Genomic DNA, 94,030 nt, shown 5'->3' with positions numbered 1-94,030 from the left:
GAGTTCAACCTTTAAATAACAGTAATCTGCTGTCAGGTTGACTAGGCTATATGCTTATTAAGCATTTTTACCTAGTAACGAATCGCACTGAAATAAATCGTTAGTAGCAAAATAGTTGTAAGTCACTCAACTTGATAAATCAATCGGTATCCAGCACTCTTACCTTTTTGAATACTACTGTTACCGAAAAATTGGGTATAAAGCCCCGTCCTTATAGGACGGCTTTTCTGGTATTATGAAGAAGTGGAAAGGTAATCAACCACTTAAAAAACCTAGCTGCCGAAAGGCAAAGCACTGCACCTTGAAAACTGAATCTATGCGGTTCTACTGCATTTTTCTAGACTCCACCTCGCAGTAGGTAAAAGATTCAGAGGAGCTAGACAGACAGTTTTTTTGGAACAATATGTTTCAAATAAAAAAAGAATTTGGAGCAATCCAACTAGGGTAGGGCATACCCAAAGTCGCTTGGGGAGAGTCCCACCTCTTGGATAGACACTGCAAGGTATCTGTCTTAAGTGGTCTCGGTGAACCAAGAATCCTCTCTTCGAGACGCTAACGCGAACGTGCATTTATGCCGAGGAGTGTCAAATTAAGGAATAGAAACCGATCGCAATAATCGCTCAACAACAGTTCTAGCGTTGCGTCCTCCTCTAGGAATAAGGCGATGGCAAAGAACGTGAGGGACGAGAAATTTCACATCATCGGGAATAGCATAATCACGCCCTAATAGAAAAGCTAGCGCTTTGGCAGCCCGTTGTAATGCTAATGTGCCACGCGGACTGACACCAAGGGCGATTTCCTCATCTTGGCGTGTTGCCCGCACCAATTCGAGGATGTACTGTTGCAAGGAAGTTGCCACTTTTACTTGAGAGCAAAGGTAACGCAATTCCTGTACTTCTGCCAAAGTAATACAAGGTTGCAAATCAGCAACTTTCACACCCTTTTGAAGATTTTGCAGCATCAGGAGTTCTTCTGCCTCCGAAGGATAGCCCAAACTCAGCGATAACATAAACCGATCCATTTGCGCTTCCGGCAGGGGAAAAGTACCTTGATACTCGATAGGGTTTTGAGTGGCAATGACAAAAAACGGCTGGGGAACTGGACGAGAGACACCATCGACTGTTACCTGATGTTCTTCCATAACCTCCAGCAACGCTGACTGAGTGCGGGGTGTAGCGCGGTTAATTTCGTCAGATAGTAATATATTGGCAAAGACTGGCCCAGGAAGAAAAGTAAATTCGCCGCTTTTTGGGTTCCAGATGTTAGTGCCAGTAATGTCAGTTGGCAGTAAATCGGGAGTACATTGTAGCCGTTGAAACTTGCCATCCAGTGAACGAGCTAGGGATTTAGCAAGCAGGGTTTTACCTACACCAGGAACATCTTCTAAGAGAGCATGACCACCACCTAACAAGGCGACTAGCACTAAGCGTATTGCCTCAGCTTTGCCAACGATAGTAAGAGCTAGATTTTGTGTTAAAGCGTCGATTTTTTCTCTCATGGGTTGTGGGGAGTGGGGGAGCAGAGGGGCAAAGCAGCAGAGAGGCAAAGCAGCAGAGGAGAATAACCAATGCTCAATGCCCCTTTGCCTCTTTGCCCTATCTATTGTTCCCACTAAGCGCTCAAAACTTCTCTAGCAACAACGCAGTCAAGTTGAATTTGTGTTTTCAGGGCTTCTAGAGAAGAAAATTTTTGTTCAGGGCGCAAAAATTTAACTAGCTGCACAGCCAGTTTTTTGCCATACAAATCACCAGACCAATCAAATAAATGTACTTCCGCAGATGAATAAGTACCGTTTACAGTTGGGCGATTACCGATATTCATTACGCCCAAGCTCTCGACATCTGATGTTTCATCAAGAGTGAAAACGCGGACAGCGTAGACTCCTTGGCGGGGCAGAAACTTTTCTTTTGGTAGTTGGAGGTTGGCGGTGGGAAAGCCAATTGTTCTGCCCAATTGTTGACCTTGAACGACATCACCAAGGAGGGTGTAGGGGCGTCCTAGTAATAGATTTGCGTTTTCGATGTCGCCGTGCTCAAGGGTTTGGCGGATCAATGAAGTGCTAATGCGGGCATCCTGAGTTGGAGTAGTACTGACACAACTACTTTCGATGGGCGAGTCACCTGTATAAGTTTGTAAGGGAACGATGGTAACGGGGATATTATGCTTGGCGGCGAGTAATTGCAAATCTTTGGCAGTACCACTACGCTTTTCGCCGAAACAAAAATCCTGCCCGATACTAATTCGTTGGCATCGCAGCTGTTGCACGAGAATTTTTTCGACAAATTCTTCGGGGTTGAGAGCAGACAATTCTTTGTCAAAGGATAGTAGTACCAGTTGTTCTACCCCAAGCGATCGCAATTGTTGGACTTTTTCATCCAGTGGCGTTAACAAAGTCCGGGGTTGCCCCGTAAAGAACTCCTGTGGATGGGGGTCAAAGGTGACAACTGTTGAGTAGGTATATTCTTGATTTGTCGGTTGATTTTTCTTTGACTGCGGACTACTGGCTACTGACAAGTCACCACCAGCGTGCAAGACTGGTTGAATTACCTTTTGATGACCAAGATGAACACCATCAAACTTGCCAAGGGCAACAGCAGTCGGCGTTAGTAGCCCTTCGCTCGAAGAAGCAACCCGCACAGAACACCCATTTTTAGACAAATTTAGCACGTGGATTCTGAGATTTTAGGTTTATTTTAGCTATCAGCAGGAAGCTACTCTATGGTAAACCGCCTTGAAGAGGACATTCACCAACTGCCCATGAGGTCTTGTGCTATCAGCCAGGGTGTTGATGCCACCCCTTTTAGCTATCAGCCAAAAGCCTAACCCAAGGGAAGTCGCCCAAAATGGTTTCTTGTGCCATCAGCTTGAGAGCTAATTGCTAAGTCCAGATAACCCCAAATACTAGAGCTATAAAAGGCTCTAGTTCCGTGTTGAGACTTCAACGAGGTTTTACGCCGACCATCAGCTACAATCTTAGGGCGTCTGTGGGTGTCTGGGCTGGGTTGGTGAATCTATAAAGTTTGTCCTCCTGTTGTCGCCCTGATCCTGTGGTCGGCGTGACAACTCTGGGCAGCGCTGTCTCACCGTGGAACAGGTACGCTCTCGCGCTGAAAGCTTCTGATCACCAATCTAATCTAAAATCTCCAATTCCTCCGATCGCAATCTTTAGGTAGAAAACTTACTAACAGGAAAAGATTCTGATAAGGCTACTGAGGTGGGAATCTGAAGTACCATTCCTTCCCGCGCCATAATAGCGCCAGGAAATTTTGCCGCGGCTTGTTTGCCTACACGATCCAAAAAGTCATCATTGTGGGCGGGGTCGTGGTGATAAATCACCAGAGTTTTGACGTTAGCAGCTTGTGCTACTTTCACCGCTTCTTGCCAGGTAGAATGTCCCCAGCCGATTTTTGGGGTTTTTGAGCAATGGTATTCTTCGTCTGTGTATGTGGAATCGTAAATCAAGATGTCAGCATTACGAGCTAGCCACAGCACATTGTCATCGAGTCGATCGGGAAAATGTTCGGTATCAGTGATGTAAGTAGCAGCACCACCACGCCAGTTGACGCGGTATCCTACGGCTTCACCTGGATGGTTTAAAGGTGCTGTTTCTACGGTAACGTCATCCATCTGGATTGGTTGCCCTGGTCGAACGTCGTAGAAATTTAAATTGGCTTGCATAATCTGCAAGGGTACGGGAAAGTTCGGGTGCAACATCTGATCGTTGAGGCGCTGTTCGATGGTAGAACCATCAGGTGCGATCGCGCCGTAGATATGAAAGTCATTGCCCTTAACAAATCCTGGGGTAAAGAAGGGAAAACCCTGCATGTGATCCCAGTGAGAATGGGTAAAAAATATGTGAGCTTCTAACGGCATTTGGCACAATAAAGATTGCCCCAAAACATGTAGTCCCGTGCCAGCATCGAAAATTAAGCGCTTATCGCCCGCTTGCATTGATATGCAAGGGGTATTACCGCCGTAACGAACGGTGTGTGGCCCTGGAGTGGGGATGCTGCCGCGAACGCCCCAAAATTGTACGTTAAATTGGTTCTCTATCCTAGACATGAGTGTTGCTTGCTGGACTGAGCGGGCGATAATTGAAAAAATTGTTACTTATTTTGTCTAAGTTTATGCTGTCTCACCGATTTGGGTAGAGGGAGGATTTCTTGGTAAAACAGCATACCCTGTTTCTGGCTGATTGTGTAAATGTGGATGAAATACTGTCAGTTAGAATTTTCCGGGTTTTGGGGTGGATGTGTATCGGTTATTTCAAGAGTGCCCCTACGTTATAGCCTACATTTTTCTGTGATGTATGTGAATAACCCCGGTTTTGTCCTGATAAATCAAATGATTCAAGGAATATTAAATTCCCACTCAGACAATTTATCTAATCCAGTTGCGTATGTTAGATTGTATTGTAACGGGGTTATACTGATGTAGTTTTTACGTACAACCTGCACGTCTGTCGGTACATTTTGAGGCAGATTTAATCCGGTTGGGGGTTCCACATCCTCAATTACCTCTCCGGTTAACCAGTAGTAGGTTTTTCCACGAGGATCAACTCGTTTATCAAACACATCTATGTAACGCCGCACTCCTTGACGGGTGAGAGTAACTCCAGCAATTTCTTCCCATTTGAGGGCAGGAATATTGACGTTGAGCAACATTAAATCTGGCAGCGGTTTTTGGACTAATTGGTCTACGAGAATTTTGGCAAACTTAGCAGCAGGTTGAAAGTCTTTAGATGTGTGACTCATAAGACTCAGCGCTACGCTGGGAATGCCTTCAATTAGACCTTCCATTGCCGCAGAAACAGTGCCGGAATAGAGAATTTCAGTTCCCAAATTCGCACCTTGATTAATACCAGAGAGAACCAAATCCGGGGGAGTCGTAAGCAAAGCCCACAGCGCCAATTTGACGCAATCTGAAGGCGTACCATCACAAGCCCAAGCTTTGACAGCAGGATGAAAAATCTCTTCAACAATTTCGGCGCGAATGGGTTGGTGTAAAGTTAATCCGTGTCCAGTTGCCGATCGCTCTCGATCTGGGCAAACCACACTCACATCATGACCGGCCTCTGCCAAGTAGTTGGCTAGGGTACGAATCCCCAAGGCAGAAATGCCATCATCGTTGCTAATTAGTAATTTCATAGTCATTGGTCATTCGTTATTAGTTATTAGTTATTTGTTATTAGCCATTTGTCAATGTCGCAGGTCACAGGCAGCAAAAAAATATCGATACTCATTAGTACACTAGGGTGGGAGTTTGCCTACCTTGAACTAGTGACTCTGAACAACTTGTCTGGTTAAGTTGAGATGTTAGCTGGATTTACGCGCCCGCTATACTAGCCCAATCATCTCTAACTGATAAACAGAGGTTTGGTTTCGACCCTCACCTTTGGCTGATGTTAATGGTATGACTATAAGTTTATTTATCGACCAGTTCACAGCTTTTGACTATAGACTAATGACTAATGACCAATGACTAATAACTAATGACTAGCAATTTAGAAGCTCAACTTTTAGCACTGCGGCAGTCAGGAGAAAAAGCGATCGCAGCCGCAGACACCCTAGAACGCCTAGAAGAACTCAGAGTTAACTATCTGGGGAAAAAAGGGGAACTGGGGGCACTGTTGCGAAGTATGGGGCAGATGAGCGCAGAGGAACGGCCAAAAATTGGAGCGATCGCCAATACAGTCAAAGAATCCCTGCAAACTAGTCTAGACCAGCAACGTAATGCCTTAGAATCCGCGCAAATTCAAGCTTTGCTAGAGGCAGAAACTCTGGATGTAACTATGCCAGGAATTTACAGCCCCCAAGGTCGCATTCATCCCCTCAATGGTATTATCGACCGGGCGCTGGATATCTTTGTCGGTATGGGCTACACCGTAGCCCAAGGGCCAGAGATGGAAACAGATTATTATAATTTTGAGGCTCTCAACACCCCGCCTGACCACCCCGCCCGTGATATGCAGGATACCTTCTACCTGCCAGATGGGAATCTTTTACGGACTCATACATCTTCGGTACAAATTCGTTACATGGAAAGAGAAGAACCACCGATTCGGGTTGTGGCTCCAGGGCGAGTTTATCGGCGAGATAATGTAGACGCGACTCACTCAGCAGTTTTTCATCAAATAGAACTTTTAGCGATTGATGAGGGACTAACTTTTACAGACCTCAAGGGCACAATTAAAGTATTTTTACAAGCAATATTTGGCGATTTACCAATTCGCTTCCGTGCGAGTTATTTCCCATTTACTGAACCCTCGGCTGAAGTAGATTTGCAGTGGAATGGTCGCTGGCTGGAGGTGATGGGCTGCGGTATGGTCGATCCAAATGTACTTAAGTCTGTGGGTTATGATCCAGAAATTTATACAGGGTTTGCTGCTGGTTTTGGTGTAGAACGCTTTGCAATGGTGTTACACCAAATCGATGATATTCGTCGTTTGTATGCTAGTGATTTGCGATTTTTGCAGCAATTTTAAGTAAGCGATCGCTTTAAATAATCAGGCGTTTACTAAATCTCTTGCAAAAATCAATTAGATGAAAATATAACCACAGATAAATATCCATGATTTATCTGTGGTTTTAAATAATAGATTAGGATTGATGAATTTGGTAAACTTATCAGTACGTGACTGTTGACGTGATATGACTGCGATCGCTGGCAAACATCTAACGCTTGAGCTGCGATCGCTTCTACTATTTTCCCAGAATTACAGCTAACCGCAGAGCAAGTACTCAACGCTGGATAAAGCAATGCGGTAAAAGGCGGACAGACGAAGTGATTTGAGAGGTGCGATCGCGCAGTTTTCTTACTTAGTTGCGGCTGAAGGAGCTACTTTATTGTACAAAAACCTGCTTGAGTACAATTACTCCATTCATTCACTGCAATTACGATTGCTTTCATCTCGATTTCAGGGCAACATATCTTATAGTAAATTCTGTAATCCTAAAATACTAAAGATGAATAGCAGAGATTTAATAGCTAGAGGATATTTCCCAAAAGAACTGCCTCCTCCTTTTAATACTATTTCCCTCGCTGACTTTGCTACATCTGGTAAAATCGCTTTTCCACGTTACCCTAAGAGAACTGCAAAAATTTATAGTCATAATCATGTTAGATACAACTCATTGAGAAGAAACTTAGGTATTCCAAACCCAGTATTTTTCTTAGAAATTTCTAATTTATTAGATACTAATTGGTCTACAGTTAATCAAATAATAAAACGTTCTAACTTTTCAAAAAGTAAGCCTACTCATACTCCTCATCCACAACGTGAACGTTCTATTTCGCCTGTACTTGATTTCTACTTAATTCCTGTTGAAAGAGCTAAAAATAGAATAGCCGGGCGATATATATTACATACAGATATTTCTCGATTTTATCAATCTATTTACACTCATAGTATTCCCTGGGCAATACATGGAAAATCATTGGCTAAACAACAGAGAAATGATATGACTCTTCTGGGAAATAATATTGATAAAATTTTGAGAAATAGTCAAGATGGTCAAACACTAGGTATCCCTATTGGCCCAGATACTTCATTAATCATTGCCGAACTGATACTTTGTACAACAGATATAGAACTAGAAAAGCGATTAAAAAACACTTGTAACTATCCATTTAAAGGCTTTCGTTATAGTGATGATTATGAGTTTGTATTTCAAAATATTTCAGATGCTGAATCAGCTTTAAGCCAAATTCAACAGGTACTTTCAGAGTTTGAATTAACTATCAACTTTGAGAAAACCAAAATTATTGAGTTACCGTGTTCTTTGGATTCAATATGGGTTTTAGAACTATCTGATTATAAATTTAGCGGAAGTGGACTTGCACAAATGCAAGATATTATTCGTTATTTTGATAAAGCATTTCAACTTAGAAATGAATTTCCTGGAGAACCAGTACTTAAATATGCAGTTGCCCGAATTAGTAATATTAACAACCTTGATATAGAGAATTGGTCTCTTCTTGAAAGCCTTCTTTTACAGTCAATTACTATTGAACCTAGTACTTTACGTGATTCTCTTTCAATAATTCAAGAAAAGAAGGTAAACAAATATAACATTAACTTATCCTTACTTGAAGAAGTTATTAACTTTCAAATCTATAGAAATGCAATACTTGGACATAGCAGTGAAGTAGCTTGGGCTATTTGGTCAGCAATGGTATTTGACTTATCAATTAACAAGCTAGCTACAGAGTCTATTTCTCAAATGGAAGATTCTATAGTAGCAATTTTAGCTTTAAATGCGCGTAAGCAAGGACAGATTAAAGAAAATTTAGATACAAGTAGATGGGAACAATTTTTAAATGAAGATGAGCTTTATGGTGAGCAATGGCTCCTTTGTTATGAAGCTAATCTACAAGGGCATTTATCTAAAGGAGTCGATTACGTATCAAAAGATCCTTGGTTTTCTCTGCTAAAGGATAATGGTATTACTTTTTATGGTAGTAAGACTCCCTTAGTTATTCCGCCAAGCTCTACTAGTGGCCCCTCTGGTAGATTCTGACTTTGGCAATTTAAGGTGGTCGGTGAATTACACTAACCACCATTTTGAAACTTTATTTAACTATTCCCGAATGACCTTGAATATCTCCCAAAGGTTCAAATCTAACACCTAAGTATTTGGCGAGAAACTCCTCTGCGATCGCAACCCTCGCCTAAGCAATTTTCTAGTCTGGTAAACTAGAGGCAACCCCAGTTCTGCTTCCTTCATTCGTTATATGTTTGCTGAAACCTCCTCGCGCTACGTTACCCGTAACCCTGAAATTTTGAGTGCAGAGCCGATTATTATAGGTACTCGGACATCTGTTCGTGCCATTGTCGGTTTGTGGCGATTGGGGATTATGCCAGAAGAAATCCTGAACCATTTACCACATTTAACCTTGGCACAAGTATTTGATGCCTTGAGTTTTTATCTCGATCATCAAGTCGAGATTAATGAATACATTGAGCGAAATCAAGTACCCGATGAATTAATACATCCATCTGTATAGAGGAGAATAAAGGACATTTTGGGATTATCGTTGTGCCTCAGAAAAACGCTTATGAAGTCGCGCAACGGATTGGTATTCTGGTAAGCATACTAATGGCTGATGAAATTAGGAATCAGTTGTTGTATGCATAAATCGTTCCAAATTAAAAATGATTAAGGTGGTCGGTGAATTACACTAACCACCCTTTTAAGGCTTTATTTCACTATTCCTGAATGACCAGGAATATCTGTCAAAGGTTCAAATCTCCCACCTAAGTATTTGGCGAGAAATTCCTCTGCGATCGCAAAAAAGTGCAACCGATTTTCTGGTCTGGCAAAACCATGTCCTTCATCTGTGTAAAGTGCATATTGCACTGGTAAACCAGCCTGTTGCATTGCATTGACAATTTGATCGCTTTCTGATTGTTTCACCCTTGGATCGTTTGCACCTTGACCGATAAGTAAAGGTTTTTGAATTCGGTCAGCAAAGAATAAAGGCGATCGCGATTTCAGAAACTCCTCTTCTGTCTCCAAGTTGCCAATGCGATGATAAAGCATTGCCTTGATCGGTTCCCAATAAGGCGGTATAGTTTCTATCAGCGTAATCAGGTTACTCGGCCCGACAATATCCACACCAGCAGCAAAGATTTCTGGTGTAAAAGTCAATCCTACTAAGGTGGCGTAACCGCCATAAGAACCGCCCATAATCGCAATCTTTTGCGGATCGGAAATACCTTGTTCCACTAGCCAGTTCACGCTGTCAATCAAGTCGTCGTGCATTTTAGCAGCCCATTCTCGATTTCCTGCATTCAAAAATGCTTTACCGTAGCCAGTGGAACCGCGAAAGTTCACTTGCAGAACGGCATAACCCCGGTTAGCTAGCCATTGCGTTGTCGGAGAGAAACCCCAAGTATCCCGCGCCCAAGGGCCGCCGTGAACCAGCAGTACTGTTGGGAGATTTTGGGTGGGTATTCCTACAGGAGTTGTCAGGTAACTGTGGATAGTTAAGCCATCCCGCGCTTCGTAGGAAATCGGTTGCATTGAAGCTAACTGCAACGCTTCGAGTTTGGGTTGGTTGCTAAAGAGGAAAGTGCTAGTTTTGGACTCTCGGTTGTAGGCATAGTAATAAACTGGGCCATTGTCAGTTCTATAAGCTAAAGCCCAAGTTTTATCTTCCAAGTCGCGGCTAATTAGAGAGAATTCTCCAGGACGCACCTTGGCAATTTCTTCAAAATCAGCGGCGATACTGCGATCGATTACCTGCCATTCTTGTTTATCTTTGTAGAAAGAAACTGCTTGGATAACTCGCGTTAATGGCTGGATGATTATCCCCACAACATCATACTGCTGGTCTTCAGCAATGACGGTTTCTTGACGAGTGTCTAGGTCAACAGCTAGCAGACGTTTGGCGTTAGCATCGTGATTCCCTTGAATATAAAGTGTTTTACCATCAGCCGAAAAACTTACAGAATTCCCTTCCTCTTCTGGCCCCCAGTGACGGAGAATTTCCCACTGTTTATCTGGTTTCTGCAATAACAAATCATAACCACCATCGGGTGTGCTAGCTGTTGCTGCACGTATTTGGAACTCAGCATCAGATGTCCAACTGATAATGTTACCGGGGTTGTCAGTGTCGAACTCCACTGCACCATTTTTGAGGTTGATGCGGTAAACGTCAAACTTTTGGGGATTGTTCAAGTTCAACGCTACCAGTGCTTTATCTGGAAATTTGGGTTCCAGTTCCACGAGTTCGGCCTTGACACCCTGGAATGGCGTTAAGTCACGCACAATCTTGGAGTGAATATTAACCAAGTGAAGGTGAAAGTTCTCGTCGCCATCCGAGTCTTGCATATAAATCAACTGGTCGGCGTTATAAGTCCAGAAGAAAATGCGAATACCGCGCTTTTTGTCCGCAGTTAGTATTTGGCCGTCTTCTTGTCCTACAGTTCGCAACCAAACCTGCAAGACATTTTTCTCATCGGGGGCGATATATGCCAAGTACTTGCCATCAGGGGAGAGTTGTGGGCTAGTTTTTTCGGGATTCCCAAACAGAATTTCGCGCGGAATCAGCGGTGCTAGGGAGGGCGCTTGAGCAGATGACATATTTTTATCCTCTAGTTAACCTCTTTATTGTTACTTAGTGGTGAAAATAACAAATCCTATTGGATGAACCAACTTGGAGAATATTTAGGGAAGCAGGGGAAAGAAAAAGTTATATTTTACTGCCTTCCCGCCATCACATTACTTATCTTTTCCTTTGCGTCCTTTGCAGTTATTAAAAAAATTCAGGTATTCTAGCGGCAATTGTCGCAATGTCCGCAACGCCAGTTAGCTGCTTCTTTGTCAAAACCAAAGGCGTTTAACAAAAACTGCCAACGACACTGCTTTGTAGTTAAATATTGATGCATTTGTTTAGCAGCATGTAATTGCGTCGGTGGCTGATTTCCGGCTTTTTGCACAATGCTGTAATGAAAAGGGTCAAGCCAGTTTAGCTGACCACTGCTGTGGAGTAAAGCTAGAGCCGTAGCACCTTCGGGAAATTGTCGAGTTACTGCATTCACTTCTCCCTGTTTTGGTAATTTTTTCACAAGTTGCTGCGCTATTTGTTGTTGCGATCGCATTTGTTCTTGAAAAAACTCCTGTCTTTGCTTATCCCCTGAATCTAACCACCCCGTAGGTTCACTCACCAATGTCAACGCTTCTGCTGGTTTCCCATCTCTTCCAGCCCGGCCAATTTCTTGCACATATTCAGATAACAAATGCGGCGCGTGAAAGTGAACAACCCACCTGACATTACTTTTATTAATCCCCATACCAAATGCACAGGTACAAACCACAAATGGTATTTTACCACTTAACCAGCTTGCTTCTACTTCACGGCGTTCAGTTGCACCCAATCCCGCATGATAACTAGCTGTAGCAAAACCCATCTCTGCTAACCATTCAGCTAAATCTTCGCTATCTCGCCTAGTGCGAACATAAACTAATCCCGATTGTTGCGGTCTATTTTGAATAAACTTTAATAATTGTTGTTTCCTACCTGCTGGTGTCCAAGCGATGCGGACGCTGGGATGCAAGTTAGGACGGTAGGGATTCAAGCGAAAAATCTCTGGTTGCTGTAATTGTAAAACTGTTTGAATAATTTTTTGGGCTGAGGGGTCAGCAGTAGCGGTAAAAGCAGCAATGCTGATTTTTGTTCCTGGTGGTTTTGATTTTAGTAGTGCAGGACGCACCGCCCCTAATCTGCGATAAGCTGGGCGAAAACTATCACCCCACTGCACTAAACAATGAGCTTCATCTAAAATTAAGCCATTAATTTGCAATTGCGGCTGACATAATTTTTCCCACACTGGTACACTTAGCAAAGTTTCTGGTGACAAGTATAGTAATCTTAGCTGTTGACGTTCCAAAGCTTGCAGCGTTGCACGGCGTTGAGACGAAGATAATTCACTATGTAAAAGTGCTGCTTTTTGGTGGCTTTGTAGTAGTTCCTGAACTTGATTTTCCATCAATGCCACCAAGGGCGAAACTACTAAGGTTAATCCTGTTTGTAGCAGTGCAGGAAGTTGAAAACAAATCGACTTCCCGCCACCTGTGGGCATAATAATCAGCGCATCTTTTTGTGCTAATAAACTACTGACAATTTCTCCTTGTGGGGGACGGAAATCTTCATAACCCCAGATTTGTTTGAAAGCAGCGCGAACTTCTTGCCAAGATTTTGCTGTAAGCTGATTCATAATCAATAGTATATGCAACCATATCCTTGAATACTGAATATAGCCTCTGTGATCCAGTTAATGGTTCAGTAATTTCATCATCTTAGGTTGCAAGGCGCTGACTGCAAGAATGAATTGAAATTAATTATTACACATCAATATATTAAATATAAGATTTAGCAATATGAATGAAGAATTAAAACACAAATTTTACATCAGCACGGATAAATCTAAATTAGATATTCAAATGATTCATGATTTTTTACAAACTTCTTATTGGGCTGAAAACATCTCATTAGCCACTGTAGAAAAGTCAATAAACAATTCTTTATGTTTTGGACTTTATGAAAGTAATCAACAACTTGGCTTTGCGAGAGTTATCACTGATTATGCAACTTCTGCGTTATTAAAAGATGTTTTTATTCTGGAGCCTTATCGAGGACAGGGTTTAGGAAAATGGTTTGTAGAATATATTTTGGAATATCCAGAATTGCAAGACGTTCAAAGGTGGATGTTAGGCACAAAAGATGCTCATGGACTTTATCGTCGTTATGGGTTTAAAAATTTGACAGAACCAGAAAAAATCATGATGCGTTTAAATTCTAATGCTAACCAAGCTTGAGCAAAGCGGGGGCAAATCAGTGCGTAGGCGTAGCCCGTCGTAGACATCGCTAACCCGCATTCACAGTTAGATTACAATCTAGGTGTAGTTTCTGTGACTGGAGTTGTTCATCGGGTGATTCAATCCGATTCAATGACAAAGCACACCAGACAAGTATTACTTAGTACGCTCATGACAATGTTGGGTTTCGTTCCTTATTTTATAAAACAAATCTCGACGTGCTTCTTCTATAAATTTGACGGTAACATTTTGCCAATCCAGAAGTAGATTACTCTCATCAACACCAATATCTAGCCACATTTGGTAAGAGTGTTTTGCAATTAGTAAATCTTCTTTGCTGGTGGCTTCTCTGATAGTAATATGTTTTTCTGTCAGCATAATTTCCAACAATTTTTCGGAACTCACAAATAACTCCTCCCCAAAGTTGGAGAGGAGTTTGTTAGCATCAGCTAAAAACTGGCAGTTTGACAGATCCGATTTCAGACTTTCTGTGCAGTTACTTCTTCTGGTTTTTTTTGAGTTTGCAAAGATGCATACAATCTATTCAACGCATTTACATAAGCTTGCGCGGATGCCACGATGATATCTGTGTTCGCTGCATGACCAGAAAATACTTTAGATTCATAACGTAAACGAATCGTCACTTCGCCAATGGCATCAATACCACCTGTTACTGACTGCACAGAAAACTCAATCAACTCGTTGGGCACATTCACCACACGGTTGATGGCTTTGTAAACTGCATCCACTGGCCCAGTACCGATCGCAGCATCGGTTAATTCTTCACCTTCTGGGGTACGCAGGGTAACTGTAGCGGTGGGACGGGCGTTACTACCACAGGAAACTTGCACCAACTCTACCCGGAACAAATCGGGTGCTTGTTGGATTTCATCGTTAACGATCGCTTCTAAATCCCAATCAGAGATTTCTTTCTTTTTATCTGCTACTTCTTTGAATCTGACGAATGCTTTATTTAATTCAGTATCCGACAGTTCAAAGCCCAATTCTTTCAATCGAGTACGGAAAGCATTTCTCCCTGAATGTTTGCCCAAAACTATTTGATTGTCTGACAAGCCAATCAATTGGGCATCCATAATTTCGTAGGTGAGTTTGTTTTTTAACACACCATCTTGGTGAATCCCAGACTCATGGGCAAAGGCATTCGCCCCGACGATCGCTTTATTTGGTTGTACTAACATCCCCGTCAAATTAGAAACTAAGCGTGAGGTTTTGTAAATTTGGCGGGTGTCGATATTTGTCAGGGATTCTTGAGAATCTGCTGGTCTGCCGAGATAAGGGTTAAAATATTGCCGCCGCACGTGCAGCGCCATTACCAATTCTTCTAGTGATGCATTTCCGGCGCGTTCGCCAATCCCATTGATGGTACATTCTAGTTGCCGTGCGCCATTTTTCACGGCTTCTAAGAAGTTAGCAACTGCCAAGCCTAAATCATTATGACCGTGAACAGAAATAATCGCTTGGTCGATGTTGGGGACATTTTCGATAATGCCCTTAATCATTGCTCCAAATTCGCTAGGAGTTGTGTAACCGACAGTATCGGGAATGTTAACTGTTGTTGCACCAGCTGCGATCGCTCGCTCTAATACTTGATACAGAAATTCTGGATCGGTACGGGCCGCATCCATCGGCGAAAATTCGATATCTGTCATGAAGGACTTGGCATAAGCTACCATTTCTTCGGCGATCGCTAGCACTTCTGCCCGTGACTTTCGCAACTGATACTCTAAATGAATATCAGAAGTGGAAATAAAGGTGTGGATTCTGGCGTTGACTGCTGGTTTTAATGCTTCGGCAGCCGCTTCAATATCTGCTTTAATGGCTCTTGCCAAACTACAAACTACCGGGCCATTTTCTGTGCCGACAATTTGAGCAATTTTCTTGACTGCTTCAAAATCTCCAGGACTGGCAAAGGCAAAGCCTGCCTCAATTACATCTACACCCAGACGCGCTAATTGCTTGGCAATAACTAGCTTTTCGTCTATATTCAAAGTCGCTCCTGGACACTGCTCTCCATCTCGCAATGTCGTATCAAAAATGATGATTCGATCTGTTTTGTTTGTCATTTGCCCTTTGTTGTTTAGTATTTACTTGTGGCTTAATATATCTTCAACCTTAGTTTTTCTTTTACTCTTACTTTTGTAAATAATTGTTAAAACTACTAACCTTCGGTTTTTTCTATTTGTTCTCTGATATCATTTAAATCAATATATCTATCAGTAGCATTGCGTAGCTCTCTAGCAATCATTCCTTCTGTTGATACTACCGTAATATGTGTATTTTTTGAGCGTAATAGTTCGATTGCTCTTTCAAAATCTCCATCGCCACTGAATAATACTACTCGGTCATACTGGTCTACTGTATTGAACATATCTACAACAATTTCAATATCTAAATTCGCTTTTTGCGAGTAACGACCAGATGTATCATCATAATATTCTTTAAGAATTTTAGTTCGTACTGTATATCCTAGACTAATTAGAGCATCTCTGAAACCTCGCTGATCTTGTGGATCTTTTAAGCCAGTGTACCAGAAGGCATTAATTAATGTTGTTTCTGATTGCTCATGTTTGAAGTATTCTAAGACTCGCCGTGGGTCAAAAAACCAGCCATTTTTTTGTTGAGCATAGAACATATTGTTTCCGTCTACAAAAATAGACAGACGATTCATTGGAGAACCCATACAAATTTACACCTAATAATATATATGAATTTAGATGGAACAATAGATTATAGCAATTTTCAAATGCCTTGTTTGCTAATATCTACAAAGTAGTTCTTTATCTATAGCTTTTATCCTACCTCTTTCAAGGGATAAAAACGCCTGCAACATTGGAGTTGAGATCCTGGGTGCTAACCTTATTCACCTCCAGCACTGCAAGAGCCACCCTGCGATCAAAATCTACCAATAAAATTGGCCCGGTAACAGCATTCAGCGCTGCATAACACTAAAGTTTACTCCTAAAGAGGTATAGCATCTGCTTAAGGTAAGATATAAATTAATGCCTATCTGTAGGTAAAGCTGTCAGTATCAGAACACGCTTTGTGGAGATTACTAACATTGCGCCAGAGACAGAAGACAGATTTGGGATAGCTTCTGGTATAGCACCCAGTTAGGAACGTACTTGTTGGTTAGGTTAAGATAAAATCTTGCCACAACCAAATGCACAGGTAGAGTATATCCGGCTCTGATCTGTGAGACAATCACTCTTTTGTAACTCATTCAACAGAAAAAGAATAAATTAGGTAGTGCTTGAGTAGGAATCTCTTGGGGGCTAGCTCTGCCAATAAAAGTTTGTTGATGAATAGAAGATACTTTACAAATGTATAAGATTGTCATTTAAGTCTTTTTCAATGTGCTTACACTAAAACGTGGTCTGAATAAATAAAAGTGTTCGGCTAAAATCAATCAGTAACACGATATGGCAGAAGAACCTACATCTACCTTAACTAAAAACTATGTCTCTACTGCCAATAGACTGTCAAGTAAACCGACAAAAGTGACTTCAACAGCATCGGCTCGTCAGTCCAGGTGGATGGTTCGCTTAGGTCATCTACTGGCTGGCACTTGGGCAATCGGGGCAGCACTGCTGAGTGTTTCTGGTTGGGAATTGGTTCAATCAATGGAAAATCAGGTACTTTCTGGCTTTTTTCAACTACGCGGGACGATTGTGCCTCCAGAAGACATTGTAATTTTAGCAATAGACGATCAGTCAATATCCGTTCCCGAACAGTACTATAAAACAGATCCAAAACAGTATGCCTACCTAGAAACACTGAAATCTTATCCTTATAAACGTGCTGCATACTCCCAGGTAATCACAAAATTAATCAAAGCAGGTGCCCGCTCGGTAGCATTAGATGTAGTTTTTGACACAGCAAGCAGTTATGGAGTTACGGACGATCGCCAATTCCAGGCAGTATTGCAAAAATATGGCAGCAAAGTTACCCTAGCAGCCGTCTACGAAAATTCCCAGACGCACCAAGGGTCTTTTATGCAACTGACAGACCCACAACAAATGTTTCGTACAGGGTCAGTATCCATTGGCTCAGTTAATTTCCCTTTAGAAGTAGATGGAAAAGTTCATCGATTAGCGAGTGAGTTTCCCAAGTTATTGGGTGAAGATAATTTATTTACCAAGAAGCGACTCTCCTTTGATGAGGCAGCGCTGAGGGCAGCACAAGTAAATTATCCCCGACCAAAGGGCGATCGCATTTATTTTTGGGGGCCTGCGGGTACATTTGAGCAAAAACCCTTTTGGCACGTACTCGATCCGGAAAACTGGAACACCTATTTGCAGCAGGGAAAGGTGTTCAAAGACAAGATCGTGCTGATTGGTGCAACAGATAAGTTACATAATGATTATTATCCAGTCGCTGGTAGTAAAAGTACTGAACCCATGTCGGGCGTGGAAATTCACGCCAATGCGATCGCCACTTTGATGTCAGGGAAAGCGATCGCCCCAGGAATTAACAGTCCACCATTGCAGGGTTTGTTTGTGCTAATACTAGTGGGCAGTACAGCCTTGATGATTAGCAGACGCAAGCGTAGTATCAATAGATTTCTGTATAGCCTCGCCCTGTCAGGCACTTGGGGAGGAATTAGTTATGGGTTATTTGTCTATGGTCAGTTAATTTTTCCGACTGCTGTACCAATGATGGCGATCGCAATGACCGGAATTTGCTACTTGGGAACCTCAATCGTCAGGGAAAGCATCAAAAAACGCCAATTAGTAGACATTTTTCAGAAGTATAAAACTTCCCCCGTTGTCCAAGAGATTATCAGCCAACAAGATGACTTCCAAGACTTAATCCAGCAACGAGATTTAGCCTTATCAGGGAAAGTCTTGGCTGGACGCTACAAAATTGTCAAAGTTCTTGGTTCCGGTGGATTTAGTGAAACCTACATTGCCGAAGATACCCAACGTCCTGGTAATCCGCGATGTGTTGTCAAACAACTAAAACCAGCCAACACTAAACCAGAAGGATTACAACTTGCCAGACGTTTATTTAACTCAGAGGCGCAAACACTAGAAAAATTGGGAACGCACACTCAAATCCCTCAACTTTTAGCGTATTTTGAAGAAGATGAAGAATTTTATTTGGTGCAAGAACAGATAATTGGTCATCCTTTAAATCAGGAACTCTTAGCAGGTAGAGCAATTGAAGAAATTGCAGTGATCAAAATTATCAGGGATTTATTGCAAACATTAACATTTGTCCATGAAAACTACGTGATTCATCGGGATATTAAACCCAGTAATATTATCCGGCGACACTCAGACGGAAAACTGGTATTGATTGACTTTGGTGCCGTCAAGGAAGTCGGCATCAAACAGCTTGATCGTCTAGAGTCAACCCCTTTCACCATTGGCATTGGTACTCAGGGTTACGCACCAAGCGAACAATGTTTTGGGCGCCCACACTATAGTAGTGATATCTATGCAGTTGGTATGCTTGGGATTAGAGCCTTGACTGGTGTAGCACCCCGTGAGCTAGATAGAGATGGTGATGGGGAGATCAAATGGAGCGATGCCTACGGCGGTAAACTACGCTCTCAAGTGAGCCACTCCCTAGCTAAGATTCTCAGTAAAATGGTGCTGGATGACTTCAAACAGCGATATCAGTCTGCATCAGAGGCTCTTGAAGCTCTTGAAGCTCTTGAAGCTTTTGAAGCTTTTGACGATGTTGTAAATTCCCAAAGCAGACACCATATCCCACAGGATGACTCATTAATGAATACTTTAGACGATTTAGGTATTCCCACAAAATCTTGCTCAGAAGGACAAGATACTCCCAAATAAAAAAATATCCAATCGCTGTAGAAGCTGTTTTTGAGTAGGAGAAGCAAAATCTAATAGTTCTATTGGATACAAGAATTTGGATAATTTAATTTATTCAAACAAAACTTCATCTACTGTCTTTGGGAAGATAATTTGGAATAAAATCAAGCTGATATGTAGCAGATTGCCGTATTAATAGTATTAGCTCGAAAAGGAACAGCGATCGCTCAATTATTGCTAATTTATATGACATTTTATTGAAAAATAACGCATCTTGTCTATTTTACAAGACATAGAAGTGCGATCGCTCACACCGGGGCGTAGCCCATCGCCTAATTTGAAGCCTCGATCACTAATTTTTCTTCTATCGTTAGCCAGTGGCGTGCATCTTCATAATCCTTTTGTCTGATTTGCAGCCTAGCCATACTTTCGGCTAAGTCAGCTTGAACACATGAATCTGTATGGTCATGTAAAACCCACGCCCGCTGCAATATGTCGTGCTTTATAACTATTCATTTCAGTTGTAAAATTCTGTCAATTTTATTTTTTTACTATAAAACTACCAGTATAACTATCATGCTTGTGTAATAAAATATACTCTTGTTATGACTGTTTTTGAAATAGTGATTGTTGAGTATGAGGATTAACGTCTGTAATAATACTCAAAAACATAAGAATTTAGTTTTTTCTATTATAAAAAATAGTTAAAAATCCTGATATTAATAATTTCCGGATGATTTTATTATTATTGTTATTAATATTTTTATTTCTTAATATTAAATAAAAATACTGATTCACTTTTTAAATTTTAAATTTATATTTAATTTATCAGCCGGGATTTTGAAATCATTGAATTCAGCGCGTAAGTATACAGATAGATAAAGCCTAAGATTTGAAACCTGCTAGAAAATGGGAGATTTCTGCTAATTAGCCTTAGTTAATTAGTCTAATTTTAGATGCTGCTCAATTTAAATACTTAAACGACTCATCGGCTCAAAAACACAGTAGCGCTTTTTGAAAAAGCATAATCTTTAGGAAATAAAATATGGTTACTTTAAATAATACAATATCATTGCAAAAACCAAGTTTTAAAAAATTGCTTCCCTCTGGTAATTCTTCAATTACTGTAGTTATTCCATGCCTTAATGAAGAAGGGAATCTGGAACGTCTCCTGCTTAATATAGAAGAAACGTTTGAGAATATGGGCTTTAGTTTGCCAGTACTAGTAGTTGATGATGGCAGCACAGATAATAGCTATAAAATCCTCAAGAAAATGAGTGAGAAATGTGATTATTTGAGGATCATTCGTCATCCGCAGAGGCGGGGTGTAACTGAAGTATGGAAGACAGCATTAGATGATGTCCAAACTGATTGGATATTTTGGGGACAAGCAGACTTAGAGTCAGATATCCGAACTGACTTACCATTGCTGTTAGAAGCTTGTGTACCAGGAGTAGATGCAGTAGCTGGTTGGCGGCAGAAACGGGGTGATGGCAAGATTCTTGCTTCTAAATTGGCCAATACTACTTGTAGTTTACTCTTTGGTTTAAACATTCACGATATGAACTGGATCAAACTAGTCCGTCGTGATTTATTATTGACTCTGCCAGTAGAAACAATTACCCATCGCTACTTATTGGCGGTATTAGCAGCACAAGGATATAACGTTACAGAAGTTCTCACACCTTGGCATCCTCGACATTCTGGAACAAGCAAGTTTGGCAAAAAGCGTCTTCTGACTTCAGCTATTGATTTTGTCAAGTTATGGTGGTGGTTTCAAACTGAAGGTCGTCTACTTAATCGACGCCAAGAGAAAAAAATTGATTCAAGCATAAACTATCCTGGTGTTGTTCTACAAGAAATAGTCTAGTCAATTCAACTGGTCATAAATAAACCCAGAGAGAGTTAGTTATATTCTCCTGGGTTTGATTTTTCTTCCTAATTTAGTAAGTTTTCACATCTATGAATATTGAAGGTAAACACATTCTTGTTGTCACTTCTGTATATCCGATGAATGCTGACGGCAATCATGGTGCTTTTGTACGTGAGGCAATTTTACGCTTGCAAGCAACAGGGGCTAAATTTACGGTATTCGCTCCTGCCTATGAAGGTTCTAAAAGCCACGTATTAGATGAAGTAAAAGTATATCGCTTTCGCTACTGTCCAAAACGGTTTGAAAATTTGGCAAGGGATGGCGCTCCTACCAAGTTGCAGAGACAGCCTCTCTATTTGTTAGCTGCTGTTTTGTATATCTTGTTGGGTACGCTGCAATTGTTTTGGGTATGCTACAAAGAAAAGCCAAATTTACTCCAGATTCATTGGCCTTTTCCTCACGGGTTGATGGCTTTACCTGCCAGCATTTTATTGGGTATTCCGATGGTGTTTAGTTTCCACGGAGCCGAACTAATGTTAGCAAATAAGTTCGGTTTTGTGACACATATTCTCCGTTGGTTAGTGCCTATCGCTAAAGGTGTGACAGCCAATTCTTCTTTTACTAGTGGGTTGATTCGTAAAATTTATGATGGGTCTGTTACCGTTATTCCTTACGGTATGACTATAAAGCCGAAGCCACCTAAAAAACGTTCACCAGGGGAAGTACCTAAGCTTCTGTTTGTCGGTAGGTTAGATGAACGTAAAGGTTTGCGATATTTATTGGCAGCTCTACCTTTAGTCTTAGCTAAATATCCTGTATGTCTACGCATTGTGGGTAAGGGAATTCTCGAAGATGAGATTAAATCACAGTGTCATGCAATGGGTCTAAATGACGTAGTAGATTTCCTTGGCTTTGTCAGCAAAGAAGAATTAGCTGATGAATATGCGGGGTGTGACATATTTGTATTACCAGCAATTGTAGATAGCAAGGGTGATACTGAAGGCTTAGGAATTGTGATGATAGAAGCTTTAGCTCACCAAAAGCCTGTAATTGCCAGTGCTGTTGGGGGAATTGTCGATGTAATCCATTCTGGAATTACTGGATTATTAGTACCAGAAAAAGATCCAGAAGCTTTAGCACAAGCAATCTTGACTTTATTATCGAATCCCATCAAAGCCCAAAAAATGGGTCAAGAAGGTTTAGCAGATATAGAAGTTCGCTTTACTTGGCATCGGATTACGCCTATATGGGAAAAAGTATTTGCAAACGCATTGGATAGCGCTGTAACTAAAAAATGTACTGAAACTCTTGCCTAGTAAAATTTTCCGATTAATGGTGATTGGTGATTTTTATGAGGATTGTTAGTTTGTTGAGTATTCAGGGAAATATGTATATAGCTTCTATGAAGAGTAGGTAAATAAATCAAATCCATCTCTGAATGAAATTTTGAAATTAGTTTTAACTTATTGATATATCATGATACATTCGCGTCTAATTTTAACTCGCGGGATTCTCACTACTTGCGTAGTAGCCCCTTTAGGACTGATGGGGATTTTAAGCTTTACTGTACTTCTTCCTGCTCTCAAAGACCCAGAATCAAGATTTTACTCTTCAGGTTTCGGTTATCCAGCTTTACAACGGATTGCTGACAAACCTATCCAAGTAGAAACTGCGTTAGTAGCGTCAAAAAGTTTAGAAGATAATCTAGCCGCTCCTGGTGAATCTGTTGGTATGCAGCAGGTGAATGTTCGTTCTTTGATATCGGGGCCTATAGAAAAACTTTTCGTTGAAGAAGGGCAAAGGGTGCGCCGAGGCCAACCTCTGCTCCAGTTACAAAAAGCTCCTTTTGAAAATGAAGTGAATACGGCTCGCAATAACCTCGCTATTGCCCAAAAGAACCTTGCAACCGTGCAAAACTCGGTATCAGAAAGGTTATTAGACCTGAGAGAGGATGTTAGGTCTGCTCAAGACAGGCTTTATACAGCTAAAACTAGAGTGAGAACAATTGACAAACTTGCAGATAAAGAATTAAGCAACAATGTCCAAGCTGCTCAGGTAAGGGTAGGGACTGCTGAAGAGAAACTCAAACAAATTCAAGTTTTAGCAGATCAGGGAGCAATTTCCAAGTTTCAACTCTATGATATGCAAGATACCTATGCAACTCGCAAAAGAGAACTAGTAGCTGCTCAACAGGGAATTATTACTACCCAAAGCCAGCAATTTACCAACCAAGATTTCTACATTGCTCGCCAAAACGACTTCATTTCTTCTCAGCAAGCTTTGTCATTAGCCCAGCAGACACTAGATAAAGATGTAAAAAATGCTCGCCTCACAGTTGACAACAGCAGAATAAAACTACAAGAAGCTCTAAGAAATTTAAGTAGAACAGTTCTATATGCCAGCACCGATGGTTTAGTGAGTTCGGTAAATATAAATGCTGGTGAAATAGCGGATGCACGGGGCCGTGACTCGTTAGTAACTTTAACTAAAAATGTTGTATTTAAGGCTTACATTGATCAAGCTAGACTTAATGCAGTCAAGGTGGGTAATCAAGCTATAGTGCGGTTGCTAGCATACCCTGGACGTACTTTTGAAGGACGGGTGATTCAGCTTAATCCAACCGTACAAACTAATGCCACTAAGCCCAGTAAAGTGGGTATTAACCGACAATTTACTTATTCTGTTTGGATTGCTGTTGATAAGTTGCAAATGCCTCCGGGTTTGCAAGGTTATGTTCAGTTTGCTGATCAAAGTAGAACGGCTTTAATGATTCCAGAAAGTTCTGTGACTCATTTGTCTGCTGGTGAAGGGATGGTGATGGTTGCCGAAGCAGGCAAAGCTGTTGTGAAAAAAGTCAAGCTAGGAAGAACATTTGATAACCAGCGTGAAGTGCTGGCAGGCTTAAAGTCAGGAGAAGAAGTAGTCTTATCTCCCTTAGCTCTAAATCCAGGCGATCGCCTAAATACCAAATCTGCATCATTGCCAATGGCAGAGAGAAATTAACAGATGAATCAAAGTTATTGGACTAACAGATTTTTTGCCTTTGCCAATTGGTTTAATCGAGAAAAGATTACTCTGTTAATTGGCTCTATATTACTACTACTAGGAGCCATCTTTTCTTGGTATCGTTTACCTCCAGAAACCCTAGAAGCATTTGGTATAAATCTATTTTGGGCAAATGCTGTGAGAGTGCCATTAGCTTTGTGTGCGATCGCAGGTTTTACTTACACTTTTGTATTTCATATTCGACAAGCTCCACGCTTAGTTTTTTGGGGTGCATTAATACCAATATTACTTTTTCCTTATTTCATCACAACTTGGTCGCCTGCTGTGTCTTTTATTGCAGCAGAATACTATAACCGGGGAGAAAAAGTATCATCTCATGTAGATAAAAATTTTTCAGAAGTTCAAGCTCAATGGAAACAGAATATAGTCTTGGATAATCCAGATGCTCCTGCTTCTACTTTTGGGATGAAAATTGAGGATAGCCGATTCTTTCAACTGCCATCATGGGATAAAGTTATCCTTGAAGGATTTGGCTATAAAAATAGTTTTTTTACTGGTATTGGTAAAGGTTGGGGCTTCAGCCTCATTGGACTGTTAATTTGCCTAATGGGTCTTTATTTAGCATTAGAACAACAGGGACTCAATACCTTTATGAAAGAGATGAAAATATTAGTACCTGTGAGCGGATTATTATTTTCTATTATTTTAGGTTCTCATATTTGTTTTAATATTATAAATTATCAATTAAATGTGCAGTTTGCTAAAGGTGAATATTCTCAAGTAGTAAACACCAGCCAAGTTTTAACAAGATTGTATCCACCTTTCCAGGGAGATGAAGAATTTTTAGAGCGGCTTGCAAGGGCAGAGTTATATACAGGTACAGCCGAGCCAGGATTGCTTAATTTCATTCAGGGTCTAGAAAATTATAAAGATAGTAATTTTGTAGAAGCAGAGAACTATTTTGAAAAATCTTTACATAGTCAACCTAACCGCTTTTTGGTAAGAGGGTATTTGGTGGCAGCAATTCTAAATCGAGGTATTAATTATTTTAACGAGCCTAATACTAGGAATGCTGGCACAGCAGCAGATATTTTTGAAAAAGCATTCAGCATATTTCCGGGTCATGTTGAGGCTTTATATGACCTGATGTTAGCCAGGGTTGTAAATGGCGAATTTCATAAATCGGCTGAAGTTGCTAAACAAGTCATAGATGGGCAGAAGTACTTTCAAGAACCAGGGATTGGTTTAATGGGACAAGCCTATGTCCATCTAACTTGGGCTGAATATAACAACGGTGATATTAATAAAACCTGGGAAAGATATCGTCAATCAGTTGACACCAAGGCTTGGAATGACTCAGGAGTAGAGAAAAAATAATGGAACGTTCACAACGTTGGTTGCCATTAGGGCTGATATTAGCTTTAGGATTATTGTTAGGAAGTTTGATGTTTTCTATTTGGGAGAGAATCCCTACTCCTGTAGAACACGTAGATTGGTCACAACAAGCCCAATGGATTGCCCCTCAAACGCCTACTTACCGTTTTTATGCCCGTCACACCTTTAATTTACCTGATAATGCAACAGCCGGCTGGCTACGAATAAGCGCTGATAATGATTTTACTTTATATGTTAATGGAAAGCAGATAGCAAGAGAGAACAATGTTACCAATAGCTCTCGTGGTTTAGGTGCAGGGCTAAGACTACCTTTTCAAGATATTAATGATAGTAATCGCTACAATACTAGAACATCACTCAATTATTTACTGGCTAGTTCCAATGACTGGAAATTAACAGCTTATGTAGACCTAACTCGTTATTTGCGCCCAGGTAAAAATGTTGTTGCGTTAGAAATTCAAAAAGGAAAAACTAATCCTCGTGTAGTTGTTGAGGGGTCTGTTTATCCTACAGATGATCCTACACCTATTAGTTTGTCAACGGGAGAAACTACTTGGCGCGTTTTTAATCTGTCAGAAACTCGTCAATCTCTTCAATGGTTTGACCGAGATTTCTCAGATGAAAATTGGTCAGAAGCTAAAGTACTAGGTTCGCTTCGAGAAACTACTTACAGTCGCTTAAGCAAAAATTTGTTTGACCGTCGTCTACAGGGAAATTGGATTGCAGGAAATCAAAGTTCTCAAGGGCAAGTATGGCTCAGAGGTATATGGCAAATACCAACAGAGCGAATTTCTCGTGCTTATATCAGATTTGCTGGGCAAGGTGCATATTCACTATTGCTGAACGGCAATCTTATTAATAATTACATAACTGAGAACGGCAACCAATTGCATCTTTTAGAAGTCACAAAATTTCTCCGACCCGGAAATAATACATTAGCTGTGAGTTTAATTAGCCCATTAAATACAGCATTGACAGGGATTAACCCTCTGAACCCTAATAGTATTCTTAACTTCTTTTTAGATGGGTGGGCAGAAGCAGAAACAGGCAAAATTATTGGGGTAATTGCTACTGGTAATACATGGACATCGTTAAATAAACCTGTATCTAGATGGACAGAAGGTGCAGGTGAAGAGAAACCTGTAAGTCTTTTAGCTTTACCGAAACCGGAAAATTTCCAGCGTAATTTTGAAGGTAATGCCTATTTGCTCAATTACCCTAATTACTTATGGCGTCAGAGCCTTTGGTTAATAGGCGGAGTTGTCTTTGCGGTAATTTATGCTTCACTTTTAGGTTTATGGCTGGGATATGGAAATCGGTGGTGGGAAAACTTGGTTGCAGGATCTGCAATTCTCTCACCAAGCACTTTATTTTTAGCTGCTATTGGTTTACTCAAACACCGCTTTGCAGAAGCAGAAGTTGGATTATTATTTGCCCAATCAAACAGTAACTACGTAATATTGTTTGGGTTTACAGTCATAATTTTATTGACATTAGTTTTCATTCGTGTAAAGAGAAAGATTAGTAAATTACCTCTATCTTTTATTTGGTTCTCGCTGGGTTTAGTAGCTTGTGTTAGTTTCAGCTTGGCATGGGGTGGAAATGTCTTTCTTGTCTTTAGTTTAGCGATTGTAGCAGCGATTATTGCCTACATTTTTGTTTGGATGCGAAGACGGGGACAATTACCAATCCCTGTATTACAAGATAAATTTAATGCTCTACAGCAGAAATCACCTATTTGGGGTGAGTGGATATTTCTCATCTTAATTGTCAGTGTAGGGTTTGGGCTAAGGGTTTATAACCTCGGTTTTATCGACTTGGATGCCGATGAAAATACTTCCCTAGATGCCACTAGAGGTATTCTCCGTACAGGCGCACCCATACCTACTTCTGGTATTTGGTACACTCGCGGGGCTTTCTATCACTACCTACTAGCTGTTTGGTTACGAGTAGTGGGAGATTCTATTATTAATGCTCGCCTGCTATCTGTACTTTGGGGTACAGCTACTTTAGTTCTAGTCTATCTTTTTGCTTACAAACTAACTGGAAAAGCATGGATTGCCTTATTAGTAATAGCAGTTTTAGCTGTAGACCCTTGGCAGCTTTGGTATTCTAGATTTATTCGGTTTTATCAACTTCTACAATTTTTAACTATTCTCAGCTTTTGGTCATTCTTCAAAGGTTTTATTGATAAATCAGGAAGACATTATCAATATATTTTTTTCATATCTTTAACTCTCAGCTTGTTGAGTCAGGAAATAAATTTAACAATTATACCAGTATTTTTAATAGGTTTTTTGTACTTTTATCGCCCCTTTAGTTTAGTACATGATTGGCAGATTATCTTGAGTAGCATAATAACTTTAATAATTTGCTTTTACAACCTAGTTTTTTCTGCCATACGTCTTTTGACTCCTTTAGCAGCCTTATCTGATGCTACAGCCTCTTATCTAAGGCTACATTTTTATGATGTCACAAATTTATTAGCTAACTTCTTTATTGGCCCTGATAGGATACATACCATTTACAGCTTGTTTTTCTTTGCTGGATTTATCTACTTTATCAAACGTAAAGATAGAAAAATGATATTTTTATTTATCAGTATTATTTCAAATATATTTTTAATAAGTATTTTAACTTATAATTTAGCCGAACGTTATGTTTACGGTGTTTATCCCTTATTCATTTTACTATCTATTTATAGTGCAATTTCTTTAATAAATAGTTTCAGTAATATTATGTTGTCTACATTAGATAGATGTCTATATTTAAAAGAAATTACTCTTGGTCTTCTTTTATTATTGCTCGTCAGTAATCTTCAATTTACAAGAGTGATAGATAGTTATCAAGAAGCATTGCTTCGACGTAACTCTCAAGTATTTGATTACATCCGCGTTCATAGACAATCAGGAGATATAGTTCTTTCACCTTTATCTTCGGTTAGTTTGGGAAAGCTAGACTATTACCTCTTTCCGGTTTGGGAAGGGGAAAATTTTGATTCAGTTTATTGGCATGATGGTAGATTAATAGATCGTTGGGGAGGGGGAGTAATAGTTAATAATTTAGATCAGTTAAATCGCATTCTTGATAAAGATAAACACCTTTGGATTAATATAGATGATGTTAGAAATCCCAGAGCTAACTTTGACCTACGGCAATATATTCAAATTTTGGGTAAACCAGTTATCGATAGTTTTGGTAATCGTCTACGACTATGGCAACCAGAGGATGGATTACCAAACCGTATACCTAACAAAGGCAAAGATTTAGGGGCTTACTAACACTCGTATATATGAGGAGACTATAGTGAAAATTAAACCAATAGTAATTTTAAAGACTGTTATCAGTATAGGACTTATAGTCCTAATATTTACTCATATAGATATTGCTCAAACCTGGAAACAGTTTCAGACATTATCTTTACCATTTATTGCTTTTGCTCTAATTTATTACACAGGCTGTCAATGGTTGAGTTGTTGGCGATGGCTAGTTATACTCCATTCTACTGGACATTCAGTATCGATGATTAGTCTCCTCAGCAGTTATTTTGCTGGGATGTTTCTTAATATATTTCTCCCTGGTTCTTTTGGTGGAGATGTCTATCGTATCTACAGAGTGACAAAAGAAACGAAAGATTCTGAAGCTGCACTTGTATCTGTATTTCTAGAAAGGTTTACAGGGCTTTTTGCTTTATCTGCTTTAGCTATATTAGGTTTACCTCCTGCGGTGAGAGTAGTGGGACGTTGGGATATTATTTTACTGTTTTTTGGTTGCGTTATTGCTTTAGTTGGTGGAGTGCTTTTAATTGCTAGTCCGCAATTATTAAAAATAGCAGAACCTTGGCTAAAAAAACTAAATTTGCAAAATTTAGCAGTCCGTTTTGCCAAAATCCAAATTCTCTTAAGGCAATTTGCTCAACATCGCCAAGCTTTAGGTATGTCAATTTCTCTTTCTTTTTTATTAATGCTTGCTATAGTTTATTACCACTATCTCATAGCTCAACAACTAAAAATTCCTATTTCCTACCTGGAGCTTTTAGTTTTTATTCCAATCATAGCGGTAATTACCCTAATTCCTATATCTCTAGGAGGTCTAGGTGTAAAAGAAGGGTTATGGATTTACCTGTTCAATCGAATTGGTCTAACTGGAGAACAAGCTCTTTTGTTATCTGTAACTATGACAATGCTAAGTTGGCTTTTAGCCTTACCAGGAGGAGTAATCCTGCTGTTGGATTCTGCTGGATTCCAGCAAATTAAGCAAGCAGATGAGCCGTAAAATCCTGCTCGTTGAAAATTCATGACAAACTACATTTGATGGTAAATATTTATGAACCGCTCTATTTTTCTGAAGATATATCCATACATTCTCAAAAAACGTTCTTTCTTTTTTAAGCTAGGGACTCCCTATCTTTATATCCGCTCACTCTGGTATGCTGGCGACAAAGTTTTCTGCCCTTGCTGTGAAAGAAAGTTTCGGGAATTTCTACCTTTTGGCGCTCAGAAGCGACCTAATGCTATATGCCCTAGATGTTTATCTTTAGAAAGGCATCGTTTATTGTGGCTTTATCTTAAGAACAAAACAAATTTGCTTTCGCAAAAGCTCGAATTACTTCATGTTGCACCAGAGTATCTGCTCAAAAAATCTATATCTAGTCTGCCTAATATTAGTTACCTCAGTGCTGATTTACAACCAAATGAAGCAATGGTGCAGATGGATATTACAGATATTCAATATCCAGATAATGTCTTTGATGTAATTTTGTGTAGCCATGTTATAGAACACATTCCTAACGATTGGCAAGCTATGTCGGAATTATGCAGAGTTTTAAAACCCGGTGGTTGGGCAATTTTACATGTTCCGCTTGATCCTAAGCTAGAGAAGACGCTGGAAGGGACAAGTGATTTATCACCTGAAGAAAGAGAACGGCTATTTGGTCATCATGATCATATGAGAATGTATGGGCGTGACTATAAAGAGAAGCTTGAAAAAGCTGGATTTACAGTAAAAGTTGATAGTTACCCGCAAGAGTTGGGGATTGATAATATTCAAAAATTTGGCTTGATGCCAGATGAAGATATATATTATTGTACTAAGCTCTATTGACCGTTTAGCCTCTAGTGTACCTAGCTAAAACAGTAAATTCGATGGTGATATGTGTGGCTAAAATAAGTTGTTTGTTCACAATGGGATATCTAGCATCTGGGTTCTCAATCTTATTTTTATCGCAGATGGTAACACAGAGCGTCTACAGTACTGCTCCGACTCATAACAGCAGTACTGTAGATGCTGGAATGCATCTGTTGGTAAGGGAAAATAAACAAACTCCCATCCAACTTTCTTCAAAAACAGATTTTGAGCATGAATCAACTGATTTGATTGCCAATGTTCTTTATGAAAAACTGCCTAGTTTATACAGATTCATATCATCTAGTGGTGCTAATGGTATAAACGCCAGATGGGAAAGGAAACAAGTAAAGCAGTGGTATATAGAGGGTCAGCGAAATGGCGAAGAATTAATCATTGGTGGGTTAGTAAAAAATGATCCTCAAGCTATTCAAGCAGGATTCAAAATGTTTGACTGGGGATTTGCTCACCAAGCCAATGATGGCAGTTTCTTCTTAACAGGTGATCGCTTTCATAGTACCTCTTTCTTTGTAGAAGCAGTTGCCCATGCACTTTTGGTAATACAACAATCTCCACACTCAAAACAGTATGCCTATCAAGTAGCAAAATATAAACCTTTGGTGCATCGTGCTGCACGGTGGATGATTTTGCCAAATATCTGGGAAAAAGGAATCAAACAGAACAGCCATTACACTCATCGCCGCTACCTAGTTGCCACTGCTTTAGGACTTACCGGCAAACTAACCAATGATCAAGAATTGATCAACTACGCTCGTAACTCTATTCAGGATGGTTTATCTCTACAACGTTCAGACGGTGTTAACCCAGAAAAAGGTGGTTACGATAGCAGTTACCAAATGGTCGGTGTGTTGTATGCTCAACGGTGGGTGACATATTTCCCTGAAGATTCTCTAACACCAAAAGTAAAAATGATGATAGAGAAGTCGTTATTATGGGAGCAAACAAGAATTTTACCCTCTGGAAAAATTATTAATGAAGGCAATACCCGTACTGCTGGACAAGAAATAGCAAGGTCGGGCAAAGTTAAAAGTATAGATCAAAGGTCTGTAATACGTGCTTTTGCTTACTGGGCATCTGTAACAGGTAATCAAAAGTGGGAAAAAACTGCTCGTCAAATAGCAAAGTTTTACTATAAAATTCCGTAAATTTTTACTAGAGGCTAAAAGATTTATCATTTTAAAAGGATCTAATTATATACCTGTAATATTAAAAATAGTTTTACTTTTATCTACGAGCTTGATTATGATTGCAGAATATAATTATTTGCAAGCGGTTACTCAAGGACAGGTTATTCCTTTTGAATATGCAATGTTTTCTTGTATCTTGAGTGCAATAGTTATGTTTATATGTTTTTCTTCTATTGAAGAGAATCAAATTTATTTACCTCTAAGAATAATCATAAAAATCTGATCAAAATATAGTCTGGGGATTTTTTGTATTAATGGTATTTTCAGCCTGCTTTTTTTACAGTTAGGTACTCAGCTATTTGTAGGATTCAACTTTACTTTTTTGGAAATATTAGCAATTAAGTTAATTAGCTGTAATTTACTATTGATACTTTCTCTAGGACTCTCAATGCTGTGCGATCGTATAGGACTTGGAGCTTGTGTTCGTTAATCATTCGGTAGTTGAATAATTGATGAGCGATCAAATTTTTGTGTTGTGCTTCTAAAAAATTGCGATGTCTACGACGGGCTGCGCCTACGCACATCGAAGACACCCTACTTCTTCCCATCGCTGAAATAGAAAAACGACCATTCAAAAATTAAATCGCCTTCTTCTTTGCGTAAGCAAAAAATCAAACAAAGGCGGGTGCGGGGATTGAACCCGCTAATCCCCAAAATGGTGGAGACGTAACCGATAACCCTAAATTCTCCGGCCCCGAAAGGCAAGTTGCGAACAAGGATAACCCGCCATGAAGTATGAAGGATAAAGTATTTCGTCCTTTACCCTTCAGCAATATCTACAATTCACCCGTAGCCAGCATCTGGATGATCCGAGGCGTACCTGGGTCGAACCCTGCCAAATCCCAAGACAGCGAATCTTCAGGATCTACCAAAGTAATCTGGTAAGGTGTCAAGGTGACATACACCGCCTTGACGTTGGGATTTACCTTTTTGCGGTACTCCTTCAGCGCTTGACTTGGATGCTTATTTCCTGCCCAGCTTTCCGAGTCAGTCCAAAAGCAGACTACATCTGCCTTGAACTTATTCTTGATCATCCAGTCGTAAGCTACCGATGCATCCGTTCCACCGAAGTTTTGATTGCTAGCTTTGCGAACCGCAGAACTAAAACTATCTTTGGCGGTAATACCTAATTCCCGGAATTCGGTAGAAAAGCCGCGAATCATGTAGTTTTTCTCTGCTTTTGCTGTCACCAGTGCCATTGTAGTGGCAATTTCACAACAACTCAGTCCCATATCTGCAACCAAACTACCCATAGAACTAGAAATGTCCACGGCGTGCATGAACACTTTACCTGTGGGTTGCACAACATCAAAAGACAGTTCAACCGCTTTTTCTAAGATGTCCACAATCCGGGGAACTGGGTTCCAAGTTTTCTTACTGCGTCCTAATGTTCCACCAGCTTTATAAGTTTTGAGTGCTTTCAAAACATCAATTGGATGGATGCGACCTTTACGCAGATGTTCCTTGTTGTTAAGAACTGCTTCCACTCGCAGCAAGTTGGCACTTTCATCAGCTCGCAACACACCCAGTTCAGTTAAAGAACCCAAGTTACGCAGCATTGCACCTATTGGCATTTCCTGAAATAGCAGCTGCCAAGCTTGCTTATCCATTTTGCCCACAGGTGCAGCCATTTCGTGGGTTAGGCGTCCTTGGGAAATAGCTTCATGGGTTTGGGTGGGATTTCGCTTCAGCCACTCATACCACCAAATCTGCGCTAACGCCTCTGAGGGGATATCTGCTGGCAATTCTTCCCAGCTTCTAACTACCCACTCAAATAGTTGACGGTGATTTTCTGTAGGCGGTTTGACATGAAACAACCGCAATGCATCCCGGTGGGAGAAGCCTTGACGCTGTTGATATTTCAACAGTTGATAAGCTAAACCCTTGACATCTTCCCGTGAGAGCCAAGTTTTACCAGCTTCCCGCACTACTTTGCCAAATCCCCGCAGAGATTTGGTGTAGTTCAACCATTCGTAGAAGTGGCTACCAGTGCGGACAACTTGCGGGAAGATTTCACCAAATGCCTGTTTTGCTTGCGGTGCTTCACCCATCGATAGCAACACCAAAGCCAAGATAGGCGCACTGTTATTGATGGCGCGTCCATCGCTAGCATAGAGAATTTCTTCTGCTACACTGCTGGGATTTTCGGCAACAGCAAGTCTTACAACTGTCACAAAATCCTCAGTTAATTCCTGTTTCCCAGCGTAGTAAGTGCTTTTTGCTGTGCCAACCAACAAACAACGGCGCAGCATCTTCCAAATACCAGCGTTGAACATCCAACCGCCGGAACGCCCCTGAACCATTTCTGCTTGTCGTCCGGGGATAGGTTGATTTTGGGGTGTAGTTGTTTTCTTTTTAGTGAAAAAATTGTAATTCATCGCTTCATCTCCCGGCCCTTGCGGGCAAAAATGAAAGGTGGCAGAGCAGGATTTGAACCCGCGACATCCGGCTTAACAGGCGATAACCCTAATTCGTCGGCCTTTTCAGGCAAGGTGTGAATAAGGATGTTTTTCGGCGCTCTACCAAACTGAGCTACCTGCCACATGAAAATTAAAAACACAAAATTTACTCTGGTGGAACAGGATTTGAACCTGCAACCGATGAATTAACGATAACCCTCGAGTCGTCGGCCTTTGCAGGCAAGTTTGTGAACTAAGGACTATGGGAATTAACCCGTTCATTGCTCTACCAGATTGAGCTACCCACCAGATGACAATTCAAAATTAAGTTTTGGGTGGCGGAGCAGGACTTGAACCTGCGACCTCTCGAACCCTAATCGATAACCCTAATTCGTCGGCCTTTTCAGGCAAGGGGTGAACAAGGATGTTTAGCGCTCTACCTCTGAGCTACCCGCCACATGAAATTTTGGATTTTGGATTTTAGATTTTAAATTCAATCTAAAATTAATTGGTGTAGTGGAGCGGGAATTGTAGCTTGCTTCCCGTAGGGTACCCGCGACCTCCCGCTTGGCAGGCGATAACCCTCAATTCGTCGGCCTTTTCAGGCAAGGTGTGAATAAGGATATTTAGGCGCTCTATCCACTGAGCTACCCACCACATATAAATTCAAAACTCAGCACTCAATTTTCTGTAGCGAAGTAGGATTTTTACCTACACCTCCAGAAGTTTGATCGAGGGTGTTTTAGTTATATACGATAACCCTCGATACGTCGGCCCTTCCGGGCAAGGTGGGCACTCTGTCATTTGAGCTATCCGCTACTGGTGAAAGCTAACTTCCTAGTGAAAGTTGACTTGTATTACTAATGTAGTATATGTATTATGTGTTGTCAAGGGTCTGGCAAGCTAATGCGCGAATTATTGCTTTTTAAAGAGAAGTTGGAGCGGTAGAAGCAAGCCGCTGATCAGAATTTCGGGGGGATATTATCTAAGATGTATTACGATCGCACTCGTCAAAACCCTTTTATTTTCTCTGGTCAAAAACTTTTGCGCGTAGTTTACCGCCGTAGGCATCGCAGACCAATATTAGATAAGCAGAAGGGTGATAAGGGTATAACACTTGCTGAGTAAAGGTTTTGCCGAAAAATTTGCCGCAACTTTGCCAAAAGATACAAAAAAGTGCCCGAATTTTTGCCAAGATAGATAATATTATTTATTAAAATTCACTTGGCAAAAATCGGCATGAGTGAGAAACCCATAGAAGGTAACGGTAAGACTTTTCTCGTTCTACTTTTGCCCATCTCGTTTTTGATTATTTTCCTAGTTACCACTTGGAGAATTTTACTGGCAGTAATTGTGCTGGTAATTGGCTTCAAGCTTTGGCAGGAATATCAATGGCAACAGTGGACTGTGCGAGTTAACCCAATTTTTCATCAGTTGGTTCGCGAAAATCAGGGCAGACTTACGCCAATGGACTTGGCAATTAAGGGCAATTTTCCTGGAACAACGGCAAAACGCTATTTGGATGGTAAAGCCTCGGAATTTGGTGCGAGTATAGTGAACTCCGAAGAGGCAGGGCAGTCTTATTACTTTATAACTGCCAGCATTCTCGGCAATATTCTTGACAGTAGTGAGCCTGTTAAACAACTTACTGCTCAACCAGTTACTAAAACTGCGCGATCGCTTTTAGCACCACCACCACAGGAGGAAGAACCAGAAACCGAATTACTCCCACAGCAAACACATGAGTCAGCTAAACGATCGCTGGAAAAACAGTTAGTTTTTGGCTCTCTGATTCAATCTGAACTTGCCAAACGGCTAAATGTCTATTCCAGTACGGTTTATAAACGGCGAAATGATCCAGAGTTTCCTGAGTGGAGTCGCAGCAAAGACCCTGATAGTATTGCCTGGTCATACTCGGAAAAAACTAAAGAGTTTTTCCCACTGGAAGAAGGATGATAATTCAAAAATATTAATTACTTTTGATTTTTGAATTCTAAGCCCACAGCATCGTTGATGGAATTTAATCCGCTTTGTTCTAACTTGGAAAGTAAACCTGCTAGAATTCGGCGTACCATCAGTGGCCCTTCGTAAATCCAGCCTGTATAAACCTGAATTAAGCTAGCACCAGCAGTAATTTTTTCCCAAGCATCTTCAGCAGAAAAGATGCCACCAACGCCAATAATCGGAATTTGTCCTTGAGTTTGCTGCCAAATAAAACGAATTACCTCAGTGGAGCGATCGCGCAATGGTTCACCACTAATTCCGCCAGCTTCATCCTGGGGTGATTTGCCAGTTTGGTCAATTACCTGGGTTTTCAGTCGATCACGGCGGATGGTGGTGTTAGTGGCGATAATTCCCGCCAGTTGGTAGGTTTTAGCTAAACAAATAATGTCAGCGATCGCAACCCAATCTAAATCTGGCGCTATCTTGACAAAAATCGGTTTTTGTGTAGTATTTTCTTGTTGCAATAATTCTAAGATGGCACTGAGCATAGAAGCATCTTGGAGCGATCGCAACCCTGGTGTATTCGGAGAAGAGACATTAACAACAAAATAGTCTCCCAAATCCTTGAGTAAACGAAAACTATCGAGATAATCCTCTGCGGCTGCTTCTAGGGGAGTTACCTTAGATTTACCCAAATTTATCCCTATGGGTATTGATCGGGTTAACTCATGCTTTTCTTGTGACAAACGTGCTGCCATGACTGCTGCACCACTGTTATTAAAACCCATCCGATTCAGAGCAGCTTTATCTAACGGTAGGCGAAATAAACGGGGACGCGGATTTCCTGGCTGTGCGTGAAAAGTTATAGTTCCTAGTTCTGCAAAGCCAAAACCCAGGTTAGACCAAATGCCAGCAGCGACTCCATCCTTGTCGAAGCCAGCTGCTAACCCTACAGGATTTGGGAAGTTTAGCCCAAACAAATTTTGTTCTAGGCGTGAATCGTACAGGCACAGGGATTTTTGTAGGTGGCGGTTTACCCAATTAGCAGGGGGGCTAATATTTCTTTGCGATAGCCAGCTAAAACTGCGAATTGTCTGCTGGTGTAACCACTCTGAATCGGTTTTTACCAGATTGAACAAAAGCGGACGAATCGCAAGTTGATAAATATCCATTAGCTTTTATAAAGAATAACTCAGAATTCAGCAGTCATAATTCACACCAGAATTTTGTACGAGTGGGTAATGAGTATTGCTCAAAACCTTGCACAGAAGCAAAAACAGGATGATTACAGTTCAGGTAGAACAGGAAGTAACTCAGCTAGATCGGATGAGAGTCAATAACCCCCCTTAACACTACGCGAATTCGCTAGACTGCCGCGCCTACTCTTTAGCTTGTCGGAGTTCTTCTTTAGCTTGTCGGAGTTCCTCTTTAGCTTGTCGGAGTTCTTCTTTAGTCAGCCACACTTGTTCAGCAATCTGCCGAAGAAATGCGGCAGAATTTCTCATTTCTTCAGCAAGCTGCCGCATTTCTTCGGCAGAATTTCTCATTTCTTCAGCAAGCTGTCGCTGTTCCTCTTGTGAGAGCCTGACATCTTCAGCAGACTCTCGATCCTTCTCTTCTAAAAGCCTGGAATCTTCAGCAGACTCTCGCTTTTCCTCTGAGACTTGTCGCTGCTCCTCTAGAGCATCAGACGAAGTTTCGCCCATTTTTCTAGCACTCCATAATCTAACTTCAACGAACCCGTTACTTATAACTTTCAGCAAACACCTGTGGCCATATTAGTCAGGATGCTTTTCTGGGCATCTTATATATTACAAGCTATGTAAACTAATAAATCAGATGGGGCAGCCGCAAAAACCTATAGCCGCCGAACAGCAGATCCTCTCATTGGGGCGAGTCCTCCAGAGTCTCAGAGAAGAAGATGATGTTGACGTTCTGATTGAAACTACTATTTCTTATCTCAAAGAACAGTTTGACTACAGATTAATTTGGATTGCTCTTTACGATCGCCTGAATCACATATTATTCGGCAAAGGGGGCGTTACACCTGACAATGACGTGAGCTTTTTACGACAAAGGGTTGTTCTCAGTCCTGGGGATTTATTAGAGCAAGTAGTAATTGAACAGCATCCCTTGGGCGTAGCTGATTTGCAAACTGAAATTCGCGCTCCCGAATGGCACAAAATTGCCGAAAAATTCCACATCCAAGGAACGATTATTTTACCAATTCGGTATAAAGACCGTTGCTTGGGCTTGCTGTTATTGGGTTCAGAACGCTGGGGCTATCTACTGACAGGAGAAACAAAAGCACGTTTGATGATGGTTTTAGGTGAACTGGGGGCAGTGCTTTATCAAAATGAGATGCATAAGCAGCAAAAGCAAACCAGGCGAACCGAGGAGCCATTATTAGAATTGGTAGAAAATTTACGCACCCTCAGTAACATAAATCAAAGACTTGAAGCAGCGGTGCAAGCAACTCATAAATTTGTCTCTCCCAACCGGACAAATGTTTACTGGTTTGAGCGGGAAGGGCGCTACTTTTGGTGTCGGATGAGCAATCAGCTGGTCAAAATCGATCGCAATTCCAGCACTCAGCAAGCAGCGGGAATGACTGTACAGGATTTGAGCGACTTTTATTATGCTTTGGCAGTTAACCAAATTGTCTCTATTGGTGATGCCCGCAGTTCTTTAAAAAGCCATTTTACAGCAAAATTGCTGGAACGCTTAAAGGTGCGATCGCTCCTGGCAGCTCCAATCATCTGGCAAAAGAACTTAGTCGGTTTTCTGGCGGTGGAAAGCAATGAACCTCGCATCTGGACGGACACAGACAGAAATTTCGTTCAGGGTGTTGCTGGTTTAATTTCCCTAGTTGTACCTACCGAAAGCATGGAAAGCACTATCAAACAGATTCAAGAGGATGCTCAACTGACTAGCCAAGTTGCTCAAGGTATCTATAGCGAACATGACCTTCAGGAAACTTTACATAGTTGTGCTAAAAGAGTTTTAGCTAGATTAGGTGCCACCCGCTTTTTGCTGTTGCAGTATGATCCTGAGCAGAAGAATTATCAATTTATTTACCAAAGTCAGCCCCATAATCGCCGACCGTTGACATTTACCCTTCATGCTCTCAAAGAATTAGATGGGCAGCTTTTGCAAGGTTCAACTCAAGCGGTGGAAATTGAGAACTTAGATGAAGATTTACGCTTTTTTAACTGGCGTCCCTTTTTACTAGAAAATGGTGTGCGATCGCTACTTGTTTGTAAATGCACTCACGAGCATATACCAGTAGCGCTTTTGGTGATCACTCATGAAACTCATCGTTCTTGGACAACTCTGGAAAAGGAATTGCTGTGGGTCGTCAGTCAACAGATTGGTGTCATTGTTCGTCAGTGGCAATTACATAACCGCACCACCCAGCAGCAAAAAACTTCCCAGGTATTTGAGCAATGCTTACGCATCCTGACACAATCCCAGAACCGCATTCAGGTCGAAAAAAAGCATTTAGAACGTACAGCACTCGAACAAATAGCATCAATTTTGAGTTGTCCCCTAGCAGTAATACTATCCTGGTCGCCCGGTGAAAGTTGGGCAGAAATTATCCCTGGAGTGATTGACAATAGCCAATTTAGGATTTTTTCTGATGCATTTATTTCTATCCAGACTGAAGCCTTAATTCAGTGGGCACTGGCCACAGAGAGTTACCTGACTTTGAAGGTGGATAATTTACCCCCGGAAACCCGAAAATGGTTGAATGTTCCAGACAAAAGTCAAATTTTGGTGATGGCATTACGTACCAATGCTGATTATGAAACCACTGGTGTAGTGTTGTTAGTAGACCATCAAGAGCGTCGCTGGTCAGAACAAAACCTCAGTGCGATCGCAACCCTGATTTCTCTATTAGCCTGGTGGCGTCGTGAAAAGCAAATTACCCGACTTCTAGAATCCACAAACGAGGACTTACGACAACTCAACTGGTACAAACACCGTCGCCTAGAGGAAATTCAAAGAATAACGGCGCACTCCCTTAAACAAATCCATGATTTGGGCATTCCTGCTAATGAACTGACTCAGATGCGCTATCAGCTATTGCTGCGGCAGTTAGATCATACAGCCACCTCCATGAGTGGAATGCTAAAACTTGAGAACTGGCAGCTACATATCAGTTGGGAAACTATGCCCATAGCCAGTTTACTGAAGCGATCGCTCGAACGGATCGAAAATTTACTTAAACAACATAAGCTGTGGATTGGTGTACATGGTTTGGGACAACACATTGACGAGCAAGAATCGCCGAAGAATTCTTCATTAGTCAGAGGCGTTCCTACCTCCAGCGCTCAATCTGCAATGGCGATCGCTGGTGATATTGTCAAAATTGAATTAGTTATCCATGAATTATTGGTTACTGCCTGTAACCGTTCTCAAACCGGCAGCAGAATTGATATTTGGTGTCGCCGTTTAGATGCGTCTAAAAACGTAGATGCAAAGCATTCTTCTACAAGTGCGGGAAATGAACATCAGACATCGCTAGAATTGTCAATTACATATAATGGTGCGATCGAACCACAGCTACTCACAGAACTGCACCAAAATACACCCAAGGATCTGCTTGCTACCTCCAACCTCGACCAACCACCAGGTTTACATCTGCTAATCTGCCAAAACCTCATGCAAGAACTAGGAGGAGAGTTGAATTTTTATCAATTACCAGATAATCGGGTAGTTAGTCGCTTGCTGTTGCCGTTAGCTGTTCATGATTCTTAGAGGGTGTTTTTCAAAATAAGGAAAATTAGCTTGAGTTAAGAAAAAATTAAGTTCTGGTAACTTTCTGACTTACTCAAAGCACCTTATTTATCAAGGTTTCAGAAGAAGAGTGGTGATCAGCTTAATTGCGCGATCGCCCCCTTCTAACTCTCTTGAAATTTAACCAGCATAAATTACGTATGCCTGATTTCTCCTAATCCAGATGCGATCGCAAGCACATCAGTTATCTTGAGCATAAATACTTAAACAAATTGCCGCTTCATCCAGAATTAACATACTACTTTGCATAATATAAAAGAAAGTCCGAAATCTGGGATCTAAATATAAATTTTGTCAAAGAAGATTTTATAAATCAAAAACATCCTTCATACTTTAAAACAGTAATCCTACGTAAAATTTAAGGAAGGGATGCCAATGACATCTCTATTACAGCGACTAAGTGCAGAACGAAATCGCAAATTCGTGGGACGTGGGCGGGAACTGGAGCTATTTCTTGATGCGATCGCATCAAGAGAATTACCTTTTCACATTTTGCACGTCTTTGGCCCCGGTGGTGTGGGCAAAACAACTCTCATGCATCAGTTTCTGCGATTTTCTGAACAGCACCAGATACCATGTCTCTACGTAGAAGCACGTAATGTAGAAGCTGTACCAGAATCTTTTCTGAACACGTTGCGATCGTTGATGGGATTGAATGAATCCGATTCTCCTATGCATGTGCTAGCCCAAAGACTTGAACGTAATGTAATTTTAATTGATACCTATGAAGCTATTACCCAGTTAGATGAATGGTTGCGGGAAGTATTTTTACCTCACCTGTCTGTTGACACCTTAATTGTTATTGCCGGACGCAATCCCCCCTCATCCTCTTGGTGCAGCGATCCAGGTTGGCAAGCTTTGATGCACACCTTGCCTCTACGCAACCTCTCTCCAGAAGAAAGCCAAACTTATCTGATCACACGAGATATTCCCACCAGCCAACACCAAGCGATTCTAGATTTTACCCACGGACATCCTCTAGCATTGTCTTTGGTTGCTGAGGTGTTTGCTCAGACAAAAGAAATCTCTTTTCAAGCAGAATCTGCCCCCAATGTTGTCAAGATACTATTGGAAAGATTCGTCAAGGAAGTACCAACGCCCTCACAGCGTATGGCTTTAGAAGCTTGTGCGGTAGTACGGCTGACTACCGAAGCAGCACTAAATCAAATATTAGCTGTACCTGAAAATACTTTGGTTGATGAGGTTCACTCCTTGGGGGAAATACTCGATATCCATGATTTATTTGAGTGGTTGCGCGGACTTTCGTTTATGGAATCAGGGCAACTGGGTTTATTTCCCCACGATTTAGCACGAGAAGTTTTAATTGCTGACTTGCGTTGGCGTAATGGCGAATTTTACAATAAACTACACCACCAAGCGCGTCAATACTATACTAAACGACTAGGACAAACTCAGGGGCAAGAAAAGCATCGAGTGCTACTTGATTATATTTTCTTGCATCGAGATAATCCGGCGATTCGACCCAGTTTCACGTGGGGTGAGCATAGTAATTTAGTTACTGACTCATTACGGGAAACTGATAAAACTGCAATTCTGGGGATGGTGGCAGAATACGAAGGTGAAGAATCAGTAAAAATAGCAGCACACTGGTTGCAGCGTCAACCCCAGAATGTAATAGTATTTCGCGACTCACACGCCGAACCTGGAGGATTTGCGATGATGGTGGCATTACACGCAGCAACACCAGAAGACTTGAGTGCAGATCCCGGCGCTCTTGCATCTTGGGAATATCTCCAAACTAATGCACCATTACGACGCCCTAGCGAAGGAGCAACTATCTTTCGCTTCTGGATGGCGCGGGACACCTATCAAGCTGTTTCCCCTACCCAAAGCTTGATTTTCATTAATTTTGTGCAGTATTTCCAGAAAACGTCGGGGTTAGCATACACTTTTCTACCTTGTGCTCAAGCGGATAATTGGGCAGCAATGCTAAACTACTTTGACTTGACGCGACTTCCTGAAGCTGATTTTACAGTCGGGGGAAGACACTATGGTGTTTATGGACATGACTGGCGAATTGTGTCACCTGATGCATGGAAGGAAATTTTGGCACGAAAAGAGGTGGGAACTGTTGGAGAATCTGTAGATAATGCTCCAGTTAGTGAACCTCTGTTAGTTCTCAGTCAGCCAGAATTTGTAGAGGCGGTACAAAATGTATTACGTAACTTTAATCGTCCTGACGCATTGGAGAATAATCCATTAGTGCGATCGCGAAGCGTACAGGAAGTGCTATCGCGAAGTGTGGTAGAACAAATTGTTAGAAAAGCAAATATAAGCGAGAGTCCCAAGGACATGCTACGCAATGGCTGCTGCGGGCAAAGCCAACGCGTTAACACTTTACAAAATCTGGTGAAACAAGCAGTTGAATCTTTACAATCATCACCACGTGATGAAAAACTCTACCGCGCTATTTATCGAACTTATTTAAATCCCGCCTCCACTCAAGAACAAGCAGCTGAATTACTAAATTTGCCTTTCAGTACCTATCGCCGCCATCTCAAAGTCGGTATGACGAGAGTTGCAGATATTTTATGGCAAAGAGAAATTCACTGATTATCCTACAGAATGCTTGATGTTGAATTAATTCTACAATTCTTTAGTCTATATAAACTTGCATAGCAGGATGTCATACCATTTCTTTTTAAAGATGCTAAAACTAGCCCTTTCAATCTGAGCAGATGTACTATCAAAGTTCTTACGGCATTTCAAGCATCGGCTGGAATTGAACAAAGAATTTATGCATTAAATTCCAAATTTTTGGATTGTAAATTAAGCGATCGCCTAAGAGGTTGTTAGAAAAGTGGTGACTGAGGTATCCAAAACTTTAGATCCTCCTAAATCCTCCGATAAATTGGAGGACTTTGAGAACGTTATTCCCCCCTTTTTAAGGGGAGCCAGCGCGGTCTTCTCTACGAGACGCTGCGCGATGGGGTCTCCCCAAGTGGAGCGACTGGCGTGGGCTAGGGGGGATCTAGATACAAGCGTAGACTTTTCAAACATCCTCTAAGCCAAAATACCAAAATTGGCTTAAAGCATCATTTCTTTCATAGTACAAACGTTCACCTTGAAAGGGCTAGTTCTAGATGCGCCTATAGAACTTATGCAAAAAAAATACACGCCGTAGAAGCAATTCATGAATTGCTTCTACGTGAATAAAGCGTAGCCCTACATAGAATTGGTATCAAAGACTCAGATTGAGCCAAAAAAGTTTTTCAGCCTGTGACAAGCTAATTTCAAAGTAGCCTATTATGCACAAAGCAGTTATTAAAGAAATGAAGATAAATCGTTTCATATTTTCCTCAAAATAAGATTTTCTGGCATAATCATCACATACAACTAGTAAGACAATCTGCAACTATCCTTAGCTAGCGCCAGTTTTAGGAGTTGATATCCAACCTATAATGGGCGATCGCCCGTTAAATAAGTAATGAATATGGAGTAGTTAATTAACAGATTTTAGCTTTTTCAGTTTGCGCTTTAGTATTAAGCTGCTTCCAAAAATCCCAAAGATTACTGTGCTGGCAAGTGAAGAAGGTTCGGGGAGAAGTGTAATATTGCCAGGGCCAGTAATGGTATTGGTAAAAGTACCAAAACTGTTATTGCTATTGTCAAATCCAGTAGTGACTAAAAAGTATTGATTATTAGCAGTTAAGCTCAAGCCACTAAAACCAGATGTGCCTTCATCTGGAAAAGGATCATTCCCACTGAGTAAATTAACTAATGGGGTAGTTGGGTTGAAGCTGTTTTGGTACAAGAACTGGATGCCCAGGAAAGCTTGAGAACCTAGAACATCATAAGAGCCAGTAGTATCAACTAAGAAAGGTTGACTGTAATAAGGGACGGCAGTACCATTACTAGAAAGTGATGTGGGTGGGTTGGTACCACCTTCAAACCCTTCCGTTAGAGGACGGTTAAAAGTTGGTGCATTTGTTGTATCACCTGAGTATGAAATGGTGGATGCCTGAGATGGCAAAATAACACTTACAGATAGAGCGATCGCAGCAGAGGTAATAGGGATTGAACGTCTTAGCGATTTTTGCCAAAAATTAAATGAACACTCACTCAAACTCTTAAGTTTGCCTATTTGTGAAAACTTGGTTGAGTGATGAGATAGATTGTTTTCTGAGACGATGGATTCTTTAATTGCTTGTGACATATAGTTGTTCAGGGTTATTTTTACAAAAGTGAGTGTTTTGTATGATTGCACTTTCATCTAGTTCCAGGGATGAGCGAGCAAAGCCTGTGAAGTAATACCTAAGCCAATTAGAGTAATACATAAGGCACTTGCTACGGGTAACATCTTGATCCTGGGTATCTGGAGTGGCAAATGCTCAAACCGGTTTTTGGCGTAGACTAGCATTAAGCCGATTCCAGTTAGTACGGCTGCTAGACCTAAGCTAAAGGCAGATACCAACGCTAGTCCAAAGCCAACTCGTCCCATTGCGATCGCACTCAGCAATACCACCAAAGCTGAAGGACAAGGTAACAAGCCGCCGGAAATTCCCAGCGCTAGTAGGCTAGACCACTTCATGGAACTTAGATCACCGTGAGGCGGTAGATGTGAATGCTCATGGTGTACATGGTGATAGCGAAGCGCTAGCGAGTCAGACGCTCGCGGACTCGCTAACGCTGCGCTATCGAGCGTCTGGTGATGATGCAAGTCGTGGCTGTGTTGATGACTATGTACATGGTCATGTGAATGAGAAGCCTGAGTACCTTGCAATCGACTGATAAACAAATTCAGACCAATTACAGTTACCAGCACACCAGAGAGTACGCTTAACCAAGGGTACAATTGCTCTGTCAAAATAAACTGGGATGTGCCAAGAGTGACCAGCCCTAGAGCAAATATGCCAGCAGTATGGGTAATCGTCATAATCAACCCCAGGAATAGAGCGTGTTGGGCATTACTGCGAGAACCCACCAAATAAGCACCGACTATCGTTTTGCCATGACCAGGTGACAGAGCGTGTAAACCACCCCATAAAAAGGCGATCGCTAGAGCTATTAGAATAGTAAAGAAATTATGATTTTCTTGGGTAATCAGGCTAGTGAAGATATCGTTGCTTCTTCCTGTCAAAGCATTATCTAAACGGCTGGATGATTTAACAAACGGTGGAGGCGCTTGTTGACTCGATGTCAGAGACGGATTGAGTTTAAAGTCAATCCGACGCTGGTTGAGAGGACTGCTAAGTAACTCAGTGGGGTAATCTCTCAAGCGGTTGGTAATACTCAAAGAGGTGAAATCACCTTGAATAGGAACGCCATTTGCAGCCACAGTCATCTCACGCCAGCCCAAGCGCTGTGGATAAAACTGATCTTCAAACTCGATTAACTGATTCGCGCCTACTAACTCCGTTGTCCCCTGAAAGTTACAACTCAGCCGCAGTGTAGATAATCCTCCGACACCTGGAGGAAATTCGACTGTTGATTTGATCAAAGAAAGTGCTAAAGGCTGTTTATTGATCAACAGTTCTAGGTGTGAGTTGACTTCCTGGCATTTTTGGTTAGGGTATTGAACCGTCTCTATAGGTTCAGCTTTGCGATCGCGATTGGTATCTAAGTGATTAATTTCCTGAAAAGCAGGAATCTCTGCCATGTCTAGAACATAATCAATCCCTACACCATCGGTTGCTACCTGCACTCCTGCGTAGTGATTGATGGTGAAATTGCCTAAAGGATGGGCATCCGCCGGGAGCATCCAAAATAAACATATTGCGATGATTGCAGTATTCCAAGCCAAGTAATGTAGTAGTTTTTTCATAAAGAACTCCATACAGCGTTATTTTAGATTTTGGACTTCGACTGAGCGCTCACGCCCAAATCCAAAATTGCTTGACGAGCTTCATCAGCATACTTGTGATGAAATTGAGGATTGAGGCTAACAGCTTGAGTTAATCGCTTTATTGCTTCCTCACGATTACCTAAGTGAAAGGCAATCATGCCAGCATGGAATTGCAGCAAAGCATCTTCTGTTCCAAAGCGAGTTGCCCGTTGTGCTGCCCTTTGCGCTTCTTCCCATTGCCCATTAGCCGCAGCTGCCCAAGCCAAAGTATCCTCTGCATATACATCGTCTCGTACTGCTACTTCACTACGGGCAATCTCTAGCCCCTCTGTTAAATGAATTCCATGTTCGGTGTAGTAGACTGCCAAAGCGCGATCGTAGATTCCTTTAACCTTGCTCAGGTAAGCTACTACTCCGATTAAATCCTCAGTTTCAGCTGCGCCTTTTTGGTCGAGAAGAGCTAGTTGAGCATCAGCTTTATACCCCAGCGTTTCTACCAACGGCATCAGTTCTATACCCTGGTTTGCGATATTTAGAACATCCTGCCAGCGATGCTGTGCCGCATAGAGGCGGGCCAGTCCTGTAAACGCAGCTAGATGCCGTGGGAAGAGGTCAAAGCTCTCCCGATATCGCTGCTCAGACAGGGCAAAATCCCCGGCTGCAAAAGCCAGATCCCCAGTCCGCACATGAAACCAAGCACGAGTTTCGGCGCTCGTCGTGTAGAAAGAGTCCATCTCCTGCATAGCCTCATCTAGCAGTTGCCGCGCTGAGGCTAGATTGCCAGTTAACTCTAAGTAACGGGCGACAACGGCGTTATGACCAGAGTTCGATTCTTCCTCAGCAAGGTTCTGCAATAGTTGATGAGTTGCTTCATAGTCGCCCAACTCCATCTGAATCGATGCCTTCAACGAGATAATATTGGGATTATCAACAGATGAATTATTTAATACTTCTAAAGCTGATCGAAATTGGTGTTGAGATAGTAAAGCTGATGCTAAGAGCATGGAAGAAACCTCATTATGGCGCGGCTGTAGTGCCAAGGATCTACGTGCCGCTTGTTCTGCTCGTAACACATCGTCTATATCTCCAATTTCTCGAAAGCGTCTCAAGTATTGATCGGCTAACAGACGTAAAAATATTGAGGAATCGGGAGATTGAGCAACTTTCTGCTCATAGACGTTGATAATGTGCGATCGCTGTAAATAATCCGGGAAGACTAAATCTGACTGCTGAACTGGTAATATCTGCCTATAATTAACAGTCAGCAGTTGCATGGTAGAGGAATATGTGTCTACTAATCCATTGGTGTAGCCTAAACTTAGCGCTTGTGTATCACAGGGTCTTAGTAAAACCAGTAGGCTAGTCAGCACTAACACCCATAGTATTCGTAGATGCATAAACCTTACAAAGGATTACCTAAATAAGGGAACGTAGGAAGAAAGTTGGCATCATTAGGCCCAACATTATCGGTAGTCAGCCCCGGTATTTGGCCTGTAGTAATCCCTGTAACTGCATTACCAAAGACAACAGATGCTGTTACATCAATTACGTCATCTTTTGGTCTTCTACCACCAAAATTGTTGCCTAACTGAGTACCAAAATAACTCCCGCTAGGTTTGGAAAGGTCAGCTTGAATAACATCAGGAATCGCCACTGAGATCACTGCATCGGCTATGCCTTGAGGTCTACCGATCGCGTTGACAAAGGCTCGAATGAATTGGGATTGATTGCCAGCGTCTTGGGTTGGTGTCTGAAGATTACTATTATTATGAGCCTGAAAGTCCATAAAAAGTTCATTCAGGGCTGGAACTGCTAACCGCTCAATCTGAGCCAAATTCCGATTTCTGAGTCTAGGAGTATTAACACTAGTTGTGATCCAAACACCAATCTTGCCACTACCAAGCAGTTTCCTGGGTAGCTCGACAATAATTGAGTGGACATTGAATGGGGCTAGGGTGTCTTGTGCTTGTCCAGCTGGTCTAAAAGAAAGAACTTGCAAGGGAGGACTGGGCTTAGGCTGAAGGCTATAGTTCCGATCCGGGATAATTTTGAAGAACTGTTCTAGATCGAAGAAGAACGGGTCTTTGCGTGTGCCAACAAAGAACTTGATGCCGTTAGATGTGGAGAATGTTTGGTTGACTTGCCCTGTCAAACTTACTGGAAGCAAAGCTGAGTCTGTTCCTCGGATGATTGGACGACTTGGGCCGCGGACTGTAACAATTTGTTGTAAGCGTGTGCTATTTATATTGAATTGGAGTACGACATCTTCAATACTGTCGCCAGTGTTATCAATCTTGAACTGATAAAGAACATTTGGATCGAATGGTCTTTGTTCACCAGAAACGATCAGAGGGTCGAAATCCATTATAAGGACAGCATTGTTGGGGTCTGTCGGACTCTCAAACACATACAAATCTGTGAGATCCGCAGCAGTCAGCTTAGTGGCAAGAAAAGTTGTGTCTTGGTGGTCTGAAGCCAAAGCTTTAGGGGTTGCATAGATTAGGACTACGAGCAAAATAGCGACAAATGCCACTATGGGACGAAAAAAATGAGTAGCTTTAGTCCAATCTTGCGATCGCTTGACGGAAAAAAATGCCATATTTTGGACTGGTTTATCTATGGGAAACCTGCGTTCAGTTCGTAGAAAAGAGGTAATACTCCGAGCATTTATTTTCATAGTTGCCCTCCTTGAGGTGTTTTGTCCCTACTGTTGAATCCGGAAATAGCAGGCCGATTCAGATTGCAAAACAGACTGGGTTATTACCAAACCACCCCACAGTGTATTGACTCTACTGCTCACTTACCAGACCAAAACTTGCTCACTTATTGCTCACTTTTTTAGTTTCAAGTTTTAACAACAGAGGCAGTATTCCTCCTTGACGCTCTCTACGTTCGCGCAGCGTGTCGCAGACAGACGCTCTTGCTAGCTTGCTTCCCCGCAGGGGGTACGCGGACTCGCTCTAAGCGTTCGCGGTAGCGTCTCGTAGAGAAGGCTTTACGCTGCGCTATCTGCCTCGTGCCACAACCTTCTTCAGCAAAGGTTTAAATCCCCACCAAAATCTCCGATGAGCCATCTGCCCATAATTCTATATTTCCAGGCAACTAGCTCAAAAATAATTCTCAGGAGAAATTGACATCACATTTGTTCGCCAAAAGTATCCTCCCTTTATAGCAAACTGGTTATAATTATTTTCCATCTATCTCAGAAATCAAATTATCGTATAGACAGTATTTATATGGGACGTGTTCGTTCTAAATCTGACCTACCGACAAAAATCTGTCCAGTATGTCAACGTCCTTTCACATGGCGTAAAAAGTGGCAAGATTGCTGGGACGATGTGAAATACTGCTCAGAACGTTGTCGTCGTCGCCGTTCTGAAGCTCAAAATGAAACCAACCGCAACACAGACGCAAATAGCGCAAGGGATTAATGGAGTTACAGGTGCAACCTAAATTAATTATTCATGGCGGGGCTGGTAGTTCTCTCCACGGTAAAGGAGGATTGGAGGCGGTGCGCCAATCGCTCCATACAGTAATAGAAGAAGTCTATTCTCTGCTATTGTCAGGAGCAACTGCATCTGAGGCAGTGGTGCAGGGTTGCCAAATGCTCGAAGATAACCCCCGCTTTAATGCTGGTACTGGTTCAGTATTGCAATCTGATGGGCAAATCCGCATGAGTGCTTCCCTAATGGATGGTGCATCAGGGCGGTTTAGTGGTGTAATTAATATCTCGCGGGTGAAAAATCCCATTGATTTAGCGCAATTTTTACAAAGCTCGCCAGACCGAGTTTTATCAGATTTCGGATCGGCTGAGTTGGCGCGGGAAATGCAACTTCCCAGCTATAACGCTTTAACTGATTTGCGGTTACAAGAGTGGATACAAGAGCGCCAAGATAATTTTAAAAGTACAATGGCTGGCGTGGTAGCAGAACCGGAACTGCTAGAAACCAGCAATGCTGGACGCGGCACTATTGGTGTAGTAGCTTTAGATGTATCTGGTAAGTTAGCTGCTGGCACTTCTACCGGCGGGAAGGGATTTGAGCGGATTGGACGGGTAAGTGATTCGGCGATGCCAGCAGGTAATTATGCTACTAATAATGCTGGTGTTAGCTGTACTGGCATTGGGGAAGATATCATTGATGAATGTTTAGCTCCCCGAATTGTAGTACGTGTCACTGATGGGATGTCCCTGAAGGAGGCCATGCAGCGATCGTTTGGGGAAGCCCACCAGAATAAACGGGATTTGGGAGCGATCGCCTTAGATGTCAGTGGAGCGATCGCTTGGGGGAAAACTAGCGAAATCTTACTCGCCGCCTACCACAACGGCGAAAAAATTGGCGACACTTTGGAATGGAATGATAGTGAATTGATTGGCTATTGTTGAATCAGTTCCAGCGCTTCGGCTAAAGTTTCTTGCTGGTCAACCATTGCAGCTAATTCTTGGGCTTCATAACGCCCCTCAAAAGCTTCTAGCGCCGCTCTTTTCAGTGCCACTTGATATCCTTGTTGCAGAATATCTATTAATTCTGCTTGATTCAAGTAAAAACCACCGGATTTGCGGCGCTTGTTTATTTTGTTGATTTCACGCACCGTATTTTCTATCGAAACATCCCAAGAGCGAGTCGAACGTTTTTCAGCCTTTTGTTTAATTAAATGGATGAGCAGAATTACACCATAACTATCAATTTTATTGATTTTGTCACTGAGGCTCATTTCTTCTAACTCATCCACCAACAGTAGCGCCTCATGGATTTTGCCTTGTTCTAGAAATTGCCTAAGTTCTAGCAGTTCTTCCATGTTATATGTTGAGATTTTGGCTTTACTACTAATCTAGCTAGATTAGACATGCAAAAATCCTGATTTATGCTCTCAAACCACAGATGAACCGCGATTAACAGCGATGAATTATTTATGTTGATCTGTGGTTTCATTTTCAACACTTTTCCTCCGCCAAGCTGGTTTCACCACTTGACGACTACGGGCGATCGCTAGAGAATCATTAGGAACATCTTCTGTGATTGTCGAACCAGCTGCAATGTAGACATCATCTCCCAAGGTAATTGGAGCCACTAAAACGCTATTGGCACCAGTTTTTGTCCGATCGCCTATTTTGGTACGATGTTTCTTCACGCCGTCATAATTGGCAGTAATTGTACCGGCACCTATGTTCACCTGATTACCGACAACGCTATCACCTATATACGACAAATGTGCTGCATTGGTGCGATCGCCTAATTGCGTATTTTTCAATTCCACAAAATTCCCCACACGGCAACCAGCACCCACATGTACCTGACCGCGCAAATGAGCATAAGGGCCAATTCGGCTTCCTGCCTGCACGGTGCTATTTATGACTACTGAATATTGCACCGTGACATTTTTAGCCAACTGGCTATTTTCAATTAAACTTCCCGGCCCAATGTGACTTCCGGTTTGAATCACCGTATTTCCTCGCAGGTGAGTTTGGGGTTCAATAATTACATCCGGCTGTAATTCTACGGTTTCATCAATGGTGATACTTGTGGGATCGATAAGAGTAACACCCGCCAGCATCCATTTTTCCTTGACTCGTTTTTGCAAAATTTCCGATGCTGTTGCCAATTGCAAGCGATCGTTAATACCGAGAATTTCTTGGTAATCTTTCACATCCACTGCCATCACTTGTCCCACCTGAGTCACGGCATCGGTAAGATAGTATTCTTTTTGGGCATTGTTTGGCTGGAGGTGGGGAAGCACCTTTGCCAAATCTGGCCAGCGAAAGCAGTAAACTCCAGCGTTAATCCGTTGATTTTGTCTTTGGGCAGCAGTACAATCCTTATGTTCGACCATAAGCTGCACAATATTTTCATCGTTACAAAAAACGCGCCCGTAGCCTGTGGGGTCGGGTAAGTGCGAGGTGAGAATAGTGGCGGCGTTTTGATTTCGGACGTGAGTTTGTAACATCTGCTTGAGAGTTTCGCTGCGTATTAACGGTAAATCGCCGTTAAGTACCAGCAAATCCCCAGTGTAATCTTCCAAGTGGGGCAGTAATTGCTGGATGGCATGACCTGTCCCCAATTGCACAGTCTGTTCGACAAACTCCAAACTGGGAATTGAATGCATGGCGGCTTGAACTTCCTCGGATTGATATCCCACAATCACGATTCGCCGTGAGGGCGAAAGTGGTTCTACACTTTCGAGAACTCTCTCTACTAGCGATCGCCCACCCAAAGAATGTAAAACCTTGGGTAAGCGTGATTTCATCCGTGTGCCGCGTCCCGCAGCTAGAATTGCTACAACTACCATAATTAGCTATCAGCTATCAGTGAAATTGTGATTAATGCTGTTGGTACTTTAAAATCTCGGCTCAAATCATACCAGCTAATCATAGAAGACTGAAATTATCAAAGGAGTCAGAATTCAGGAGTCACTAGAACTTCACTCATAAAAAGCAGAGATTATAATAATACCAATTAGCGTTCATTAAAGCAGCTACAAATCATTACTTTCTACTCCCTTATTCCTGACAGGTGCGAATAAACTCTGTAAACTGCTGCATTAGTTTGGGATTACGCCAACCGGAATCAGTTTCTTTTTGCATCATTAAAAGTGCTTCTGCTGAAGTAAAAGCTTTTTTGTAAGGTCGTTCACTGGTTAGGGCATCGTAAATATCAATTAACTGAAATACTTGCGCCAGGTAGGGAATATCATCCTCCTTGAGTCCATCAGGGTAGCCCGATCCATCCCAGCGTTCATGGTGATGACGAATAATCGGAATTACACCCCGCATACTGCGTAGTGGCTGGCAGATTTTTTCTCCAATCAAAACGTGCTGCTGCATAATCTGCCAATCTTCGGGGGTGAGTTCGCCTTTTTTTAGCAGCACTGCATCGGGAATACCCACCTTACCGATATCGTGGAGATAACCACCCCACATCAAATCTCGAATTTGATAGCGTGAGAGGTTGAGGTATTCACCAAAAACTTGTCCCCGTTTTACTAGACGTTCGCAATGGTTGCCCGTATTGGGATCGCGACTTTCAATAGACATGGCAATGGAAAACAGCACTTGTTCGGCATGGTCTAAATCTTCGTTCAGGCGCTTCTGCCGCACCAAGGACTTTACACGCGCCGCCAGTTCCACACGATCAAAGGGTTTAGTGAGAAAATCATCTGCCCCAACTTCAATTCCCCGAATGCGCGATCGCCTGTCATTTAATGCTGTAATAAAAATTACTGGGATTAGCCTAGTCTGCTCATCCTGTTTAAGCAATTGGCAGACTTCAAATCCATCCATTCCTGGCATCATTACATCCAGCAAAATCAAATCTGGTTGTTTTTGAGTTACCAATTCGACAACAATGGAACCACTGTCCGCCTCAATCACTTCGTATCCTTCCATCCCCAAGAGGGCGACAGCAGTCATCCGACTGGCGGCATGATCGTCAACTACTAAAACCTTCGGCGGATCTAAATCAAACCCATTCACTTTAGAACCTTTGACTTGTAGTGTTCTAGAGACCAATGAATCATCACCACAATTAACATCACATTTTATCCAAGAAGACATTGCTTGCCTATCTTTAAGCATCAGGTCTTCTTGAGATAAGCCTAAAGAACAACCCTCCGCATTTTGCAATCCCACGGCATGATTTGAACCCATACTCTTCACTGTGCTAATGGGGTTTGACCCATTAACAATTTCTTCTGTAAAGCCTGTATGGTTGGATTTCCATTGAATCACAAAGGCACTCCAAGTTTTTGCACAAGTTAACAGTGTCAGATTTCAAAAACAAATTTAATATTCGACTGTATCTGAGCCAGAATTTCGATATGGATTATGCATGATGTCAAGTTGCCGATCTGAATTTTTCGCAGCATGTATCTTTTATGTTAAGAACAAGATGTATCTTGTTGTCAAATTTTTTGCTTCTAATTCCAGTATGATGAATTTTCACAAATGTTAAATCAGGTTTTTTACGGAGATTTTTTAACCTAGCGGCGTCAGAAAGCGTTATAATGTATAGCTTTATTCGAGATATCGGATTTTGAATTTCAAATCTTTATGGTAATCATTAGATATATATGTTTCTTACTTACTCAGTTATAGCAATACTCAAATACTATTAAGCAGTATGTGATATTAAATACTACCATATCAATAAACTATTTGGCTCGTAAAAACTTGTTGCCTGAGTATCTGCAAAAGAAATTAGAATTTTTGGCAAAAAATGTCTAACTTTTCTGGAATTTAAAGACTGAGAATCAAGCTTGCAGTCGCTGATGCGTAGCCTATCGGAGATATCGCAATCAAACTACAAACTAGTTCCTAGAAAATCCCTGCCTTGTGTTCCCAACAGCCATCTTTTTCGCCAATAGGAGGCAGGTTCCAGGGCAGAGGTTTGTTGCTCTTGTTGTCGCCGCATTACTATGACTTCGGTAGGATCGCTCAGTTGAGGATCGCGATAGGGAATAGCAGCACGAGTTAGCAAGTGTTCTTTTTCAACTTCTGAGAGGGTGGTAAGTGGTGAGTAGTCTTGAGACGCAGCACTCCTAGAATGTGTGGCCACGGTACCAGGGGATCGCCTTCCCACGGGTGGGGTAGAACATATCACTAAGTCAGCAGACAAAAGTGCTGTGCGTACAGCAGCAGCACAAGAATAGGTGGCTAATAAACCATCTGGATGTAAACACAATGACAGCTGTTTAATAAATTCAACAGTCCATAATTGAGGACACTGTGTTGGTGAAAAGGGATCGAGGAAAATTGCATCTGCCCAAAAATCCGACTGACGTACTAGTGTTATCGTAGTTCTAGCATCGCCAATAAGTAGCTTCGCTTTCAGGCAAGGTGTTTGCACTTGATGCTCAAAAGCTAACTTTTTCAAAATTTCAATATAGTTACAGTTCCAATTGTCGAACAATTGATGAGCGATCGCCGCTTGTGGCACCGCTGGATTCAGTTCTAAACCGATTACTTCAACACAACAACTAGGATTCACTGCCCAAATTGTCTGCAAAGCAGCAGCTGTGTTATATCCTAGACCATAACAAACATCCAATAGTCGCAAGACTGGTTTTTGCGCGGCTGTAACTAGTTGAGTCGGTTCCACAAACTTACAAAAACTCTCCTGCGTAGCTCCATAATGGCTGTGAAAGGATTCACCAAACTCTTGAGAGACAAAGGTGAAAGAACCATCTGCTGTTAACTTAGGTGTAAAATTCTCTAAGTCTGACATTTTACAAAAAACTAAATAATGACTTACGCAAGTGTCATATTTTTTTGATTAGGTTGTCCAGAGTCAAAAGTCAAGAGTCAAATGTCGTGAGATATATGTTATCAGTGTTGGGTTTCGTTCCTCAACCCAACCTACGAGCGATCGCATTGAATAGTTTTTATTCCTGATCCACTCCAACAGTTATCAGTGATAATACTACCGTCTGGCATAGTGGTGTTACAGAGGATAACACAGTCAAAGCTGCAATGAGCGGCATTGGCGTTTAACAGGTTGGCATCAGTCAAGTCAGCCTTCTCGAAATAAACGTTAGTCAGATCGGCACCAGCCAGGTTAGCATCCTTCAAGATAGTGTCTTTCAGGTAAGACCTATACAAGTCAGCACCACTGAGGTTCGCAGCACTGAGATTAGCACCACTGAAGTCAGCAGTCATAGTAGCGCCACTCAAGTTAGCCCCACTCAAATTAGCGTCTACAATATCAATACTTCCGAAACGAGTCCTTTCCAAATTTGCCCCAGTAAGGTTAATCCTTGTCAAATCAGCTCCGTCCAAACCAGCCCTGAACAAGTTAGCGCCACTCAATTTGGAACCGATGAGATTAGCACTACTCAAATTGGCAAAACTCAAATCAGCCCCACTAAGATTGACACCACTCAAGTCAACCCCCCTCAAATTAACCCCAGTAAAATCTCTTTCCCCAGCAGCATATCGTTGCAACAATTCCTCAGCAGTTATCCTCATCTATACACCTTTGCATTAACTAACACGTATAAAGATAACTTACTAAACCTCATCACCCCTCCTTCAACATCACCTTCCAAATTACCGACCTCCCCACAGGACAAATAGCCGAAGCACAAATAATCAATTGCACTTAAATAATATTTGCAAAATCTCATGATAGAATAACCGCGATCTGCTTTTCTCAAAGGTTATGTCTATCGACCACGACCGCTTATTTAAAGAATTAATCTCTACATTCTTTATTGAATTTATCGAGCTATTTTTGCCTACTATTGCCTGCGATATTGACCAAAACTCGATTCAATTTTTACCAGAGGAAGTACTAACGGATGTTACTGCTGGAGAAAAGAAAATAATCGATTTACTGGTAAAAGTAAAATATCAAGAAAAAGAAACTTACTTTTTAATCCATATTGAGGCTCAATCTTATACACAGCAAGATTTTGCCAAACGGATGTTTAAATATTTTGCCAGACTTTATGAAAAATACGATTTACCAATTTACCCTATCGTCATTTTCTCCTTTGATGAACCGCTACGACCAGAACCAAAAACACATAGCATTATATTTCCCAATTTAGACGTACTCAAGTTTCAATTTGCAGCAATTCAATTAAATAGAATTAGTTGGCGAGATTATTTAATCCAACAAAACCCTATTGCCGCAGCACTTATGGCAAAAATGAATATTTCACAAGAAGAACGTCCGCAAGTCAAGGCGGAATGTTTGCGGCTATTAACTACTCTCAGATTAGACCCCGCAAGGATGCAACTGATTTCTGGTTTTATTGACACTTATTTGAACTTAAATGAAACAGAAGAACAAACCTTTAAAGCAGCAATAAGTACAATGGGATTAGACCAAAAGGAGGAATATATGCAAATTATCACGAGTTGGGAAAAAAAAGGTGCCGAAAAAGCATTAGAGCAAGTCGCACTTAATTCATTGCGTGAAGGTATATCAGTGGAAATAGTGGCAAGAATTACAGGCTTAACAGTAGAACAAGTGCAGCAATTACAAGCTGGAAAATTAGATTAGTTCCACACCAAAGATAATTTACTTTCGAGAATGCTAGGCGATCGCATTTCTAAATTACGTATACTCAAAGTTGCCATAGTTACTTGGTATTAGTTCCTTAATCCAACCTACCAGCGATCGCACTGACCTCAAATCAAAATTATTCTTCATCCACGTCCACAACCATCATTTATAATTCTTCCATTTGGCATAATTGTATTGCAGAGAATGGCATCACGAACGTTCCCGATAATGGCATTTCTCAGATTGGTATTACTGAGGTCGGCATTCTCAAAGTTAGTACCGTCCAAATCAGCACCACTGAGATCAGCCCCTGTCAAAATAGCGTATTCCAAGTTTGCATTCAGCAAAATAGCACCACTGAGGTTAGCACCCATCAAGTTAACGCGAGCCAAATCTACGTCAGTCAGATCGGCATTTCTCAGATCAGATCCACTAAGGTTGATATCTCTCAGATCAGACCTGATCAAGCAAGCACCCCTCAAGTTAACTCCCGTAAAGTTTGTCTCTCCAGCATTCAACTGATTGAAAAATTCTTCAACATCCATAACTTAACTCTTACATCGAACAACATAATATACGCGATCGCATTTCTAAATTACGTATACTTAAAGTTGCCATAGTTACTTAGTATTCGTTTCTTAACCCAACCTACGAGCGATCGCTAGGCTTCGGTACAAAAGATGATAAAGTCATCATTGGTAACGTCATCCTACTCGACAAAGACCTGATTAGCGCGATCGCAACTGATAACCCAGTTGCGTAAGTCCTCTAAATAACGCCTAATTCCCAATGCCCAATACCCAATTTGTTGTTTCGCCAGCTTGGTTATTTGAACATCTAGAAGATCCGCAAGTCGTCATTGTGGATTGTCGCTTTTCTCTAGCCGATCCACAACTAGGACAACAACAGTACAAGACTTGTCATATAGAGGGATCATATTACCTAGATTTGAATCAGGATCTTTCCAGTCCAGTGGGTAAGCATGGCGGGAGACATCCTTTACCTAACCCCAATGATATAGCTAACAAATTGGCGGCGATTGGGGTAAATTACCAAAAAAGTTTAGTTGTAGTTTATGATGATTCGCGCTTTGCCTTTGCGTCTCGTTTATGGTGGCTGTTGCGCTATCTCGGACATGAGCAAGTAGCAGTACTGGATGGCGGCTTGGCTGGATGGCAAAAAGCTGATTATCCGGTTACAGATGTCATTCCTCAACCCCGGATGGGTAGGTTTGTCGCTCAGGTACAAACAGAAAAGGTGGTCGATATTACGGCGGTGAAAAGCCGGAAAGATAGTGACGAGGTAGTATTGGTAGATTCGAGAGAAAGCGATCGCTACCGAGGTGAACGAGAGCCAATTGATCGAATTGCCGGACATATTCCCGGTGCAGTCAACTATCCCTGGCAAGAAGTTACAGACTCTTCTGGCTACCTACTCCCTCAAGAAGAACAACGCCGTCGATGGGAAAAGCTAGAAACAGCCGCAGAAATCTTGGTATATTGTGGTTCTGGCGTTACTGCTTGTGTGAATTTACTTTCTTTAGAGTTAGCTGGTATTAGCAAGGGTAAACTTTATGCTGGTAGCTGGAGTGATTGGATTTCTTATTTGTAGTCATTGACAAATTTCAAAACTGACCTAATTGCAAACTGTAATTAATACTGAAGAACCAGCCATCAAAATCAATGTTTTCGTCGGTTGAACTACCTAAACTTACTCCACCCTGCACATTCATATTAATGGTATCGGATATTCGATAATTTAAGTGTCCGAATAGCCGATGAAATTGGTCTTCTCGATCGCGCTGTGTAAAGTCAGAGAAGTTCGCCTGGTAGTCAATACCAACCTGGAGAGGCTTTTGCAAGTTGTAGTTTAGAGAAACCCAAAAGGAATTGATTATCCGATTACGACTTAGGGGGTCAGCAAAATTTACACTCAATTCGTAGAAGCTATCTAGCGTTAATCTTGAAGTTAAGGGATCTCGCCGTCCCAAAGATAGTTGCAGGGAATTTTCATTTAAAAAGCGATCGCCAGCTTTGAAGCTATCCAAGCGATCGCTGTTGTTGGCATAAAATAACTGTTGATTGTTCCAACTGATTTCTCCGTACATTCGCTGGGATAGCTGGTGATAAATACTGAGATTGAATCTCACCTGGTTGTAATGATATTGTGACTGATTTATATAACGAATGAGATTGCCATCAATTGAGCCGTTTAAATAAGTCTTAGCTCCCAAAGGGAAATATGCAGAGGCTAGTGTCAGTCCAGAAAAAATTAAACCATCTTCTATGGGAGTATGATTTGACGAAAAAATGTTACTCGTCTGGAAGTAGCCTACATGGGCCTGTAGATAGCCGATAGGTTTCAACTTAGGTAGAGTTTGTTCTGTCGGTGGTGGTGGCTGCTGTTCTAGGGGTAGTAACCGCACCCGCAACCCCAATTCGCGATCGCGAGCAGATTCAAACGGTAGTTTTGGCGATCGCAGCACTTCTATTAGCCTCTCTAGCCTTTGGGACTGATTTATCTCAGGTGCATTTAATAGTTGCTCTTTTGAGTCTGAAGGAGATATGGGCAAATTACTTGGCTGCGATTCTAGCTGTGGCGGGTCATTTTGCTTTTGAGTATCGTTAGGTTCTTCGGTTTTGTCTGGGGTTTGAGTCGTTTCTGGTGTTTGCTGTACCAGATTTAACGGCATCCGAAAGTCTAAAGGATGCGACTCACTCGACAGCTTACACACAGAGTTAATCGCCTCTTGCTCCAACTTATGACATAACTGCTGATAAGTTACCTGTGTGCTTGCTAAATTGTTAGGATGCCAAACATCTGTAATTGCAGATTCTGCCGCATCTACTCTAATGCAACACGAGCTTCCACCACTGGACGCTAATAAAATACAAAAAAAGAAATTATTCCAGTTCTTGAGTCGCATCTGGTTAGATCGCGTTGATCGCGTTTGGCGAATGTACACCCACAGGTTGCATCGGAAGTTCCGACTCAAAATATACAGTTAATTGCATCTATTTTAGCTTTGTAGGTATATACTTAAACTACCAACTCAAGTTGCAGCTTTGCGGATTTTTTCGCAGATTTTTTACAAAACTGAGATGCTCCGATATAATTTTTGCTAAACTTTCGTGAAATCCAGCCAGTGAATCATTTCACAACAGATCCCTAAAAACTCCTTTTTCCACATAACTGATCACCCTGTGGCTGATGTGATTAGAAAAGATTATCTGTAAGGTACTCCTGATTTAATTGTTTATATGCAAGTACTAACTTTGAAATCTTCCACAGGCTTGATTGCATAAAATGTCAGTTTCAGAAGAAAAACTTAAATAAACTAAACACATAGTTTATTTATTATCTATTATATGTAAACTAAAATCCCAAGAATTTTACCTAAAAAAACTGACTCTAATAATTAGTAGCAGCTTAAACCTTTAACTTTTTTGGTATTATTTTAAGTTCACAAATTCTCAAACTATGTTTCATAAATCGTTTCCACTATTAGTAATTGGTCTATGGGGAGTTATAGTACTGCCTTTACCAAATCGGGTAAATGCCATAACTCCTCTAACGCGAGCCGAGATTCAGAACCTCCGCAACTTAGTACAACTAATACCCAGAGATAGACACAAGAAACGTCCTGCACGCAAATTAGATGCAATGATTCCTGGGGATGGGTTATCAACAGGTCAAGCTTCTCTAGCAGACTTGCGCTTTAACGACGGCTCTTTGGCACGAGTTGGGGAACAGGCTATATTTCAATTTTTACCAAAGACTCGCAGTTTTAGACTCTCAAACGGAACCGCATTGCTGCTTATCCCACCTGGAAGGGGGGAAACACGTATACAAACGCCAAGTGCAGCAGCAGCAATTCGTGGTTCAGCATTATTTGTACGCTACGACCAACAAACTGATACCACAATTGTGGGTGCGCTGACCAATAGCGGCATTGAAGTTTCTAATCAGGAAGCTTCTCAAACTCAGGTGCTGCAAGCAGGACAAATGATGGTTATAATTAAAGGCAAATTTCAGGGTTTATACGATTTTGATCTCAGAAATTTTTATCAAACCAGCGATCTAGTCCGGGGATTTGATTTAAATAGGCAAAATATTAGGCCTACAGCCGATCCGGCGATCGCTAGCGTTCAAGCTGAAACTGTTGCGGCTTTGAACGCACAGTCGCCGATAACAGGTGAGGGAGTAGTTGAAAACCCATCTTTTGCAGAGCTAACTACTAGTCCTTCAACTTCCTCCACCAACGACACTATCACAAGCAATTTCCCAGTAAACCCCATTGGAGATGATTCCCCATCAAATTCCTTTGAGGACGCAGGACAAGTGTTGTTAAATACTGACCAGCGATCTGGGATAAATGGTAACAATAAAAACCCAAACCCTCAGAATAATAACGTTGGTATCGATTCTAGTAGAACCCCAACAATCACTCCAACCGTAACTACACCTGTTACTCCAACCGTAACTATACCTGTCACTCCCACAGAAACTATACCTGTCACTCCAACCGTAACTACACCTGTCACTCCTACAGAAACTATACCTGTCACTCCAACCGTAACTACACCTGTCACTCCTACAGAAACTACATCTGTCACTCCAACCGTAACTACACCTGTCACTCCTACAGAAACTACACCTGTCACTCACACAGAAACTACACCTGTCACTCCTACAGAAACTACACCTGCCATCCCAACAGAGACTACACCTACCACTCCGACACAGACTACACCTACCACTCCGACACAGACTACACCTGTTACTCCAACTGAGTCTCCAAGCACATAAAACTGCTAATGGGATACGAGACGCTCTGCCAACGCCGAACGCGGTTCGTTTTGCCATAATTTTGCGTAAGTCCTGTGGGACTTAGTACAGCTTTGCGTAAAATTGTGGCGAATTGAGGGTTGAAATTTAAAGACATAAGGGCGCAGAGGTAAGCACAGAGAGAAGTCAGAGCGATGGCTACCCTGTCGTTTAACCGTAGTATTACATAGACATGTAAAATATTTACCACAAATTAATAGAATTATTGTATTTAGTTATTCCAGCGCAGTACCAAAGATTTATACCCGACACCAGAGGCAGAACTATAACAACTGTTATCTACTGCCTCTACAGCCGCCAAAGCAAAAAGTGATATTCCCTACGACCAGATAGCATCTGCTAACGCTAGATTAAATCAAGGACAGGACTTACACAGGGTTCACCGGATATCCTTATATAGTTCAATCACGTTCTGTGTGTAAGTTCCCAGGAACTAACTTGTTGCTAAAGAGAACATAAACTTATGACTTTTGATTACGACCTGTTTGTAATTGGTGCGGGTTCTGGAGGTTTGGCAGCTTCCAAACGAGCGGCTAGCTACGGTGCAAAAGTGGCGATCGCTGAATATGATTTAGTTGGTGGCACTTGTGTGATTCGCGGTTGCGTTCCCAAAAAACTCATGGTCTATGGGTCTCACTTTCCCGAACTGTTCAGTGACGCTTCAGGCTATGGCTGGAAAGTGGGTAATGTTGAGTTTGACTGGGAATATTTCATTACATCTATAGATAAGGAAGTTCGGCGACTGTCGCAGCTACACATCAGCTTCTTAGAAAAAGTCGGAGTAGAACTATTTTCCGGTCGCGCCAGATTGGTAGACCCCCACACAGTAGAAGTTGATGGACGTAAAGTTACAGCAGACAAAATTTTAATTGCTGTTGGTGGTCGTCCTGTCAAACCAGATTTATCAGGGATGGAATATGGGATTACCTCTAACGAAATCTTTCATTTAAAAAGACAACCGAAACACATCGTTATTATTGGCGCTGGTTATATCGGCACGGAATTTGCTTGTATTATGCGCGGTTTGGGTTCTGAGGTGACACAAATTACCAGAGGTGAAAAGATTTTGAATGGATTTGATGATGACATTCGCATAGAAATCGAAGAGGGCATGACAAACCACGGAATTCGGTTGATTAAGAATAATGTGGTAAAAACAATTGAACGCGTGCCAGAAGGCTTGAAACTAACTTTATCAGGGGACGACCAAGAACCAGTAATTGCTGACGTGTTTTTAGTAGCGACCGGTCGAACTCCCAATGTAGATGGACTAGGTTTAGAAAACGCTGGGGTTGATGTTGTCGCTAGTTCTATGGAAGGGCCTGGATATCCTACCACAAGTGCGATCGCAGTCAATGAATATAGTCAAACTAGTCAACCGAATATTTTTGCTGTTGGCGATGTCACCGACCGAATCAATTTAACTCCCGTGGCCATTGGCGAAGGTCGCGCCTTTGCCGATAGTGAATTCGGGGATAACCGCCGCGAATTTAGTCACGCAACTGTGCCTACAGCCATATTTTCTAACCCTGAAGCCGCGACAGTCGGCTGGACAGAAGCCGAAGCACGGGAAAGACTCGGTGATGCCGTCAAAATTTTTCACACTCGCTTCCGCCCCATGTACCATAGTTTGACTGGTAAGCAAGAGAAGACAATGATGAAGTTGGTGGTTGATAGCAACACTGACAAAGTGTTAGGCGCTCATATTGTAGGTGAAAATGCCGCTGAAATCATTCAAGGTGTGGCGATCGCCCTCAAAATGGGCGCAACTAAAAAAGACTTTGATGCCACTGTGGGTATCCATCCCTCATCCGCAGAGGAATTTGTCACAATGCGGTAAAAAAACTTGGGAGTGAGGAGTTGTGAGTTATGAATTATAAGTGAGCCACAACAAATGATAAATCTTTATTTATCAACACTCAATAATTTTTAACTCCTAACTATTTACAACCTTGGACTACATATATCTTCACGGATTTGCTTCCAGCCCTAAATCTGCCAAAGCCCAAGATATAGGCGATCGCTTTACCCAAATTCAGACAAAGCTGAAAATTCCCGATCTCAATGCTGGCGATTTTTCGCAGTTGACAATCACTCGTCAGATCACTCAAGTTGCCGCAGAATTCAGTAATGATTTTACACTAGTAACGCTGATTGGCTCAAGTTTGGGTGGTTTAACCGCCGCCCACTTGGGACAGCAAAATTTACAAGTGCAACGCTTAGTTTTGCTAGCACCAGCTTTTGGGTTTTTATCCCATTGGTTGCCCAAGCTAGGGGATGAAGAAGTACAGCGTTGGCAGCAAGAAAAATCTCTCATGATCTACCACTATGGGGAGGAGCGAACAATTCCTTTAAGTTACGATTTCGTTACAGATGCGGCCCAATACCAAGAAAAGCTTTTGCAACGCCCTATCTCCACGCTGATTTTGCATGGCAAAAAGGATGAAGTCATTCCGATCGAAGCCAGTCGTGACTTTGCGCGTTCGCGTCCTTGGGTGGAGTTAGTCGAACTCGACAGTGACCACGCCTTGGGTAATGTTATGGAAGAAATTTGGCAGGCAATTCGCATCTTTTGCCAACTACCTTGAGGCTGTAAAATATTAAACTCACACCTAACCTAATATTTTTCAGTAAGTACTACTGAACTCACAGATCCAAAGAGGCTAGATTTACTAACTGTTAAGGATGGTTAGGGGAAATTAAGTCTGTTATGAACAATATTGATTTAAAATCTAAAATCCAAAATCTAAAATCCAAAATCTAAAATCGTTATGCTTCCCTTCATCCGGTCAGATTTAGCCCAATTCACCGCTTATAAACCTCATCCTAGCAGCGATACAGCCGATTCTGTCGCCACACAGTTTGATCGGCTGGATACAAATGAAAGCCCCTACGATTTACCACCTGAGTTAAAAGAGAAGCTGGCGTGGACGTATCAGCAAGTAATTGAAACAAATCGTTATCCCGATGGCGGACATGAAACACTTAAGGATGCGATCGCCGAGTACGTCAATCAGTCAGCCGCCCTATCCTCATCCTTGTTTACTGCTGCCAATATTTCTGTTGGCAATGGTTCAGATGAACTAATCCGCTCTTTATTAATCGCCACCTGTCTAGGAGGAGAAGGGTCAATTCTCGTTGCCAATCCCACTTTCTCTATGTACGGAATTTTGGCACAAACTTTAGGCATTCCTGTAGTGGCGGTGGATAGAAATGAAACAAATTTTGAAATTGACATAAGCGCCGCACAGTCTGCGATCGAACAAACTCAAAATCCCCCGATTCGCGTAGTTTTCGTAGTGCATCCTAATTCGCCGACTGCCAACAGCTTAACTGCGGCAGAGTTGGCGTGGTTGAGAAGTTTGAGTCAGCATATTTTGGTAGTAATTGATGAAGCTTACTTTGAATTCAGCCAAACTACTCTAGTAGGTGAATTAGCACAGCGTCCTAATTGGGTAATATTACGCACGTTTTCTAAAGCTTTCCGATTGGCATCTCTCCGTATTGGTTATTGCGTCGCTGATCCCGAAGCGATCGCCATCTTAGAAAAAGTTCGCTTACCCTACAATCTCCCCAGTTTTTCCATAGCAGCAGCATTAGTTGGTTTACAAAATCGCACACTCTTGCTGCAATCAATTCCCCAAACTCTGAATGAACGAGCCAAACTTATCGAAATTTTATCCCAGCAACCAGAACTACAAGTTACTGCAAGTGCTGCAAACTTTATTTACCTGCGTCTTAAACCCAATGGCTTTAATTCACAAGAAGCTGCATTAAAAACTTTGCACCAGAAACTTAGAACACTGGGCACTCTTGTTCGATACATTAGCGGCGGATTGCGAATTACTGTCGGAACCATAGAGGAAAACGCCCGCACCGTTAATCGAGTCCAAGCTGCTTTGGCAAATTTGTCATCTTAGCAATTTACTCAGTAATTAAACCTGCTGTTCACCTCACTGCCCAAACGCCGTACTATTCCCACTGTTTGTGGCAGCACACCCACTAAAAGAGCAAAGGCAACATCAGGCAAAAGCGCCACTATTTCTGGTGGAAAGTATTGTTCAAATTGATCGAGAATCTTCTGGACTCGCTGCCCAGGCAGTGGGTTTTCTGTAATTTGTTTGATCAATCGAATCCACTGTCGCCTAATCAAGTAAGCCTTCTGGCGTTCTTCATTAGATTCAGGAGTTAATAAAGACAGATTACCTATAGGCAGTGCTCTTTGGCAATCACAATCGTAATCCCCACCCACAGCAGCCCCAGGCCCTGCAAACTCTGCATGGTAGCGTTTAAAGAGTATTAATCCATTTCGCCTACGACTATTGACGATGAAAACTTCTCCACTGTGCAAACGTGTAAGGAGATCCGAACCTTGCGATTGCTCAGTTCCGTCTGACATGACAAGAGAGTCAAGGAAAGTAGTTTCAGGGTAATAAGTTGATACCATAGAGGTCTGATAGCGTCGATGCTGTTCGCTATCCATGTTTTTTAAACTTTCAATGAATGTGGTAGTAGTATGCACTTAAAAACGGAAATAGCTGTTATGTCAAATCAGGTTTTTGAATTCTTTTATTATCAAGACTTTTCTGCTCAATTTAACTAAAATAGCAATAGATAGGCGTTGTTTCAGTAATTGAGTGATTATATTTTATGAGATATAACTAGATTTGTCTGTAAACCCTAGTCGTGTTTTCTTAAAGTTTTTATAAAGATCAATATCTTAATTACAAAGTTATTATGAGGAAGTGATAATTTCTTTCAGCGTAATTTCACGTACATTGCTATTATAATCTATATTGAATACTTTAAAATATTTGTTAGCGACAAATCAAAAAATGTAAAACTTAACATTTTATAACATTAAAAAACTTTTCTAGAAAGATACTTTTTTGAATACGCTCAAGAGGATTTTTGGTAAAAAGTCTAGAGCAAATATTATTCCTCAAAAGAATTACTAAAAGCTATTTACTCACTTCGTAAAGTTATGTGTTTTAGTTTTTATTTAGATATTTAGCTAATATTGGCTGGATTTTTAATTAGGTTAGTTTGTGTTTGATTACCGCTATAAGTGGCAGATTTTATCCAAATTAATTGCAACACAAAACTTGACAATTACCAAAACAAAATTCAGATAATCGAGTCAGCACTCAGGTGCTTGTGCAATAACATCTGGCTTGAGCGTCTTAGGAAAAATGTATTCCAATTCGATTCGACTTTATGCACCCGATATCCCAGCTTGAAATAAAGCTGTCTTGCTTGATGGTTATTTTCTAAAACATGGAGATACAAGTCTTGAAATCCCCACTCGCGAGATACTTTTTCACAGCTAGTAAGTAATCCTGAAGCCACACCATGTCTACGGTATTTTGGGTGAACCGCTAAATTAGATAAGTAAGGAAAACCTACGCCAACCTGGCTCCATGATTCACTGTAACGTACACCCAGTTCCACGCTTCCCACTAAGTTATTAGCGTCACCACCAGTAGCTTCAAAGGCGACTAAACAAACATGACGAGGCGCAGGTGATGCCATCCGATGCCTTAAATCTTCGTAAATACCCAGACGTAGCAATGGGAAAGCCCATCCCCATATACCCTTGTGGGAATGAAAGCTTTCAGTAATAATTTGGGCGACACCAATCAAATCAGCAGGTGTCGCCGTACGAATTTGGAATTGGTAGGAAGCTGGATCGATTGGTTGTTGGTGGTATGGGTGAAAAAACCGATATTTCAAGGCTAGTTTAGTATTGATTTTATTCAACAAAAATTTTCTCAAATATCCTAAAACAAGATTTAAACTAAATCAGAACTTAAGAGTTGCCGAGGAGATTTAACTGAACCGATATTGCTAATTAGTTTTTGCTTGTGGAGCAAACATACTTTTACACTTTAGTTTGGGGTTTTATAACCTGCATTTTTGAAAGAGTCTTAGGAGTTACAACTTCATAAATCTATAACCTTAAATTCAGTAGGTTCAGTGCATCCCTTGTTTTAGGTAGGCAGAATATCAAACTGATTACCACAAAAACATCTGTAAAGTGATAGAGCTTTCGGTGAGTGGGCAGAGCAATAGCATAACTTGTCCGTAAGCAGCATTTCCGAAATTGTTAAGTAAGTACACCATTGGCAAACTCTGGTTTCAAACCACCCTTGGTTGCAGTACTGAACTTGTTTTTGCAGTTGCCGCTACACTGGCACTACTTTGCTACCAAGTCATCCAAATAGGCTGTACAGCTACTGGGACAAGAATCTGCAAGGTTCCCTAATCCCTAATCTCTAACTGCCCAACCACCACCACTTGTCTTAATGATAGTTCTGATTGCTAAATTAGAAAGAGGTATTTGTCTAATACTATACTTTGGCTTTAAATCTTATTGTTTGAATTTTGCTCACTCTACCATGACTACCATAAATAAAATTTACCTGCAAGTGTTAGTACAACTGCTGCGGAGGGAAAACTTAATATGCAGCTTCATCTGGATTTTTCAGCTAGCTATGAGCGTTGTATGTATTATCAGACATTGCTCACAGGAGGTGAAAAAAGATTTGGCAAGCAAGCGTCGACTCTGTAACACTAAAACTGACTATGAAAGCAATTACACTGCACCAAAGCAAACAGTAATCGGCACAAGCCATTGAGACGAATTACTGTGAGTAAACGTTCTTACACTCAGCAGTCATGTAGCCAAACAGCTTTATTGGTCGAAATGCTCTGCTCTTACCTGACTCAGAAAAATCCTTACCTGATCAGATTATTCTTTATCCGACTGCCGTTGCAGCAGGAAAGCGGTGCATGAAATCCCAAGCAAACAGTAAGCCTAAAATTTTGGTTGTCGATGATGAACCAGACAACCTTGACTTGCTTTACCGCACTTTTTATCGCGACTATAAGGTGCTGAGGGCAAACTCTGGCCCTGCGGCACTCGATCTGCTGGCTCAAGAGGGAGAAGTCGCGGTGATCATCTCCGATCAGCGGATGCCGATGATGAGCGGTACAGAATTTTTGAGCCTGACAGCAACTCAATATCCAGATATTATCCGGATTATTCTAACTGGCTACACCGATGTCGAAGACCTGGTGGAAGCAATTAACGCTGGCAAGGTATTCAAATATGTAACCAAACCGTGGGAAGCTGAAGAACTAAAAGCAGTGGTACGCCAAGCTTTGGATACCCACAATGTCCTCAAAGCTCGTACCCGCGAACTTACCCGCACACTCCGTCAAGAATCGCTGCTGAATACCGTTACTAATACGATTCGCAGTGCTTTAGACTACAGACAAATTTTGCAAGCAATTGTAGATACAGTGGGTCACATGTTGGAGGTGGATGTCTGTCTGTTGCGTCCCTTCCAAGATGAGCAGTTGGCGGATAAAGGGTTTATTTATCAGAAGCCTCTTTCTGAAGAAGCTGTTGAGCAGGAGAGTACAAAGGAAGTTGCAGTAAGTCTTTCCCCTCTACCCCCCATCCCCTCTCGCTCTCTGCCTCTTTTGGCTCAGACGGTGTGGGAAACCCGCGAAGTCCAGGTGATTCACGATGCGATTGATGATGAGCGCATTCACGGAAACACTCCCGAACTGCGCGAGCGTGGGCAAGCTTTTGCTGCTGCTAACATTTGTTCTAGCTTAGTTGTGCCATTAATCTGCCAACAAGAATTGATGGCAGTGCTAGCACTGCACCAGTGTTCTGTGCCTCGCTTCTGGGGCGATGATGAGGTGCAGTTAGTGCTGATGGTAGCGGATCAGGCAGCCTTAGCTTTGTCTCAAGCTTATGCTTACGAACAAGTACGTGCCCTTGCCAAGCGAGAGAGCTTGATTAATACGATTACTAGCGCGATTCGCTCTAGCCTAGATCCCCAAGATATCTTTGCGGCAATCACCCAGCAATTGGGACAAGCTTTACAAGTCGATGGCTGTGTCCTATCTTTGTGGACAGAGGAAGATGAGTTTGTCGAGTGTGTGGGCTTGTATGACAGTTTTCTACATTCAGAAAATTTACGTAGCCACAGCCCGCCACAGGCATCGTCAGCCATAGACAAGAATATAAGTCGCAATAATCACCTACTAAGCCAGAGATTACCCTATTCTCAAGCATCTATACAGGAGAATCCCATCCTCCAACAAATGCTACAGACACATGAACCTGTGGTAATTGGTAATGTGAGCCATTCTCCCTCAGATGTGCGGGGTTTTGATTTGCCATTAAAAATGCCAGCGCGATCGCTAATGTTTGTGCCATTATTGGCTGATGGTAAATGTATCGGTAGTATTACGTTATATGAAGGTAAAAAAGTACGCCAATGGCTCTCATCTGATATCGACTTGGCGAAAGCAGTAGCAGCGCAAGCAGCGATCGCTGTGCAGCAGTCACACTTGTATCAAAAAACTCGCCAACAAGCTGAACGCTTACTGGAATTAGACAAACAAAAAACCGAATTTTTCCAAAATATTTCCCATGAGTTTCGCACACCCATCACCTTGATTCAAGGGCCTTTAGAGTCGGCGGTGGCGGCTGGTGAGGGATTATCTTACTCCCAAAGTGCGATCGCCCTGCGTAACTCTCGCCGCCTCCTGCGACTAGTAAATCAACTCCTGGATTTACAACGCCTAGATGCGGGGAGAATGCAGCCTAGTTTCCATCCCTCCGATTTAGTCGAATTTGTCAGCCAAATAGTGGAATCTTTTCGTCCCTACTGTGAGAAAAAGAGACTGCATCTCGTTACTCAGTTAGACGAATGTTCTACGGTGTACTTGGATATGGAAAAATTTGACAAAGTGGTTTATAACCTCCTGTCAAATGCCATGAAGTTTACTCCTGAAGGTGGCACGATCAGTGTCAGACTAAAATCTGAGCGCGATCGTTGCATATTGCAAGTACAAGATACTGGAATTGGCATTGTTAAAGAACAAATTCCCCACCTATTTGAGCGTTTCCGCCAAGCTGAAGGTTCAGCAAACCGCTCCTATGAAGGCAGTGGTTTGGGTTTAGCTTTAGTTAAAGAATTGGTCGAATTACATGGTGGTCAAGTCACCGTAGAATCAGTTTACGGTCAAGGCACTACCTTTAGTTTATGGCTTGTGACTGGAAATGCTCATTTACCCGCACAGCAAGTACTAGAAACGCCTACCGAACTGAATACGAGCCGCGCTAACGTAGAATTGGCTGATTTAGAACTAGTAGAGTCAACAACAGACAATATTGAAGATATTACAATAAACCTCTCCCCCAGTATTGATACTAAAGACTCAGCACTTAAGACTCAGCACTCAATTTTAGTTGTAGATGACAACCGCGATTTGCGAACCTATGTATCTGAAATTTTCCGCCGCAATGGTTATTATGTACAGACGGCTCGTAATGGTTCTGAAGGGTACAGTCGAGCTAAGGAAATTATACCCAGCTTGATTGTGACTGACTTAATGATGCCCTTGGTCAGCGGACTTGAGATGATTCAGATGATCCGCAATGAGGAGAAGTTGAAAGGAATACCAATCATTCTGCTGACAGCAAAAGTTGACGAAGAAACCCGCATCGAAGGTACAGAACATGGCGCGGATGCTTATTTAGCAAAACCATTCAATGATCGGGAACTTTTGGCGGAAGTTCGCAATCTTTTAGCATTGAAAGAAAATGAACGGCGAATTGTGGAGTTAAATACTTATCTCACAGAATCGGTGCTAAAGCGCTTTTTACCGGCTGTATTGGTGCAAAAAGCCGCAACCGGAGATTTAACATTAGATTTGCGCCCAGAACCACGCTTAATTACAGTTTTATTTAGTGATATCGTAGGTTTTACACAGCTATCAAATACTCTCAGATCCCGGCGAGTCGCAGAGTTGCTAAATGAATATTTAGAAGCCATGACCAAAGTTGTCTTTGGCAATGGCGGCACTGTTGATAAATTTATGGGAGATGCTATCTTAGCTTTATACGGAGCGCCGGAAGAACTAACCCCTAATGAACAAGTGCGTCGTGCCATTAATACAGCAAGAGCAATGCACCGCTCACTGGCTGACTTAAATCAGCGCTGGCAAGATCAAGGTGTATTTGATGGCGATAAACTTACTAGCGTACAGTTCCGGTGCGGTATCCACCAAGGTACTGCTGTTGTGGGGATGTTTGGTAGCGCTGAACGTGCCGATTATACTGCCATAGGCCCAAGTGTGAATATTGCCGCAAGGTTGCAAGCTGCCGCTGTTCCCGGTACGATACTGGTTTCTGCTGCCGTGGCAGATTATTTACAGGAAGGAGAAATCACTAAAGGTAGTCCGCTAGAACTTAAAGGAGTAGATGAAACAGTTTTGACTTTCGCTGTTACACCAGAGGTAATGGTTAATCGCTAAAATTTAGACTGGTATTGTGAACTACTAGGGACTGACCTCTACTGCGGAACTATACCGCAAACTCTACAGTGTAAGCTTCCCAATTCAACGGGAACAGCCTTCAGAACTCCTTAGTTCTGGTCTTACATTCCCTCCTCTTGTCAGCAGTCCTGGTTCTCAAGACCCAAATCTATTATCTTCTCCCAAGGGGAGACGCCAAGGGCGATGCAACATATACCTATTAGCTTGGTTTTAGCTTATGGCATTGATGGTCAAGATGTGTAAATCATCCCAAAGATTTGCTCGTTTTCTCAACCACCCCGCTCACAAGGATTGCGCTGCGGGCAAAATTGGTTGGGGGTGCTATAGTCACCTTGCTTGGCTTTCATCGTGCAGCCAAATCAAAGATTAGTTTCTATAATATGACACCATCGGTTGTAGACAAAACTCCAATTCCGGCCAAGGTCTGGAGACGACACACTGACCCACCAGGTTTGTGGATTTCTGTCGTGGTAGGTTCAGTCTCTCTGCACTTGCTGGTGTTCTGGCTGATGCGCTCATCTAATGCATTTAGTCTGTGGTTTCCCCAGCAAAATCAATCTGCTATTCCCATTGAATTGATAGACATTGCTCCCAAAACAAAATCAATAATCAAATCAAAATCAACAGCCAAAACAGTTTCGTCAAAGCCACTAGCCTCAACTCAAAAGTCCGTACCAGCAAGTCCACCACAAACAGCACGAATTACGCCTAGAAATCAAGATTTTGGCGCAATAAATTCTGTGGATAATCTCCAGCAGAAGAGTCGGACTTACGCCTCTAAACCTAATAACCAACCCTTTAGACAACCAAGAGTTCCTACGCCAACACCAACACCGAAACCAACACCGACACCAATCCCAACGGCTACAGCCACACCGAAACCAACACCGACACCTATAGCCACACCGACACCTACAGTTCCATCTGGGAATTTACCTTGGAAGCGTCGTCAAGAAATCAAACTGGGAAAGGGAACGCCACTACCTACAGGTATTCCATCAAATCGACCAGTTTCAGAACCTAAAAACAGAAAAACTTCAGCAACTCCGGCTAGAGAAACTCCAGTAACTCCGGCTAGAGAAACTCCAGCAACTCCGGCTAGAGAAACTCCAGCAACTCCGACTAGAGAAACTCCAGTAACTCCGACTGGGGGAGCATCAGTAGCAATAGTAGCTCCTTTACTTAGAGATGAAGTGAGTAACTTGATACAATCAGGAAGACTACGACAAGATGCTTTACCCGACGTTATCGCTTTATACAGGGGAAGCAACACAAAACAATTAGACTCAAGTTTTCTTGTCCACAATTCTGGACTTGAGCCAGCACAGCTGTTGGCTAGCTTAATAATTGATAACAATGGCAACTTTCAACGGGCTGTAGTTCTAGAAATAGAACCAGCAACACTGCAAAGTGCAAAAAGCACATACGAGCAAGTCCTCAGCGAAGTTTTCAAAACAGAAAACTTTCTTGCTGCCCACAACAACGATGGCACAAAACCAGAATTGAGCGATCTGTATGTGAGGATTAAAATCCAACCCGCTAATTCTAATTAAATGCTTGATTTTTTACAGAAACTGTGTTACATTTATAGGGTTGGAGATTTGCGGGCGTAGTTTAGTGGTAAAACTATAGCCTTCCAAGCTATTAATGCGGGTTCGATTCCCGCCGCCCGCTTAAAAAGGAAAATGCTGAAATCCACTAATACGAGAAGTAAGTGTGGGCTTGGTAAAAAAATCAGTTAGTTATATCATGTCCGCTTAATTACTTACCAAGAAGGGGGAAAGGGTTAAAGGAAGAAGAGCAAAGTTCTTTCCCCCATACGGTATAGAGCAAGTATTTTTAAATAGGTCGAACAAAAAAGAAGATTTTTGAGGCACGTAGTACGAACGCACTGCGTCTCGTAGAAGAGAAAAATCAGCGTCCATACTTGAAAACCCTGTTTTAAATATGGGGTTCCCTTTCCCTTTCCCCCTCATTATTAAACCCCAAGAATTCCGAAGAGCTTACTTGACACTGAAAGTAGCCAAATTCAAGAGAGGGTAAGGAATCGGCAGGATTTGCTTCAACGACATCCGCACTCTGACTACTTACTTGTTGTTTGATAGTTGGTAGCACTTAATCGCGTTTATGATCTCGGAGTCAGTACCCTGGAAATCGCCCAATACGTCTTGATTTTTTTCTTTTCATTGGCAGCTAATTGAGATTTTCTAGGCGAATGCGTGGATCGGCAGCTTTAAGCATCAAGTCAGCGATTAAATTGCCAACAATCAGCAGCACTGCGCCCATTACCAAGCTTGCCATTAATAAATATAAATCCTGAGCTTGTAAAGCCTGTAAAGTCAACCTCCCTAAACCGGGCCAGTTGAAGAAAAATTCGGCAATGAAGGCACCGTTTAATAAACCAGCCAATTCAAAACCCAATAAGGTAATTAAGGGATTTATGGCGTTGCGGAGTGCATGAACGTAGATGACGCGGTTTTCTGGTAAACCTTTGGCACGAGCCGTTTGGATGTAATCTTGACGCAGAACATCCAATAATTCGCCGCGAGTGATGCGTTGCAAACCAGCAAAACTAGTAATTGAGAGTGCGATCGTGGGTAAAATCATGTGCCAGCCGATATCTAAGATTCTGCCAAACCACGTCAGTTCTGAGTGATTGATGCTAGTCATGCTACCCACTGGGAACAGTGGCGAGGTGATTTGGGCAAAAACCAGCAGTGCTAAAACAGTGATGAAAATGGGAAAGCCTTGTCCAGCGTAACTAATCACCTGTAAAATCAGGTCTGCTGGCTTATTTTGTTTGACAGCGGCAAAGATCCCTAAAGGGATGGCGATCGCCCATGTGACAATTAAAGATGCGATCGCTAATAGTAAAGTCGCTGGTACTCGTTCCCACAGCAGCGATGCCACTGAACGTTGATAAATAAAACTCGTGCCAAAGTCCCCTTTTGTCAAGATTCGCCATAACCAAAGCCCAAATTGCTCTGGCCAAGACTTATCCAGACCAAACTGCCGTTTGATTTCCTCAATTCTTTCTGGAGATATCTTCGGATTTTGGCGCAGCGTATCTACATAATCACCGGGAGCAAGTTGAATGATGAAAAACGACAACGCTGATGCCAACAACAAAGTCAGCAGTGCCTGCAATACTCGCTTTACCACATAAACAAAAGTTTCGCTCGTGACTAGCCTGATTAGCCAATCCCGACCTGTCTCCAAGGAAATTTTCGTAGATGTCATTTATCTTTTGTCCTTTGTCATTTGTCGTTAGTCATTTGTCCTTTGTCTAATGACTAACGACAAATGACTAATATTCAATTAAAGAGATAATCGGCACGTCCGGCAAATATGTACGCGCTTGTAAATCCCGTAGCTCGATAATAAACCCAAATCCTACTATTTCGCAGCCAATTTTCTGCATCAACTTTGCTGTGGCACTCGCAGTTCCACCTGTGGCAATCAAATCATCCACAATCAAAACTCGGCTACCTTGGTGTAAAGCGTCTTGATGCACTTCTAGGCAGTCTGTACCATACTCTAGTTCATATTCAATTGAGTGAACGGCTGCTGGTAACTTACCTTTTTTGCGGACGGGAATAAAACCAACTCCTAACTTATAAGCCAGAGGTGAGCCAAAAATGAATCCCCTCGACTCGATACCAATGACATAATCAGCCGTTATTCCAGCTTCGTTGCATTTTTGTGTTAAAAAGTCAATAGTGTAGCGCAGTCCCTCTGGATCGCGCAGTAGCGTAGTAATATCCCGAAATAAAATTCCGGGTTTCGGGAAATCTGGGATGTCACGAACGAGAGACTTTAAATCCATAAAATGGGGAATAGGGAGTGCGGAATGGGGAGTAGGGAAAGTTAGGAGTGAAGAGTGAGGAGTTATTAATTTAAATTCATAGCTATCACAGTCCCCAGTCCCCAATCTCCAGTCCCCATTTTCAGATACCTGAAAAATCGTACACTATAATGTCATACGCTGGGGGTCGAGGCTGAAACTTCGCCTTTCATTGACGATAATTAGAATCTAAACCAAGCTAGAAAAGGTATTGCACTAAATAAATGAGGTGAATTAACTTATGTTTTAAAACTTTGATTTCAATATAGGGAAAACTTTGAGTAGAAAGAGTTAAGTAATGTATATATCAGGTAGTCATGTTACTGCCACAAGTCTAACGCTCAAGTCTGACTACCGATCTTAAATTTGTTTTATCTAGTCTGTTGGAACCGCACAAGGTATTTATAGAATGAATGTCTCAGCAAGTTTAACGCCGTTCAACAGTCCAACCCAAGACTCACTGCCGATGATTCTGGACACTTTACCAGATCCTGCGATCGCTTCCAAAACGTGTCCTCGGAGAACCAGGCTGCAAATTGACCTGATTTTACTGGCAATTGAAGCTTTAGAGCTTGGTGGTTCGGAAGCAATCCTGGCTTTTGCTCAAGAGTTGGATCTTAAAGGAATTGTTAAAGATAGGGTGAATTTATGGCGGATGCGTAGCTCTAACCCGCTACGAAGAGCGCATATACGCCGTCCCTTAACTATTATGGAAGCAAAAGCTTTGGTGGTCATTGCTTGCCACATAGCACGGCGTTTAACTGTTGTCATCCGCCAGTTATTAATGATATGTCAACAAATGGAAGAAAAACAGATTCCATTAGAACAGAATTTGCGGCTATCTAATTACCTAGAGCGGTTTAGAGCGCATTTTAAGAGCCGGATGAATGCTCGGCGTTCTGGTGTACTAGCATTAACTTCTGATGAAAAATTAGATGCGCTAGCGATAAATTTGTTAGGGCAATTACTATTTTGTACTGGTACAGCTGGAATGCAGCGGTTCTGGATTAGTCTTTTTGACGGTGAAGTGGAATGAATATTCAACGTAAGTACAGTCTACCTAATTGTACTCTTCTTTTAGAAGGGTTAAGTGATGTCACTAGGGCTGCACACTTCCAGGAAATGCGCCCAGAATTATCAATATTGGTAAATGCAGAATGCTATTTATCTGGTTACAATCAACCCCTAACGGGAGGGCGAGAATTTTTTGAAAGTTTGGTGAGGGCTGTTAGTGGCTATGCCCAAGAATTTTTAAGTAGTGTACCCAATCCGCAAGCACACAACCAAGAATCGGAGCTAGTAGAGTTTCAAAAAATTGACAGCAACCGCCACAGGTTAATCATACATTCAGAAAGTGCTCCAGAGGGGTTCGAGTCTCACTCTAACAATTCCAAACGTCCGCCTATTGAAATAGATTTGAATACGGTGCAGTTGTTTGATTTAGTAGAAGCAGTGGATCAGTTTTTTGCTGATACCCAGACTTTACCAGAATTATCCCTAGAACTACAACCAGTTACTAGACGCTATGGTGGTGCTAGTCAGGCTGTAATTAGGCAGGTCGTTCCTGCTGCCGTGGGAGTATCAAGTTTAGCAGTAGCAGCGATCGCATTTAACTTGATTCCACCTCCCCAAATGCGTCCACCGCAGCCTAAGCCAGATGAGCAAACTAGCTCTACAACAAAGAATCTTAATCCTCCAGCATCAGCGGCTGCAACTCCCATCGTCGCTGCAATTCCCACACCAACACCAACACCTAGTACAAAGCCAGTAGTCAAAGATTTAGAAACACTTTTAAATACAGTTCCAGAAATCACCGATCCATCCCAACTACGTGCATTGAATCGCCAAGTGTATAACCAAGTTCATCCAGCTTGGACTAAACGTTCAGGATTGCAACAGGATTTGATCTATCGTTTGGGTGTAGCTGCGGATGGAGCGATCGTTGGTTATAAAGCGGTGAATAAAGAGGCTAATCAAGAAGTCGGGCAAACTCCTCTGCCTAACCTACTTTATAATCCTGCTAATCGCGCTCCTATTTCCAATGAACCGATCGCCCAATTCCGAATAGTGTTTACTACAAATGGTGTGCTGCAAGTTAGCCCTTGGCGGGGATATGCTAAGACACCAGAAGTAGTCGGTGCAAGAATTACTGACTCTAATATCACTAAAGGTTTAAATCAAAAGCTTTATAATACAGTTCGCCAAAGCTGGAGTGGCACCCCCACCTTTACGCGAGATTTGAAATATCGGGTAGCAGTTAACAAAGATGGTGTAATTGCTGACTATGAACCACTTAACCAAGTTGCTTTTGACTATTTTCGGGAAACACCTCTTCCTAAGATGTTTAACGCTATCTATGGTTCTAATGTAGCTGCTCCCAATGACAAAGAACCTCTAGCCCACTTCCAAGTGATATTCAAGCCTAACGGTAAACTGGAAGTCACTCCTTGGCAGGGATATCAGTAATTGGGGATTGGGAATGGGGCATGGGGAAGAGAATTAAGTTGCTATTCCCTATGGCCTTTAGATAAGCCAATTCATCAAGAATTGGTTTCAATCTGCTTACGTTGCCCATCTCACAAAAGTCTATTGATCATTTATTGATCAATAGTTCCCAATGCCCAATGCCCATTTACCTTGTAATTCTCCGCATATAATTCCCCCATAATTGAGCTGCTTGAGCGCTGCTGCCAGATGTCGGGGAATTATTGTCGTTTCCCAGCCAAACGCCAGTTACAAGTCGCTGACTGGGGATAAAACCAATAAACCACAAGTCAACGTTTTTATCAGTGGTGCCAGTTTTACCAGCTTCCCCTAGTCCAATGGCAGCACTACGACCAGTACCTCTGGCGATTACACCGCGCATCAAACTAGTCATTTCATCGGCGACATCATTTGTCAACACTCGTTTGTTGGCACCTGGATCTTGGTCGAAGGAGTAGATTACCCGACAGGTTTTGATATCATTGCGATCGCGGCAATCACCACTATCTAAAATTCGGTTAATGGCATGGGGAGAATTTGACACACCGCGATTGCCAATAGCGCCAAAAGCACCAGTCATTTCCAAAACATTGACCACGCTTTGACCCAGTACCAATCCAGGAACTGGATCGAGCTTTGATTTTATCCCTAAACGCTGCGCCATTGCCACGACTTTATCCAGCCCGATTTCTCTGGCAACTCGCAGGGCGATCGGATTTTCTGAAAGCGCCAGCCCAGTGGCAATATCGAAGCTAGTGTCAGCACCAGCACGACAGGGTTTATATGTAAAGCCTTGCCAATTTAAAGGAGCGCAGGAATAACTTTTTGATGGTGAAATTCCCTGTTGAATAGCAGCGGTGTAAGCAAAGATTTTGAACGTCGAGCCTGGTTGTCTTTTGGCTTGAACAGCGCGATTGAACTGACTTTTTTTGTAATCAGTCCCGCCCACCATTGCGAGGATGCTACCAGTACTAGAGTCAAGAGTAACCACCGCCCCTTGAGAAAAATTAAAATTTCTGCCAGAGTTGTTCACCGAATTACTCAACGCTGCTTCTGCTTGTCTCTGTATCGCTGGATCGAGCTTGGTTTCAATGATATAGTTTCCTTCTCTTGCTGCTCCCTCCCCCAAGATGGATTCGAGTTCAGAGAAGACGTAACTGTAAAAATAAGGTGCGATCGTTTTAGCTTGCTGTTCGCAGACTTTAGGACTAATTTGGACAGTGGAGCGTCTAGCGCGGTTCGCATCTTCTGGTTTAATTTTGCCCATCTCCAGCAACCGCTTAATCACACGATTCCGGTATTCAGCGGCTTCTAGCTTATTTGGCCCATCCCCACAAAAATCGAAAGCGTTGGGGGCTGGTAAAATTCCTACCAATGTTGCTGCTTCTGCCAAAGTTAATTCTTTAGCCGACTTCTCAAAGTAATATCGGGCTGCATCCTCAAAACCAGAAGTATCCCCCCCCAAAAAAACCCGATTTAAGTACATCAGCAAAATATCATCTTTGCTGTAAAAAGTTTCGAGCTTCAGGGCGACAACTGCCTCCCGCAATTTGCGGCCAAGGGTATCCTGTCTGCCTACATACTCGCGGAACAAACTGCGGGCAACTTGCTGGGTAACAGTGCTGGCTCCTTGTTGCACATCCCCGCTGCGGCTATTAATCAACACAGCTCGTAAAATCCCCAGAGGATCAACCCCAAAGTGCCAGTAATAACGACTATCCTCTGAAGCCACGACAGCAGCAGGCAAATAAGGGCCAAATTCCTCTAATCGCTTCATGTCTACATGAGAGATAGTCCGAGGCTCTCTTAGGGGAGTGGCTCCATCACGGGCATAAACAACTACTGGGGCGCGTGTCGCTGTCGGTAGAGGTTTGACTGAAAATTTCAGCCATTCAACGCCAATCACTAACGTTAACAGGGCACCGACACCACCAACTCCATAAGCTGTCCAACTTGCAGCTTTGACATACCATGCTGGTGGATCGACGTATTGCAACCGTACAGAAGCGGCGAGTTCTGGGGGCCCCAGAGTCAGAATATCGCCGTGACGCAGTTCTAGGGAACTAACACGACGCTTGCCCCGATAAATGCCATTGGTGGAGTTTTCGTCTTTGATCACGAAAACTGGTGTGTGCTGAGTAGAATTCCGCGATAGTGACAGGTGAATTTGGCTGACAACAGGGTTACGGATGACGATATCGCTGGATTTGGAGCTACGACCGAGAATATAGCGATCGCCCAACAGTGGATATACCTCTGCTTTATCCGCCCCCGCATCCTGCACCCAAAGTTCCGGTACTTTGGCATTAGGCTTGAGCGCCAATTTAGAAAAATCGACCCTAGCTTGAATCGTATGTACTGCTTGAGTCAGTTGACCTAGTAACGTTTGTGGCTTGTGAGGGGGTTGGGGAGAACTCATCGGCTATTCACATCACAGTTTTTAGTGAAGAATCGGGCGAATTACAATCAATCTAGATGTTAGTCTTTCATCATTTTACTCATAAGCTAAAGCAGAAATTGCCTATACGGAACTTTTTGATCTAATTTATACTTTAATTTTTATTAAAATTATAATTAATTCGTGATTTTAGTCACTTACTTTAATAGAAGCACAAATTTTTCTCCATTCTCAAAGTCTTATCTAATCTAGTATTACTAGTTCAATAACTACAAGCATAATTTTTATTGTTGTATTTTTAAACACTAGTCATCAATAAAGAACTGATTTAATTTTTACCAATTTTACATATCCACATATTCTGAAAAAACCTAAATATCTTCATTTAGGAAGATTTTCTAAATCTTATAGTTTGTTTTAATGGGGCGAGTGTTCCGTTGAGGTTAATTTCAGAATGATGGGAAAATCTCTGACCCTGATTGGTACAGCTTTATCTTTGGCACTTACCACTAATATTGCTGTAGCCGAATCCAGTAAATCCCCCATAGCCCAATCTAGTAGCGACTCCACTAGCGCACCAACGGAAATCAAGATGTCGCCAGAAGGTATGAAAATTCTGTGCGAGTATTTTCCGCTAAACTCCCGTTGTCCCAACGGCACAGCAGCCACCCCTAGCGCTCCTAGTGGCACTACAGTACCAGCAGAAACCACAACGCCTGATAGCACGACCACCACTCCTGATAGCACAACTGCACCAGGAACCATTACCCCACCTGGATCTGGCACTCCCGAAACCACTCCAGCACCAGGAAGCATGACCCCACCTGAAAGCGCTCCTGGCAACTTAACTCCAGCACCAGGAAGCATGACCCCACCTGAAGGCGCTCCTGGTAAGTTAACTCCAGCACCAGGAAGCATGACCCCACCTGAAGGCGCTCCTGGTAAGTTAACTCCAGCACCAGGAAGCATGACCCCACCTGCACCTGGCGCACCTAGTAACTTAACTCCAGCACCAGGAAGCATGACCCCACCGGAAGGCGCTCCTGGCAGCACTACCGAACCAAGTAGCCCAACTTCACCTGAGTCTGGCACTCCTGGCAGCAGTACCGAACCAGGAAGCTCTCCCAGTACTCCAAGTACACCAAAAACTCCTACCACAGGTAATTAAATTAAAAGCTGGGGCATAATCTAAATACTAGTTTGCCATCAGCGATCGCCGGTGCATCTTTCTTCACCTCTTGCACCAGTTATACAAACTGGTGTCAGGTGACAAATAAAAATCGCTGAAACCTTATAGATAAAGTCTTCGCATATAAGACTGAGCAAGGGTTTCACTAATCAAAAGCCTGGGATTAATCATCCCAGGCTTTATACTTTAATGCGATCTACCAGTTGAAGTCGGTGTTTTTTGCAAGGAAGCAATTAACAGGCAAACAATACCAATACTAATAAATGAGTCTGCCACATTAAATACAGCAAAGTTAATCAGGCGAAAATCAAGAAAGTCAACGACGTAGCCTAAAACAAAACGATCAATCCCGTTGCCCATAGCTCCACCTAAAATTAAGCCATAGCCTAACTGATCCCACAAATTTAACGTCGGGCCAAACAACGCCAACGCTATCAATACTAAACTCACTCCTAAAGATAGCCAGCGCAACCACTCTACTTTCCCACTTAACAGACTAAAAGCGGCACCAGTGTTAGTGACATAGGTGAAGTGAAATATCCCAGGTAAGAGTGGTAGTGTCTGCCCCAAGCTAAAGCTTTGCACCACCCAGTACTTTGTTATTTGGTCTAAGAAAAAAACGATGAAGGCAGCGATCCAGAAGAGACGATTTTTTAAACGCATGGTGAATTAGTCATTGGTCATTGGTCGTTGGTCATTGGTCGTTGGTCATTAGTCATGAGTTTTTGACAAATGACAAAGGACGAAGCACAATGAACTAATAAAACATTAAGTGACGTAATATATATGCTATTACAGTCACTGCACAGACTACAGTTAGTTGACCTGGTAGTGCAAACCAGGAGTATCTGAGGATTGCTTGCATCAAGGGTAGATTTTCTGTGCCTTTCCACTGAAAAAGATAGCTAATAATCAAATAAGTAATACCGCAGATGTGGAGAGTTAACAAGCCACAGATGCAACTAAAGGCAAGAGTTTCTAGTCGAGGTCTAGCTTTAAAGGCGAACAAGCCACAAATCCAAGCTCCAGGAATAAAGCCTAGCAGATAGCCAAACTGAGATAGCTTGATATAACCAATACCGCCGCCATCGGCAAATACTGGTAGTAAGGTTAACCCCATGACTAAATAGGCAATTTGCGAGAGCGCACCAGCATTTTTGCCCCCTAAACAACCCACCAACAATACTGCGCCAATTTGAAAAGTGACACCTAAAGAAAAAGTCTGAATTCCGTGCTGACTCCAAGTCCAAGGTAAGGTGATGCCATAAACTTCTAAGAAGGTACCACCCATTGTCAGGAGTAAGCCAATCATAGACCATAGTAATTGATTGGAAGCAGCAAACATTTATCAGGCAACCAAGGAAAAGCAAAAGGGAAAACCAACAGCAACTAGTATATTCATTAATTATTGAAATGAAATTTGTGCTGACATCTTAAGAACTAGCATATTTTCTTTTGCCTTTTTGGTATGTAATTTTTCAGTTTTGCGAATTGCGGCTCAGTGTCTATGGTCTGATTTTATTGACTGAGGCGTGTTCTTAATTCTGGTATTTCACCTAAAACATGGTAAAACATGTATTATTGAACTTAGTATAAATACTAAGGTTTCAAGTGATTGCCTAAATTTAGCTACAAAGTGCTTAATATTTATAGCGTTTCTCGGTTGAGTAAGATTCAGATACTTTCTCCTAAAAGGAGAAAGTATAGAGTGTATAGTATGTAAACAAAAAACACTACATACCACAATTTTTCACGACTTGGCCAACGAACCTACTCTATCAATAAAGTTTTGTAAATACGTATAATCAACTTCATGTAGTGCTATTTATATCTTTCAAATAAAGCAAGAGTATAAAATTTATCAAGCAAAACTAGAAATAGGGGTTTGTTCTTCATCAAAAAAACCAAGCATTTTTTTGTTCTTTTAACCTATCGTTAATCTTTACTGTTGTCCTTTAGGAGTATCTTAGAAACGCTCACCTGAAAAGTTACTAAAAAATTGATAGCGATGCTCTCACATCTTAGTGCAACAAAAACTCATCGCCTCACAGGTTCAATTTCAGTGTTAGCACTGACAATCAGCCTAGCAGGTTGTGGCGGACAGCAAACCCCAGATAGTACAGCCACCAAGGATACACCTTCTGGTACTGCTACAGACACTACTGCCTCTAGCCCAGCTAAATTAGACCTTGGCGGAACCGTAAAGTTAACCGGGGCTGGTGCGTCTTTTCCGGCACCACTGTACGATACCTGGTTCACGGATTTAAACAAAAAATATCCAAATCTCCAAGTTGACTATGCATCAGTTGGTAGCGGTGCTGGAGTCGAGCAATTTATCAAAGGTACTGTAGACTTTGGTGCCAGCGATGTTGCGATGAAGGATGAAGAAATCCAGAAAGTACCAGCAGATAGGGGTGTTATTTTACTGCCTGTGACTGCTGGTAGCATCGTGTTGGCTTACAACTTGCCTGATGTTCCAGAACTCAAGCTCCCACGAGCCGTTTACGCCGATATTCTACTAGGCAAAATCACGTCTTGGGATGATGCCCAAATTGCCAAGGCTAACCCAGGTGCAAAGCTTCCGAAAGAGGCGATCGTAGTTGTTTATCGTTCCGATGGTAGCGGAACTACGGGTGTGTTCACAAAACACCTCAGCGCGATCAGCCCAGAGTGGAAGACTAAAGTTGGTGAGGGCAAAACTGTCAACTGGCCTAAGGGAGTCGGTGCTAAGGGTAATGAGGGTGTTACCGCTCAAATTCAACAAACTCAAGGTTCTATTGGTTATGTCGAGTACGGCTATGCCAAACAAAATAGTCTCAAGTTTGCTGCTTTGGAAAACAAAGGCGGCAAGTTTGTTGTAGCTAGTGAAGAGTCAGCCTCTAAAACTCTCGAATCAGTACCTCTACCCGCAAATCTCCGCTCCTTCATTTCTGATCCCGAAGGGGCTGATTCCTATCCCATCGTTACTTACACCTGGATTTTGGCTTACAAGAAATATCCCAATGCGGCAAAAGCTAAGGCGATCGAAGCTGCAATCGAATATGCCTTAAGTGAGGGTCAGAAACAGGCTAGTGCATTAGGGTATGTTCCTCTACCCCAAAACGTCATCACAAAGGTAGCTGCGGCGGCTGACCAAATCAGTCCAGAGTATAAAATCTCTGTTGCCAGTGGTAGTAGCGCTAGCAAGTAAGCAATCAAACATGCCATATTCAATAGTAACTTGAAACATGGGGTTACTATTGTATCAGTTTAAACAAATGATGAGGCGACAAATTTACTAATCTGGTTGCCTCCCATATTTTTTTGTGATTTAATTGTGAAAGTCGGTATTCATGACTACAAATTCTCAAAATCTGTCCTCAGCGATGAAAAATCGCTCTAGCGCAGAGAAGTCCCTAGATCAGGGTTTTATTTGGCTGACTAAAATTTTCGCTTTTGGGGTTGCTGGTACTTTATTATGGATCGGGTCGCAGGTTGCAATTGGCTCTTGGCCTGCCATCCAAAAGTTTGGTGCTGGCTTTTTAGTCAACACTACTTGGAACCCGGTTAATGATAGCTACGGGGTTCTACCTCAAATCTATGGAACTCTCGTGAGTTCTTTTATTGGTCTGCTGATAGCAGTGCCGATTGGGGTTGGTACTGCTATTGTACTGAGTGAGGATTTTTTACCCGCTAAAGTGAAGCTGGTACTGGTTTTCGCAGTAGAACTGCTCGCAGCTATTCCCAGCGTTGTCTACGGCGTGTGGGGTATTTTTGTTTTAGTGCCAATCTTAACCAACTTGGGAAAATGGCTCAATGGTTACTTTGGCTGGCTACCATTTTTTAGCACTTCTCCTACAGGGCCAGGAATGTTACCGGCGGGAGTCATATTAGCGATTATGACTTTGCCCATCATCACAGCTTTATCCCGCGATGCTTTGATTTCTGTACCCCCCAGTTTGCGCCAAGCCTCTATAGGGCTGGGAGCAACCCGCTGGGAAACGATTTTGCAAGTTCTCATTCCAGCAGCCTTTTCAGGCATAGTTAGTGCTGTGATGCTGGGACTGGGCCGGGCAATGGGAGAAACAATGGCTGTCACGATGTTAATTGGCAACTCCAACAACATCAGTCTCTCTCTTTTAGCACCAGCCAATACGATTTCTTCTCTACTGGCAAATCAATTCTCAGAAGCTAGTGGTTTACAAGTTGCGGCTTTAATGTACGCGGCTTTAGTTCTATTTTTCTTGACACTGGTAGTCAATATTCTCGCAGAGTTGATCGTTCTGAGAGTCAAGCGAATATAGCTTAGTTTTGGGTTAAATTATGACTTCTAATTTTCCAGAGCGCAGTTTAACTCGCTCCCCCACGTCTCAAAGGACACTGTTTAATACAGTGATGACCGTAGTCGCATTTACCTGCGGAGTATTGGCTCTTTTACCTTTGCTTGCAGTACTCTCTTATGTGATTATTAAAGGCTTTAGTAGTCTGAATCTGGCGGTGTTTGTGGAATTGCCACCCAAAGCTCTACAAAAGGGAGGAGGGTTTGGTAATGCAATTTTAGGCACACTACTAATGGTAGGAATTGCTGCCTTTATTAGCATCCCCTTTGGAGTTTTGGGGGCGATTTACATCACTGAATTTAGTTCGGCGAGAGTAGCCAGATGGGTACGTTTTGCGGCTAACGTCCTGAGTGGAGTTCCCTCAATTATTGCTGGGGTATTTGCTTATGGGATTGTAGTTTTAACACTGGTAAAATTGAACTTAGGATCGTATTCAGCTCTCGGTGGAGGGTTTGCACTGGCAATTTTGATGTTGCCTATTATTCTGCGAACGACTGATGAAGCCTTACAGTTAGTATCGCAAGATTTGCGACAAGCATCTGTAGGGTTGGGAGCGACTAACTTTCAAACGGTGAGTCAAGTAGTCTTACCAGCAGCTTTACCAGCTATTGTAACTGGGGCAACGCTAGCGATCGCCAGAGCCTCTGGAGAAACCGCACCTTTGCTATTTACTGCTCTGTTTTCTAATTTTTGGCCAGATAGCTTATTTCAACCGACAGCTTCCCTGGCTGTTTTGGTTTATAAATATGCCATTTCTCCGTTTAAAAATTGGCAATCTCTAGCTTGGGCAGCATCTTTGATTTTGGTATTGATGGTTCTAATCACAAGTATCATCGCTCGCTGGGCAACTCGTCAAAAAGCTTAGTAGACAACCATATACAGTGCAGATCCCCATCGCTTAAACTAACACTAGATTTAATTTATGCCTACCAACACTAGGACAGTGAATGACACTGAAACCGTTTTACGCACTGAAAATCTCAACATTTACTACGGCAAATTTTTAGCCTTACAGAATATTTGGCTAGATATACCGAAAAATCAGGTGACTGCTTTTATCGGCCCTTCTGGTTGTGGTAAAAGTACGTTGTTGCGATGCTATAACCGTCTCAATGACCTGATTGAGTCATTTCGGGCAGAAGGTAAAATACTTTTTTACGATAAAAACTTGTATGCACCCGATATCGACCCTGTAGAAGTACGTCGGAGAATTGGGATGGTGTTTCAAAGACCAAATCCATTTCCCAAATCAATTTATGACAATATTACTTTTGGAGCCAAAATCAACGGCTACAAAGGTAATTTCGATGAATTAGTAGAAAGCAGTCTCAGAAAAGCAGCTTTGTGGGATGAAGTCAAAGATAAACTACAGCAAAGTGGCTCATCTTTATCGGGTGGACAACAACAGCGGTTATGTATTGCTCGTGCGATCGCAGTGCAACCTGAAATTATACTGATGGATGAACCTTGCTCCGCTCTTGACCCCATTTCCACCTTGCGGGTTGAAGAACTGATTCACGACCTTAAAGAGCAATATACTATTGTCATTGTCACCCATAACATGCAGCAAGCAGCCCGTGTTTCTGATAAGACAGCCTTTTTTAATGTTCGAACTTCAGACACAGGAACCCGTAGCGGTTATATGGTAGAATACGACGCGACAGAAGTAATTTTCAATAATCCTCAGCAGGAAGATACCAGAGATTACGTCAGTGGCAAATTTGGATAAATAAGTATTTCAAATTGTTTATTTTAAAGCAATGAGGGATACTCGGAAATTAAAGATGTGCGATATTCCTCTATGTTTTTTATTTGAAGAACTTTTTTCCTCCCCAACAAACTTCATCTCCATGCTGTCCGAAGTCTATTACTTGGTGCGCTCAAAAACTGACGGGAATTATCTTATAGCTCGTCCTGATGCTGAAACATCGGGTTATTTATTGTTGTTTCAGGAAAACTTTGACGCCCTTAGCTATCTCAACACCCACGCAGCAGAAGTGGCAAATCGCTTTGCAGTGGAATCTATCGCGCGTACACAGTTGGGAAACTTGCTCAAACGCTGGGGTTTTAGCGGTGTGGGTATTGTGACTGACCCGTTATTGCCCAAAGTTGAGTTTTTACAGCACAGTTAAGCTTTACTTTCTCATTTGTTAATTGGATATCCGTCATAAATGTTGGGTTTTGTTTCTCAACTAGCGAGGGGAGCGATCGCCTGAGCAATTCCTCAGCATCCATACCTCAATTCCCGCATTAATTAACATATTCAAAATATTATGGTGTTAAGTAAATAGTTGTGCGATCGCACAAGTAAAATCAGGTAATATGGGTGAACTCAATTCGTCACCATTGAATAACGTAGCAACTAACTTTAAACTCGCTTGTTCGCGTCGATATACTTCCACCTGTTGCTTACGCCAATCTACAATCCAATATTCTCTGACTCCTCGTGATGAGTAGAGCTTAAGTTTTAGTTCTCTATCCCGCTTTTCGTTTTCACTACCAGCAGATAATACCTCTACAATTAGTTCTGGCGCACCAGTCAAATGTCCCGCCTCGTCTAAAAGTAGGGGCAATCTCTCATTGCTAGCCCAGACAACATCGGGAATAACATTATCATTGTCGCCAAAAATTATTCCTGGAGCAGCCACAACTTCTCCCAGACCAGTAGTTTGTGACCAGTTATCCAAGGAAGTGCTAATTCTGACACAAGTTTTTTGATGCTTCCAGTGGGGCGCTTTAGTCACAAACAATTCTCCGTCAATAATTTCATAGCGATTCCCGTTATCTGGAAACAACTCTAAATCGGCGGTAGTCCAGCGCACTCTCTCAGATATTGGCTGGTTCATAAATCATCTCTGTTAGGGGATTTACCTATTTTAGCCTGAGTGGAAATTGAACATTTTAGTTGCATTCCCATAATCCATGGGATATTCCTTATAGAGAATAATATATGGACATTCCTTGGAAGGAATATTATACTCTGAGGTAGAAAGTGAATTGGACTTGGAAACTTTATCAAGATGTCAATGGGGAAATCCCCAAAGATTTACTTGCTTTTTTCATTAGGATGATTCCTGAACAGGAGCAACCAGAAAATCCACCAAAGCCATTACTGAGTCCTTCCGAAACCAGGCGTTTGCAAGTTAACCTTGGCTACCTGTGTAATAAAGGACTCGCATCGCTCACAAGTGGCATCTTTGAGAAACTCGAAGATGACCTGTATGAGTTACGCATGACTAAAAGCGAACATAATCCAAGGTTTATTTTAACGGCTGCGACTCCTCAGCGATTTGTTGTGCTGCACGCCTTTATGAAGAAATACGACAACGCTATTAAAGATAGAGACAAAGAGCCTGCAAGAGTGAAGACCTCTTGCATAAATCAATAAATTTGAACCCCACCCCGCCAAAGCTACGCTTTGTCTCCCCTCCCCGCTTGCGGGGAGGGGTTGGGGGTGGGGTGTTACGGACTTTTGCAAGAGGTCTTGAGATTACGTGAATTGCAGCAGAGGGAAAATTGATGAAAAAACCTAATTTTCAAGCTTGGTTGCAGGAGAAGGTAAGCGACGAGCCAGAAGTGATTTTGGCGGGAAAGTTAGAGTATCTGCGCCTATATCTTACCGATGCTATGCGGGAAATACGTAATAAAGCAGGATTGACTCAGGCACAGTTAGCCCAAAAACTAGGAGTAAAGCAGGCGGCTGTGTCCAAGTTGGAGTCGGCGTTAAAGGAACACGAGTTGGAATCGGTGTTGCACTATTTACATACCTTGGGTGCAGATTTGCTGGTAGCCGTCAAACAAGGAGATGACTTATATCAAGCTAGTGATAACGAAGGTGTGTTGCTGGTAGATGTACCAGATGTAGTTTTCCAAAAAGCATTGGCGGCAAACATGAGCGTCCGGGAATATGTGCGTGTCGCCGTTGAGAAGTTTTCTGGCGAAGATGATGGACTGAAAACAGCTTTGGTAAAACTGCTGGAAAGTGACGATTCTGTAGCGGTTAAAGTGAGAGAGCATTTGGGTACAAGGACAATCGGAGAAATTGCTGTAGAGTTGGAAAAATGTTTGAGTCTATCTGAAGAAGATAAGATTTTTGCTGTGAAAAATGTTTTGGCTGCTAATGTGGCGTCTAGAGAAAGTAATCGTGGAAGTAGTGATGAAATTGATGAGATTGAGTTGTTGGATTTAGCAGAAGAATTGCTAGATAAATTAACAAATATATCAGATTAACTGTATCTAATTGTTCCCAATGTTGAGTTTTGAGCAAGCTAACCTGCTTTTGCGTCCAACCATAGAAATCTGTTTCATATAGGTGAGATGTGTACATTTTTTCTACTTTATTTACACCTATCTACTTACCTACCCCTGCGGTAACGCTTGCACGAAAATCCAAAATCTAAAATCCAAAATCTAAAAATAAATATTGGGTTTAGCGATGCCTACGGCGGCAAGCTACGCCAAACCCAACCTCAAATAATCTAAAACCTCAGAACTAATTCGCTACCTCAGCCACCTCAATAACTCGCCCTTCGTAGTCCTTGACCAAAAAATTCAAGGGTTTGTGGTTACGAATCTTCAATTTCAAACCGCGCATTTCGATTCGCATTAAAATCATTTCCAGGCAGTCATGGTCAAAACAAACGTGGCGTTGCTGATTTTTGCTACCTAAACTCGCACCAGTAATAACGTGTAACTGGGTGTTTTTCTTCAATTGATACCACAGCCCATCGTTAGCATTATTCATCATTTTGCTAGACAAGCTTGGCCCAGTAGACATATATAACGGATCGATGCCAGTTGCGCCTATAGTTTGTTCGTAGTTGTAGTAATAGTGCAATGGCACCTCAGCTGCTGGCAAATCTAGCAGTCCTTCATACAACTGTCGGGCAATCTCCAAATCTGACACCATTACAGTGTGTACTTTTGGGGCACTGGTGAGAAACATCCACATAGCACCAGCGTAAGCTGCTAGCAGCATTACCATAATGCCTTGGGTGGAGAACAGGCTATCTAAGGGCAGGGAAGGCAGAAAGGAGCCTAAAGTAAGGGGACTGAGCAGGAACGATATCACACTAACTGCTATAACCATGAACAAATAAGGATTCTTTAAGAGAGTTGATTTTATGATTGTCGATTAAGACTAAAATTAAGTCCTTGTTTCTAGTTTATCAATACTCAAGTAGTCTGAGTCTCATCTACAAACTGAGCAACACCAAGATATTATGCGATTAACTAGGGGAGTGCAATTCCCAAAACTATTTTAACAACTATCAACTCCAAGACTTGTGCAAATTCCTCATTTTCCCGAAGCTAATCACCCACTGGTGAAGTCGCTCTTCCATCACAGTGACCATGAATTACTGACTCTGTTTCAGCGCTATCCAGATGTCGGAAAGTACTTTACGGTGATTTTTTGCCGCTATAGCCCCATAGTCTACACCTTAATTCGGCATTCGGCGCGATCGCCTGTGCAGGCAGATTATCTGTTTGCCCTCACCTGGCGACATATCTATTACGAACTCGGTGGACTGAATTTAACTGACTCTGAATCAGGCGAGTCAGCCTTGACCATGCAAAATTGGTTAATTAATATGACAGCTTTCTGTATTAACGAGATTAAACTACCACCCACAGAAGCAATTCATTATTCTCTCCAAGCGACTTCACCGCCGCTATGGTGCTATGTAGAACAGGCGTTAGACCAACTACCACCAGTTTTACGATTAATCGTGTTAATGGCTCAAACTTTCCACTGGAGCGAAACTAGAATCGCTGCCTATCTCCAAGCTGAAGGAGAAGCGATCGCTCCTAGTGAAGTAGCCAATTTTCTCCAAGAAGGCTATCGTATGCTAGAGGACAAATTACCCACAGATATCCGCACCATATACTTTGGGGACGATTTTGTTCAATCCAAACTTAAGTAAAAATGCGTATACTGATTGTCTTCAATTTAAAAACTTAAAACTTCTTCTTAGACCTTCTACTTAAACCCGCAACTTTAGGGGTAATTTTTATGAAACAACGGCTTGTATTTCCCAGGCAAAAGGTAGGCTTAATTTGTGTAGGTGCGGTTTCTTGTCCCCAAGTACTTTTACACAGCTTTTTACTGTTTGCTTTTTTGCTGAGTCCTGTAGCCGGTGCGGTTGATATTACCGAACAACTCCATCGCCCTTTAAATAATTCCGTTGGGCGACAATCAAGAGATCAAGCAGACGGTTTGCTGCGTATTGGTGAACAAGAATACGCTTCCGGATATGCCGACAAAACAATTGTGTCTTGTTTGCGGGCATTAGAACTATATCATTCCATTGGCGACCTGAAAGCACAAGGTATGACCTACAATTTGCTTGCTAAAGCTTATGTGCAGGTTGGTAGTTCAAAAGAGGCGGAAGATGCTTTAAGAAGAGGATTAGCGATCGCTCGTGATACTAAAGACTTCCAATCTCAAATTTTTGTGCTGAATAATATCGGTACATTTCTGCTGCAACAAGGCGAATTTGCTGCTGCTGGTAAAACAGTTGAAGATGCACTCACAATTGCTCACGGTGTCAAAAATATTGAAGGTGAAGGATTATCTTTGAGTAATTTGGGTTTGGTAAGTGCCAGGTTGGGAGATTACAACAAGGCGATTAAACTGTACGAAAATGCTTTAACTTTCCGCCGTCAGACTGGCGATGCCATAGGTGAAGCAAATACCCTGAATAATTTAGGTGATGCCTACTTAGCATCTGGAAATTATCAGGATACTATTGCTACTTATGGTGAAGCAATGCAGACAGCTAGAACCAACCGCGATCGCACTAATGAATTACGGGCAATTGACGGTTTAGTTACATCTCACACTGCTGTAGGACGTTACGAACGCGCTTTTGACTTACTAGAGCAACGTTTAGCACTCGCAAGAG

At 42.0% G+C, this 94,030-nt stretch carries 71 protein-coding genes, 5 tRNA genes and 1 pseudogene (1 of these 77 running past the window's edge); 39 read left to right on the top strand and 38 right to left on the bottom strand.

Annotation, left to right across the window (positions count from 1 at the left end):
- Window positions 1-589 precede the first annotated feature (589 nt).
- From V7K62_RS28805 to surE, 4 genes are all read right to left on the bottom strand, one after another.
- Entirely contained in the window at window positions 590-1,498 is a 909-nt protein-coding gene (locus V7K62_RS28805) for an AAA family ATPase (RefSeq protein ID WP_334870246.1), read from the bottom strand.
- A gap of 113 nt (window positions 1,499-1,611) precedes the next feature.
- The gene (locus tag V7K62_RS28800; protein WP_334870244.1) at window positions 1,612-2,667 is read right to left on the bottom strand and encodes a bifunctional riboflavin kinase/FAD synthetase; all 1,056 of its coding nucleotides are present in this window, start codon (window positions 2,665-2,667) and stop codon (window positions 1,612-1,614) included.
- A 498-nt stretch (window positions 2,668-3,165) separates the two neighbouring features.
- Complete coding sequence (locus tag V7K62_RS28795) at window positions 3,166-4,062, bottom strand: MBL fold metallo-hydrolase (RefSeq protein ID WP_334870242.1); 897 nt, start codon at window positions 4,060-4,062, stop codon at window positions 3,166-3,168.
- A 287-nt stretch (window positions 4,063-4,349) separates the two neighbouring features.
- Entirely contained in the window at window positions 4,350-5,147 is a 798-nt protein-coding gene (gene surE, locus V7K62_RS28790; RefSeq protein ID WP_334870254.1) for a 5'/3'-nucleotidase SurE, read from the bottom strand.
- Between the two features lie 344 nt (window positions 5,148-5,491).
- On the opposite strand from surE, the gene pheS reads away from it, so the two are divergent.
- The 3 genes from pheS (at window position 5,492) to V7K62_RS28775 (ending at window position 9,006) form a co-directional block, all read left to right on the top strand.
- Window positions 5,492-6,484, top strand: coding sequence for a phenylalanine--tRNA ligase subunit alpha (gene pheS / locus V7K62_RS28785; RefSeq protein WP_334870240.1), 993 nt, complete (start codon window positions 5,492-5,494; stop codon window positions 6,482-6,484).
- Between the two features lie 481 nt (window positions 6,485-6,965).
- On the top strand, window positions 6,966-8,519 hold the full coding sequence (locus V7K62_RS28780; protein ID WP_334870238.1) for an RNA-directed DNA polymerase: 1,554 nt from the start codon (window positions 6,966-6,968) through the stop codon (window positions 8,517-8,519).
- A 214-nt stretch (window positions 8,520-8,733) separates the two neighbouring features.
- Window positions 8,734-9,006, top strand: a complete 273-nt coding sequence (locus V7K62_RS28775; protein ID WP_334870236.1) for a DUF433 domain-containing protein — start codon at window positions 8,734-8,736, stop codon at window positions 9,004-9,006.
- Between the two features lie 194 nt (window positions 9,007-9,200).
- On the opposite strand, the gene V7K62_RS28770 is transcribed toward V7K62_RS28775, so the two are convergent.
- Entirely contained in the window at window positions 9,201-11,087 is a 1,887-nt protein-coding gene (locus V7K62_RS28770; protein WP_334870234.1) for a S9 family peptidase, read from the bottom strand.
- Window positions 11,088-11,278: 191 nt separating this feature from the next.
- Window positions 11,279-12,721: a RecQ family ATP-dependent DNA helicase gene (locus V7K62_RS28765; protein ID WP_334870232.1), complete on the bottom strand. Its 1,443-nt coding sequence runs from the start codon at window positions 12,719-12,721 to the stop codon at window positions 11,279-11,281.
- Window positions 12,722-12,884: 163 nt separating this feature from the next.
- Between V7K62_RS28765 and V7K62_RS28760 the strand changes: the two genes are divergently transcribed.
- On the top strand, window positions 12,885-13,322 hold the full coding sequence (locus V7K62_RS28760; RefSeq protein ID WP_334870230.1) for a GNAT family N-acetyltransferase: 438 nt from the start codon (window positions 12,885-12,887) through the stop codon (window positions 13,320-13,322).
- Window positions 13,323-13,478: 156 nt separating this feature from the next.
- Here the strand turns inward: V7K62_RS28760 and V7K62_RS28755 are convergent, their stop codons facing one another.
- From V7K62_RS28755 to V7K62_RS28745, 3 genes are all read right to left on the bottom strand, one after another.
- Window positions 13,479-13,727, bottom strand: a complete 249-nt coding sequence (locus V7K62_RS28755; RefSeq protein ID WP_334870228.1) for a hypothetical protein — start codon at window positions 13,725-13,727, stop codon at window positions 13,479-13,481.
- 74 nt (window positions 13,728-13,801) lie between these two features.
- A complete protein-coding gene (locus V7K62_RS28750) occupies window positions 13,802-15,406 on the bottom strand; it encodes a 2-isopropylmalate synthase (RefSeq protein WP_334870226.1) in 1,605 nt (534 codons plus the stop codon).
- Window positions 15,407-15,501: 95 nt separating this feature from the next.
- Window positions 15,502-16,023, bottom strand: coding sequence for a LabA-like NYN domain-containing protein (locus tag V7K62_RS28745; protein WP_196517317.1), 522 nt, complete (start codon window positions 16,021-16,023; stop codon window positions 15,502-15,504).
- 739 nt (window positions 16,024-16,762) lie between these two features.
- Here V7K62_RS28745 and V7K62_RS28740 point away from each other — a divergent pair.
- The 9 genes from V7K62_RS28740 (at window position 16,763) to V7K62_RS28700 (ending at window position 31,687) form a co-directional block, all read left to right on the top strand.
- Complete coding sequence (locus tag V7K62_RS28740; RefSeq protein WP_334870224.1) at window positions 16,763-19,144, top strand: CHASE2 domain-containing serine/threonine-protein kinase; 2,382 nt, start codon at window positions 16,763-16,765, stop codon at window positions 19,142-19,144.
- Between the two features lie 1,024 nt (window positions 19,145-20,168).
- Window positions 20,169-20,993 (top strand): glycosyltransferase family 2 protein, encoded by an 825-nt coding sequence (locus tag V7K62_RS28735; protein WP_334870222.1) that lies wholly within the window; start codon window positions 20,169-20,171, stop codon window positions 20,991-20,993.
- Between the two features lie 92 nt (window positions 20,994-21,085).
- On the top strand, window positions 21,086-22,312 hold the full coding sequence (locus tag V7K62_RS28730) for a glycosyltransferase family 4 protein (RefSeq protein ID WP_334870221.1): 1,227 nt from the start codon (window positions 21,086-21,088) through the stop codon (window positions 22,310-22,312).
- 160 nt (window positions 22,313-22,472) lie between these two features.
- Window positions 22,473-23,999 (top strand): efflux RND transporter periplasmic adaptor subunit, encoded by a 1,527-nt coding sequence (locus V7K62_RS28725; RefSeq protein ID WP_334870219.1) that lies wholly within the window; start codon window positions 22,473-22,475, stop codon window positions 23,997-23,999.
- Between the two features lie 3 nt (window positions 24,000-24,002).
- A complete protein-coding gene (locus V7K62_RS28720) occupies window positions 24,003-25,379 on the top strand; it encodes a tetratricopeptide repeat protein (protein ID WP_334870217.1) in 1,377 nt (458 codons plus the stop codon).
- Window positions 25,379-28,678 (top strand): glycosyltransferase family 39 protein, encoded by a 3,300-nt coding sequence (locus V7K62_RS28715; RefSeq protein ID WP_334870215.1) that lies wholly within the window; start codon window positions 25,379-25,381, stop codon window positions 28,676-28,678. The genes V7K62_RS28720 and V7K62_RS28715 overlap by 1 nt, the downstream gene beginning before the upstream one ends.
- A gap of 25 nt (window positions 28,679-28,703) precedes the next feature.
- Window positions 28,704-29,672, top strand: a complete 969-nt coding sequence (locus tag V7K62_RS28710) for a lysylphosphatidylglycerol synthase transmembrane domain-containing protein (RefSeq protein WP_334870213.1) — start codon at window positions 28,704-28,706, stop codon at window positions 29,670-29,672.
- A 51-nt stretch (window positions 29,673-29,723) separates the two neighbouring features.
- Window positions 29,724-30,500 carry a class I SAM-dependent methyltransferase gene (locus tag V7K62_RS28705; RefSeq protein ID WP_334870211.1) on the top strand — a complete coding sequence of 259 codons (777 nt, stop codon included), beginning with the start codon at window positions 29,724-29,726 and terminating at the stop codon, window positions 30,498-30,500.
- 125 nt (window positions 30,501-30,625) lie between these two features.
- Window positions 30,626-31,687, top strand: a complete 1,062-nt coding sequence (locus tag V7K62_RS28700; RefSeq protein WP_334870209.1) for a hypothetical protein — start codon at window positions 30,626-30,628, stop codon at window positions 31,685-31,687.
- 389 nt (window positions 31,688-32,076) lie between these two features.
- Here the strand turns inward: V7K62_RS28700 and V7K62_RS28695 are convergent, their stop codons facing one another.
- The 6 genes from V7K62_RS28695 to V7K62_RS28670 form a co-directional block, all read right to left on the bottom strand.
- On the bottom strand, window positions 32,077-32,262 hold the full coding sequence (locus V7K62_RS28695; protein WP_334870206.1) for a hypothetical protein: 186 nt from the start codon (window positions 32,260-32,262) through the stop codon (window positions 32,077-32,079).
- Window positions 32,263-32,505: 243 nt separating this feature from the next.
- On the bottom strand, window positions 32,506-34,107 hold the full coding sequence (locus V7K62_RS28690; RefSeq protein ID WP_334870204.1) for a TROVE domain-containing protein: 1,602 nt from the start codon (window positions 34,105-34,107) through the stop codon (window positions 32,506-32,508).
- A gap of 37 nt (window positions 34,108-34,144) precedes the next feature.
- Window positions 34,145-34,271: transfer RNA gene (locus tag V7K62_RS28685), tRNA-OTHER, on the bottom strand.
- A gap of 28 nt (window positions 34,272-34,299) precedes the next feature.
- Window positions 34,300-34,437: transfer RNA gene (locus tag V7K62_RS28680), tRNA-OTHER, on the bottom strand.
- A 23-nt stretch (window positions 34,438-34,460) separates the two neighbouring features.
- Window positions 34,461-34,585, bottom strand: a tRNA-OTHER gene (locus V7K62_RS28675).
- A 52-nt stretch (window positions 34,586-34,637) separates the two neighbouring features.
- Window positions 34,638-34,786: transfer RNA gene (locus V7K62_RS28670), tRNA-OTHER, on the bottom strand.
- A gap of 581 nt (window positions 34,787-35,367) precedes the next feature.
- On the opposite strand from V7K62_RS28670, the gene V7K62_RS28665 reads away from it, so the two are divergent.
- On the top strand, window positions 35,368-36,084 hold the full coding sequence (locus V7K62_RS28665) for a hypothetical protein (RefSeq protein WP_334870202.1): 717 nt from the start codon (window positions 35,368-35,370) through the stop codon (window positions 36,082-36,084).
- 17 nt (window positions 36,085-36,101) lie between these two features.
- On the opposite strand, the gene V7K62_RS28660 is transcribed toward V7K62_RS28665, so the two are convergent.
- Together V7K62_RS28660 and V7K62_RS28655 are read right to left on the bottom strand one after the other, a co-directional pair.
- The gene (locus tag V7K62_RS28660) at window positions 36,102-37,244 is read right to left on the bottom strand and encodes a quinone-dependent dihydroorotate dehydrogenase (protein ID WP_334870201.1); all 1,143 of its coding nucleotides are present in this window, start codon (window positions 37,242-37,244) and stop codon (window positions 36,102-36,104) included.
- A 207-nt stretch (window positions 37,245-37,451) separates the two neighbouring features.
- The gene (locus V7K62_RS28655; RefSeq protein WP_334870199.1) at window positions 37,452-37,778 is read right to left on the bottom strand and encodes a hypothetical protein; all 327 of its coding nucleotides are present in this window, start codon (window positions 37,776-37,778) and stop codon (window positions 37,452-37,454) included.
- A gap of 133 nt (window positions 37,779-37,911) precedes the next feature.
- Here V7K62_RS28655 and V7K62_RS28650 point away from each other — a divergent pair, with 133 nt between their 5' ends.
- A complete protein-coding gene (locus V7K62_RS28650; RefSeq protein ID WP_334870197.1) occupies window positions 37,912-40,833 on the top strand; it encodes a GAF domain-containing protein in 2,922 nt (973 codons plus the stop codon).
- Between the two features lie 414 nt (window positions 40,834-41,247).
- Complete coding sequence (locus V7K62_RS28645; RefSeq protein ID WP_334870195.1) at window positions 41,248-43,446, top strand: ATP-binding protein; 2,199 nt, start codon at window positions 41,248-41,250, stop codon at window positions 43,444-43,446.
- Between the two features lie 889 nt (window positions 43,447-44,335).
- Here V7K62_RS28645 and V7K62_RS28640 read toward each other — a convergent pair.
- Genes V7K62_RS28640 through V7K62_RS28625 form a run of 4 tightly spaced genes read right to left on the bottom strand, consistent with a single transcriptional unit; the run spans window position 44,336 to window position 49,355 of the window.
- Entirely contained in the window at window positions 44,336-45,049 is a 714-nt protein-coding gene (locus tag V7K62_RS28640; RefSeq protein ID WP_334870193.1) for a hypothetical protein, read from the bottom strand.
- A 57-nt stretch (window positions 45,050-45,106) separates the two neighbouring features.
- Window positions 45,107-46,657, bottom strand: a complete 1,551-nt coding sequence (locus V7K62_RS28635) for a nickel/cobalt transporter (RefSeq protein ID WP_334870191.1) — start codon at window positions 46,655-46,657, stop codon at window positions 45,107-45,109.
- Between the two features lie 23 nt (window positions 46,658-46,680).
- Window positions 46,681-48,075, bottom strand: a complete 1,395-nt coding sequence (locus V7K62_RS28630) for a tetratricopeptide repeat protein (protein ID WP_334870189.1) — start codon at window positions 48,073-48,075, stop codon at window positions 46,681-46,683.
- Between the two features lie 5 nt (window positions 48,076-48,080).
- Window positions 48,081-49,355, bottom strand: a complete 1,275-nt coding sequence (locus V7K62_RS28625; protein WP_334870187.1) for a DUF4331 domain-containing protein — start codon at window positions 49,353-49,355, stop codon at window positions 48,081-48,083.
- Window positions 49,356-49,914: 559 nt separating this feature from the next.
- Here V7K62_RS28625 and V7K62_RS28620 point away from each other — a divergent pair.
- A complete protein-coding gene (locus tag V7K62_RS28620; RefSeq protein ID WP_094350216.1) occupies window positions 49,915-50,109 on the top strand; it encodes a DUF2256 domain-containing protein in 195 nt (64 codons plus the stop codon).
- Window positions 50,109-51,062 (top strand): isoaspartyl peptidase/L-asparaginase, encoded by a 954-nt coding sequence (locus tag V7K62_RS28615; RefSeq protein WP_334870185.1) that lies wholly within the window; start codon window positions 50,109-50,111, stop codon window positions 51,060-51,062. Before V7K62_RS28620 ends, V7K62_RS28615 begins: the two co-directional genes overlap by 1 nt.
- Here the strand turns inward: V7K62_RS28615 and V7K62_RS28610 are convergent.
- From V7K62_RS28610 to V7K62_RS28590, 5 genes are all read right to left on the bottom strand, one after another.
- Window positions 51,053-51,475 (bottom strand): DUF29 family protein, encoded by a 423-nt coding sequence (locus V7K62_RS28610; RefSeq protein ID WP_334870183.1) that lies wholly within the window; start codon window positions 51,473-51,475, stop codon window positions 51,053-51,055. The two genes, V7K62_RS28615 and V7K62_RS28610, sit on opposite strands and share 10 nt — an antisense overlap.
- 108 nt (window positions 51,476-51,583) lie before the next feature.
- On the bottom strand, window positions 51,584-52,963 hold the full coding sequence (gene glmU / locus V7K62_RS28605) for a bifunctional UDP-N-acetylglucosamine diphosphorylase/glucosamine-1-phosphate N-acetyltransferase GlmU (protein WP_334870181.1): 1,380 nt from the start codon (window positions 52,961-52,963) through the stop codon (window positions 51,584-51,586).
- 211 nt (window positions 52,964-53,174) lie between these two features.
- Complete coding sequence (locus V7K62_RS28600; protein ID WP_334870179.1) at window positions 53,175-54,401, bottom strand: two-component system response regulator; 1,227 nt, start codon at window positions 54,399-54,401, stop codon at window positions 53,175-53,177.
- Between the two features lie 571 nt (window positions 54,402-54,972).
- On the bottom strand, window positions 54,973-55,896 hold the full coding sequence (locus V7K62_RS28595; protein ID WP_334870177.1) for a tRNA (5-methylaminomethyl-2-thiouridine)(34)-methyltransferase MnmD: 924 nt from the start codon (window positions 55,894-55,896) through the stop codon (window positions 54,973-54,975).
- Window positions 55,897-56,027: 131 nt separating this feature from the next.
- A complete protein-coding gene (locus V7K62_RS28590; RefSeq protein ID WP_334870175.1) occupies window positions 56,028-56,636 on the bottom strand; it encodes a pentapeptide repeat-containing protein in 609 nt (202 codons plus the stop codon).
- Between the two features lie 193 nt (window positions 56,637-56,829).
- Here V7K62_RS28590 and V7K62_RS28585 point away from each other — a divergent pair, with 193 nt between their 5' ends.
- Window positions 56,830-57,678: an Rpn family recombination-promoting nuclease/putative transposase gene (locus V7K62_RS28585; protein ID WP_334870173.1), complete on the top strand. Its 849-nt coding sequence runs from the start codon at window positions 56,830-56,832 to the stop codon at window positions 57,676-57,678.
- A 146-nt stretch (window positions 57,679-57,824) separates the two neighbouring features.
- Here the strand turns inward: V7K62_RS28585 and V7K62_RS28580 are convergent, their stop codons facing one another.
- On the bottom strand, window positions 57,825-58,226 hold the full coding sequence (locus tag V7K62_RS28580) for a pentapeptide repeat-containing protein (RefSeq protein WP_334870171.1): 402 nt from the start codon (window positions 58,224-58,226) through the stop codon (window positions 57,825-57,827).
- 244 nt (window positions 58,227-58,470) lie between these two features.
- On the opposite strand from V7K62_RS28580, the gene V7K62_RS28575 reads away from it, so the two are divergent.
- A complete protein-coding gene (locus V7K62_RS28575) occupies window positions 58,471-59,292 on the top strand; it encodes a sulfurtransferase (RefSeq protein ID WP_334870168.1) in 822 nt (273 codons plus the stop codon).
- Window positions 59,293-59,305: 13 nt separating this feature from the next.
- Here the strand turns inward: V7K62_RS28575 and V7K62_RS28570 are convergent, their stop codons facing one another.
- Entirely contained in the window at window positions 59,306-60,607 is a 1,302-nt protein-coding gene (locus V7K62_RS28570) for a hypothetical protein (protein WP_334870166.1), read from the bottom strand.
- 554 nt (window positions 60,608-61,161) lie between these two features.
- Here V7K62_RS28570 and V7K62_RS28565 point away from each other — a divergent pair.
- The 4 genes from V7K62_RS28565 (at window position 61,162) to V7K62_RS28550 (ending at window position 66,449) form a co-directional block, all read left to right on the top strand.
- Window positions 61,162-62,490 carry a FecR family protein gene (locus tag V7K62_RS28565; protein ID WP_334870164.1) on the top strand — a complete coding sequence of 443 codons (1,329 nt, stop codon included), beginning with the start codon at window positions 61,162-61,164 and terminating at the stop codon, window positions 62,488-62,490.
- 502 nt (window positions 62,491-62,992) lie between these two features.
- Window positions 62,993-64,369: a glutathione-disulfide reductase gene (gene gor, locus V7K62_RS28560; protein ID WP_334870162.1), complete on the top strand. Its 1,377-nt coding sequence runs from the start codon at window positions 62,993-62,995 to the stop codon at window positions 64,367-64,369.
- A gap of 112 nt (window positions 64,370-64,481) precedes the next feature.
- Complete coding sequence (locus tag V7K62_RS28555; RefSeq protein WP_334870160.1) at window positions 64,482-65,117, top strand: YqiA/YcfP family alpha/beta fold hydrolase; 636 nt, start codon at window positions 64,482-64,484, stop codon at window positions 65,115-65,117.
- A 183-nt stretch (window positions 65,118-65,300) separates the two neighbouring features.
- Window positions 65,301-66,449: a histidinol-phosphate transaminase gene (locus V7K62_RS28550; RefSeq protein ID WP_334870158.1), complete on the top strand. Its 1,149-nt coding sequence runs from the start codon at window positions 65,301-65,303 to the stop codon at window positions 66,447-66,449.
- An 8-nt stretch (window positions 66,450-66,457) separates the two neighbouring features.
- Here the strand turns inward: V7K62_RS28550 and V7K62_RS28545 are convergent, their stop codons facing one another.
- The gene (locus V7K62_RS28545) at window positions 66,458-67,012 is read right to left on the bottom strand and encodes a hypothetical protein (protein ID WP_334870156.1); all 555 of its coding nucleotides are present in this window, start codon (window positions 67,010-67,012) and stop codon (window positions 66,458-66,460) included.
- A gap of 644 nt (window positions 67,013-67,656) precedes the next feature.
- Entirely contained in the window at window positions 67,657-68,292 is a 636-nt protein-coding gene (locus V7K62_RS28540) for a GNAT family N-acetyltransferase (protein WP_334870154.1), read from the bottom strand.
- Between the two features lie 1,029 nt (window positions 68,293-69,321).
- Between V7K62_RS28540 and V7K62_RS28535 the strand changes: the two genes are divergently transcribed.
- The 3 genes from V7K62_RS28535 to V7K62_RS28525 all read left to right on the top strand — a co-directional run bounded on the left by V7K62_RS28535 (window position 69,322) and on the right by V7K62_RS28525 (window position 74,565).
- On the top strand, window positions 69,322-72,870 hold the full coding sequence (locus V7K62_RS28535) for a response regulator (RefSeq protein WP_334870152.1): 3,549 nt from the start codon (window positions 69,322-69,324) through the stop codon (window positions 72,868-72,870).
- 401 nt (window positions 72,871-73,271) lie between these two features.
- Window positions 73,272-74,444: a hypothetical protein gene (locus tag V7K62_RS28530; RefSeq protein WP_334870150.1), complete on the top strand. Its 1,173-nt coding sequence runs from the start codon at window positions 73,272-73,274 to the stop codon at window positions 74,442-74,444.
- Between the two features lie 50 nt (window positions 74,445-74,494).
- Window positions 74,495-74,565: transfer RNA gene (locus V7K62_RS28525), tRNA-Gly, on the top strand.
- A gap of 519 nt (window positions 74,566-75,084) precedes the next feature.
- Here the strand turns inward: V7K62_RS28525 and V7K62_RS28520 are convergent.
- Together V7K62_RS28520 and V7K62_RS28515 are read right to left on the bottom strand one after the other, a co-directional pair.
- On the bottom strand, window positions 75,085-76,131 hold the full coding sequence (locus tag V7K62_RS28520) for an ABC transporter permease (RefSeq protein WP_334870148.1): 1,047 nt from the start codon (window positions 76,129-76,131) through the stop codon (window positions 75,085-75,087).
- Window positions 76,132-76,198: 67 nt separating this feature from the next.
- Window positions 76,199-76,717 carry an adenine phosphoribosyltransferase gene (locus V7K62_RS28515; RefSeq protein ID WP_334870146.1) on the bottom strand — a complete coding sequence of 173 codons (519 nt, stop codon included), beginning with the start codon at window positions 76,715-76,717 and terminating at the stop codon, window positions 76,199-76,201.
- A gap of 427 nt (window positions 76,718-77,144) precedes the next feature.
- Between V7K62_RS28515 and V7K62_RS28510 the strand changes: the two genes are divergently transcribed.
- Together V7K62_RS28510 and V7K62_RS28505 are read left to right on the top strand one after the other, a co-directional pair.
- Window positions 77,145-77,771 (top strand): DUF3038 domain-containing protein, encoded by a 627-nt coding sequence (locus tag V7K62_RS28510; RefSeq protein WP_334870144.1) that lies wholly within the window; start codon window positions 77,145-77,147, stop codon window positions 77,769-77,771.
- On the top strand, window positions 77,768-79,201 hold the full coding sequence (locus tag V7K62_RS28505) for a DUF4335 domain-containing protein (protein WP_334870142.1): 1,434 nt from the start codon (window positions 77,768-77,770) through the stop codon (window positions 79,199-79,201). Before V7K62_RS28510 ends, V7K62_RS28505 begins: the two co-directional genes overlap by 4 nt.
- Window positions 79,202-79,367: 166 nt before the next feature.
- Here V7K62_RS28505 and V7K62_RS28500 read toward each other — a convergent pair whose 3' ends face one another.
- On the bottom strand, window positions 79,368-81,638 hold the full coding sequence (locus V7K62_RS28500; RefSeq protein WP_334870140.1) for a transglycosylase domain-containing protein: 2,271 nt from the start codon (window positions 81,636-81,638) through the stop codon (window positions 79,368-79,370).
- 433 nt (window positions 81,639-82,071) lie between these two features.
- Between V7K62_RS28500 and V7K62_RS28495 the strand changes: the two genes are divergently transcribed.
- Window positions 82,072-82,785, top strand: a complete 714-nt coding sequence (locus V7K62_RS28495; protein WP_334870138.1) for a hypothetical protein — start codon at window positions 82,072-82,074, stop codon at window positions 82,783-82,785.
- A gap of 207 nt (window positions 82,786-82,992) precedes the next feature.
- Here V7K62_RS28495 and lspA read toward each other — a convergent pair whose 3' ends face one another.
- Window positions 82,993-83,469: a signal peptidase II gene (gene lspA, locus V7K62_RS28490; protein WP_334870135.1), complete on the bottom strand. Its 477-nt coding sequence runs from the start codon at window positions 83,467-83,469 to the stop codon at window positions 82,993-82,995.
- Between the two features lie 94 nt (window positions 83,470-83,563).
- The gene (locus V7K62_RS28485; RefSeq protein WP_334870134.1) at window positions 83,564-84,151 is read right to left on the bottom strand and encodes a biotin transporter BioY; all 588 of its coding nucleotides are present in this window, start codon (window positions 84,149-84,151) and stop codon (window positions 83,564-83,566) included.
- Window positions 84,152-84,814: 663 nt separating this feature from the next.
- Here V7K62_RS28485 and pstS point away from each other — a divergent pair.
- The 5 genes from pstS to V7K62_RS28460 all read left to right on the top strand — a co-directional run bounded on the left by pstS (window position 84,815) and on the right by V7K62_RS28460 (window position 89,257).
- Window positions 84,815-85,996: a phosphate ABC transporter substrate-binding protein PstS gene (gene pstS, locus V7K62_RS28480; RefSeq protein ID WP_334870133.1), complete on the top strand. Its 1,182-nt coding sequence runs from the start codon at window positions 84,815-84,817 to the stop codon at window positions 85,994-85,996.
- A gap of 142 nt (window positions 85,997-86,138) precedes the next feature.
- Window positions 86,139-87,089, top strand: a complete 951-nt coding sequence (gene pstC / locus V7K62_RS28475; protein WP_334870131.1) for a phosphate ABC transporter permease subunit PstC — start codon at window positions 86,139-86,141, stop codon at window positions 87,087-87,089.
- Window positions 87,090-87,108: 19 nt separating this feature from the next.
- Window positions 87,109-87,990, top strand: a complete 882-nt coding sequence (pstA, locus tag V7K62_RS28470) for a phosphate ABC transporter permease PstA (protein WP_334870129.1) — start codon at window positions 87,109-87,111, stop codon at window positions 87,988-87,990.
- 57 nt (window positions 87,991-88,047) lie between these two features.
- Entirely contained in the window at window positions 88,048-88,854 is an 807-nt protein-coding gene (gene pstB / locus V7K62_RS28465; RefSeq protein ID WP_334870126.1) for a phosphate ABC transporter ATP-binding protein PstB, read from the top strand.
- 121 nt (window positions 88,855-88,975) lie between these two features.
- A complete protein-coding gene (locus tag V7K62_RS28460; RefSeq protein WP_334691509.1) occupies window positions 88,976-89,257 on the top strand; it encodes a hypothetical protein in 282 nt (93 codons plus the stop codon).
- A gap of 147 nt (window positions 89,258-89,404) precedes the next feature.
- Here V7K62_RS28460 and V7K62_RS28455 read toward each other — a convergent pair whose 3' ends face one another.
- Entirely contained in the window at window positions 89,405-89,971 is a 567-nt protein-coding gene (locus V7K62_RS28455; RefSeq protein WP_334870124.1) for a Uma2 family endonuclease, read from the bottom strand.
- 146 nt (window positions 89,972-90,117) lie between these two features.
- Here V7K62_RS28455 and V7K62_RS28450 point away from each other — a divergent pair, with 146 nt between their 5' ends.
- Both V7K62_RS28450 and V7K62_RS28445 read left to right on the top strand, forming a co-directional pair.
- Complete coding sequence (locus V7K62_RS28450; protein ID WP_334870122.1) at window positions 90,118-90,513, top strand: type II toxin-antitoxin system RelE/ParE family toxin; 396 nt, start codon at window positions 90,118-90,120, stop codon at window positions 90,511-90,513.
- Between the two features lie 131 nt (window positions 90,514-90,644).
- Window positions 90,645-91,355: a helix-turn-helix domain-containing protein gene (locus V7K62_RS28445; RefSeq protein ID WP_334870120.1), complete on the top strand. Its 711-nt coding sequence runs from the start codon at window positions 90,645-90,647 to the stop codon at window positions 91,353-91,355.
- A gap of 31 nt (window positions 91,356-91,386) precedes the next feature.
- Here V7K62_RS28445 and V7K62_RS31690 read toward each other — a convergent pair.
- Window positions 91,387-91,452 (bottom strand): annotated as a pseudogene (locus tag V7K62_RS31690) (DUF29 domain-containing protein); the annotation flags it as partial.
- A gap of 165 nt (window positions 91,453-91,617) precedes the next feature.
- On the bottom strand, window positions 91,618-92,214 hold the full coding sequence (locus tag V7K62_RS28435) for a glyoxalase-like domain protein (RefSeq protein ID WP_289795753.1): 597 nt from the start codon (window positions 92,212-92,214) through the stop codon (window positions 91,618-91,620).
- A 196-nt stretch (window positions 92,215-92,410) separates the two neighbouring features.
- On the opposite strand from V7K62_RS28435, the gene V7K62_RS28430 reads away from it, so the two are divergent.
- Both V7K62_RS28430 and V7K62_RS28425 read left to right on the top strand, forming a co-directional pair.
- Window positions 92,411-93,049, top strand: coding sequence for a sigma-70 family RNA polymerase sigma factor (locus V7K62_RS28430; protein WP_334870116.1), 639 nt, complete (start codon window positions 92,411-92,413; stop codon window positions 93,047-93,049).
- An 89-nt stretch (window positions 93,050-93,138) separates the two neighbouring features.
- On the top strand, window positions 93,139-94,030 hold the 5' portion of the coding sequence (locus tag V7K62_RS28425; protein WP_334870114.1) for a tetratricopeptide repeat protein. 188 nt of this gene lie beyond the right edge of the window; 892 of the gene's 1,080 nt are visible here — the first part of the coding sequence; the start codon lies at window positions 93,139-93,141; the stop codon falls past the right edge of the window.

This window comes from Nostoc sp., from assembly GCF_036917935.1.
Taxonomy (GTDB): Bacteria; Cyanobacteriota; Cyanobacteriia; order Cyanobacteriales; family Nostocaceae; genus Nostoc.
The sequence above is the reverse complement of the archived record's forward strand: the minus strand, read 5'-3'. Positions and strand labels throughout refer to the sequence as shown.

Bases quoted from the DNA above. Each gene is read 5' to 3' on its own strand.
- V7K62_RS28805 (WP_334870246.1), bottom strand. From the start codon at position 1,498: ATGAGAGAAAAAATCGACGCTTTAACACAAAATCTAGCTCTTACTATC.
- V7K62_RS28795 (WP_334870242.1), bottom strand. From the start codon at position 4,062: ATGTCTAGGATAGAGAACCAATTTAACGTACAATTTTGGGGCGTTCGC.
- surE (WP_334870254.1), bottom strand. From the start codon at position 5,147: ATGAAATTACTAATTAGCAACGATGATGGCATTTCTGCCTTGGGGATT.
- pheS (WP_334870240.1), top strand. From the start codon at position 5,492: ATGACTAGCAATTTAGAAGCTCAACTTTTAGCACTGCGGCAGTCAGGA.
- V7K62_RS28780 (WP_334870238.1), top strand. From the start codon at position 6,966: ATGAATAGCAGAGATTTAATAGCTAGAGGATATTTCCCAAAAGAACTG.
- V7K62_RS28775 (WP_334870236.1), top strand. From the start codon at position 8,734: ATGTTTGCTGAAACCTCCTCGCGCTACGTTACCCGTAACCCTGAAATT.
- V7K62_RS28770 (WP_334870234.1), bottom strand. From the start codon at position 11,087: ATGTCATCTGCTCAAGCGCCCTCCCTAGCACCGCTGATTCCGCGCGAA.
- V7K62_RS28765 (WP_334870232.1), bottom strand. From the start codon at position 12,721: ATGAATCAGCTTACAGCAAAATCTTGGCAAGAAGTTCGCGCTGCTTTC.
- V7K62_RS28760 (WP_334870230.1), top strand. From the start codon at position 12,885: ATGAATGAAGAATTAAAACACAAATTTTACATCAGCACGGATAAATCT.
- V7K62_RS28750 (WP_334870226.1), bottom strand. From the start codon at position 15,406: ATGACAAACAAAACAGATCGAATCATCATTTTTGATACGACATTGCGA.
- V7K62_RS28745 (WP_196517317.1), bottom strand. From the start codon at position 16,023: ATGGGTTCTCCAATGAATCGTCTGTCTATTTTTGTAGACGGAAACAAT.
- V7K62_RS28740 (WP_334870224.1), top strand. From the start codon at position 16,763: ATGGCAGAAGAACCTACATCTACCTTAACTAAAAACTATGTCTCTACT.
- V7K62_RS28735 (WP_334870222.1), top strand. From the start codon at position 20,169: ATGGTTACTTTAAATAATACAATATCATTGCAAAAACCAAGTTTTAAA.
- V7K62_RS28730 (WP_334870221.1), top strand. From the start codon at position 21,086: ATGAATATTGAAGGTAAACACATTCTTGTTGTCACTTCTGTATATCCG.
- V7K62_RS28725 (WP_334870219.1), top strand. From the start codon at position 22,473: ATGATACATTCGCGTCTAATTTTAACTCGCGGGATTCTCACTACTTGC.
- V7K62_RS28720 (WP_334870217.1), top strand. From the start codon at position 24,003: ATGAATCAAAGTTATTGGACTAACAGATTTTTTGCCTTTGCCAATTGG.
- V7K62_RS28715 (WP_334870215.1), top strand. From the start codon at position 25,379: ATGGAACGTTCACAACGTTGGTTGCCATTAGGGCTGATATTAGCTTTA.
- V7K62_RS28705 (WP_334870211.1), top strand. From the start codon at position 29,724: ATGAACCGCTCTATTTTTCTGAAGATATATCCATACATTCTCAAAAAA.
- V7K62_RS28700 (WP_334870209.1), top strand. From the start codon at position 30,626: ATGGTAACACAGAGCGTCTACAGTACTGCTCCGACTCATAACAGCAGT.
- V7K62_RS28690 (WP_334870204.1), bottom strand. From the start codon at position 34,107: ATGAATTACAATTTTTTCACTAAAAAGAAAACAACTACACCCCAAAAT.
- V7K62_RS28665 (WP_334870202.1), top strand. From the start codon at position 35,368: ATGAGTGAGAAACCCATAGAAGGTAACGGTAAGACTTTTCTCGTTCTA.
- V7K62_RS28660 (WP_334870201.1), bottom strand. From the start codon at position 37,244: ATGGATATTTATCAACTTGCGATTCGTCCGCTTTTGTTCAATCTGGTA.
- V7K62_RS28655 (WP_334870199.1), bottom strand. From the start codon at position 37,778: ATGGGCGAAACTTCGTCTGATGCTCTAGAGGAGCAGCGACAAGTCTCA.
- V7K62_RS28650 (WP_334870197.1), top strand. From the start codon at position 37,912: ATGGGGCAGCCGCAAAAACCTATAGCCGCCGAACAGCAGATCCTCTCA.
- V7K62_RS28645 (WP_334870195.1), top strand. From the start codon at position 41,248: ATGACATCTCTATTACAGCGACTAAGTGCAGAACGAAATCGCAAATTC.
- V7K62_RS28640 (WP_334870193.1), bottom strand. From the start codon at position 45,049: ATGTCACAAGCAATTAAAGAATCCATCGTCTCAGAAAACAATCTATCT.
- V7K62_RS28635 (WP_334870191.1), bottom strand. From the start codon at position 46,657: ATGAAAAAACTACTACATTACTTGGCTTGGAATACTGCAATCATCGCA.
- V7K62_RS28630 (WP_334870189.1), bottom strand. From the start codon at position 48,075: ATGCATCTACGAATACTATGGGTGTTAGTGCTGACTAGCCTACTGGTT.
- V7K62_RS28625 (WP_334870187.1), bottom strand. From the start codon at position 49,355: ATGAAAATAAATGCTCGGAGTATTACCTCTTTTCTACGAACTGAACGC.
- V7K62_RS28620 (WP_094350216.1), top strand. From the start codon at position 49,915: ATGGGACGTGTTCGTTCTAAATCTGACCTACCGACAAAAATCTGTCCA.
- V7K62_RS28615 (WP_334870185.1), top strand. From the start codon at position 50,109: ATGGAGTTACAGGTGCAACCTAAATTAATTATTCATGGCGGGGCTGGT.
- V7K62_RS28610 (WP_334870183.1), bottom strand. From the start codon at position 51,475: ATGGAAGAACTGCTAGAACTTAGGCAATTTCTAGAACAAGGCAAAATC.
- glmU (WP_334870181.1), bottom strand. From the start codon at position 52,963: ATGGTAGTTGTAGCAATTCTAGCTGCGGGACGCGGCACACGGATGAAA.
- V7K62_RS28595 (WP_334870177.1), bottom strand. From the start codon at position 55,896: ATGTCAGACTTAGAGAATTTTACACCTAAGTTAACAGCAGATGGTTCT.
- V7K62_RS28590 (WP_334870175.1), bottom strand. From the start codon at position 56,636: ATGAGGATAACTGCTGAGGAATTGTTGCAACGATATGCTGCTGGGGAA.
- V7K62_RS28585 (WP_334870173.1), top strand. From the start codon at position 56,830: ATGTCTATCGACCACGACCGCTTATTTAAAGAATTAATCTCTACATTC.
- V7K62_RS28580 (WP_334870171.1), bottom strand. From the start codon at position 58,226: ATGGATGTTGAAGAATTTTTCAATCAGTTGAATGCTGGAGAGACAAAC.
- V7K62_RS28575 (WP_334870168.1), top strand. From the start codon at position 58,471: ATGCCCAATACCCAATTTGTTGTTTCGCCAGCTTGGTTATTTGAACAT.
- V7K62_RS28570 (WP_334870166.1), bottom strand. From the start codon at position 60,607: ATGCGACTCAAGAACTGGAATAATTTCTTTTTTTGTATTTTATTAGCG.
- V7K62_RS28565 (WP_334870164.1), top strand. From the start codon at position 61,162: ATGTTTCATAAATCGTTTCCACTATTAGTAATTGGTCTATGGGGAGTT.
- gor (WP_334870162.1), top strand. From the start codon at position 62,993: ATGACTTTTGATTACGACCTGTTTGTAATTGGTGCGGGTTCTGGAGGT.
- V7K62_RS28550 (WP_334870158.1), top strand. From the start codon at position 65,301: ATGCTTCCCTTCATCCGGTCAGATTTAGCCCAATTCACCGCTTATAAA.
- V7K62_RS28545 (WP_334870156.1), bottom strand. From the start codon at position 67,012: ATGGATAGCGAACAGCATCGACGCTATCAGACCTCTATGGTATCAACT.
- V7K62_RS28535 (WP_334870152.1), top strand. From the start codon at position 69,322: ATGAAATCCCAAGCAAACAGTAAGCCTAAAATTTTGGTTGTCGATGAT.
- V7K62_RS28530 (WP_334870150.1), top strand. From the start codon at position 73,272: ATGACACCATCGGTTGTAGACAAAACTCCAATTCCGGCCAAGGTCTGG.
- V7K62_RS28520 (WP_334870148.1), bottom strand. From the start codon at position 76,131: ATGACATCTACGAAAATTTCCTTGGAGACAGGTCGGGATTGGCTAATC.
- V7K62_RS28515 (WP_334870146.1), bottom strand. From the start codon at position 76,717: ATGGATTTAAAGTCTCTCGTTCGTGACATCCCAGATTTCCCGAAACCC.
- V7K62_RS28510 (WP_334870144.1), top strand. From the start codon at position 77,145: ATGAATGTCTCAGCAAGTTTAACGCCGTTCAACAGTCCAACCCAAGAC.
- V7K62_RS28505 (WP_334870142.1), top strand. From the start codon at position 77,768: ATGAATATTCAACGTAAGTACAGTCTACCTAATTGTACTCTTCTTTTA.
- V7K62_RS28500 (WP_334870140.1), bottom strand. From the start codon at position 81,638: ATGAGTTCTCCCCAACCCCCTCACAAGCCACAAACGTTACTAGGTCAA.
- V7K62_RS28495 (WP_334870138.1), top strand. From the start codon at position 82,072: ATGATGGGAAAATCTCTGACCCTGATTGGTACAGCTTTATCTTTGGCA.
- lspA (WP_334870135.1), bottom strand. From the start codon at position 83,469: ATGCGTTTAAAAAATCGTCTCTTCTGGATCGCTGCCTTCATCGTTTTT.
- V7K62_RS28485 (WP_334870134.1), bottom strand. From the start codon at position 84,151: ATGTTTGCTGCTTCCAATCAATTACTATGGTCTATGATTGGCTTACTC.
- pstS (WP_334870133.1), top strand. From the start codon at position 84,815: ATGCTCTCACATCTTAGTGCAACAAAAACTCATCGCCTCACAGGTTCA.
- pstC (WP_334870131.1), top strand. From the start codon at position 86,139: ATGACTACAAATTCTCAAAATCTGTCCTCAGCGATGAAAAATCGCTCT.
- pstA (WP_334870129.1), top strand. From the start codon at position 87,109: ATGACTTCTAATTTTCCAGAGCGCAGTTTAACTCGCTCCCCCACGTCT.
- pstB (WP_334870126.1), top strand. From the start codon at position 88,048: ATGCCTACCAACACTAGGACAGTGAATGACACTGAAACCGTTTTACGC.
- V7K62_RS28460 (WP_334691509.1), top strand. From the start codon at position 88,976: ATGCTGTCCGAAGTCTATTACTTGGTGCGCTCAAAAACTGACGGGAAT.
- V7K62_RS28455 (WP_334870124.1), bottom strand. From the start codon at position 89,971: ATGAACCAGCCAATATCTGAGAGAGTGCGCTGGACTACCGCCGATTTA.
- V7K62_RS28445 (WP_334870120.1), top strand. From the start codon at position 90,645: ATGAAAAAACCTAATTTTCAAGCTTGGTTGCAGGAGAAGGTAAGCGAC.
- V7K62_RS28435 (WP_289795753.1), bottom strand. From the start codon at position 92,214: ATGGTTATAGCAGTTAGTGTGATATCGTTCCTGCTCAGTCCCCTTACT.